At 70.6% G+C, this 114418-nt stretch carries 103 protein-coding genes and 1 pseudogene (2 of these 104 cut by a window edge); 68 read left to right on the top strand and 36 right to left on the bottom strand.

Going from position 1 to position 114418, the window contains the following annotated elements; translation table 11 throughout:
* Positions 1–534, bottom strand: partial view of an IS982 family transposase gene (locus ACIHCX_RS26825; protein WP_400033716.1) — the 5' portion only. Its footprint begins 360 nt before the window's first position; 534 of the gene's 894 nt are visible here — the first part of the coding sequence; its start codon is at positions 532–534; its stop codon lies beyond the left edge, outside the window.
* A 416-nt stretch (positions 535–950) separates the two neighbouring features.
* Here ACIHCX_RS26825 and ACIHCX_RS26820 point away from each other — a divergent pair, with 416 nt between their 5' ends.
* The 3 genes from ACIHCX_RS26820 to ACIHCX_RS26810 all read left to right on the top strand — a co-directional run bounded on the left by ACIHCX_RS26820 (position 951) and on the right by ACIHCX_RS26810 (position 2922).
* Positions 951–1514 carry a GNAT family N-acetyltransferase gene (locus tag ACIHCX_RS26820; protein ID WP_400033938.1) on the top strand — a complete coding sequence of 188 codons (564 nt, stop codon included), beginning with the start codon at positions 951–953 and terminating at the stop codon, positions 1512–1514.
* 202 nt (positions 1515–1716) lie between these two features.
* Complete coding sequence (locus ACIHCX_RS26815; protein WP_400033714.1) at positions 1717–2457, top strand: methyltransferase domain-containing protein; 741 nt, start codon at positions 1717–1719, stop codon at positions 2455–2457.
* A gap of 297 nt (positions 2458–2754) precedes the next feature.
* Positions 2755–2922, top strand: coding sequence for a hypothetical protein (locus ACIHCX_RS26810; RefSeq protein WP_400033712.1), 168 nt, complete (start codon positions 2755–2757; stop codon positions 2920–2922).
* A 201-nt stretch (positions 2923–3123) separates the two neighbouring features.
* Here ACIHCX_RS26810 and ACIHCX_RS26805 read toward each other — a convergent pair whose 3' ends face one another.
* The 7 genes from ACIHCX_RS26805 to ACIHCX_RS26775 all read right to left on the bottom strand — a co-directional run bounded on the left by ACIHCX_RS26805 (position 3124) and on the right by ACIHCX_RS26775 (position 10795).
* Positions 3124–4254 (bottom strand): catalase family protein, encoded by a 1131-nt coding sequence (locus tag ACIHCX_RS26805; protein ID WP_400033710.1) that lies wholly within the window; start codon positions 4252–4254, stop codon positions 3124–3126.
* 57 nt (positions 4255–4311) lie between these two features.
* Positions 4312–5664, bottom strand: a complete 1353-nt coding sequence (locus ACIHCX_RS26800; protein WP_400033708.1) for a Dyp-type peroxidase — start codon at positions 5662–5664, stop codon at positions 4312–4314.
* Positions 5665–5782: 118 nt separating this feature from the next.
* Entirely contained in the window at positions 5783–6373 is a 591-nt protein-coding gene (locus tag ACIHCX_RS26795; RefSeq protein WP_400033706.1) for a hypothetical protein, read from the bottom strand.
* Positions 6374–6690: 317 nt separating this feature from the next.
* The gene (locus ACIHCX_RS26790) at positions 6691–7287 is read right to left on the bottom strand and encodes a hypothetical protein (RefSeq protein ID WP_400033704.1); all 597 of its coding nucleotides are present in this window, start codon (positions 7285–7287) and stop codon (positions 6691–6693) included.
* Positions 7260–7631: a hypothetical protein gene (locus tag ACIHCX_RS26785; RefSeq protein WP_400033702.1), complete on the bottom strand. Its 372-nt coding sequence runs from the start codon at positions 7629–7631 to the stop codon at positions 7260–7262. Before ACIHCX_RS26785 ends, ACIHCX_RS26790 begins: the two co-directional genes overlap by 28 nt.
* A gap of 448 nt (positions 7632–8079) precedes the next feature.
* Positions 8080–9393, bottom strand: a complete 1314-nt coding sequence (locus tag ACIHCX_RS26780; RefSeq protein ID WP_400033700.1) for an amidase — start codon at positions 9391–9393, stop codon at positions 8080–8082.
* Positions 9386–10795, bottom strand: a complete 1410-nt coding sequence (locus tag ACIHCX_RS26775; RefSeq protein ID WP_400033698.1) for an MFS transporter — start codon at positions 10793–10795, stop codon at positions 9386–9388. The genes ACIHCX_RS26780 and ACIHCX_RS26775 overlap by 8 nt, the downstream gene beginning before the upstream one ends.
* Positions 10796–10979: 184 nt before the next feature.
* On the opposite strand from ACIHCX_RS26775, the gene ACIHCX_RS26770 reads away from it, so the two are divergent.
* From ACIHCX_RS26770 to ACIHCX_RS26715, 12 genes are all read left to right on the top strand, one after another.
* Positions 10980–11777, top strand: a complete 798-nt coding sequence (locus ACIHCX_RS26770) for a helix-turn-helix domain-containing protein (RefSeq protein WP_400033696.1) — start codon at positions 10980–10982, stop codon at positions 11775–11777.
* Positions 11778–12042: 265 nt separating this feature from the next.
* Positions 12043–12558, top strand: a complete 516-nt coding sequence (locus ACIHCX_RS26765; protein WP_400033694.1) for a type 1 glutamine amidotransferase domain-containing protein — start codon at positions 12043–12045, stop codon at positions 12556–12558.
* 72 nt (positions 12559–12630) lie between these two features.
* Positions 12631–13791: an aromatic ring-hydroxylating dioxygenase subunit alpha gene (locus ACIHCX_RS26760; RefSeq protein ID WP_400033692.1), complete on the top strand. Its 1161-nt coding sequence runs from the start codon at positions 12631–12633 to the stop codon at positions 13789–13791.
* 44 nt (positions 13792–13835) lie between these two features.
* The gene (locus ACIHCX_RS26755) at positions 13836–14801 is read left to right on the top strand and encodes a PDR/VanB family oxidoreductase (RefSeq protein WP_400033936.1); all 966 of its coding nucleotides are present in this window, start codon (positions 13836–13838) and stop codon (positions 14799–14801) included.
* Between the two features lie 96 nt (positions 14802–14897).
* The gene (locus ACIHCX_RS26750) at positions 14898–15764 is read left to right on the top strand and encodes an NAD-dependent epimerase/dehydratase family protein (protein ID WP_400033690.1); all 867 of its coding nucleotides are present in this window, start codon (positions 14898–14900) and stop codon (positions 15762–15764) included.
* An 82-nt stretch (positions 15765–15846) separates the two neighbouring features.
* Positions 15847–16500: a hypothetical protein gene (locus tag ACIHCX_RS26745; protein WP_400033688.1), complete on the top strand. Its 654-nt coding sequence runs from the start codon at positions 15847–15849 to the stop codon at positions 16498–16500.
* Between the two features lie 5 nt (positions 16501–16505).
* Positions 16506–17798 (top strand): DUF1116 domain-containing protein, encoded by a 1293-nt coding sequence (locus tag ACIHCX_RS26740; protein WP_400033686.1) that lies wholly within the window; start codon positions 16506–16508, stop codon positions 17796–17798.
* A 241-nt stretch (positions 17799–18039) separates the two neighbouring features.
* Positions 18040–18939: a DUF4129 domain-containing protein gene (locus ACIHCX_RS26735; RefSeq protein ID WP_400033684.1), complete on the top strand. Its 900-nt coding sequence runs from the start codon at positions 18040–18042 to the stop codon at positions 18937–18939.
* Positions 18936–19472 carry a hypothetical protein gene (locus ACIHCX_RS26730; RefSeq protein ID WP_400033682.1) on the top strand — a complete coding sequence of 179 codons (537 nt, stop codon included), beginning with the start codon at positions 18936–18938 and terminating at the stop codon, positions 19470–19472. Before ACIHCX_RS26735 ends, ACIHCX_RS26730 begins: the two co-directional genes overlap by 4 nt.
* A gap of 66 nt (positions 19473–19538) precedes the next feature.
* The gene (locus tag ACIHCX_RS26725; protein ID WP_400033680.1) at positions 19539–20546 is read left to right on the top strand and encodes an AAA family ATPase; all 1008 of its coding nucleotides are present in this window, start codon (positions 19539–19541) and stop codon (positions 20544–20546) included.
* The gene (locus ACIHCX_RS26720) at positions 20543–21889 is read left to right on the top strand and encodes a DUF58 domain-containing protein (protein ID WP_400033678.1); all 1347 of its coding nucleotides are present in this window, start codon (positions 20543–20545) and stop codon (positions 21887–21889) included. The genes ACIHCX_RS26725 and ACIHCX_RS26720 overlap by 4 nt, the downstream gene beginning before the upstream one ends.
* Positions 21886–22488, top strand: coding sequence for a hypothetical protein (locus ACIHCX_RS26715; protein WP_400033676.1), 603 nt, complete (start codon positions 21886–21888; stop codon positions 22486–22488). Before ACIHCX_RS26720 ends, ACIHCX_RS26715 begins: the two co-directional genes overlap by 4 nt.
* Before the next feature lie 99 nt (positions 22489–22587).
* On the opposite strand, the gene ACIHCX_RS26710 is transcribed toward ACIHCX_RS26715, so the two are convergent.
* The 3 genes from ACIHCX_RS26710 to ACIHCX_RS26700 all read right to left on the bottom strand — a co-directional run bounded on the left by ACIHCX_RS26710 (position 22588) and on the right by ACIHCX_RS26700 (position 24541).
* The gene (locus tag ACIHCX_RS26710) at positions 22588–23007 is read right to left on the bottom strand and encodes a DUF2809 domain-containing protein (protein ID WP_400033674.1); all 420 of its coding nucleotides are present in this window, start codon (positions 23005–23007) and stop codon (positions 22588–22590) included.
* Between the two features lie 87 nt (positions 23008–23094).
* Entirely contained in the window at positions 23095–23652 is a 558-nt protein-coding gene (locus ACIHCX_RS26705) for a DinB family protein (protein WP_400033672.1), read from the bottom strand.
* A 151-nt stretch (positions 23653–23803) separates the two neighbouring features.
* Entirely contained in the window at positions 23804–24541 is a 738-nt protein-coding gene (locus tag ACIHCX_RS26700; RefSeq protein ID WP_400033670.1) for a FadR/GntR family transcriptional regulator, read from the bottom strand.
* Between the two features lie 161 nt (positions 24542–24702).
* Here ACIHCX_RS26700 and ACIHCX_RS26695 point away from each other — a divergent pair, with 161 nt between their 5' ends.
* The 8 genes from ACIHCX_RS26695 to ACIHCX_RS26660 all read left to right on the top strand — a co-directional run bounded on the left by ACIHCX_RS26695 (position 24703) and on the right by ACIHCX_RS26660 (position 32379).
* Positions 24703–25803 (top strand): sugar ABC transporter substrate-binding protein, encoded by a 1101-nt coding sequence (locus ACIHCX_RS26695; RefSeq protein ID WP_400033668.1) that lies wholly within the window; start codon positions 24703–24705, stop codon positions 25801–25803.
* Positions 25800–27311 carry a sugar ABC transporter ATP-binding protein gene (locus ACIHCX_RS26690; RefSeq protein ID WP_400033666.1) on the top strand — a complete coding sequence of 504 codons (1512 nt, stop codon included), beginning with the start codon at positions 25800–25802 and terminating at the stop codon, positions 27309–27311. Before ACIHCX_RS26695 ends, ACIHCX_RS26690 begins: the two co-directional genes overlap by 4 nt.
* Positions 27304–28329, top strand: coding sequence for an ABC transporter permease (locus ACIHCX_RS26685; protein WP_400033664.1), 1026 nt, complete (start codon positions 27304–27306; stop codon positions 28327–28329). The genes ACIHCX_RS26690 and ACIHCX_RS26685 overlap by 8 nt, the downstream gene beginning before the upstream one ends.
* Before the next feature lie 37 nt (positions 28330–28366).
* Positions 28367–29707 carry an L-fuconate dehydratase gene (locus tag ACIHCX_RS26680; RefSeq protein WP_400033662.1) on the top strand — a complete coding sequence of 447 codons (1341 nt, stop codon included), beginning with the start codon at positions 28367–28369 and terminating at the stop codon, positions 29705–29707.
* Positions 29704–30459, top strand: coding sequence for an SDR family NAD(P)-dependent oxidoreductase (locus ACIHCX_RS26675; protein ID WP_400033660.1), 756 nt, complete (start codon positions 29704–29706; stop codon positions 30457–30459). The genes ACIHCX_RS26680 and ACIHCX_RS26675 overlap by 4 nt, the downstream gene beginning before the upstream one ends.
* Positions 30456–30635, top strand: coding sequence for a hypothetical protein (locus ACIHCX_RS26670; protein ID WP_400033658.1), 180 nt, complete (start codon positions 30456–30458; stop codon positions 30633–30635). The genes ACIHCX_RS26675 and ACIHCX_RS26670 overlap by 4 nt, the downstream gene beginning before the upstream one ends.
* Positions 30632–31486, top strand: a complete 855-nt coding sequence (locus ACIHCX_RS26665; protein WP_400033656.1) for an amidohydrolase family protein — start codon at positions 30632–30634, stop codon at positions 31484–31486. Before ACIHCX_RS26670 ends, ACIHCX_RS26665 begins: the two co-directional genes overlap by 4 nt.
* A 191-nt stretch (positions 31487–31677) precedes the next feature.
* On the top strand, positions 31678–32379 hold the full coding sequence (locus ACIHCX_RS26660) for a metal-dependent hydrolase (RefSeq protein WP_400033654.1): 702 nt from the start codon (positions 31678–31680) through the stop codon (positions 32377–32379).
* A 111-nt stretch (positions 32380–32490) separates the two neighbouring features.
* Here the strand turns inward: ACIHCX_RS26660 and ACIHCX_RS26655 are convergent, their stop codons facing one another.
* On the bottom strand, positions 32491–33390 hold the full coding sequence (locus ACIHCX_RS26655) for a MerR family transcriptional regulator (protein ID WP_400033652.1): 900 nt from the start codon (positions 33388–33390) through the stop codon (positions 32491–32493).
* Positions 33391–33456: 66 nt separating this feature from the next.
* On the opposite strand from ACIHCX_RS26655, the gene ACIHCX_RS26650 reads away from it, so the two are divergent.
* From ACIHCX_RS26650 to ACIHCX_RS26625, 6 genes are all read left to right on the top strand, one after another.
* Positions 33457–34941, top strand: coding sequence for an alpha/beta hydrolase (locus ACIHCX_RS26650; RefSeq protein ID WP_400033650.1), 1485 nt, complete (start codon positions 33457–33459; stop codon positions 34939–34941).
* Positions 34942–35105: 164 nt separating this feature from the next.
* The gene (locus tag ACIHCX_RS26645; RefSeq protein WP_400033648.1) at positions 35106–35849 is read left to right on the top strand and encodes an amino acid ABC transporter ATP-binding protein; all 744 of its coding nucleotides are present in this window, start codon (positions 35106–35108) and stop codon (positions 35847–35849) included.
* Positions 35850–35934: 85 nt separating this feature from the next.
* Positions 35935–36846, top strand: a complete 912-nt coding sequence (locus ACIHCX_RS26640) for a glutamate ABC transporter substrate-binding protein (RefSeq protein ID WP_400033646.1) — start codon at positions 35935–35937, stop codon at positions 36844–36846.
* 50 nt (positions 36847–36896) lie between these two features.
* Positions 36897–37547: an amino acid ABC transporter permease gene (locus ACIHCX_RS26635; RefSeq protein ID WP_400033644.1), complete on the top strand. Its 651-nt coding sequence runs from the start codon at positions 36897–36899 to the stop codon at positions 37545–37547.
* A complete protein-coding gene (locus ACIHCX_RS26630; RefSeq protein ID WP_400033642.1) occupies positions 37547–38467 on the top strand; it encodes an amino acid ABC transporter permease in 921 nt (306 codons plus the stop codon). Before ACIHCX_RS26635 ends, ACIHCX_RS26630 begins: the two co-directional genes overlap by 1 nt.
* A gap of 116 nt (positions 38468–38583) precedes the next feature.
* Entirely contained in the window at positions 38584–39831 is a 1248-nt protein-coding gene (locus tag ACIHCX_RS26625) for a pyridoxal phosphate-dependent aminotransferase (protein ID WP_400033640.1), read from the top strand.
* A gap of 130 nt (positions 39832–39961) precedes the next feature.
* Here ACIHCX_RS26625 and ACIHCX_RS26620 read toward each other — a convergent pair whose 3' ends face one another.
* The 3 genes from ACIHCX_RS26620 to ACIHCX_RS26610 form a co-directional block, all read right to left on the bottom strand.
* Positions 39962–40855 (bottom strand): MurR/RpiR family transcriptional regulator, encoded by an 894-nt coding sequence (locus ACIHCX_RS26620; protein WP_400033638.1) that lies wholly within the window; start codon positions 40853–40855, stop codon positions 39962–39964.
* A gap of 175 nt (positions 40856–41030) precedes the next feature.
* Positions 41031–41213, bottom strand: a complete 183-nt coding sequence (locus tag ACIHCX_RS26615; RefSeq protein ID WP_400033636.1) for a hypothetical protein — start codon at positions 41211–41213, stop codon at positions 41031–41033.
* A gap of 206 nt (positions 41214–41419) precedes the next feature.
* Positions 41420–42172 carry a nucleotidyltransferase domain-containing protein gene (locus ACIHCX_RS26610; RefSeq protein ID WP_400033634.1) on the bottom strand — a complete coding sequence of 251 codons (753 nt, stop codon included), beginning with the start codon at positions 42170–42172 and terminating at the stop codon, positions 41420–41422.
* Between the two features lie 502 nt (positions 42173–42674).
* Here ACIHCX_RS26610 and ACIHCX_RS26605 point away from each other — a divergent pair.
* Positions 42675–43466 carry a maleylpyruvate isomerase N-terminal domain-containing protein gene (locus tag ACIHCX_RS26605; protein WP_400033632.1) on the top strand — a complete coding sequence of 264 codons (792 nt, stop codon included), beginning with the start codon at positions 42675–42677 and terminating at the stop codon, positions 43464–43466.
* 166 nt (positions 43467–43632) lie between these two features.
* Here the strand turns inward: ACIHCX_RS26605 and ACIHCX_RS26600 are convergent, their stop codons facing one another.
* The 3 genes from ACIHCX_RS26600 to ACIHCX_RS26590 all read right to left on the bottom strand — a co-directional run bounded on the left by ACIHCX_RS26600 (position 43633) and on the right by ACIHCX_RS26590 (position 45409).
* A complete protein-coding gene (locus ACIHCX_RS26600; RefSeq protein ID WP_400033630.1) occupies positions 43633–44214 on the bottom strand; it encodes a chloramphenicol phosphotransferase CPT family protein in 582 nt (193 codons plus the stop codon).
* A gap of 99 nt (positions 44215–44313) precedes the next feature.
* On the bottom strand, positions 44314–44847 hold the full coding sequence (locus ACIHCX_RS26595) for a GNAT family N-acetyltransferase (RefSeq protein WP_400033628.1): 534 nt from the start codon (positions 44845–44847) through the stop codon (positions 44314–44316).
* 148 nt (positions 44848–44995) lie between these two features.
* Positions 44996–45409, bottom strand: coding sequence for a Fur family transcriptional regulator (locus tag ACIHCX_RS26590; RefSeq protein ID WP_400033626.1), 414 nt, complete (start codon positions 45407–45409; stop codon positions 44996–44998).
* Between the two features lie 194 nt (positions 45410–45603).
* Between ACIHCX_RS26590 and ACIHCX_RS26585 the strand changes: the two genes are divergently transcribed.
* The 7 genes from ACIHCX_RS26585 to ACIHCX_RS26555 all read left to right on the top strand — a co-directional run bounded on the left by ACIHCX_RS26585 (position 45604) and on the right by ACIHCX_RS26555 (position 52051).
* Entirely contained in the window at positions 45604–47067 is a 1464-nt protein-coding gene (locus ACIHCX_RS26585) for a catalase (protein WP_400033624.1), read from the top strand.
* A gap of 143 nt (positions 47068–47210) precedes the next feature.
* Complete coding sequence (locus ACIHCX_RS26580) at positions 47211–47618, top strand: ankyrin repeat domain-containing protein (protein WP_400033622.1); 408 nt, start codon at positions 47211–47213, stop codon at positions 47616–47618.
* A gap of 268 nt (positions 47619–47886) precedes the next feature.
* Positions 47887–48045, top strand: a complete 159-nt coding sequence (locus ACIHCX_RS26575; RefSeq protein ID WP_400033620.1) for an alcohol dehydrogenase catalytic domain-containing protein — start codon at positions 47887–47889, stop codon at positions 48043–48045.
* Complete coding sequence (locus ACIHCX_RS26570) at positions 48042–48752, top strand: zinc-binding dehydrogenase (protein ID WP_400033618.1); 711 nt, start codon at positions 48042–48044, stop codon at positions 48750–48752. Before ACIHCX_RS26575 ends, ACIHCX_RS26570 begins: the two co-directional genes overlap by 4 nt.
* Positions 48753–49370: 618 nt before the next feature.
* Positions 49371–49493 (top strand): hypothetical protein, encoded by a 123-nt coding sequence (locus ACIHCX_RS26565; RefSeq protein ID WP_400033616.1) that lies wholly within the window; start codon positions 49371–49373, stop codon positions 49491–49493.
* Positions 49494–49603: 110 nt separating this feature from the next.
* Positions 49604–51463, top strand: coding sequence for an ABC transporter ATP-binding protein (locus ACIHCX_RS26560; protein ID WP_400033614.1), 1860 nt, complete (start codon positions 49604–49606; stop codon positions 51461–51463).
* A 183-nt stretch (positions 51464–51646) separates the two neighbouring features.
* Entirely contained in the window at positions 51647–52051 is a 405-nt protein-coding gene (locus ACIHCX_RS26555) for a hypothetical protein (protein ID WP_400033612.1), read from the top strand.
* Between the two features lie 227 nt (positions 52052–52278).
* Here ACIHCX_RS26555 and ACIHCX_RS26550 read toward each other — a convergent pair whose 3' ends face one another.
* Complete coding sequence (locus tag ACIHCX_RS26550) at positions 52279–53214, bottom strand: LysR family transcriptional regulator (RefSeq protein WP_400033610.1); 936 nt, start codon at positions 53212–53214, stop codon at positions 52279–52281.
* Between the two features lie 135 nt (positions 53215–53349).
* Here ACIHCX_RS26550 and ACIHCX_RS26545 point away from each other — a divergent pair, with 135 nt between their 5' ends.
* The 6 genes from ACIHCX_RS26545 (at position 53350) to ACIHCX_RS26520 (ending at position 59485) form a co-directional block, all read left to right on the top strand.
* Entirely contained in the window at positions 53350–54624 is a 1275-nt protein-coding gene (locus ACIHCX_RS26545; protein WP_400033608.1) for an MFS transporter, read from the top strand.
* A 203-nt stretch (positions 54625–54827) separates the two neighbouring features.
* Positions 54828–55442 carry a hypothetical protein gene (locus ACIHCX_RS26540; RefSeq protein ID WP_400033606.1) on the top strand — a complete coding sequence of 205 codons (615 nt, stop codon included), beginning with the start codon at positions 54828–54830 and terminating at the stop codon, positions 55440–55442.
* Positions 55439–56053, top strand: a complete 615-nt coding sequence (locus ACIHCX_RS26535; protein ID WP_400033604.1) for a toxin — start codon at positions 55439–55441, stop codon at positions 56051–56053. Before ACIHCX_RS26540 ends, ACIHCX_RS26535 begins: the two co-directional genes overlap by 4 nt.
* On the top strand, positions 56050–57237 hold the full coding sequence (locus ACIHCX_RS26530) for an MAB_1171c family putative transporter (protein WP_400033602.1): 1188 nt from the start codon (positions 56050–56052) through the stop codon (positions 57235–57237). Before ACIHCX_RS26535 ends, ACIHCX_RS26530 begins: the two co-directional genes overlap by 4 nt.
* Complete coding sequence (locus ACIHCX_RS26525) at positions 57230–58627, top strand: FAD-dependent oxidoreductase (protein ID WP_400033600.1); 1398 nt, start codon at positions 57230–57232, stop codon at positions 58625–58627. The genes ACIHCX_RS26530 and ACIHCX_RS26525 overlap by 8 nt, the downstream gene beginning before the upstream one ends.
* 504 nt (positions 58628–59131) lie before the next feature.
* A complete protein-coding gene (locus tag ACIHCX_RS26520; RefSeq protein ID WP_400033598.1) occupies positions 59132–59485 on the top strand; it encodes an antibiotic biosynthesis monooxygenase family protein in 354 nt (117 codons plus the stop codon).
* Between the two features lie 111 nt (positions 59486–59596).
* Here the strand turns inward: ACIHCX_RS26520 and ACIHCX_RS26515 are convergent, their stop codons facing one another.
* From ACIHCX_RS26515 to ACIHCX_RS26505, 3 genes are all read right to left on the bottom strand, one after another.
* Positions 59597–59809, bottom strand: coding sequence for a hypothetical protein (locus tag ACIHCX_RS26515; protein WP_400033596.1), 213 nt, complete (start codon positions 59807–59809; stop codon positions 59597–59599).
* 96 nt (positions 59810–59905) lie between these two features.
* The gene (locus tag ACIHCX_RS26510; protein ID WP_400033594.1) at positions 59906–60700 is read right to left on the bottom strand and encodes a carbon-nitrogen hydrolase family protein; all 795 of its coding nucleotides are present in this window, start codon (positions 60698–60700) and stop codon (positions 59906–59908) included.
* Positions 60701–60904: 204 nt separating this feature from the next.
* Positions 60905–61354: a DNA-binding protein gene (locus ACIHCX_RS26505; protein WP_400033592.1), complete on the bottom strand. Its 450-nt coding sequence runs from the start codon at positions 61352–61354 to the stop codon at positions 60905–60907.
* A 626-nt stretch (positions 61355–61980) separates the two neighbouring features.
* On the opposite strand from ACIHCX_RS26505, the gene ACIHCX_RS26500 reads away from it, so the two are divergent.
* From ACIHCX_RS26500 to ACIHCX_RS26475, 6 genes are all read left to right on the top strand, one after another.
* A complete protein-coding gene (locus ACIHCX_RS26500) occupies positions 61981–62556 on the top strand; it encodes a hypothetical protein (protein WP_400033590.1) in 576 nt (191 codons plus the stop codon).
* 1246 nt (positions 62557–63802) lie between these two features.
* Complete coding sequence (locus ACIHCX_RS26495; RefSeq protein WP_400033588.1) at positions 63803–64372, top strand: hypothetical protein; 570 nt, start codon at positions 63803–63805, stop codon at positions 64370–64372.
* A 303-nt stretch (positions 64373–64675) separates the two neighbouring features.
* Complete coding sequence (locus tag ACIHCX_RS26490; RefSeq protein ID WP_400033586.1) at positions 64676–64813, top strand: hypothetical protein; 138 nt, start codon at positions 64676–64678, stop codon at positions 64811–64813.
* 400 nt (positions 64814–65213) lie between these two features.
* Positions 65214–67094 (top strand): CocE/NonD family hydrolase, encoded by a 1881-nt coding sequence (locus ACIHCX_RS26485; RefSeq protein WP_400033584.1) that lies wholly within the window; start codon positions 65214–65216, stop codon positions 67092–67094.
* Between the two features lie 297 nt (positions 67095–67391).
* Positions 67392–68753, top strand: a complete 1362-nt coding sequence (locus ACIHCX_RS26480; RefSeq protein ID WP_400033582.1) for an MFS transporter — start codon at positions 67392–67394, stop codon at positions 68751–68753.
* 145 nt (positions 68754–68898) lie between these two features.
* Positions 68899–69114 carry a hypothetical protein gene (locus tag ACIHCX_RS26475; protein WP_400033580.1) on the top strand — a complete coding sequence of 72 codons (216 nt, stop codon included), beginning with the start codon at positions 68899–68901 and terminating at the stop codon, positions 69112–69114.
* A gap of 41 nt (positions 69115–69155) precedes the next feature.
* On the opposite strand, the gene ACIHCX_RS26470 is transcribed toward ACIHCX_RS26475, so the two are convergent.
* Positions 69156–69335, bottom strand: coding sequence for a hypothetical protein (locus ACIHCX_RS26470; RefSeq protein ID WP_400033578.1), 180 nt, complete (start codon positions 69333–69335; stop codon positions 69156–69158).
* 290 nt (positions 69336–69625) lie between these two features.
* Here ACIHCX_RS26470 and ACIHCX_RS26465 point away from each other — a divergent pair, with 290 nt between their 5' ends.
* The 4 genes from ACIHCX_RS26465 to ACIHCX_RS26450 all read left to right on the top strand — a co-directional run bounded on the left by ACIHCX_RS26465 (position 69626) and on the right by ACIHCX_RS26450 (position 73821).
* A complete protein-coding gene (locus ACIHCX_RS26465) occupies positions 69626–70933 on the top strand; it encodes an Ig-like domain-containing protein (protein ID WP_400033576.1) in 1308 nt (435 codons plus the stop codon).
* Positions 70934–71032: 99 nt separating this feature from the next.
* A complete protein-coding gene (locus ACIHCX_RS26460; RefSeq protein ID WP_400033574.1) occupies positions 71033–71242 on the top strand; it encodes a ferredoxin in 210 nt (69 codons plus the stop codon).
* The gene (locus tag ACIHCX_RS26455; protein ID WP_400033572.1) at positions 71232–72605 is read left to right on the top strand and encodes an NAD(P)/FAD-dependent oxidoreductase; all 1374 of its coding nucleotides are present in this window, start codon (positions 71232–71234) and stop codon (positions 72603–72605) included. Before ACIHCX_RS26460 ends, ACIHCX_RS26455 begins: the two co-directional genes overlap by 11 nt.
* 31 nt (positions 72606–72636) lie before the next feature.
* Positions 72637–73821 carry a cytochrome P450 gene (locus ACIHCX_RS26450; RefSeq protein WP_400033570.1) on the top strand — a complete coding sequence of 395 codons (1185 nt, stop codon included), beginning with the start codon at positions 72637–72639 and terminating at the stop codon, positions 73819–73821.
* Positions 73822–73952: 131 nt separating this feature from the next.
* Here the strand turns inward: ACIHCX_RS26450 and ACIHCX_RS26445 are convergent, their stop codons facing one another.
* The 6 genes from ACIHCX_RS26445 to ACIHCX_RS26420 form a co-directional block, all read right to left on the bottom strand.
* On the bottom strand, positions 73953–75155 hold the full coding sequence (locus ACIHCX_RS26445; protein WP_400033568.1) for a Gfo/Idh/MocA family protein: 1203 nt from the start codon (positions 75153–75155) through the stop codon (positions 73953–73955).
* A gap of 111 nt (positions 75156–75266) precedes the next feature.
* Positions 75267–77489: a right-handed parallel beta-helix repeat-containing protein gene (locus ACIHCX_RS26440; RefSeq protein WP_400033566.1), complete on the bottom strand. Its 2223-nt coding sequence runs from the start codon at positions 77487–77489 to the stop codon at positions 75267–75269.
* Between the two features lie 107 nt (positions 77490–77596).
* Entirely contained in the window at positions 77597–79054 is a 1458-nt protein-coding gene (locus ACIHCX_RS26435; protein ID WP_400033564.1) for a M1 family metallopeptidase, read from the bottom strand.
* Positions 79051–80724, bottom strand: coding sequence for a hypothetical protein (locus ACIHCX_RS26430; protein ID WP_400033562.1), 1674 nt, complete (start codon positions 80722–80724; stop codon positions 79051–79053). The genes ACIHCX_RS26435 and ACIHCX_RS26430 overlap by 4 nt, the downstream gene beginning before the upstream one ends.
* A 73-nt stretch (positions 80725–80797) precedes the next feature.
* Positions 80798–81658 carry a carbohydrate ABC transporter permease gene (locus ACIHCX_RS26425; RefSeq protein ID WP_400033934.1) on the bottom strand — a complete coding sequence of 287 codons (861 nt, stop codon included), beginning with the start codon at positions 81656–81658 and terminating at the stop codon, positions 80798–80800.
* 91 nt (positions 81659–81749) lie between these two features.
* Positions 81750–82709: an ABC transporter permease gene (locus ACIHCX_RS26420; RefSeq protein ID WP_400033560.1), complete on the bottom strand. Its 960-nt coding sequence runs from the start codon at positions 82707–82709 to the stop codon at positions 81750–81752.
* Between the two features lie 258 nt (positions 82710–82967).
* Between ACIHCX_RS26420 and ACIHCX_RS26415 the strand changes: the two genes are divergently transcribed.
* The 5 genes from ACIHCX_RS26415 (at position 82968) to ACIHCX_RS26395 (ending at position 91194) form a co-directional block, all read left to right on the top strand.
* On the top strand, positions 82968–84038 hold the full coding sequence (locus tag ACIHCX_RS26415; RefSeq protein WP_400033558.1) for a hydroxyacid dehydrogenase: 1071 nt from the start codon (positions 82968–82970) through the stop codon (positions 84036–84038).
* A gap of 81 nt (positions 84039–84119) precedes the next feature.
* The gene (locus tag ACIHCX_RS26410; RefSeq protein WP_400033932.1) at positions 84120–85274 is read left to right on the top strand and encodes a LacI family DNA-binding transcriptional regulator; all 1155 of its coding nucleotides are present in this window, start codon (positions 84120–84122) and stop codon (positions 85272–85274) included.
* 175 nt (positions 85275–85449) lie between these two features.
* Entirely contained in the window at positions 85450–86811 is a 1362-nt protein-coding gene (locus ACIHCX_RS26405) for a M60 family metallopeptidase (RefSeq protein WP_400033556.1), read from the top strand.
* A gap of 20 nt (positions 86812–86831) precedes the next feature.
* On the top strand, positions 86832–89228 hold the full coding sequence (locus tag ACIHCX_RS26400) for a polysaccharide lyase 8 family protein (RefSeq protein WP_400033554.1): 2397 nt from the start codon (positions 86832–86834) through the stop codon (positions 89226–89228).
* Positions 89229–89289: 61 nt separating this feature from the next.
* Complete coding sequence (locus ACIHCX_RS26395; protein ID WP_400033552.1) at positions 89290–91194, top strand: DUF2264 domain-containing protein; 1905 nt, start codon at positions 89290–89292, stop codon at positions 91192–91194.
* 202 nt (positions 91195–91396) lie between these two features.
* Here the strand turns inward: ACIHCX_RS26395 and ACIHCX_RS26390 are convergent.
* Positions 91397–92128, bottom strand: a pseudogene (locus tag ACIHCX_RS26390) (endonuclease/exonuclease/phosphatase family protein); the annotation flags it as partial.
* A 245-nt stretch (positions 92129–92373) separates the two neighbouring features.
* A complete protein-coding gene (locus ACIHCX_RS26385) occupies positions 92374–93291 on the bottom strand; it encodes a class I SAM-dependent methyltransferase (protein ID WP_400033550.1) in 918 nt (305 codons plus the stop codon).
* Positions 93292–93592: 301 nt separating this feature from the next.
* Here ACIHCX_RS26385 and ACIHCX_RS26380 point away from each other — a divergent pair, with 301 nt between their 5' ends.
* Genes ACIHCX_RS26380 through ACIHCX_RS26370 form a run of 3 tightly spaced genes read left to right on the top strand, consistent with a single transcriptional unit; the run spans position 93593 to position 97303 of the window.
* Positions 93593–94123, top strand: a complete 531-nt coding sequence (locus tag ACIHCX_RS26380) for a (2Fe-2S)-binding protein (RefSeq protein ID WP_400033548.1) — start codon at positions 93593–93595, stop codon at positions 94121–94123.
* Entirely contained in the window at positions 94110–95099 is a 990-nt protein-coding gene (locus ACIHCX_RS26375; protein ID WP_400033546.1) for an FAD binding domain-containing protein, read from the top strand. The genes ACIHCX_RS26380 and ACIHCX_RS26375 overlap by 14 nt, the downstream gene beginning before the upstream one ends.
* Positions 95096–97303, top strand: a complete 2208-nt coding sequence (locus ACIHCX_RS26370) for a xanthine dehydrogenase family protein molybdopterin-binding subunit (protein ID WP_400033544.1) — start codon at positions 95096–95098, stop codon at positions 97301–97303. Before ACIHCX_RS26375 ends, ACIHCX_RS26370 begins: the two co-directional genes overlap by 4 nt.
* Positions 97304–97444: 141 nt before the next feature.
* Here ACIHCX_RS26370 and ACIHCX_RS26365 read toward each other — a convergent pair whose 3' ends face one another.
* Entirely contained in the window at positions 97445–98017 is a 573-nt protein-coding gene (locus tag ACIHCX_RS26365) for a hypothetical protein (RefSeq protein WP_400033542.1), read from the bottom strand.
* An 808-nt stretch (positions 98018–98825) separates the two neighbouring features.
* Between ACIHCX_RS26365 and ACIHCX_RS26360 the strand changes: the two genes are divergently transcribed.
* Positions 98826–100436, top strand: coding sequence for a right-handed parallel beta-helix repeat-containing protein (locus ACIHCX_RS26360; protein WP_400033538.1), 1611 nt, complete (start codon positions 98826–98828; stop codon positions 100434–100436).
* A 247-nt stretch (positions 100437–100683) separates the two neighbouring features.
* Positions 100684–102873 carry a phosphocholine-specific phospholipase C gene (locus tag ACIHCX_RS26355; protein WP_400033536.1) on the top strand — a complete coding sequence of 730 codons (2190 nt, stop codon included), beginning with the start codon at positions 100684–100686 and terminating at the stop codon, positions 102871–102873.
* 138 nt (positions 102874–103011) lie between these two features.
* Here the strand turns inward: ACIHCX_RS26355 and ACIHCX_RS26350 are convergent, their stop codons facing one another.
* Together ACIHCX_RS26350 and ACIHCX_RS26345 are read right to left on the bottom strand one after the other, a co-directional pair.
* A complete protein-coding gene (locus ACIHCX_RS26350) occupies positions 103012–104079 on the bottom strand; it encodes a LacI family DNA-binding transcriptional regulator (RefSeq protein ID WP_400033534.1) in 1068 nt (355 codons plus the stop codon).
* 185 nt (positions 104080–104264) lie between these two features.
* Positions 104265–106196, bottom strand: coding sequence for a DUF2264 domain-containing protein (locus tag ACIHCX_RS26345; RefSeq protein WP_400033532.1), 1932 nt, complete (start codon positions 106194–106196; stop codon positions 104265–104267).
* Positions 106197–106504: 308 nt separating this feature from the next.
* Between ACIHCX_RS26345 and ACIHCX_RS26340 the strand changes: the two genes are divergently transcribed.
* The 5 genes from ACIHCX_RS26340 (at position 106505) to ACIHCX_RS26320 (ending at position 111781) form a co-directional block, all read left to right on the top strand.
* Positions 106505–107842: an ABC transporter substrate-binding protein gene (locus tag ACIHCX_RS26340; protein ID WP_400033530.1), complete on the top strand. Its 1338-nt coding sequence runs from the start codon at positions 106505–106507 to the stop codon at positions 107840–107842.
* A complete protein-coding gene (locus tag ACIHCX_RS26335; protein WP_400033528.1) occupies positions 107839–108810 on the top strand; it encodes a carbohydrate ABC transporter permease in 972 nt (323 codons plus the stop codon). The genes ACIHCX_RS26340 and ACIHCX_RS26335 overlap by 4 nt, the downstream gene beginning before the upstream one ends.
* Positions 108807–109688 carry a carbohydrate ABC transporter permease gene (locus ACIHCX_RS26330; protein ID WP_400033526.1) on the top strand — a complete coding sequence of 294 codons (882 nt, stop codon included), beginning with the start codon at positions 108807–108809 and terminating at the stop codon, positions 109686–109688. Before ACIHCX_RS26335 ends, ACIHCX_RS26330 begins: the two co-directional genes overlap by 4 nt.
* Positions 109689–109804: 116 nt before the next feature.
* Positions 109805–110788: a hydroxyacid dehydrogenase gene (locus tag ACIHCX_RS26325; protein ID WP_400033930.1), complete on the top strand. Its 984-nt coding sequence runs from the start codon at positions 109805–109807 to the stop codon at positions 110786–110788.
* A gap of 144 nt (positions 110789–110932) precedes the next feature.
* Entirely contained in the window at positions 110933–111781 is an 849-nt protein-coding gene (locus ACIHCX_RS26320) for an arylamine N-acetyltransferase (protein WP_400033524.1), read from the top strand.
* 9 nt (positions 111782–111790) lie between these two features.
* Here the strand turns inward: ACIHCX_RS26320 and ACIHCX_RS26315 are convergent, their stop codons facing one another.
* Together ACIHCX_RS26315 and ACIHCX_RS26310 are read right to left on the bottom strand one after the other, a co-directional pair.
* Positions 111791–112828 carry an amidohydrolase family protein gene (locus ACIHCX_RS26315; protein WP_400033522.1) on the bottom strand — a complete coding sequence of 346 codons (1038 nt, stop codon included), beginning with the start codon at positions 112826–112828 and terminating at the stop codon, positions 111791–111793.
* 76 nt (positions 112829–112904) lie between these two features.
* Positions 112905–114418: the 3' portion of an FAD-dependent oxidoreductase gene (locus ACIHCX_RS26310; protein ID WP_400033520.1), read on the bottom strand. 103 nt of this gene lie beyond the right edge of the window; only the last 1514 of its 1617 coding nucleotides appear in the window; its start codon lies off the right edge, out of view; the stop codon is at positions 112905–112907.

Genomic DNA, 114418 nt, shown 5'->3' with positions numbered 1-114418 from the left:
CAGCATCGCCGTGAGCACCTCGCGCTCGTCCAGCTTCGGGTTCGCCAGGGCCCACAGGATCGGCATGCCCGTCGGGGTGCACACCAGGTACAGCCGCAAGCCCCAGAAGAACCGGGAGTGGCTGGCGCAGTACCCGTATCCGGCCCAGCCGGCCAGGTCCGACCGCTTCGCCGTGGGCCGAGAGCGTCCGCACTCGACCGGGGTGGAGTCGATGATCCAGTGGTAGTCGAACCAGAAGTCGGTGTCCGTGGCAAGGAGCCGTATCGCTCGCTTGACCAGCGGCAACGCGGCCCTCAGCCGCTTGTTCCAGCCCGGCTGCTTCGGCACGTACGGGAACATTGCGCCCAAGCGGGAGCGGACGAACCGCAGCCACCTGGCCTCCGACGCGAAGCCCAGCATCGCCTGGGCCACGGCGAGGCAGATGAGCTCGGAGTCCGTCAACCGCGGCGGGCGGCCCAGCCACCGGGTATCCGTGATCTCGTCGTCGATCTTCACGTACAGTGCGGTGAGCAGGGTGTCCAGGCCGCTTGTCACAGAACGATCTTGGACATCCTGTCCGCGTTCCGGGACGCACCGTCAGCATCGGGAACGCCCCGTCCAAGGGGTGGTGACCTGGCGACTTGACGGCCTTCAGGGGCTGGTTCTCCGCTCGATTCACATGAGGATCCCTCGGGCCGCCGCAAAGTGATTGGCCAGATCCGGATCGCCCGACAGCACGAGCCGATCGCGGTCGAAGGGCGGTCCCGTGAGCAGCCGCCAGGCAGAGTTCATGTCGAGCCTGACTGTCGCGTCCGGCGCATGGATCGTGCGTCGATCCGTCTGCTACTGATCGCAGACAAGGACTTCGCTCCCAAGGAGTTCGAACAGCCGGTCAGGCGATCCCCGGATCGCCTACCGACCACTGCTCACATCGGAACAACTCGTCTAGGCTGCGGGTCGTGAATTCGGCCATGACCAGCGGGGTGACCACTGAGCCCGCCATCCTTGATGCCAGGGAGCTGACTTCCCATCCGGAGCTCGAGCTCCGGTTTGTGGAGTCGGCTCACCGGATCCTGGCGGATCTGGTCAGTGGAGGTGCCGCGCTGGGCTGGGTCGAACCACCCTCGCGGGATGAGGTGGCGGAACTTCTCGGCCACGTCGTCTCTGCGGTGCAGACCAGGGATGCGGCCCTGCGTGCGGCTTACCTCGACCGCCAGTTGGTCGGGTTGGGGTACTGGCTCCGCTACGCCCGACCGACTCATCGGCCCCACGCCGATCTGGAGAAGATCGCGGTAGATTCCGCCGCCCATGGTCGTGGCGTCGGTCTGGCGCTGACCACTGCCTTGATCGCTGACGCCCGGGAGACGGGTATCGAGGTCCTCACCCTGGACGCCCGTGGCGACAACGCCAATGCCCTTCACCTCTACCGATCGCTGGGCTTCACCGAATACGGCCGCCTGACCGACTTTGTCGCTGTTGGCGAACACCGCTACGACAAGGTCTTCTACATGCTGGACTTCCGCCGGCAAGGCTGACCTCTGCCACGCACGAGAAGACCCGGCGGCGACCCGCTGCCTGGGCTCAGATCACGTCCTGTGGCGAGGCGGCTTACAGCACTTGCAAGGCAAGAATGGCCACCCGCCGATCCGCCGACTCCTTAAGGCAAGAAATCGTCAATACTTGTGGATAGCTCATCAGCAACGTTCGGTGGTGAGTGACGAGGCAATACTGTCCCTCGTGACGACGTATGACCGCATCGGCGCGACCTACAATCACACACGACGACCCGACCACCGGATCGGCGTCAAGATCCACGAGGCACTCGGCGATGTTGGCACTGTCATCAACGTCGGTGCTGGTGCCGGCTCCTACGAACCACCACAAACGGTGCTGGCGATTGAACCCAGTGCAGTGATGATCGCCCAACGTCCGGCTGGATCTGCGCGGGCTCTCCAGGCATCAGCGGAGTTGATCCCCATCGCCGACGACTCGGCTGATGCGGCGATGGCCCTGCTGACCGTGCACCACTGGACGAACCTGGAAGCCGGGATCGCGGAACTCCTCCGGATCGCGAGGCGGCGCGTCGTCATCTTCACCTGGGACCAGGCCATCTTCCGCAGGTTCTGGCTGCTGGACGAGTACCTGCCGGAGGTAGCCGCGTTCGACGACACACGGGCAGTCCGGATCGACCGGCTGGTCGCGCTGCTGGGCGGTGCCCGCATCGAAAAGGTCCTGATCCCGTACGACTGCACCGACGGATTCGGTGCTGCCTTCTGGCGCCGACCTGAGGCATACCTCGATCGGGAAGTGCGAGCCGGCATTTCGATGCTCACCCAAACCGGCGATGAGGTCCTCCGTCCCGGCCTGACCAGGCTGTCCAGCGACCTGTCTTCCGGCCTGTGGCACGAACGCCATGCTGACCTGCTCGACCGCGAAACACTGGACGTCGGATACCGACTTCTCGTAGCAGACCTTTAGGAACAGACGGCGGAAGTGGACAACAGCATCGAGGGTCTTGTTCATGCAGTTGCGTGGCGGAGGGAGTGCAAGGCGGCGAGTTCGTCCTCGGACAGACGTAGAGAGCCGACGGCCACGTTCTCGGCAAGGTGGCCGAGATCGCCGGTGCCGGGGATGACCAGGACGTGGGTGCTGGTCCTGGAGCGAGCACTCCGAGCTGCACCTGAGCCTGCCGACGACAGGTCAGTTCCTCAGCTCGGACCTCACCTTCTTCAACCTCGCGGGCCGGATCCGCAAGGCAGGGGGCAGTGCGGTGACGTGGCCTCGACCCTTCGGTCCCTGACCGTGCACCTGTCCGAGCTGCGTCTGGATGCCGAGGTCCTCGCAGAACTCACCGAGCAGCGCCGTGCGCTGCAGGAGGCGGACGACACCGCACGCTCCGCCGACTCCTACCCCTGCCTCCAGGGGAAAAGTAGCTTTGCGTGAGCTTGGGGGTCGTAGTTACAGGGGCCGCCGAGATGCCCCTGTGCTCCCGAAGTTCCAGCGAAGTGACAAGTAGCTGCCTGTAGTCAGAGTGACGCTCGGTCAGGGAGAGCGAGGCGAGGTCCGGGGACTTCGCCGGCCTGGAGGGCTGCGAAGTCGGCGTGCGCATGCTCGACCGCCTCCGGGTACGCCTCGCGGACGGCTTCATTGGGGTGGGCCAAGTACCTCGTCGGCGCTGCGGGGCTCTGTGCGTGCTTGTTGGTTGAGCTTGTGGCGGGCGATGGAGGAGTGCCGGTAGACCTCCTTGCGGGCCCGCATGATGTTGCCCAGGGGCGCGTGTTCGGCGGTGACCCGCCAGGGCGTGAAGGACAGCGCGTCCATCTTCGCCAGGTTCTCCGGGCCGGAGATGTCCTGCTGGGGCAGCCGCAGCTTCGCCACCGTGACGGACGGCGAGAGCTGTTCGGGCCACTCCACGGTGGTGTCCTCCACCGGCATGCGCTCCAGGTCGGTGCAGAGTTGGATCTGGATGTCGAAGACGTAGGGCCGCTCCTGCAGTTCCGCTTGCAGGGCCGGCCGGAAGACCTCCTGTACGGAGGCCGGGTCGATGTGGCGCCGGACCACCGCGGCGGCGGAGGACGGATCGGGGGTGATGCGCACCTTGGCGATGTAGTCCCCGTGCCGGACCGCGCCCATCGTCCAGTAGCTGGACAGCAGCAGGTTCGCTGGTGGGGTCTTCGCCAGGCGCAGGAAGGCCAGGAACTCGTCCCACGCCCAGTTGTCCTGGTCCAGGGTTCCCTTGCCGGTCACGAATTCGGTGAAGAAGCGATGGGCGCCGGGTCGGCCCCGGGAGAAGTAGGCCGGTGCGTTCAGGAACAACTCCTGGATGAACAGGTAGTGCTCGATGGTGTTGCAGAAGAAGATCGGTCCGTTGATATTGGCGTAGTCGAATGTGCCTGTGTCCGGTTCGTCTTCCAGCAGGGTCGGGCTGGGGATGTCGAACATCTTCAGGGCCAGTCCGGTGGCGGCGCCCAGTCGTGCGTCGGCTCCGGCATGGGGCGAGCCGTTGGAGAAGCGGATGAGTGCGTCGTGGGTTCCAGGGGTTGCGTAGATGCCCTGGGCGTACTCGGGGGGAAGCCCGGCAAGGATCTCCACTTCCCCTCGGACCAGCCCGTAGCCCTTGGCGTGGGCGTCGCGGAGGGCCTGTCCGGTGCCGCCGGCCGTGACCGACTCGGCGATGTAGCTCTCGGTCTTGTCGATCACCTTCTGCAGGTTCTGGTCGAAGTCCGGGTCGTCGTCTTCGACGTCGGGCGTGTAGCGGACGAACTGTGTTGCCATGACCTCGACCTCTCCTCGGAGAGCATGGATCGGGCCCTCGGGCGACGGGTGCCGCCGTCAGTCCTCCAGTTCGGCGAGCCAGCGCAGTGCCCGCAGGCCTGGCAGGAAGCAGTACTCGCCGCCGCGGGTGACCACGAAGCTGGGCAGGTTCCGCAGGCGTCGGCGGACCGGCTTCTCGGGGATGGTGACGCTGCCGGTTCCGCCGTGGTGCCCGGCCACGGGGTCCTGCTCGCCGGGGTAGCCGATGAAGTTTCCGTCGTTGATCCACTCGGCCTTGATGAACTCGAACTGTCGTTCCAGGTGAGCCCCGATGAAGACTCCAACCAGCCCGCGGTCGGCGCCGTCGTCCTCCAGCACGCCCTCGGGCAGAGGCGGGCCGTAGGTGGTGCCGCGGCGGATGAGGCGGTGCATCCGGGCGTCGCCGATGATGGTGGAATCGCGGGGGTTGGTGCGCCGGATGTGCGCACCGGCGGGGCACCGGAAGCCGCCATCGTCGTGCTCCCGGTACAGGAAGTTGTTCACACGGTGCGGATCGGCCGCCATCTGCGGATCATCGTGCTCGGGCGCGAGTGTCAGCGGCGCCCCGCTGGGCCAGCGCCCGACCATCTTCGCCGCCAGCAGCGCCTCCTCCTCGGCGCTGGAGCTGTTCACACGCAGGTACCGGCGCCAGGCGGCCACGTTGGTGTGGATCTTGCGGACGGCCACGTAGGTCCCGTTGCGCCCCAGCACGTCGGGGCTGGGTGCGGGCGGCAGATTGCCGGTCTCGTCGGGGTAGCCGAGGATGAACTCGCCGGCCTTGATCGGGGCTTCCTGCGGGTTGGAGCCGGGCAGTCCGACGCCCTCGATGTTCGGATGACTGATGCCGTCACGGAAGCCGAAGGTAGTGCGCCCGGTCGGGAGCTGGCGGACCTCCTGCTGCCAGATCACCTGGACACCGGGGGTGCCCTCGTACGCGACACGGGCCTGCTCCAGTTCCCTCTCCAGCTGCGCCGCGTCGGAGGACAGGGCGCTCAACGCGATGTGGACATCGCCTGTGCCGAAGGGAGCCTCCCAGTGGGCCGGTGCGCCCTCGCCCACGTCGCCGATCAGCTCCGCGCGAGCGGCCATGCCCTCACGAAACGCCCGCGGAAAGCTGTTCAGCGACTCCTGGGGCACCCCCAGGGCCCTCAGCCCCTGGTAGGTGAACGCCACCGCGACCCAGGCATCCCGGCTCCGGTCCGCACTGGACAGACCGCCCGAGGTCACCGGGAGCAGCCGCCGCAGCAGGGCGCGCCCTGCCTGGCCGTCGTCGACGCGCAGGAAGACGAACTTTCCCGCGTAGGGAACGGGCCGTGGCCGCAGGGCGCCGCTCTGGACATCGTCGATCTCGACGCGCACGCTCGCCGTACTGCTGCTGTCCGCGGTGTTCATGATCGCTTGTGCCTCCATATCGGCTTCTGCCAGGGCAGCCCTCCAGCCGCCGACCCGCCGTCGCCAGCGCGGTCCACCGGCGTCGGATCGGCTCCGAGGGTTGGATTGCGCCCGGGTTCTATGCCGCGGCTTCCTCCAGCAGCTTCTGGAAGGCTGGCGTGGCAACCAGCTCGGCGTTTGCCGGGTTCTCCAGGGCCGCCCGGAACTCGGGGGTGTCCAATACCTCCTGGAACGCCTCGTCCACTCGATGGTCCTTGTAGATCTGCTGAACGGTCAGCTCGGGATAAGCGCTGACGAAGACTCCCGCAGGCGCCTGGTGGGCGACGAACCAGTCCTTCACCCCCGGATCATGGATGCCGGGGAACCCCTCGCTGTGCGAGAAGACCCGCTCGAAGCGGGCCCCGACCACCGTCTGGGCGAAGTCGTCGATGTAGGTGTCCCAGGAACCGTCGAAGACGCTGGCGAACATGAAGCGGGCGTCATCGTCGAAGATCACGTGCCGTGCGTCATGCAGAGTACCGATCTGTCGCACCGCCGCATGGACCTGCTCGTCGTCCGCCGCGTCGGCCATCGCGGCGAGGTCCTCACGCAGCGCTTCGGCCTCACCCGGCTTGATCTTGGTGAAGACGGTGAACTCGCTGCAGACCCCGTCCGACCTGCCCGGGCGCTCGGGGTGAGCAGACTGGGTTCCACCTGTCGTCGCAGTCATCGTGAGATCCTCCTGCTACGGTCGGTGCGAGGGTCTCCAAGCGCACGACATGGGGCGCTATCGCCCTCACCTCTTCATCCTCAGCAGGGACACGCTGCCTCGCATCTTCACGCCTGAGCGATGCGGCCACTCAGCTATGTGATCCCCTCGTGAATGATCGCAGCTCGGATCCGACGCCGCCTGTTTCAGCGGTCCGGCGACCTGCAGTACTGCCGCCCTGGTTTCTTCCCAGGGGGCATCGAGTGCCTCCGCGATCGTGATCGAGTAGCGCGGCGAAAATGAAAATGCTGCCGGCGCGATAACTGGGCCGATGATCATCATGAGGTCGGGGAGATGAGCATGTGACAGCTGACCAGCAGGACCCAGAGGGGGAATACCAGTTCCGACCAGCGCACGTTGACCACAACGAAGAGGAGGATGAGGCCGACGAGGTAGCCGAGCCACACCAGCCAGCGCGGGAACAGCCCCAGAAGGCGGCCGATGGTTGTGGTCGAGAGGGTGAACACCGCGGCCATGCGCATGCAGTAGCTGGACAGCAGCGTGTAGGTGAGGTGATGCCCGAACTGCCAGAGGGGCAGCCCTGAACCCGACGCGCCGCCTCGCGCTGAGGCAACCTCGAGCAGGCTGCCGGCCGACGTGGCCAGAGCAAACAGCGTCGCGACGAACAGTACGCCGCTGCCCAAAAACACGGTGGCGACGAGTTTGTCCTCTGCCTCGCCGACGTAGGCTCGTAGCGCGCCCATGAACCACAAGAAGGCGATACCCGCAAACGGCAGCAGCGCCAGCGCCCAGCGAAGAGCCTCCCGGCCAGAGGAGTTAGCGTGCCACTCGTGCGCACTGGGCGGGAGGGAGGGGAACACGATCCGCACGAGGACGATGACGGCCGTCAGCAGGACAGCGAACGCAATACCCACCGCGCCCGCTGCCCGAGGCGTCCTTGGCCGCTGGTCTGGATACGCGGTCGTCGCTGCCAAGGCTCTCCTCCGTAATGCTGACTGATGCCATCGCCGAACAGCTTCAGCCCAAGGAACGGGATCAGCTCGTCGACACGCCAGTCGCGCACGACGGCCAGGCGCTCCGGCATGGGCACGGTGTCCAGCAGTTCGGCCGCGCGGCCGGCGGCGGCCTTCGCCGCGGCGGAAAGCTCCGCCTTCATCCGCGGCTCGTTCTCCTGCCACCACTGCTGCTGGCACTTCCAGCACCGGTCATGCTTCTTCGCCGCCGCCTCCGGCTTGACCAGCGCGGTGTGCCCGCACACGGGGTAGGTAGGGGAGACCCGGGAGCCGACGCACTCGCGGCAGGCTGCGACGTCGCGTTCTTCCCCTTCGCCAGCGCGGTGCGGGTGGAGATGTTCTCCTCTCACTCATGCCCGGCCGCACACCGCCACCACACCGCGACCTGCGGATACGCCTCGGCCGAGGAAGTGGTCGAGTGCTGGACGCTGGTGGATGGCCACTCCTGCCGCACGCCCGCCCTTTCCTCGTCAATAGCTCACTCGTTCAACCCAACGAGGCAGGGACGAGGCGAAAACGTACCCGAAAGCTACCCGCCGGTTACTTTTCCCCTGGGGGCAGAGGTAGGAGTCCGGGGCCTATTACGTCTGCGGATCCGGCGGCAGGCCGCACAGGCGGCCCGTGCGGCCGGCGTCCGCGCGGGCCGCCCACAGACTGCGGCTGCCGAACTGCACGCCGATCGGGTGTCTCCGCTCAGGCGGCCGACCGGCTTTGGAGCGCTTGCTCCAGCCAGGCGCCCGCTGTCAGCAGCCGCTCGTCGTCGTCGGGACGTGCCACCAGTTGAACACCCAGCGGCAGCCCGTCCGACGTGGCCGGCCCCGGCACGGTCACGGCGGGCAGCCCCATCGCCTGCCACGGCCGGCTGAAGACCGGTGAGCCGGTGGCGGCCAGGCCGCGCGGGGCCGGACCCGGCGCTGCGGGGACCAGCACCGCGTCCACGCCCTCGAGGCTCTCCCACAACTCCCGCCGGGCAGCCGCCGCCCGGTCCAGCGCGGCCAGGTAGTCGAGCCGGCCCACCTGGTCACCCGTGATGAGCAGATCCAGGAGCTGAGGACTCAACAGCTTCGGCTGGGCCCGCTCGGCGGACAGCGACCGCGCTGCCTCGTACGCCATCACCGTGGCGTGCGTCTCCGCGATCTCCGGCAGCGACGGCAGTGACGGCAGTCCGGACGGCGCCTCCACGATGCGGGCGCCGGCCTCGGCCGCCACGCGTGCCGCCTGGTCGAGCGCCCGGTCCATCGCGGGGTCGGTCGAGCCGAGCCCGGTGTTCCGCCAGACGACCAGGGCGGGCGGACCGTCCGGTGCGACGGGGCGCCGTGCCGGTGCGAGGAGCGCTGCCCGCAGCAGCGCCAGGTCCCGGGTGCCGCGGGCCATCAGTCCCAGCGTGTCCAGGGTGTGGCTCAGCCCCTTGACACCGGTCAGCGGGAAGGTGCCCGGTGTCGCGGTGTACCCGGCGACGCCGCAGTAGGCGGCCGGGCGGATCACCGAGCCGGCCGTCTGGGTGCCGAGCGCCGCGGGGACCATCGCATCGGCGACCGCCGCCGCCGATCCGCTGGAGGAGCCGCCCGGGGTGTGCTCGGGCCGGCGGGGGTTCGCCGTCTTCCCGGGGGAGATGTACGCGAACTCCGTGGTGACCGTCTTGCCCAGCACGATCGCGCCGGCCCTGCGCAGGCGCCGGACCACCCACGCGTCCGCCGTCGGCCGGTGTCCCCGGTACAACTCCGAGCCGTACCGCGTCGGCTGGTCGGCGGTGTCGACGATGTCCTTCACACCGATCGGGATCCCGTGCAGTGGCCCGGTGACCGGGCCCTGGTCGAGGACGCGGGCACGCTCGACCGCCGCCTCGCGGTCCAGGTGCTCCCAGGCGCCGACGACGGGCTCGCGCGCGTCGATCCTGGCCAGGCAGGACTCCAGCAGCGCGCCGGCGGTCAACTCGCCTGAGGCCAGCCGGTCCACGGCCTCGGCCAGGGAGTACGCATGGGGCGGCACGTGCTTCACCTCAGCCACGGCGCTCCCCCGTGGCGGTGGTGGTGGCGCCGACAGCGGACGCCGGCCCGGAGGCGGTGTCTCCGGGCGCCCCGATGCCGCTGGACTCGGTGAGGGACTTGTTCCGGGTCTCCGGGGCCAGGGCGACCGAGACCAGCCAGCCGACCGCGGTCAGCGCGGCCGCGACGAGCATGGTCGGTCCGGCCCCGAGGTGGTCGAGCGAGATCGGCAGCAGGTAGGTGCCGACCGCGGCGCCGATCCGGCTGACCGCGGTGATCACGCCCATCGCGGTCGCGCGGATCTCCGTCGGGAACAGCTCGTTCGGGTACGACCACTCCAGGGTGTTGGGACCGCCGGAGGCAAGCGCGTACAGACAGAACGCGCCGATGACCAGGACCACCGGACCTGTCGGCATCAGCCCGAGCACCACGAAGGGAATCACCATCAGGAAGAACGACCAGATCACCAGCGGCCGGCGACCCCACGTCTCGCACCAGCGCAACGCGGGCAGGCAGCCGATGAGGAACAGCAGGCTGATCATCGCGTAGCCGAAGTTGCTGAGGTTGCCCTCGCCCAGGCCGAAGGACTCCAGCATGGCCGGACCGAAGGTGTACATCGCGAACAGCGGGGTGACACCGCACAGGTACATGAGACCGCAGAACACGGTCCGCCGCAGGTACTCGCCGCTCAGCAGCGCCTTGAAACCGAGGGCGGGTCCGCCGGCCGTCTCGACCCGGGCCAGTCCGGAGACGTCGGCATCCTCTCCGTACACCTTGCGGACGACGGCCTCCGCCTCGGCGATGCGACCCTTGGAGACCAGCCAGCGAGGGGACTCGGGGGTGCCGATGCGCAGCAACAGGATGACCACGCCCGGCACCAGGGCGCTGGCGAGCATCCAACGCCAGGCTTCCTCACCCAGCCAGGCCGTCAGGCCGAAGCCGAGGAAGGTGGCCGCGGTCGCGCCCAGGAACCAGGCCACGACCAGGGACCCGAGCATCGCGCCGCGCTTCTTCGCGGGCAGCCACTCGGCGAGCAGCGCGGTGGCGATCGGGTAGTCGGCGCCGATCGCCAGACCGATGACGAAGCGCAGCACGATGATCTGCCAGCCGTCGGTGACGAACGCGCACAGTGCCGAGGCCACGACGAGGACGACCAGGTCGATCGTGTACATGAGTTCACGGCCGATGCGGTCGGTGACCCGGCCGAAGACCAGACCGCCGATGAAGATGCCGACGAGGGCGGCGGCGCCGGTGAGGCTCAGTTCCGTGCCGCTGAGGTGCAGGTCGGACGTCATGCCGACGAGGGCGATGCCGATGATGCTGAGCAGCCATCCGTCGAGGAACGGTCCGCCCGACGACTGGATCAGCAGACGTTTGTGGAAGGACGACAACGGGCTGTCGTCGATGATCGATGTGGTCGCCATACTCAACTCCCAAAGATGGGCTCCGCCCGGGGGCGCTCGGCGCGGACAGACGCCGGCTGAGGCAGAGGGGAGGGACGGGGTCGCCAGGGGGCAGGTGGGGCGGCCCGTGGCGAACGTGCTGAGTGTTCAGCGACACAAAACGTTATGTCAATAGAGAGCGCACATCGTGAACAGGTAGAGATCCATGTCCACCATCCCTGTACGCTCGAGTGTCATGAGCATCGTTGACGGAGCGGGAGGAAGCCCGTCCGGCGGCGTTTCCGAGCGCGGGGCCGCGCTCGGAAAGCGTCTTCGGGCGGTCCGCGAGCAAAAGCGGATGAGTCTGCGCGAGCTCGCACGCAGACTCGGCTGCTCACCCAGCCATGTCTCGCAGATCGAACGGGGGCTGGCCGCGCCTTCCGTCAGCGTCCTCTATGCCATGGTGAGCGAGCTCGGGCTGTCCATGGACGGGCTGTTCCAGGAGGACCGGAACGGCACCGCAGCGGTCGGGGAGAGCCTCTCGGGCGCCGCTCGCGTCGCGGACGTGTCAGGCGGGGCGCAGCCGGCTTCCGCAGAGGTCGCCCCAGGTCATGGCCCGTACGCGGCGGATTCCGGCACGACCGGTGAGCCGGTGCCCGGCACGCCGGGTGAGGAGCGCTTCGTCCAGCGCGCGGCCACCCGCAGGTCCATCGAGATCGAGACCGGGATGCGCTGGGAGCTGCTCACCCCGCGTACCGAGCACGGTGTCGACTTCCGCGAGATCGTGTACCAGGTCGGGGCCGGCTCGGCGCCCGGCGAGCAGTTCATCCGTCACCCCGGACGCGAGTACGGGCTGGTTCTGGAAGGGCGCCTGCACGTCCAGATCGGTTTCGAGCAGTTCGTGCTCGGGCCCGGCGATTCCATCGCCTTCGACTCGACGCTGCCGCACCGTTTCTGGAACGAGGGCACCGGCCGGGCGCGGGCGGCCTGGTTCTCCCTGGCCGACCCGGGGGCGCAGCCCTGAGTCGCCGCTGAGCCGCACCACACGGCGGGTCTCCCCGGTAGGGGGAGGCCCGCCGTCGCCGTCCTGGGGGATGGACCCGATTGCGCCCGCCCACGTCGCCGCCGCGGGCGAGCCAGGCGTTCCTCATGCAGCGACTCTTGACACGAGCGTTTTCCTGCACTGAACATAAATGTTCAGTGAGAGTGCACACCCGCACACCTTGAGTCGGGGCGCTCTCTCCACCGCATTCTGCGCCGTGTCGCGCCGTCGCATGGGAGTCGCATCCGTGTCTCTGCAAGGCAAGAAGGTCCTCGTCCTCGCCGCGGACTACTTCGAGGAGTCGGAACTCCTCTACCCGGTGATCCGGCTGCGTGAGGAGGGCGCCGAGGTCGTCGTCGCCGGCCCGACCCGCGCTCCGGTCAAGGGCAAGGCGGGATATCCGCACCCCGTCGACGCCTCGTTCGACGACATCGAGGCCGCCGGCTTCGACGCACTGGTCGTCCCCGGCGGCTTCGCGCCGGACCTGCTGCGTCGCTCTGCCCGGGTGCTCGATCTCGTGCGCGAGTTCGACCAGTCGAGTCGTCCCCTGGCCCTGGTCTGCCACGCGGGCTGGGTCGCCGTCTCCGCCGGCATTCTTCCCGGCCGTACGGTCACCAGCGTCGCCGCGATCAAGGACGACCTCGCCAACGCGGGCGCCGTCTGGAAGGACGAGCCGGTCGTCGTCGACGGCAATCTGATCAGCGCTCAGCTCCCGCGCGACCTCGGCCCTTGGATGCGGGCGCTCATCGCCGCCCTCGCCTGAGCCGCGTCCCCCTGCCGCATCCCCCTGGCATCTCCCTGCCGCATCCCCTCGCACCCACAGGAGCCGTCAGTCATGAAGTCCCCCCTTCCCGCGGAACAGTTCGCCGCCAGCATCGGCAGCGTCGACGAGGCCGTGTCGCTGCCGCCCGAGTGCTACACGTCACCCGAGTTCTACCGGTTCGAGCAGGAGGCGGTCTGGGGGCGCGACTGGTTCTGCGTCGGCCGCGCCACCGACATCCCCAAGCCGGGCGACTACTACACCGTCACCGTCGACAAGGACCCGCTGATGGTGGTCCGCGGCGCCGACGACGAGGTCCACGTCCGCTCCGCGCTCTGCCGCCACCGCGCCATGCCGCTGGTCGAGGGCCGCGGCAACACCCGCCGCTTCCGCTGCCCGTACCACTCCTGGGTCTACGGCCTCGACGGCGCCCTGCAGTCCGCACCCGACCTCAACGGCCACCCCTGCTTCGACAAGTCCGAGATCCGCCTGCCCGAGGTCCGCTCCGAGGTGTGGGAGGGCTTCGTCTTCATCACCTTCGACCCGGACATCGCCCCCGTCGCCGAGCGCCTCGGACGTCTCTCCCGGCAGCTCGCCCCGTACGACCTGGCGAACCTGCGCTCCGCCGAACCGCAGCAGTTCGACGAGTACGCCTGGAACTGGAAGATCTTCGCCGACGAGTGCTACCACTGCGCCCACCTGCACGCCAAGTCGTGGAACCCGATGTATCCCACGCCCAGTGAGCGCATCGACTACGACACCCCGCTCAACGACGTCGACAACGGGATCATCGCCTACGAGCTGATCGGCCGTGCCCCCGGCGCCTCGCCCACCCGTACCGGTGAGGTGCTGCTGCCGTTGCTGCCCGGTCTCGACGAGGACCAACAGAGCCGGCTGCTGTACGTCACGGTGATGCCGAACCTGCTGATCATCGCGCTGCCCGACAAGGTCAAGTACTTCCTGTGGCTGCCCACCGGGCCGACCGGCTCCGTCTTCGCCGCGACCTGGCTCTACCCCGAGTCCACGCTCGGACTGCCCGATTTCAAGGACGTCTGGCAGATGGAGAAGGACGACCTGGCCCAGGTCATGGTCGAGGACGTCTTCGCCTGGACCGGCGTCCAGCGCGGGATGCACTCGCGGTTCGCCCCCCGCGGCCGTTACGCGCCCTCCGAGGTCGTGCTCGTCCGCTTCAACCAGTGGCTCGCCGAGCGCTACCGGTCCGAGGAGCTGGTGTGACCCTCCAGTTGGAGGCGGCCGTGCACGCCCCGCCGCGCGCCGCGGTGACCACTGTGCGGGTCGCCGCCAGGACCGACGTCGCCGACTCCGTCGCCGTACTGACCCTGGAGGACCCCCTGGGCGGGGAACTGCCCGCCTGGGAGCCCGGCGCCCACATCGACCTGGTCGTCGACCCGGGCGACGGCACCCCGGACGTGGTCCGCCAGTACTCGCTGTGCGGCGACCCGGCGGACCGGCGCCGCTGGCGGATCGCCGTGCTGCGCGTGCCGGACGGGCGGGGCGGCTCGGAGCTGATCCACCGGCGGCTGGTCCCCGGCACCACGGTGAGTGTCCGGGGGCCGCGCAACTCCTTCCCGCTGCGGCCCGCGCCGAAGTACCTGTTCCTCGCCGGAGGCATCGGGATCACGCCGATCCTGCCCATGGCCGCGGCGGCCGAACGCGCCGGCCGCCCCTGGCGGCTCGTCTACCTCGGGCGGTCCCGCGACCGCATGGCTCTCCTGGAGGAGGCCGAGGCGTACGGGCCCGAGCGGGTCACCGTCCACGGCAACGACCTCGACGGCGAGTTCGACGTGACCGCGCTCCTCGCCGGCTGTCGCTCCGGTACCGCCGTGTACGCCTGCGGCCCCGGCGGGCTGCTGTCGCTCCTGGAGGAGCGGCACGCCGCGGGGGCGCCCTGGACCCTGCATCTGGAGCGGTTCGCCCCTGCCGCGCCGCCCGCGGGACAGCCGGCCGCTCACGAGCAGGACGAGGAGTTCGAGGTCGAACTCGCCTCCAGTAGCCAGGTGCACCGCGTCCCCGCCGGCTGCTCGCTCCTGGAGGTGCTGCTCGCCGCAGGCGCCGTCGTCGACTGGTCCTGCCGGGAGGGCACCTGCGGCGCCTGTGAGACCGGGGTGCTCAGCGGGACCCCCCGCCACCGGGACTCCGTCCTCACCCCCGAGGAGCGGGCCGGGGGTGCCTCGATGATGCCGTGCGTCTCCCGCGCGGCAGGCCGCGTCGTCCTCGACCTCTGACCACCGCGCCTCCCCGCTCCGGTCCGGCGGACGCCGTACCCGCACATGCCACACATCCCGTGAACCCGTGAACCCCTGAAATCCCGAAGGAGAACCATGTCCGCGCTGAAAAAGGTGGTCGTCACCGGCGGCTCAGGCCGGGTCGGCCGGTACGTCGTCGCCGAACTGGCCCGTACGTTCGACGTCGTCAACGCCGACCGGGTCGCCTCCGACGCCTCCGTCGCCTACGCCGAGACCGACGTCATGGACCTGGACAGGGTCCGCGCCGTCACCAAGGGCGCCGACGCCGTCGTCCATCTCGCCGCCATCGACTTCGACTGGAAGGCCGCCCCCGAGGAGTACATCCGGGTCAACACCCTCGGCTCCTGGCACGTGTTGCAGGCCGCCGCCGAGAACGACGTCAAGAAGGTCGTCCTCACCTCCTCCGTCTCGGCCTGCGGGCTCTCCGAGATGCGGCCCGACTGGACCCCCCGCTACCTGGCCGTCGACGAGGACCACGAGAACCGGCCGACCCAGGCGTACAGCGTCAGCAAGCAGATCATCGAGACCATGGGGCTCAGCGTCGTCCGCTCGGGCGGACCCGACGTCATCTGCCTGCGCCCGCTCGCCGTCGTCCTACCCGAAACCCTCGCGGAGTTCACCGCCTTCATCGACGACCCCGCCACGCACTGGCTCTACTACTACGTCACCGCCCAGGACGTCGCCCGCGCCTTCCGCGCCGCGCTGGAGACGGACGGCCTGCGCCACGGCACCTTCTTCCTCAGCGCCGACGACACCTGCCGTCCCGAACCCACCCTCGACTGGTACCGCGAGCGGATCGGCGCGCTTCCCGAGATCCGCAACCCCCGCCTGTACCAGCGCAATCCGCGTGCCTCGATCTTCTCCAGCACCCGCGCCCGCGACCTGCTCGGCTGGGAACCCACCTCCGACTTCCTGGCCCTGCGCGCCGAACAGGGCCTGTAGCAGCCCCTCCCCTGCCCTCACGTTCCCTTCCCCTCCCCTCGCGTCCCCCTCCCCCGCGTCCCCTTCCGAAAGCAGGTCACCCATGTCCGACATCGTGCGCTCCGGCAAGGTCGACTGGACCGGCGACAACCCCTTCGTCTACCTGAAGACGGACCCCCACGGCCCGTGGTCGTCGCTGTCGCTGTTCTTCCGCGTCACCGCCTCCGACTTCGGCCCGGGCCACCTCGTCCTGGCCGTCGAGCAGCCCTCCTGCGCGTCCGGCGACCGGACCAGTAAGCCGGACCCCGGCGCCGTCCGGCTCGCGCTCACCGACAACGAGCCGCTGGCCCGTTTCCTGATCGACGACTTCGTCCGCGCATTCGTGCTGTTCCGGCCCGCCAAGGCAGCGCTCGACGCGCTCGATCTGGTCACCGGTGCCGAGTTCACCCAGTCCGGGGACGGCGTCACCACTCTCACCGAGGCCGCCCGCACCGCCGACCGCTCCTTGGCCCTGACCTGGGAAGGGCTCGGGGAGCCGTTCGCGGTGGACGTGCCGGCCACCGAGTCCGGTACCCGGCGCCACGAGATGTTCAGTGTCTTCCGTGTCGCCTCGGGCGCCCGCGTCGAGGCCGACGGCCGCCGGCTGCCCGGCTCGACGGTCGAACGGGACTTCCTCAACGGGCGCGGGCAGTCCGCCGCGCTGGCCCTTTCCGAAACCTGGGTGCGCGACGACTCCGCTGCCCCGGCCGGGCGGTGACCCGCGTGAACTCCGCGCCGACCACCGACGCCGTCCCGTCGTCCGCCGGGTCCACCCCGTTCGTCCACGCGGCGGACGAGCGGGCCCTGGACCGGCTGGCCGCCTGCCGCCCCCGCTGGACCGGCATGTCCACCGTCCGGGCTGTGACCGGGTCCGACTGGCTGCTCCTGCACGCCGGACCTCCCTTCGAAACCGTCGACGACATCCCCGCGCCGGTCCTCAACTCCCTGGCCCTCGCGTGCGTGTACGAGGGCTGGGCCACCGATGTCGAGGCGGGCCGCGGGTTCGTCCTCGGGGGTGAGACCGCCTTCGCCCCGGCCCAGGACCACGGGGTCGTGGTGCCGCTCGCGGGCGTCGCCTCGCCGTCGATGGCCGTCCACGTCGTCACCGGCCCGCCCGTCGGCGACGCTCCGGTCACCGACGGTCCTGCGGCCGGCCACGTCCGCTACGCCGTCGTGAACGAAGGCCAGGAGCACGCCCTGCGCCTGGGCACCGCCGACCCCGAAATCCCCGCCCACCACCACTGGCTGGACGGCGCGTTCGCCGACTGGCTGGCCGACTGCCTCGACGCGGCGGGCCCGTTGGACCTGCTGCCCGTCATCGGCGCCGCCCGCGCGGAGGGCGACGACTGCCACAGCCGTACGGTGGCCGGATCCAGGCTGCTCGCCGCACGGCTCCGCGCGGCCGCGCCCGACACCCCGAACGACGTCGCCGCGTTCCTCGACGCGGCGCCCGCCTTCGCACTCAACCTGTGGATGGCTGCCGCGGCCCTGATGCTGAGCGCTGCCGACGGCACCCCCGGTTCCTCCGCCGTCACCCGCGCGGGCGGCAACGGCCACGCGTTCGGCATCCAGGTCGCGGGCCTGCCGGGACGCTGGTTCACCACGACCGCGATGCCGCCACGTGGCCACGTCGAGGCCCCGCACACCGGCTGCCGGGCGGTCGGCGCGATCGGCGACAGCGCGGTCGTGGACCTGCTCGGGCTCGGCGGGCAGAGCCTGGCGTCCGCGCCGGCCGTCCGGGCCGCGCTCCACGGATACCTGCCGCAGGACGCCACCGAACGAGGCGCGGTGTTGGCCGGGCGGACCCTCTCCGACGCGGACGGGACCCCCGCCGGACTCACCGCCCACGCGGTCGTCAGGACCGGGACCGGGCCGCTCGTGCTGCTCGGCATGATCGAACGGACCGGCCGGGCCGGACGCATCGGCGGCGGTGTCTACGACCCGCCGGTGCCCCTGTTCGAAACCGCCGCCTCCGCACTGTCGGCGACCGGCTCCGAACGGGCTGGACCTCACTGACCGCCACGGGCCGCCACGGGCCGCCACCACTGCCCAACGGCCGATGTCCGGTGCTGCTGCTCCTTGTCTGCCCCCTTCCGGTCCGCGCCGCCGGTAAACCCCTGCTGGCACGCCCGCGACCGGTGTGCGAAGCTGCCTGTCGCAAGAGGGGGGTATGGCAGTGGGGCGGGCACGTACGGTGGGCGGGCGACGGCGGCACGGCACGATCGGGGCCGCACGGGCCGCGTTGACGGTACTGGTCGTGGGCGGAACCGCTCTGGCAGCACTGCTGCTGCACCCCGGCACCGGCCTGTTCGCCAAGGGCCGCGGGCCGCTCGGCGGCAACCCCGTCCTCGTGGTCGGCCTCGCCCTGCTCTCGCTCCTCGGCGGCCTCGCACTGCGCGAGAAGTACCTGGAGCAGCTCGGCACCGGCCGGGAACTCAACCCGGTGGAACAGCGGTTGGTGGACAGCGTGGGCCGCGTCCTACTGGCCGCACCGCTGGTCCTCCCGCTGCTCATCCTGGTCCTGCACCGGTTCGGTTCGTCCGGCGGCAACCGCCAGGAAGGCCACGGGCCGTCCCGGCTTCCCACCCCCGCGTGGCAGGACCCGGTGAGCACCCCGTCACCCGCACAGGGTGCCGGGCACCGTGACCACGGCATGCACTTCGGGCTGACGCGCATCCTGCTCGGTCTCGGTATCGCCCTGCTCGCCGTGGTCGTCGTCCTCGCCGCACTGCACCTGTGGCGGTATCTGACCCGGCCGCCGGAGCCCGAGACCTCGGCGACGTACGCGACACTCGACGCCGAGCAGGAACGCCTGGCCCAGGCCGTGGACTCCGGGCGCCGCGCCCTGCGGGAAGGAACCGATGCCCGCGCGGCCGTCATCGCCTGCTACGTCGCCATGGAGGAGTCGCTCGCCGACTCCGGTATGACCCGGCGCGCCTCGGACAGCCCGCAGGACCTGCTGGAGCGGGCCGTCGCGGGCGGCCTGCCCGAGACGGCGGCCGCCGCCGAGCTCACCGCCCTCTTCCGCGAGGCCCGTTACTCCACGCACCCGATGGACGGCGGCCACCGCGACCGGGCCGCGGCCGCGCTCGCCGAGATCGCTGACGGCCTGCGCTCGCGGGCACGTGCGACCGAAGCCGTGGCGGGTGCCGAATGAGGGTGCCCGCACGGATCCGTACCGTCGTCACCTCCGCACGGGGGACGCCTGGTTCGGTACGCCACTCGCTGACCGTACTGGGCACCGTCGCCCTCGCGTCCGGAGCGCTGCTCGCCCTGGCCGACGGTGCCGCAGCCGCCGCCACCGGCCTCGCCCTCATCACCGCCGTCGTGCTGGCCCTGGGGCGCTATGCCGCCGGCGCTGCCGCTCAGGACAGCGGCTACCGCAGGCCGGTGCGCCTGCTGAACAGCCGGGCCCCGGCGCTCGGCGAATGGCACCGCATCGTGGCCAAGACCCTCGCGGACGACGGCGAAGTGCACCTCCACACCGTCATGCGGCCGCAGTTGCAGCGGTTGTTCGCCGCCCGGCTGGCCGAACGGCACGGCGTGGCGATGTACCGCAACCCGCAGCGGGCCCGGGCACTGGTCGGCGCTGAGCTGTGGCCGTGGATCGATCCCGAGGCGACCGCTCCGCAGCCCACGCTCCCCGAGCCCGTCCTGCGCTCCCTGCTCGACCGCCTGGAAGCCCTGTGACCGGTGGCGCCGCGGCCGACCCCGCAGCACGTACACATACCGACCCCACCCCGTGAGGATCCGCCCGTGACCAGCCCGCAGCCCACCCCGGACCACGACGCCCTGACACCGCGACAGGCGGGTGAACGGGCCGCGGCCGTGCTCGACGAGATCCGCACGGCGGTGGTCGGCAAGCCGGAACCACTGGAGCTGGTCATGCTCGGCATCCTGGCCGGCGGCCACGTCCTCATCGAGGACCTGCCGGGGCTCGGGAAGACGCTGCTGGCCCGTTCCTTCGCCACCAGCCTCGGCCTGGACTTCCGCCGCATCCAGTTCACTCCCGACCTGCTGCCCTCCGACGTGACCGGCGCTCCGTTCTACGACCAGCGGACGGCCGACATGGTCTTCCGGCCCGGACCGGTCTTCACCCACCTGCTGCTCGCCGACGAGATCAACCGCACCCCGCCCAAGACGCAGGCGGCGCTGCTGGAGGCGATGGCCGAGTCCCAGGTGTCCATCGACGGAAGCACCCGGCCGCTGCCGGAGCCCTTCGTGGTGGTCGCCACCGCCAACCCCATCGAGTACGAGGGCACGTACACCCTGCCGGAGGCCCAGCTCGACCGGTTCCTGCTGCGGGTGCGGATGGGCTACCTGACGGCGTCCCAGGAGGCCGGCATGTTGCGCGCGCGGGTCGATCGGGCGGCGCCCGAGGCGGTGCTGCGCACGCTCAGCGGGCCGGGCGAGGTGCTGGCCATGCGGGCGGCCGTCGAACGCGTCGAGGTGGACGACGACCTGCTGGACTATGTCGTCGCGCTGGTCGGCGCCACCCGGGCCCACCCGCACATCCAGGTCGGTGCCTCTCCGCGCGGCGGTCTGGCCCTGGTGCAGCTCGCCCGTGCCCGTGCCGTCCTGGACCTGCGGGACTACGTGACCCCGGAGGACGTCAAGTCCGTGGTGGTGCCGGGCCTCGCGCACCGCGTCACTCTCAAGCCGGAGTTGTGGGTCCGGCAGATCGACGGCGACGACGTGATCCGCGAGATCGCGCAGTCCGTGCCCGCCCCGCAGACCCTGCCGCGCACGCCGGTCGTGTCATGACGGAGCCGGTGCCGGCTCGCCGGGCGGCGGCCGCCGTCCAGCGGGCCCTGGACGGCCGCCAGGACGTGACCGCCGAACCCCCGCCGCCGCCCCCGCCCGGCTGGCGACCCGGTGAACGGGCGCTGCGGCTGGGCACGTTGGCCGTTGTCGCGCTGGCCGCCGCGCTGCTCACCGGGCGCCCCTGGGTGCTTGCCCTGGCCACCGCGCCGCTGGTGCTGCTCGCCCTCGCGCTGCCGGGCGGGCCGCGCCCGGCAGCGGTGACGGCCGAGGTCGAGGTGGAACCGCGGCGGTGCTTCGAGGGCGAGCAGGTGACGGTGCGGATCGCGGTGGCCTACGACGGTGAGCCCTGCCGCCTGGACCCCGGCATCACCCTTGGCCACGGGGTTCGGCTCGACCACCTCGCGGTCGGCCCGCACCGCGTCGATCTCGTCCTGACCCCGCAGCGCTGGGGCCGCTGGACGCTCGGCACGGTCGACGTCGACGTCTACGACCGCGGCGGGCTGGCCCGGCGCACCGTGCGGGCCGAACTCGGCGAGATCGCCGTCTTCCCGGTGCCCGAACACGCCGGCCTCACGCCCATCCCGGTCCGGCTGCCGCAGCGGCTCGGCGAGCACACCGCCGTGCAGCGCGGCGAGGGCGTCGAGGTCACCGGCGTGCATCCGTATGTGCGCGGCGAACGGCAGCGGCGGATCCACTGGCCGGCGACCACCCGCCGCGGCACCCTGCAGGTCCATCAGTTCGCCGCGGAGCGCACCGCCGACACCGTGGTGCTGCTGGACGTGCTCGCCGACGTGGTCGATCCGGTCGCCGGCGCGTCCTCGCTCGACGAGACCTTCCGGGCCGCTGCCGGACTGGTCCGCGCCTATCTGCGCACCCACGACCGGGTCGGCGTCGTGTCGGTCGGCGGCGCGACCCGCTGGCTGCAACCGGGCAGCGGCCAGGGGTACTTCTACCGCATCGTCGAAAGTGTGCTGGAGGTCCGCAAGGACCGCGCGTACCGCACGGAGGGCCTCAGCCCGCTCCCACCGCCCGCACTGCCCGAAGGAGCGCTGGTGTATGTCATCACGCCGCTGACCGACCAGCGGATTTTCGACATCCTGCACCAGGTGCGCGGACGGGCCAACCCGATGGTCGTGGTCGAGATCCCCACCGGCGACCCGGTCGTGGAACCCGGCGACACCGAGGGCGAACTCGCGCTGCGGCTGTGGCGGGCCGACCGCGACGCCATGCGCTTCGCTCTCGTGGAACGCGGCATCGCGGTCGTCGCCCACCGGCCCGGCGAGACCCTCGACCTCGCCCTCGCGCCGCTGCTTCGCACCCGCATCCACGGGGGGACCCGATGACCAACGCCCCCGCTCGGTTCGCCCGGCCGGCCCCGCGCCCCGACGGCAGCCGAACCGCCCTGCTCGTCGCGCGTCTCACCTCCCGCATCACCGACCGCGTGCTCGGAACGGCCCTCGCCGTCGCCGCCTGCAACCCGCCGGCCGCCCTGCACGCGCCCCTGCCGGTCAGGGTGCTGGTGCTCGGCGCGGCGGCGGCCGCGTGGTGGGCCGCTCCGATGGCCGACGCGCGCCCCGTCCTGACCTCCATGCGCTGGCGGACCGTCGCGGCCCGCCGCAGGACGACCCTGCTGCCGGCCGCGGCGATCGCCGTCGCCGCGGCCACCGGCCCCCCGTTCTGGCTGGTGGGCTGCATCGCAGCCCTGCTGCTCGCCTACCTGCTCGTCACCGACGCGTGGACAGCCGGGGTCACCGCCCCGCCCGGCCGGCCGCGGGCGACCCCCGCGCTGGCGGCGGCCGCCGCGACCGCAGTGGTCCTGCTCGCCGCTCAGGCGCCGGTCGCGGGCACCTCATGGGCACGGCTGCCCGCCGCACTGGCCATCGCCGCCACCGCGGCTTGCCTGGTCCTGGCGCTGCGCATCCGCCGCCGCCCGTCCGGCTGACCACCGAGCAGACCGACTGCCGCACCGAACCGACCTGGAGCGACTCGGCTCCTGGGCCGTGGCCGATCGGCGGAGCCGCAGGTGAGCCACCAGCAGGCCCTACGCCTGCCTCCTCACCGCGGTGAGGACGAGCCAGCCCGCTGCCGCGCCGACCGCGTACCAGAGGAGGTCGGGCGGGTTGAAGGTAGACCCGAGCACGAGGCGGGCAACGGCACTGCGCCGGGAGAGCTCTGCCGGCACCTCGCTGAGCTGCAGGAACTCGATCCCCCAACTGACGGCCAACGCGCTTGCGGCGGCCGTCAGGGGCCTCACCCGGGGTGCCACCAGAACGACGAGGGTCAGAAGCAGGACGGTGTACAGCGCGTCTCCACCGTACTTGCCCACGCTCCCCGCCGACACGGCCCTCAGCCCCAGCGCCGCGGCGACGGTCAGCACCGCGGCCGCGGCCGCCGCCAGCCGGATCCGCACGGGGGCGGCGGCGCCTGCGGCGCGGTCCTGGGTTTCGAGCAGGAAGGGCACGGGGTCATCTTGCCGGATGTCCCGTGCTCGACGCACGTGCCCGGTGGGTGCAGGCACCCCGCTGTTGACCGCCGACCGGACCATCGGTCAGCCCATGCTCTTGGCGCCGTCCAGGGTCTCGCGGATGATGTCGGCGTGGCCGGCGTGCTGGGCGGTCTCCGCGATGATGTGCATCAGCACCCGGCGGGCCGACCACTGCGCGCCGGGCTCGAACCACGGGGCTCTCGGCAGCGGCCGCGTGGCCGCCAGGTCGGGCAGCGTGGCGACCAGGTCGTCGGTGCGGCGGGCCGCCTCGGCGTAGTCGGCCAATACGCCGGTCAGCGTCTCACCGGGCAAGAGCCGGAACTGGTCCGCCCGCCGGGCCCAGTCGGCCTCGGTCATGGCCGTGAAGTCCCCCATCGCCGAGGGGCCGTTCAGGATGAAATCCGCCCAGCTCCGCTCGACCGCGGTGACGTGCTTGATCAGGCCGCCCAGGCAGAGCTCGCTGGCGGTGGTCCGCAACCCGGCCTGCTCGTCGGTGAGGTCACGGGTGGTGAAGCGCAGGAAGTGCCGGTGCTTGGCCAGCATCTCCAGCAGATCGGCGCGCTCACCGGTGACGGCCGGGGCCCCGGCCGGGTCGTGGGTGGTCTGCTCGTTGACGGTCATGGTCTCCGCCTTCCGGTGTTTCTGTTCCGTCGGACAAGGACCACGCTATGAGCCATTGCGGTCAGATCCTGTCCTAAAGGCGGGGAGGACCAGAAGCAGTTCCCAGCGATGACCAACTCTCGGCATCCGCATCGCCGCAGGCCGCCAACCGCTACCGCTCCAGTTGCGCCCGCAGCCACTCCTCCACCTCGCCGACGTGCGCGGCCGCTGCTGCCCGCGCGGCCTCCGGATCCCGGGCGGTCAGCGCCCGATGGATCGCGGCGTGTTCGCGGCGTGTTCGGGAGAAGGCCCCCTCCTCCTGGTAGCCGCGCCAGACGCGGGCGCGGAAGGTGCGCGAGGACAGGCCGTCCAGCATCGCGGCCATCGTCTCGTTGCCCGCGGCCACGGCGATTTCCCGGTGGAAGGCAAGGTCGTGGGCGAGGATCTCCTCCGGATCGTCCGTGGTGTTCATCGCCGTCAGGTGTTTCTCCACCTCGGCGAGTTGGTCCCGGGTGATCCGGGCCGCCGCCAGCGCCGTCGCCGTCGACTCCAGGACGCGGCGCACCTCGAGCAGCTCCACCAGGCGCGGGCCGCGGGAGAGGTCGGCGACCACGCCGAACGTCTCCAGCAGGTCACCGGCCTCCAGCCGGGTGACGTAGATGCCCGAGCCGTGCCGGGCCTCCAGCACACCGAGCACGGTCAGCGCGCGGATCGCCTCACGCATCGAACTGCGGGAGATGCCCAACTGGGCCGCGAGGTCCCGCTCGGTGGGCAGGCGCTGCCCGGGTTCCAGCAGTCCCTCGGCGATCATCGCCTTGATCCGCTCAAGGGCGCGCTGCGTCACCGTGCCCTTCTGCGGAGCGGCCGCGGCGGTCTCCCGTTCCGTCTCCTCCGTAGCGGTTTCGTCCACGCCACTCCTCCTGTCACCGTGCGCCGCAGTGTAGCCAACGATGTGGTCCGACCACTGCCGCTTGAACGTGGGAAATCATGCGCAGAAGGGTGTCGTTGGCGCCAAGTGGTCTGATAAATATGCCGCCAACTGCTCGATCTCGCTCGATGAGGAGCCGACAGATGGCCGACATCACTGCGCGGAACGAACGGCACGGCAGGCAGCGGCACAGCAGGCGATTCTCCTCGTGGGCGGTGCGCGCGACGGCCGCGGCCGCCTGCGGCACCCTCGCGCTCACCGCATGCGGCAGCACCAAGGACAGCGGCGCGGCGGGCGCCAAAGGGGACGGCAAGGGCAAGGTCGGGGTGATCCTGCCCTTGCTGACCTCTCCGTTCTGGCAGTCGTACAACGACTACGTGCCGAAGATGGCCACGTCCCAGGGCGTCGACGCACTGAAGACGGTCAACTCCAACAGCGACCCCTCGCAGCAGATCACCGACATCAACAACGAGCTCAACCAGGGTGTGAAAGGCCTCGTGGTCGCCCCGCTGGACAGCGCCGCCATCCAGGCCGGACTCGACCAGGCCGAGCGCAAGGGCGTCCCCGTGGTCGCCGTCGACGTGGCACCCGACAAGGGCAAGGTCGCCATGGTCGTGCGGGCGGACAACGTCGCCTACGGCGAGAAGGCCTGCCAGTACCTGGGCGCGCACATCAGCTCGGGCAAGGTCGTGCAGATCATGGGCGACCTGGCCTCGGTCAACGGCCGTGAACGCTCGGAGGCGTTCCGCTCCTGCGTACGGAAGAACTTCCCCCAGCTGAAGGTGCTGGAGATCCCGGCCAAGTGGGAGTCCGACACCGCCGCCTCCAAGCTCGACACGCTCCTGAACGCCAACCCCGACGTCAAGGGCATCTACATGCAGGCGGGCGGTGTCTACCTCGCGCCCACCCTGCAGACCCTGAAGTCCAAGAAGATGCTGAGGAAGGCGGGCACGGCCGGGCACATCGTCGTCGTCTCCAACGACGGCATTCCGCAGGAGTACGAGGCCATCCGCAACGGTGAGATCGACGCCACCGTCTCGCAGCCCGCCGACTCCTACGCCAAGTACGGCATGTACTACATCAAGGCGGCGATGCAGGGCAGGACGTTCAAGCCGGGCCCCACCGACCACGGCTCCACGATCGTCAAGCTGCCCGGCGGCATCCTGGAGGACCAGTTGCCCGCGCCGCTGGTCACCAAGGACAACGTCGACGACCCCGCACTCTGGGGCAACACGGTCCGATGAGCGGCTCCGACCCCACCCCGCTGGTTCAGGCGCGGGGCATCGTCAAGCGCTACGGACCCACCGTCGCCCTCGCCGACGGGCGGCTCACCGTCCTGCCCGGCGAGTCCCACGCCCTCGTCGGCCGCAACGGCGCCGGCAAGTCCACCCTCGTCGCCGTACTCACCGGCCTCCAGGCGCCCGACGAGGGCGCGGTCCGCTTCGACGGCGGGCCGGCGCCCGCGCTCGCGGACCGGGACGCCTGGCGCCGCAAGGTCGCCTGCGTGTACCAGAAGCCGACGGTCATTCCCGAACTGACGGTCGCGGAGAACCTGTTCATCAACCGCCAGCCCACCGGCCGCGGACGCCTCATCAGCTGGCGCCGGCTGAGGAAACAGGCCGCCGACCTCCTCGACACCTGGGACGTGCACGTCGACCCGGAGGCCCGTACCCGCGAACTCAGGGTCGAGGACCGGCAGATGGTCGAGATCGCGCGGGCACTGAGCTTCGGCGCGCGGTTCATCGTCCTCGACGAGCCCACCGCCCAGCTCGACAACCGCGAGATCGAGCGGCTGTTCACGCGGATGCGCGCCCTGCAGGCCTCAGGCGTCACCTTCCTGTTCATCTCGCACCACCTCCAGGAGGTGTACGAGGTCTGCCAGACCGTCACCGTGCTGCGTGACGCCCGCTGGATCACCACCGCGCCGGTCGCCGACCTGCCGCACGCGGCCCTGGTGGAGGCGATGGCGGGAGAGTCCGTCGCGGAGCACCAGCGCGGGCACGTACGCGACGCGGACGCCGTCGGCGCCCCCGTGGTGCTCGACGCGCGCGGACTCACCTCCGAGGCGTACACGCATGTCGACCTCACCGTTCGAGGTGGCGAGGTCGTCGGACTCGCCGGCTCCAGCGGCAGCGGCAAGATCGAGCTGGCCGAGACCTTCGCCGGACTGCACACCCCGACCGGCGGGACCGCCGAACTCGACGGCAGGGAGCTCCCGTTCGGTGACGTGCGGGCCGCGCTCGGGGCGGGCGTCGGCTGTGTGCCCCGCGACCGGCACGAACAGGGTCTGGTCGCCGGCATGACGGTCGGCGACAACGCCACCATGAGCGTGCTGGACCGGCTCGGCCGCTTCGGCTTCGTCTCCACCGACACCGGACGCCGGGTCGCCGGCGAGCTGATCGAGCGCCTCGGCATCCGCACCGAGGGCCCCGAACAGCCCGTGGCGGACCTGTCCGGCGGCAACGCGCAGAAGGTCGTCATGGCCCGCGCCCTCGCCTCCGACCCCCACCTGCTCGTGCTCATCAACCCCACCGCGGGCGTCGACGTGAAGTCCAAGGAGTCACTGCTGGCGCGGATGGACAACGCCCGCGAGGACGGCACCGCCGTCCTCGTCGTCTCCGACGAACTCGACGACCTGCGCCGCTGCGACCGCGTCCTCGTCCTCTTCCACGGCCGCGTCGTCGCCGAACACCCGGCGGGCTGGCGCGACCACGAGCTGATCGCCTCCATCGAAGGAGTGGACCATGGCTGACACCAAGGCGGCTCCGCCGCTCGCGCCGCCGCGTGCCGGCGCCGGATCGGCCAGGACGGTCCTGCTGCGCCGAGCCCGCGAACTCGCCCTGCTGCCACCGCTGTTGCTGCTGATGGTGCTCGGCACGGTGGTCAACGACTCGTTCCTCACCGAGCGCAACCTGATCTCGATCCTCGGCGCCTCCGCCGCCCTCGCCATGGTCGTGCTCGCCGAGTCGCTGGTGCTGATCACCGGCAAGTTCGACCTGTCCCTGGAGTCGGTCGTCGGCATCGCGCCGGCCGTGGGCGCCCTCCTCGTGCTCCCCTCGGACCAGTCCGGATGGGGCATGAAGTTCCCGGCGCCGCTCGCCCTGCTCGCGATCCTGGTGGTGGGCGCGGTCGTCGGCCTCTTCAACGGCGTCCTCGTCGTCAGGTTCAAGCTCAACGCCTTCATCGTGACCCTGGCGATGCTGATCGTGCTGCGGGGTCTGCTGGTCGGTGCCACCAAGGGCAAGACGTTGTTCGGCATGCCCGACAGCTTCTCCTCCCTGGCCACGACCACCTTCCTGGCCGTCCCGCTGTCGGTGTGGCTGGCCGCCGTCGCCTTCGCGGTCGCCGGCCTGGTGCTGAAGTACCACCGCGTCGGACGGGCCCTGTACGCCATCGGCGGCAACGCGGAGGCGGCCCGCGCGGCCGGCATCCGCGTCGAGCGGGTCATGCTCGGCGTGTTCGTCGTCGCCGGCGTCCTGGCCTCGGCCGGCGGGATCATGCAGACCGGCTACGTCGGCGCGATCAGCGCCAACCAGGGCCAGAACATGATCTTCACCGTGTTCGCGGCGGCGGTGATCGGCGGCATCAGCCTGGACGGCGGCAAGGGCACCATGTTCGGCGCCCTGACCGGGGTACTCCTGCTCGGCGTCGTGCAGAACCTGCTCACCCTCGCCCAGGTGCCGTCGTTCTGGATCCAGGCCATCTACGGCGGAATCATCCTGGTCGCACTCGTGATCGCCCGCGTGACGACGGGCCGTGCCCAGGACTGACCGCGCCGAGTCCCCCGTCACCGACCGAAAGGCCACCGTGTCTGCGACGCCCGCCCGCATCATCGCGGTCAACACCCACGACATCCGCTTCCCCACCTCGCGCGAGCTCGACGGCTCCGACGCCATGAACCCGGACCCCGACTACTCGGCGGCCTATGTCGTGCTGCGCACGGACGAGGACGGCGGAGCGGAGGGACACGGCTTCACCTTCACCATCGGACGGGGCAACGACGTCCAGGTCGCCGCGATCCACGCACTGCGCCACCACGTGGTCGGACGCCTGGTCGACGACGTGTGCGGCGACCCCGGCTCGCTCTTCCGCGACCTGATCGGCGACAGTCAACTGCGCTGGCTGGGACCGGAGAAGGGCGTGATGCACATGGCGATCGGCGCGGTCGTCAACGCCGTGTGGGACCTCGCCGCCAAGCGCGCGCGGCAGCCCCTGTGGCGGCTGCTCGCCGAGGCCGACCCCGAGTGGCTGGTGAGCCAGATCGACTTCCGCTACATCACCGACGCGCTCACCCCCGAGGAGGCGCTCCGGATCCTGCGCCGCGGCCGGGAGGGCGCGCAGGAGCGCACGACGCGCCTGCTCCAGCGCGGCTACCCCGCCTACACGACCTCGGCGGGCTGGCTCGGCTACGACGACGACAAGCTCAGCCGACTCGCCGCCCAGGCCGTCGCCGACGGATTCACCCAGATCAAGCTGAAGGTCGGTGCGGACCTCGACGACGACGTGCGCCGCTGCCGGGTGGCCCGCACGGCCGTCGGGCCGGACGTCCGCATCGCCATCGACGCCAACCAGCGCTGGGGCGTGGCCGAGGCGATCCGCTGGACCCGGGCGCTCGCCGCGTTCGACCCGTACTGGATCGAGGAGCCCACCAGCCCCGACGACATCCTCGCCCACGCGGCGGTCCGGGAGGCGGTGGCCCCTGTGAAGGTCGCCACCGGCGAGCACGTGCACAACCGCGTCGTCTTCAAGCAGATGCTCCAGGCAGGCGCCCTCGACGTGCTCCAGATCGACGCGGCCCGTGTCGCCGGCGTCAACGAGAACCTCGCGATCCTGCTGCTGGCCGCCCGGTACGGAGTCCCCGTCTGCCCGCACGCGGGCGGGGTCGGCCTGTGCGAACTGGTGCAGCATCTGTCGATGTTCGACTATGTCGCGGTCTCCGGCACCACCGAGGACCGGGTCATCGAGTACGTCGACCACCTCCACGAGCACTTCCTGGACCCGGTGGTGGTCCGCGACGGCCACTACGCGGCCCCCACCGCCCCTGGCTTCTCGGCCGCCATGCGGCCGGAGTCCATCGCGCGGTACACCTTCCCAGGCGGCACCTTCTGGGCCGCCGACCCCGACCTGCAGAAGGGAGATGCGGCATGAGCGACTTCCAGGGGCTCAGGGCGCTGGTGACGGGAGGCGCCTCCGGCATCGGCAGGGCGAGTGCCGAACTCCTCGCCGAGCGGGGCGCGCAGGTCGCCGTCCTGGACCTGGACCCGTCGTCCGTGGTGCGGCCGCTGCTCGCCTTCCGGGCCGACGTCACCGACGACACCTCGGTACGCGGGGCCGTCGAGCAGGCCGCCGAAGCCCTCGGGGGACTCGACGTCCTGGTGAACAACGCCGGCATCGGCGCCCAGGGCACCGTCGAGGACAACGACGACGAGGAGTGGCGCCGCGTCTTCGACGTCAACGTCCTCGGCATGGTCCGCACCGCCCGCGCCGCCCTGCCGCATCTGCGCGGCTCCTCGCACGCGGCCATCGTCAACACCTGCTCCATCGCGGCCACCGCGGGGCTGCCGCAGCGCGCCCTGTACAGCGCCACCAAGGGCGCCGTGTATTCGCTGACCCTGGCCATGGCCGCCGACCACGTGCGCGAGGGCATCCGCGTCAACTGCGTCAATCCCGGCACGGTGGACACACCGTGGGTCGGCCGTCTGCTGGACGCCGCCCCCGACCCGGCCGCCGAGCGCGCCGCGCTTCAGGCCCGCCAGCCCACCGGCCGACTCGTCACCGCCGCCGAAGTCGCGGGCTCCATCGCCTATTTGGCCAGTCCGCTGTCCGGCGCCACCACCGGTACCGCACTCGCCGTCGACGGCGGCATGCAGGGCCTGCGGCTGCGCCCGGCGGACCGATGACCGCCCCGGGGAGCAGCGGCGTAGAGGCCGGCCCGCCGGGCTTCGGCGCCGCCGGGGTCGCCTGGGTCGCCGGGGTCGCCGGGGTCGCCGGAGGCACCGAGCGGCTCGACGTCGTGCACGCCTCCTCCTGCGGGGGCGCCGACGCGGGGCTGTCCGTCGTAGGGGAGCTGCCGTGACCGTGGACGCCCACCATCACGTCTGGGACCTGTCGGTCCGCGACCAGGAATGGATCGTGGGACCCCGACTCCGGCCGATCAGAAGGAACTTCACCCTGGACGACCTGGAACCCCTTGCCGAGGCGGCCGGAGTGAGCCGCACGGTGCTCGTCCAGACGGTCACCGTGCCGGAGGAGACCCCCGAACTGCTGGCTCTGGCCGCCGGGCACGATCTGATCGCGGGTGTCGTCGGCTGGACCGACCTCACCCGCCCCGACGTCGCAGACGAACTCGCCCGCCTGCGTGCACTCCCCGGTGGCCGCTTCCTGAAGGGCATCCGCCACCAGGTGCAGGGCGAGCCCGACCCGGAATGGCTGCTGCGGGCCGACGTACGGCGGGGCCTGGCCGCCGTGGCCGACGCGGGCCTCGCCTACGACCTGGTCGTCCTGCCGCACCAGCTGCCGGCCTGCGCGGAGGCGGCCGCGATCCTCCCGGAACTCACCTTCGTCCTCGACCACCTGGGCAAGCCGCCCATCGTCTCGGGAGAGCTGGAGCCGTGGGCGAGCGCCGTACGTGCGCTCGCCGTCCGGCCCAACACCGTCTGCAAGCTGTCGGGCATGGTCACGGAGGCCGACCTCACCGCCTGGACACCGGCCGGCCTGCGCCCCTACGCGGAGGTGGTGCTGGAGGCCTTCGGCCCTGACCGCCTGATGTACGGCTCGGACTGGCCGGTGTGCACCCTCGCGGCCTCCTACGAGGAAGTCCTGGCCACGGCCCGGGACCTGACCTCCGCGCTCACCGAGCACGAACGCACCGCGTTGTTCGAGAGGACGGCCACGCGCGTCTACGGGCTGGCTCGGTCGAGCTCGTAGTCGCATGGGATGCGGTGCGTGTCCGTCGGCGTCGATCGCCGGCCCGCCATCGCGCACGGAACCACCGGAGCCTGAGCGGCCTTCCCGGTCGGGTGAATTCGTGTCGGGGCAAAGCTTTTGCCTTGCGCAAGGCCGTAATTATGATCTCCGTAGACTGATCCACTCACGGGGCAGAGGAGAACAACCCCAGCATGATGGGACATTCGCATGCCGTCAGCGGCGCGTTGCTCTTCGCGGGCACCGCGCCGTATGTGCCACCGCTGGTGCTGCACACGCATCTCGCGCCGCAGGAGATCCTCATGGGCACCGTGCTGTGCGCGGGCGCGGCGCTGCTGCCCGACCTGGACCATCATGACGGGACGATCGCCAACTTCCTCGGCCCGGTCTCCAAGGTGCTGTGCCGCTTCGTCGCCTGGATCTCCGGCGGCCACCGCCACGCCACGCACTCCCTGTTCTTCGTCGTCCTCATGACGGTCGGCAGCTGGGCGGGAGTCACCTATCTGGGCAGGCCGTTCACCATCGCCGTGAGCTTCTTCCTGCTGGCGCTGGCCGTCCGGGCGCTCAACCTCTGTCCTCCGGGGCACGGCTTCCACGCATGGGGCACCAACGTGGCCCTGGCCGGCCTGGGCACCGCGGCCATCGACAAGTTCATTCCCTCCGCCCCCGGTTGGCTCCCCTACGCCGTCTGTCTGGGGTGCGTGGCACACCTGCTCGGTGACTCCATCACCAAGCGCGGTGCGCCCTGGCTGTGGCCGCTGAAGTCGCGGTACGAGATCACACTGATCAAGAGCAGCGGTAACAAGCTGGAGACCGAGATACTCACACCGCTGATGGGTGTGGCCACCATCGCCCTGCTCTGGCTCACGGTCCTGTCTCCGCACCCCCTCCACTGAGGTCCTCGCGGCCACGCTCGCCGGACCGGCGCAGCGTGATGTCCTGGGCGCCGGCATCGTGCGGGGCCATGAGGAGTTTCGCGACGCGGCAGGGCGCCCGTGGCTGCCCCGTCAGCCCGCTCCCGTGGCGGCGGCCAGTGCGTCGCGGAGCCAGGAGTCGGCCGCGCCGAGGGTGAGGTCGGGCGTCAGTTTCCCTGCGAGTTGCCAGTAGCGCGACATCACCGGGTGATCCGCCGCGGCGAGGCGGACGGTGAGGGCGCGGCGGAAGGCGGGAGTGTCCCGGGTGCCGGAGGCACGCGCATACGCGGCGACGTAGCAGTCCAGGGCCTCGCCCGGGCCGGGGGCGCGGTCGGCGCGTACGGCCGCGTCCACCAGTTGGTGGGCCTCGCACAGGCCGTCGTAGAGCAGGTCCGGGTGCTCGGCGGTGACGGGCCGGTGGGCTGCGAGGCAGTGGTCGGTGGCGGCCGTCGCCAAGGCGTGCAGGCGGGCGAAGGCGAGGACCTGGTCCACGGTGGGGTCGGCGGAAGGCTGCGGGACGGCCGCCTCGGTGATCGTGGAGCGGAGGCGGGCGGAGAGACGAACGGGCAGCAGACGGCGCCAGTAGTGGGCGACGGCGGACGTGCTGGGCGGGACGCCGACCGATCCGATCAGCTCCAGGCGCTCCGCCAGCTGCTCCGGGGTGCCCTCCTGGAGCGCCCGCAGCGCGGCCTCACGCCAGCGCAGAGCGGCGAGCTGGGTGCCGAGGTCGTCCAACCGGCGTGCCACGACGGCTTCCAGGCAGTCCCCGGAGTCGAGAACACGCCTGATCTCGGGCACGGGGACGTCGAGGGAGCGCAGCGACCGGATCGTACGCAGCCGAGCCAGGGCCTCGGGCCCGTAGCGCCGGTGGCCGCCGCCGCTGCGCGCCGCCTCGGGCAGCAGCCCCTGGTCGGAATAGAAGCGGACCGTTTTGACCGTGGTCCGTGCCCGCGCGGCGAGCTCGCCGATGCTCAGTGTGCCGTCCGATGGCAAGGGTTGAACCTCCCTCAGGGGGAGTTCCTAGGTTAGCGGCGAGGACCCTACTGTCTGGAGGCGTTGATGTCCGTGTTCGTTCTGGTCTCCGGCCCGTTCACCGACGGGCGGATCTGGAATGCGGTGGCCGACCGGCTTCGGGAGGCGGGTGCCGGGGTACACCCGGTGACGCTGAGCATGCAGCCCGAGGCGGATCTGGAGACGCATGTCGAGGACGTGGTCCGGCTGGTCGACTCCCTCGACACGTCGCAGGTGGTGCTGGTCGGTCACGACTACGCCATCCACCCGGTGCTGGGCGCGGCCGACCTCCTGCCGGAGCGGGTCGCCCGCATCGTGCACCTGGACACCGGTCTGCCGCAGCACGGCAACCCGGCCCTGGCCCTGGTTCCGGACCCGGTGGTGCATCAACTGCTGGGTGCCGACGGCAGTCCCCGGCCGATACCGCCGCCGGGGCCGCAGGACTGGCACCGGTGGGGCAGCACGGAGGGCCTTTCGGCGCGTCAGTTGCAGCTGCTGAGCCGGCTGGCCGGTCCCCAGCCGCCGCGCACCCTGACCCAGCCGCTGAGGCTGACAGGCGCGGCGGCGGGCGTGCCGATCAGCGCGATCCTGTGCACGGCGGGAGGGATGACCGTCGAGGTGGTCGAGGCGCTGGTGCGCAGCGGCCCGCCGCAGGTGCGCAAGCTGGCCGATCCGCAGGTGGGCTTCTTCGAACTGGCCACCGGTCACTGGCCGATGCTCTCCTGTCCGGACGAGTTGGCCGAGGTCCTGCTCCGCGCCGCCGCGGGCGAGGGGCGGAGGCTGACCGCGCCCGAGGGAGAGCCACCTTTCCTCCGGCCGTTCCTGCTGGAGGTCCCGGAGCGGCCGCGGGTGCGGAACGGGCGCGTGGACCTGCACCTGCCGGAACCGGGTCACGCGCACGGGCCGTGGCCCGCGGTGCTGTTCGTGCACGGCGGCCCGCTGCCACCCGACCTCGACCCCGCGCCGCGCGACTCGCCGTTGTTTCTCGGCTACGCCCGCTACGTGGCGAGCCTGGGCGCGGTGGGCGCCGTCGTGGAGCACCGCCTGCACGGCGTCACCGACTACTCGCGGTCCGCGGACGACGTGACCGAGGCCGTCGAACTGCTGCGAGCCGATCCACGCGTGGACCCGGAGCGCATCGCCCTGTGGTTCTTCTCCGGCGCGGGACTGCTCGCCGCGGACTGGATCGCCGCCCCGCCCGAGTGGCTGCGCTGCCTGGCCCTGACCTATCCGGTCCTGGCCCCGCTGCCCGGCTGGGGCGCGGTCGCCCCGCGATTCAGCCCGACCCGCGCGCTCCGGGCCGGCGCAAGGTCACTGCCGCCCCTCCTGCTCACCCGGGCGGGTCTGGAGATCCCGCACATCGCCGCCACCGTCGAGGAGTTCGTGACCGCGGCAGAGGAGACCAAGATCCCGGTCGAGATCATCGAAGTCCCGCACGGCGTGCATGGCTTCGAGATCCACGACCCAACGGACGAGTCCCGCGAGGCGGTGACCCGCGCCGTGCGCACAGTGCTCGCCCATCTGGGGCCCTGACGTCCCCCCGAAGCCGCCGATGAGGCGGTGGTCCATGGGTCTCCGCATCCATCTCATGCATCAAGGATTGCCTTCCAGCAGGGTTTTGCAAGATGCCTTGCATCCCGGCAGTGCCGTGGCTACGGTTCCGTCTCACTGCCAGCAGAGATCGCGATGAGGCCCCCATGTCGACAGATCCTCTTATTTCACTACGAGGCGTTACGAAACGCTTCGGCGCTCAGCTCGTCCTGGACACCATCGACCTGGACGTCAGCCCGGGTGAGGTCGTCGCGGTCATCGGTCCGTCCGGGTCGGGCAAATCGACGCTGTGCCGCACCGTGAACCGGCTGGAGACCATCGACGCAGGCGAGATCACCGTGGCCGGCCGGCCGGTCCCGGCCGAGGGTCGGGACCTGGCCCGGCTGCGGGCCGAGGTGGGCATGGTCTTCCAGTCCTTCAATCTGTTCGCCCACATGTCAGCCCTGGAGAACGTTGCGTTCGCCCCCATGAAGGTCCGGAGGGCGCAGCGCAAGGACGCCGAGGACCGGGCCCGTGAGCTGCTCGACAGGGTGGGCCTGGGGCACAAGGCTGCTGCGATGCCGTCCCAGTTGTCCGGCGGACAGCAGCAACGGGTCGCGATCGCCCGTGCCCTGGCCATGGAGCCCAAGGCCATGCTCTTCGACGAACCGACGTCTGCCCTCGACCCGGAGATGGTGGGCGAGGTACTGGACGTCATGCGCGACCTGGCCGATTCGGGTATGACGATGATCGTCGTCACGCATGAGATGGGTTTCGCCCGAGCGACGGCCGACCGTGTCGTCTTCCTCGCCGACGGCCGCATCGCCGAACAGGCGCCTCCTGAGCAGTTCTTCAACGCTCCCCGAAGCGATCGCGCCCGCGACTTCCTCTCCAAGGTCCTCGTCCACTGACGGGTGCCGGTCCCCCACTCATCGCCCCGTCTGTCCCGGCCCCCGTCCCTCCCTGACTTCCCGTCACCATCCTGTGAGGCTCTCCATGTCCGCATCCATCGCAAGGTTCCGCGGTCTTCGCCCGTTCGTCGTGGCCGCTGCCGTCCTGGGCCTGGCCGCGACCTCCGCCTGCTCCAGCCAGGCGGGCAGGCAAAACGCCACGGACTCCGATGTCAACGTCTCGGCCTCCACCGACTTCGCCGCGGGCACGACCATGGCCAAACTCAGCAAGGCCGGCAAGATCCGTGTGGGCACCAAGTTCGACCAGCCCCTGTTCGGCCTGAAGAACCCGGTGTCGGGCGCCCCCGAGGGCTTCGACGTCGAGGTCGCCAAGATCATCGCCGGTGCGATGGGCATACCCGCGAACAAGATCGAGTGGGTGGAGGCGGTCTCCGCCAACCGAGAGCCGTTCATCGAGCAGGGCCGCGTCGACATGGTTCTGGCGACCTACACGATCAACGACGAACGCAAGAAGGTCATCAGCTTCGGGGGCCCGTACCTCGTCGCCGGGCAGAGCCTCATGGTCCGGTCCGGCAACCCCAAGAAGATCCAAGGGCTGGGGGACCTCGCGGGCAAGAAGGTCTGCTCGGTGGAGGGTTCGGCGTCCTCGCAGAACGTGCGCGACCGGGCCCCCAAGGCGAACGTGGTGCTCTTCGACGCCTACTCCAAGTGCGCCGACGCCCTCAAGAACGGCCAGGTCGACGCGGTCACGACCGACGACACGATCCTCGCCGGGCTGAAGAGCAAGGACCCCGGCTCCTTCGACCTGATCGGCAAGACCTTCACCGAGGAACCGTACGGCGTCGGTGTGAAGAAGAGTGACGACGCCTTCGTCAAGTTCATCGACGAGACGCTGCAGAAGTCGTTCGACGACGGCGACTGGGCCAAGGCGTGGGACCGGACCGCCGGCAAGGTCCTGGGCAAGGCGCCTTCCGCGCCGGACCTGAACAGCTACTGAGAGCGCGGAAGGTCACAGATCATGTGCTGTCTCGACAGGGAGCCGCGCCCATGAACACCGTGCTCACCGAATACCGGGGCCTGCTGTGGAGCGGCTTCCTCACCACCGTCGAACTCAGCGTGCTGGCCGCGCTCGTCGCGTTCGCCGTCGGGGCCGCTCTGGCGGTGGCCAGGGTCAGCCCGGTGGGCCCGCTCCGCACCTCGGCGGCGGTGTATGTGCAGCTTGTCCGCAACACCCCGCTGACCGTGGTGTTCTTCCTGATCGTCTTCGCCGCACCGCAGGTGGACCTTGCGGCGCCCAGCTACTTCCTTGCCGCGGTCGGCGCACTGGGCCTGTACACGGCAGCGTTCGTCGGAGAGGCGCTGCGCTCGGGCATCAACGCGGTGGGGAGCGGGCAGGGCGAGGCGGCCCGTGCCCTGGGGCTGCGCTTCGGCCAGACCATGCGCCACATCGTGCTGCCCCAGGCGGCCCGCGCGGTGCTGCCCCCGCTGGGCAGCACGTGGATCGCGCTGGTCAAGAACTCCTCGATCGCGGCCGGCTTCGCCGTGACCGAACTGACCGCCACCAGCCAGCGCATCGCTTTCCTCGCCCCGCAGGCGGTCCTGCCCGCGCTGCTGGTCATCGCGCTCGCCTACCTGCTGATCACGGTCCCCTCGGGGCTGGCGGTGGAGTGGTACGAACGAAGGACGGCGGCGGCCTGATGGACACGGACACCACTGGACTCTTCGACGCCCCGGGCCCTCGCGCCCGGCGGCGGATCCTCATCGTGACGGCGGCAGCTTTCGTCCTCCTGGCCGGGATCGTGGCCCTGCTCCTGACCCGCCTCGCCGGCCGGGGCCAACTGGAGCCCGAGCGCTGGGCCATCCTGTTCGACCCCTCGACCGGAGTGCCCAGCACCCTGCTGAACGCCCTGTGGTCCACGCTCCAGGCAGCCGCCCTGGGCATGGTGCTGTCACTGGCGGTCGGTGCCCTGCTCGCGGTGGCACGGTTGTCCAGGAACCGGCTCGTGCGCTGGCCGGCGACGGTCCTCGTGCAGTTCTTCCGCGGTGTACCGCTGCTGCTGCTGATCCTCTTCGCCTACCTCGCTCTGCCCACCCTGGGCGTGGACATCGGCGTGCTGCCCACGCTGCTGCTCGGGCTGGTGGCGTACAACTCGACCGTGCTGTGCGAGGTCCTGCGCGCCGGAGTGCTCTCGGTCGGCCGCGGCCAGCGCGAGGCGGGCCTGTCACTGGGCCTGACGGAGGGACAGGTCCTGCGCTCGATCCTGCTGCCGCAGGCGGTGCGCCGCATGCTTCCGACCATCGTCAGCCAGCTCGTCATCCTGCTCAAGGACACCTCACTGGGCTTCGTCATCGGCTACTCGGAGCTGCTGCGCTCCGGCCGCTCCCTGGTGGAGTTCTATGGCAACCGGTACGCACTGCAGATCTACCTCACCGTGGCGGTCCTGTACATCGCGGTCAACTTCACCGTGTCCCTGGTGGCGGACAGGCTCGCCCGTCGGCGCTCCAAGCCCGCCCAGGGTCAGAGCGCGGCAGGGGCGGCGGCCCCCCGATCCGGGCCCGCTCCCGCCTCCGCCCGGGTCGATCTGCTGGTCGACGCCGACGGCAAGGCGAAGTCCTGACCCTCGGGGCGCCCACCTCGGTGGGCGCCTCACAGAAGGCGATGCAAATGAACTTGCATGAGACTAATATCTTGCAAGCGAAACTGCTTCACGAGACCTCTGAGGAGAGCGGACCCGTGACCATGCATTCGGCGACCCTGGCCATCAACGAGACCATCCAGGCACGCAGAGCGGCGGGCGAGAAGGTTCTGCACCTGGGCTTCGGCGAGGCCGGCCTGCCGGTCCCGGATCAGGTGGCGGCCGCCCTGGCGGAGGCCGCGGGCCGCAACAGCTACGGTCCCGTGGTCGGCTCGCACGAGGCCCGCGAGGCAGCCGCCGGCTGGTTCACCCGGAGGAATCTGACGACCGACCCCGACCAGGTCCTGTTCGCCCCCGGCAGCAAGGCACTGCTGTTCGCCCTGCTGGCGGCCCTTCCCGGAGACCTGGTGCTGCCCTGCCCGGCCTGGGTCAGCTACGCGGCCCAGGCCGCGATCGTGAACAAACACGTCATCGACGTGCCCATCCCCGCCGAATCCGGTGGAATCCCCGACCCCGCACTCCTCGAGCAGGCCCTCACCCGTGCGCGGGCCTCGGGCGCCGAGCCCGGCGTGCTGCTGCTGACCGTGCCGGACAACCCCACCGGCACCGTCGCTCGCCCGGAACACCTCCGCGAGGTCTGCGCCATCGCCGACCGGCACGGTCTCGTGATCGTCTCCGACGAGATCTACGGCGAGCTGTGCCACAACGGCGGGCCCGCCCCCAGCGCCGCCTCGTATCTGCCCGACCGCACCGTGGTCACCAGCGGCCTCAGCAAGGCCACGGCTCTGGGCGGCTGGCGCATCGGCTTCGCGCGGGTGCCCGACGGCCCCTGGGGCGCCGCGCTCCTCCAGGACGTCATCGGCATCGCCAGCGAAGTGTGGTCCAGCCTCGCCGCCCCGATGCAGGCCGCGGCCGCGTACGTACTGGCCGACCCCGCCGACGTGACGGATCACATCGCCGCCTCACGCCGACTGCACGCCACCGTGGCCCGCGCCGTGCACAACGAATTCGTCCGGGCCGGCGCGACCTGCCGCGCCCCCCAGGCAGGCTTCTACCTCTATCCCGACTTCGAGCCGGTCCGCGCCGACCTGGCGCACCAGGGCATCACCACCGGCGCCCAGTTGGCCTCCGCCCTGCTCGAGCGGCAGGGTGTGGGTGTGCTGGCGGGCGAGGCGTTCGGCGACGAGGCGCAGGGCCTGCGCGCCCGGGTCGCCACCAGCCTGCTGTACGGCGAATCGGCCGGTGAACGCTGGGAGGCCCTGCGCAGCGACGATCCGCTCACCCTGCCGTGGATCGCCGGCTCCCTGAATCACCTGCGGGACGCTCTGGCCGCCCTCGTTCCATGAGCCCGGGGGCACACCGGGCATCCCGCCCACCGCGGCACACGTCGCGCGAAGCGCCTGCCGACCGTGCGGGAGCAGCGCCGTGAGCGGAGCGGACGGTCATTGCTCCGCCCTTGGCACTGCTTCACTGTGTTCAGCCCTCGGGTGTCACATAGATACCGAACTCCTCCAGCAGCTCTTCCTCCTGCAGCAGCATCGAACGGGCCCCGAGCCCGCGCTCCTGCGCGACACCCGCGGCCAGTGCCTGCACCAGAGAGGTGAAGGCAGTCATGGAACGCAGTACGGAGGGGCCGGCCGCATCGACGTAGAAGGGGTGGTGCGCCGCAGTCGCCAGAGGTGACGCCGGGTTGTCCGTCAGGGCAACGCAGCGGGCCCCGCGGTTGCGGGCCCACTGGAGCGCTTTGACGGTTTCGGCGCTGTAGCGGTGGATGGAAACGGCCACGAAGCAGTCACCGGCCCGAACACGGCGCAACTCGTCGGTGAGGCTCCCGGCCGCGGCGGTGACCGTGTGGACCTCCTCCCGCAACATGCCCAGCAGGTAGCCCATGAGGTAGGCCGGCGCGTGGCACTTTCGCAGCCCCATCACATGGACGCTCGGGGACTTCGCCAGTGCGGATATGGTCTCCTGCCACTGGGCGGAAGGTACCCGCGCGAACGTCCGCGCGATGTTGGCCTGGTCGAGGGCGGCGGCACGCTCCAGGGGATCGCCACCCTCGGCGGTGAGCTGCTCCAGGTTGTTGTAGCGGTGCAGCAGTTGGGCCTGTTCGCGCAGCTGCTGCTGGCACAGCCGCGTCAGACCCGGGTATCCGTCCAGGCCCAGGCCGGAGGCGAACCGGACGACGGTCGCTTCGTTCACGCCGACGGCGTTGGCAAGTTCGGAAACGGTCATGAAGGCGACCCCCTCGGGGTCAGCCATGACGCGGTCGGCCAGGCGCCGCTGCGACGGGGTGAGAGAGGTCCCACGTCGGCGCAGTTCGGCGAGGAGTTCGTCAAACGTCTGCGGCGCGGACCGAGATGTTGAGGCCATGGAACGATTCTCCCCTGTGAGCTCCAGCCGTCCCGGCAGTTCCGCAGCCCAACACGGACCCCGCTCCGGCCTGACCGATGCGGCCGAGCCAAATACGGTACGCCGAGGCGAATCCACCATGCGCACGCCGAGTCGTACCGCGACTGCAGCACGGTGAAGCGGGTCAAAACGGGTGCTACTCGCCGCCGAAGTTGCGGCGCAGGGTTTCTCCGTTCGGCGATCCGCCCAGGGCGGACGAGATCCGGTCCCAGGACCATCCTGCAGCGCGCGCCTCTCTCACCGCGATCCCGATCGCGTTCTGGGCGACGTGGCGTGCTTCCAGTGCGGCCTTCAGCAGTTCTTCGACTGTAGCTACCATGCCTCATACAGTGCCACTAAATGTGACACATGTCGAGGTGTCCGAGGGACCTGCGGGCGTGATGAACGGCGGCCCGCGCCGGCCGGCGCGGTCCCGGTCCTGCGGCACGCCCGGCTCCAAGGCTCACGCGAACCTGACCAAAGCCGGGCTGCCCCGCAGTGATCACAACGCGTCCGCCGAGACAGCACGAAGGTTTGGACGTTGCGTCAACGCCCGACGCCCGCAGCGACGGATTCGATGACACCTCGCCATGTTCTGCGATAGCCCTCGCGAAGCGGCCCGCCAACCAGGTCGAGGATCCGCACGGCTGCATCGCTCAACAGCACTGGGGCACCCGTCTCGCACAGATGGCGGTGCCCTTCGAGAAGGGCTCCGCCGCGCTCTCCGTCAGCCTCCAGCAGCCGCCGGGGCAGCCACTTCCCGCCGCCCGTCCAGGCGCGGTGGTGGTCGAAGAGCAGGTCGGCGGCGACGTTGAAGACGACCCCGGCCACCGCCAGGCGTTCGAAGGGATCACCTGCATCCGCCAGATCATCCAGAGCGTCCGTCAGTCCGTACCTCTTGGTCTCGACCGTCTCCGGCGTCAGCGCCGGCGGACCGTTGCGGAGGTCGGCCTCGGCACGGGCCCGGGCCCATGCGGCCTCTCCACCGGTGTCGACCAGGACGAGGCCGGTGGCATACATGCTCTGCAGCACCGCACGACGCGTGGCGGTGTCCGCGGCGAAGAGTTCCCCGAGACCGGCACGGGTGTGGATGAAAAGCTCCACAAGGCGCCCCTCGAACCGGAGCGTCTCCCGGCAGGTCTCACCGCCGTCCCCAACGAGCACCGCGATGTCCAGGTCACTGCTGGCGGTCGCCCGTCCTGCGGCCGTGGATCCAGCCAGGACCACGGCGAGCGCATCGGGAAAACGGCCCTGCACAAGGCGTCGAGCCAGGTCAATCGGGTCTGGGTTCGGCTCCATGTCCGTCAGCGTTTCACGGACCCTTGATCAGCGGCGACAGACTTTCCCACACCTCAGGCCCAGACCGCTACAGCCTGTGACAGGCCTCAACGTGCGCAGAAGGGATACAGGCCAGCTGAACAACAAGGGCTACCAGTACTGACCCCATTCTGACCTCGCTCCCGCTTTACGCACGTTCAGGTGACGGCTCGTCGGCGGCAACGAGGAGGGCCTGACCGCGCCCCCCGAGGAGGGCCTGGCCGTCACCGTACGGTTCGCGCACCCACTGCAGAGCGCCAAGACCGAGACGGCCCGGATCGCCTCGCTCACCCGCGAAGGGGCAGGACGGCGCGCCCGCCCGCGGTGAAGCGGGTCAGCGGTCCGGGGCCGTCCGCACCATGGACTCGTACAGGGGACGAGAACAGGGACACCGCGCCATCCGAGGGTGCGCGGCCCGTGCCGCGCGCCCGCCGTGTCGGCTGTGAAAATCCGCATGCGGTCGCCTGGAGCACCGACATCCGGCGTGCACAACACACTGGACTTCTCTGACCTGCTGCGCCTCATCGACGAGCGGTCTGCCGCCTTCCGCGCCACGGTCGCTGCCGCCCCCAGTCTCGATGTGCAGGTGCCGACCTGTCCCGAGTGGACGCTGTTCGATCTGGTGCAGCACCTGGGTCAGGGGCGCCGCGCCTGGGCCGCCACCATCGCCGCAGGACCCGACGCCACGGCCAAGTCCGCCCCGCAGGGCGACACGTCCGCGCCTCGGGAGCGCGAGGCCCTGTCGGCCTGGTTGGCCGCCTCGACGCAGGAACTGCTGCACGCACTGCGGGAGGCCGGGCCGGACCGCGGTTGCTGGACGTGGTGGGGCAAGTCGCAGTCTCCGCAGACCTGCGGTGCCGTCGCCCGGCACCAGCTCCAGGAGATCGCGGTGCACACCTACGACGCCCAGCTCACCGTGGGCGCCCCGCAGCCGCTGCCGGACGAGGTGGCACTCGACGGTGTCGAGGAGTTCCTGTCCACGATCTGCACGACGACGGTCGCCTGGCCGCACGAGCCCGCCGGCGTCGATTACCACGCCACCGAGGGCCGCTCCTGGCGCAACGGGCTCTCCGACGACGGCGCGCGGCTCGACCGCCTGCCCGAACCCGGCACAGGGCCCGCCGCCGAAGAGCTGGACGCGGCCGACGCCTCCGCCCGAGGCACGGCCAATGAGCTGGTCCTCGGCTTCTACGGCCGTATTCCATTGGACTCCCTGACGCTCGACGGCAACCGGCGCATCTTCGACCAGATGGTGGCCTGGGACCCGGAGCCGTAGTCCTCGCCACCACTGCCCCCGCAGCACAACCCCACCCGTGCCCCGTCCGCCCTCGCGGCCGGGGCACTGCTCGTTCCATCGCAGGAACCCATCCGGGCCTGACGTGCCGACCGCGCACCCGTCGCATGTCGATCGCACCGGTGCGACCCGTGAGTGACTGCCTGGCTCACCGGTTCGGGACCGCGGCCGACCACGGGGTGAGGTAGCGCCGACGGAGGCGGGTGAAAGCGCTGGGGCTGGGGCGGTGCGGGAGGAACTCCTTGATGTGCTGGGCACATTCGCGTGGGCTCGCCGTGCTGGTGTCGCACTCCAGGTCGTAGTCGCCATGACGGTGGACCAGGTCGTACTGGTGCGCCGCAAGGCCCGACGGGCGGTCGCCTCGCGCCTGCTCGCGGCGGGCCAGTTCGTCCAGCGGGCAGTGGATGCCCACGAAAAGGACGTCCTCAGGTCGCAGCACCGTCAGACAGTCGAGCAGTCGCCACGGCTCGCTCAGCACATGGTCGACCACGATGCCGTTGCCCGCCTCGGCCATGGCTGCGATCGACCGGTGGAAGCCCATCCGGGTGCGCCGCAGCGCGGCGTCGAGCTCCTCCGCTCCGAGCGCGCGCTTGCTGCGCATCGCGTTGAAGGCATCGACCGCCAGGTGGAAGAAGACGCCGTCGTCCAGGATGTCCAGAAGCTCCCGCGCCACGCTCGACTTGCCCGAGCTGGACGTGCCGTTGAGGAAGATGATCCGACCAGGTGTCATATCCGCATGGTCACATGGTGCTGCCCGGGCGCCGCGTTACAGCCTGCCTCGTCGACGGCGGCGCGTTCGTCGTCGGTGAGCGGGATACCGGCAGGCTCCTCAGTCGGTTTCCCGCTCCTCCAGGGCGCGCCGGTAACGAACTTCGGATACGGAGACTCCGTCGTAGTCGTCAGCCTGGACTGCACCGTCAGGGACATAACCCGCTCGCTCGTAGAAGCGGCGTGCCCTGGTGTTGTCGGTGAGGACCCACAACTGCATCCGGTCGAAGCTGTCGGCAAGAGCCTGAGCGTGCACGGCTTCGAGGAGCGTGCGACCGATTCCGGACCCGGTAAGTGAGGGCTGAACGTACAGAGCGTAGAGCTCACCCACAGACGTGCTCGTTCCGTCTCCGCGGAAGGGTCCGAGACAAGCCCAGCCCACGACTCGTCCATGGATGTCGACCGCCACCAGGTTGGTCATGCCCTTCTTCGGCTTCTCGAAGTGCCGTCGGCGCTGCCGACTGTCAGCCTCGACCGTCATGCCGTCGAGGAAGGACTGGGGCACGATCCCGATATACGCGGCCTTCCAGCCGGCCACTCGTATTGCCGATACCGCCGGGACATCGGTTTCCGTCATAGCTCGTACAGTCAGCATCTCGGCACCGTACGAGACACGTCACCACGACCGCCTGTGCATTACGGTCGGGCAGCCGCCCTCCAGGTGACTACGCACGGGTGACTACGCACGGGTGGGTACGCGGGCGGGCCGGTGCGCGCGGCCGGACGGGCCGGGATTCCGCCCGTCAGGACGTGCAGTCCGGGCAGATGCCGCGGTACGTGAGTTCCGCCTCGGACACCGAGAAACCGAAGCGCTCCGACTCCGGAAGGTCGGCGAGCGGATCGCCCACCGGCTGTACGTCCCGGATCGCGCCGCAGCGGGCGCACAGGAGGTGGTGGTGGGGACGGCGCGCGTTCGGGTCGTAGCGCTTGGCGCGGCGGTCCGTCGAGACCTCGATGACCTCGCCCAGTTTCACCAGTTCACCCAAGGTGTTGTAGACCGTCGCCCGCGAGATCTCGGGCAGCTTCTGTGCCGCCCGAGCGTGCACCTCGTCCGCGGTCAGATGGACGTGGTCGCCGTCGAGCACCTCGGCCACGACGCGCCGCTGCGCCGTGAGACGCCAGCCACGCGTCCGCAGTCTCCCCAGGAGGTCACTCATGCCTCTCAGCGTAGCAGCGATTCGGCCAAAATCGAGACTATGTACTCACCTGGAGTTCCGCTTGACTTGGACAGAGTCCATTGTAGGATCGGTGGTGATCCACGCCAAGGGACGGATGCGCGAGGACAAGGACGCGACCGGCCGGAAGCCGGGCCTTGAACGCACGCGACGAACCACTCACCGAGGAGCGAGCTTTGCCCGAGAACAACCAGAAGCCGTTGACCACGGCTGCCGGCGCACCGGTTGCCGACAACCAGAACTCCCTCACGGCCGGTCCGCGCGGTCCGATGCTCCTGCAGGACGTGTGGTTCCTGGAGAAGCTCGCGCACTTCGACCGCGAGGTCATTCCGGAGCGCCGGATGCACGCCAAGGGTTCGGGCGCGTTCGGCACGTTCACGGTGACGCACGACATCACGCGGTACACGAGCGCGAAGATCTTCTCCGAGGTCGGCAAGAAGACCGAGATGTTCGCCCGGTTCTCCACCGTCGCGGGCGAGCGCGGCGCGGCCGACGCCGAGCGCGACATCCGCGGCTTCGCCCTGAAGTTCTACACGGACGAGGGCAACTGGGACCTGGTCGGGAACAACACCCCGGTGTTCTTCTTCCGCGACCCGCTGAAGTTCCCCGACCTCAACCGCGCGGTGAAGCGCGACCCGCGCACCAACCTCCGCGACCCCGAGAACAACTGGGACTTCTGGACCCACCTTCCCGAGGCCCTGCACCAGATCACCATCGTCATGTCGGACCGTGGCATCCCCGCCTCGTACCGGCACATGCACGGCTTCGGCTCGCACACCTACAGCTTCGTCAACGCCGAGGGCGAGCGGTTCTGGGTGAAGTTCCACCACCGCACCCAGCAGGGCATCAAGAACCTCACCGACGCCGAGGCCGAGGCCCTGGTCGGCAAGGACCGCGAGTCCCACCAGCGCGACCTCTACGAGGCGATCGAGAAGGGCGACTTCCCGAAGTGGAAGCTGTTCGTCCAGATCATGCCGGAGGCCGACGCGGAGAACTACCGCTTCCACCCCTTCGACCTCACCAAGGTCTGGTCGAAGAAGGACTACCCGCTGATCGAGGTCGGCGAGTGGGAGCTCAACCGCAACCCCGCGAACTACTTCGCGGACGTCGAGCAGGCCGCCTTCACCCCGGCGAACGTGGTTCCGGGCATCAGCTACTCGCCCGACAAGATGCTGCAGGGCCGACTCTTCTCCTACGGTGACGCCCAGCGCTATCGCCTCGGCGTGAACCACCACCAGATCCCCGTCAACGCCGCGAAGAACCCGGTGAACACCTACCACCGCGACGGCGCCATGCGGGTCGACGGCAACCAGGGATCCACCCCGGGAATCGAGCCGAACTCGTACGGCCGCTGGCAGGAGCAGCCGGCCTACCGCGAGCCGAGCCAGGCCGTGGGCGCGGTCGCCGACCGGTTCAACTTCCGCGAGGACGACGACAACTACTTCGAGCAGCCGGGCAACCTGTTCCGGCTGATGACCCCGGAGCAGCAGCGGACGCTCTTCGAGAACACGGCGCGCGCCATCAACGGCGCGTCGGAGCGGACCGTCGAGCGACACATCGCCAACTGCACCCAGGCCGACCCGGCCTACGGGGAAGGTGTCCGCAAGGCGATCGAGGCCCTGGCCGCCGGCCAGCTCTGAGCCGACCCGCCGCTCGGGTCACCTCGAGTCACACGCCCGTGCCCGGCGTACGTGCTGCCCGCACGCACGCCGGGCACGGGCGCGGCAGCCGTCAGGCGGCCGCACCGAGGAACCCCGTAGAACCGCACGACCAGGAGGTACGCATGAGCAGTGGTGCACTGACTCCTGAACAGACGGATCGCATCGTGGCCGTCGCCATGGATCTCGCCCGCGAGGGCAGTACCGCGCAGCTGGTGGAATTCGTCGAGCACGGGCTGCCGGTCGACGTGACCGACTCGGGTGGCAACAGTCTCCTGATGCTCGCCGCCTACCACGACCATGCCGACACGGTGCGGGCCCTGCTCCGCCTCGGCGCCGACCCGGACCTGCGCAACGCCCGCGACCAGGCCCCCATCGCCGGCGCCCTGTTCAAGGGCGCGGACGAGGTCGTGGTGGTACTGCGGGAGGCGGGTGCGCAGCTCGACGCCGGTACGCCGTCCGCGCGGGTTACGGCCTCCATGTTCGGCCGCGAGCACCTGCTGGCGGGCCGGACGGACGATTCCCAGCGCTGACCATGCGTCCGGGGACCCAGAAGGCTGCCCAAGATCGTTCCGCGACAAGCACGGACGCTCCCCCCGATCTCGGACACGGTTCCGCCTTTCCCCAGGTCACCACGGAGGTGCGGACGCCGCACCGCATGACTCCGACCGACACCGAGTACGCCCTTGGCAGGGGTGGCCGACGCGAGCTCGCGGCACTGACCTGCACGAGTACCTCGACGGACCGATCTTCGTCCCGCCGGCCGGTCACCCGCACCCGATCTCGGGTGAGTCCGCCCCCGTGACCCTCGGCCACGAGATGTCGGGCGTCGTGTACGCGGTGGGCGACGGCGTCGAGGGCCTGCAGCCGGGTGACCGCGTCGTCGTCGAGCCCTACATCCTGCGCCCCGACGTCGACACAAGCGAGAACAACCCGAGCTATCACGTCTCGCCGACATGAACTTCATCGGGCTCGGTGGCCGCGGCGGCGGTCTCGCGGAGAAGATCGTCGTCGAGCGCCGGTGGGTGCACCCGGTCGGGGACGTCCCGCTGGACCAGGCGGCCCTCATCGAGCCGCTGTCGGTGGGCTACCACGCGTTCCAGCGCTCGGGCGCGAAGGCGGGCGACTTCGCCCTCGTCGGCGGCGCCGGCCCCATCGGACTGCTCACCTGCGCCGTGCTCAAGGCGATGGGCGTCAAGGTCGCGGTCTCGGAACTCAGCTCGCTGCGCCGGCAGAAGGCACTGGACGCCAAGGTCGCCGACCATGTCATCGACCCCTCCGCCACCGATGTCGCCGAAGAGGTCAGGCGCCTCACCGGCGGCAAGGGCGCGGACGTCGCGTTCGAGGCCACGTCCGTCAACGTCGTCCTCGACACGCTGTTCGACGCGGTGAAGCCGGGCGGTGTCATCACGGTCATCTCGATCTGGGGCAAGCCGGCGTCGATCGACATGCAGAAGCTCGTCCTCAAGGAGGTCGACCTGCGCGGCACGATCGCCTACGTCAACTCCCACCCGCAGACCATCAAGCTCGTGCAGGAGGGGCGCATCGACCTGGCGCCGTTCATCACCAAGACCATCGGGCTGGACGACCTCGTCGGCGAAGGCTTCGAGACCCTGATCCACCACAACGAGACGGCCGTCAAGATCCTCGTGGACCCGCGCCTCTGACCCGCGACGGAAAGGCTGCACCCTCGACGATGCCGGTGCGGGCGGGCGGCGGTGGCGTGGCTGACCGTCGCCCGCCTTCAGCGCCCGCGCCCGGCGGCGACCAGGTCCGCGCCTCCCCCACCGCGTCACTCACACCTTGCCAACGAGTCTGGACGTAAAGCTCTTCTGGATCAGATAATCACCTCGGTAAGTTCCAGGTGAGTTCCACCATAAATTCTGTGTGAGCATTACTTCGGTTCCACGAATCGCCTGAAAATTGATTCAGGCTCATTTCATCGAGCTCTCACCCGAATTGCCCTTTCCTGGCCCGCGGATCCCGTAATGTCTTCCATGTCGAAAGCGAACAGCGCTTACGACAGAGGAACCCATCCGCAGGCAAGTGAGGAGAAGCCCGTGAGCTTCCACAAGATCGTCCCGGTCAAGAAGCACCGCAAGCCCGTCCCGGAGCCCAAGAAGTGGGCCCCGAAGAAGCACGCGCGGAAGTGCCCCATAGGCCGCGAGCACCGGCGCTGAGTCACCTCCGCGGGGTGTGACGAATTCCGTACACCCCTGGTATGCGGCCGGTAAGAAATTCGCTCCCGGGCACTGTCCGACCATTCACCGGAGAGGGAGAATTCCATGAGCTTCCACAAGATCGTCCCCATGAAGAGGACCGAGAATCCGGCCCTGAAGAAGCACGCCCCCAAGAGGCACACCCGGAAGAGGCACGAGTGGCGCCGCCCGGTCTGCCACCAGCGCTGACGACTCGCCACGAGGCGGGGCCACCGGAACGCCTCCGGGGCCCCGCCTCGGCCTGTCACCGGTGACCGAACGACGAAAATCCCACGAGCCGAAGAGGAGCTGATGCCGACGTGCGCGACGTCAAGGACGCGTTCGCCCGGTTCTGGCCGCTGACCCGCGGCGATCGCAGATGGCTGGCGCTGATCATCGGGTGCGTGATCGTGTCCGCACTGGCCGAGACCGCCTCGATCCTGCTCTTCGCCCAGCTCACCGACCACGCGCTGCAGGCGGGCTCGCTCTCCGCCTTCTGGGGGCCGGCCGCGGCCTGGCTGGGTGCTGCCGCGCTGGGCGCGTTCGTCGGCTACCTGGGCAACTCGCTCGCCATCCGGACGGCGGAGAGATTCGTCCTGCGTCTGCGGGCGAAGGTCTTCCGCCACGTCCAGGACCTGCCGCCGCACTTCTTCCAGCAACATCGCCAGGGCGATCTGCTGGCACGCCTGACCGGCGACGTCGAAGCCATCGAACAGCTGGTCGTGTCGGGGCTCGTCGGCACGGTCTCCGCCGCCTTCTCCGCGGTCTTCTACGCGACAGCGGCGTTCTGGCTGCGATGGGACCTGGCCCTCGCCACCTTCCTCCTGGCACCCCTGTTCCTCTTCACGGCGCGCCGCTTCTCCGGCCGCATCAAGAAGGCGTCCCAGGACGAGCGTGCCGCCGACGGCGCGATCACCTCGGTCGTCGAGGAGTCCCTCGGCAACATCGTCCTCACCCAGGCGTACAACCGGAGGCGGGCGGAGGAGCAGCGGCTCGAACGCGAGGCCCGCGCATGGATGCGGGCGTCCGTCCGAGGCGCGCGGGCGAGCGAGATGTACGCGCAGTTCGTCGAGGTCGTCGAGACGTTGTGCGTGCTCGCGGTGATCGGGCTCGGGGCGTGGGAGATTTCCCAGGGCCGTATGACGTTGGGCCAGTTGCTGGCCTTCGCCGCCTTCCTCGGCTACCTCTACCCACCACTGCGCAGTCTCGGCCAGCTGGGCCTGACCCTGACCGCCGCCACCACGGGCGCGGAACGCCTGAACGAGATCCTCGACGCGGAACCGGCGGTGACCGACCCGGCCCGACCCGTCGCCCCGTGGCCGGTGCGCGGCCGGGTCACCTTCCACGAGGTCTGCTTCCGCTACCCGGGTGCGGAGCACGCGTCGCTGCGGGACGTCACGTTCGCCGCGAGCCCTGGCGAACTGGTCCTGGTCACGGGCCCGAGCGGCGCGGGCAAGTCCACGCTCTCCAAACTCCTCACCCGCTTCTACGACCCCACGACGGGCGTGATCTGTCTGGACGGCGTCCCGCTGGCGGACCTGCCGCTGGAGTTCCTGCGCGAGAACGTGACCCTGCTGCCCCAGGAGACCCTGGTCCTCAGCGGCACGATCCGCGAGAACATCGAGGCCGGCCGTCCCGGTGCGAGCCGTGAGGAGATCGAACGCGCGGCCGGCAACGCGGCGGCGCACGACTTCATCGCCGCGCTCCCCGACGGCTACGACACGCACATCGCGCCGGGTACCGCGGCGCTGTCCGGCGGACAACTCCAGCGCATCGCGATCGCCCGCGCGATGCTGCGCTCCGCCCCGGTCCTGATCCTGGACGAACCCACGGCCGGCCTGGACGGCCCGGCCGCACGCCGGGTCGTCCAGCCCCTGCGCCGTCTGATGGCAGGCCGCACGACGATCATGATCACGCACGACCTGAGTCTGGCGGCCGACGCGGACCGCATCCTGGTGGTGGAGTCCGGGCGCCTGGTGGAAGCGGGCACCCACACCGAACTCCTGGCCCGCGAGGGAACGTACGCGGGGCTGACGGTGCTGCGGCCACAGCCGACCGCCGTCAGCCGGCCGGACAACACGCAGGTCAGGCTGCTGTCCGAGGCCCCAAGCGCTGCCAAGTCCGAGGGCTGGTGCAGGCGCGTCGCGTCTCACGCCGATCGCCACGGAGTCGGCTCGTGACGCACTACACCTGGCATGTATATACGAATATTTGAGCCGAATGAGAAATTCGTCTGCATTTCGTAACAGGCAGAGTTTCTCGGTATGTGCGGGCGTCGCCCAGTGGAGGATCAGTGCGTCTCCGGACGAACCGTCCGGAACGTGGCGGGGCGTCAGCCCCGCCTCGCACAGAGAGGCCTGATCATGATCAACGGGTTGAAAAGGGCTGCGGCCCTGGGAGCGGCGACCGTGGCCCTGGCCACCGGCGCGGTCGTCGGCACGGTCGGCACCGCATCGGCCGCACCGCAGCACCACCAGCCGCCGGTGGCGTCGCACCACCAGCCGTCCGTGGGGTCGGACCACAGGCTGCCGGTGACGTCGCACCACAGGTTCCCGGTGACGTCGGACCACAGGCTCCCGGTAGCGTCGCACCACAGGCTGCCGGTGACGTCGCACCACCGGCTGCCGATGACGCCGCGCCACTGCGTGCAGTCGGCGGGCTACTGGTCACGACTGTGGCACCCGGCATACCGGGACCGCTACCACCGCGCGCACGTCGGCTACTGGAGCCGCGTCTGGCACCCCGCCCACCGGGACTGCCGCCGCTGACCCCACAACCGCCGACGACCACCGACAGGAGCGACGGCGAACGGACCGGCCTCCGGCCACTCCCCTCGAGGGCGTGCCGGAGGCCGGTCCGTTGGGCCGCACCCCCTCTCATCGGCCCGTGCGTGCCGGAGACCAGGCCCATGCCGGCCAGGCAGCGCGCCGAATCCCAGGGAGGACGCCGCTGGGGAGCCGCTCTCCGTCGGCCCGGCCACGACGATCAGCGGCGTTCAGCGCGCAATCACCCAACCCGGCGCCCAGGTCCCGGCGGCGTCGTGGTCGGCCGCCGTGGCGGCGAGGTGTGCGCGCAGAGTGGCCAGCGCGGGGTGGGGGTTGTCGCGGTGCCACAGGAGCGAGTGCGGGTAGACGGGCGTCGGGTCCGTGACCGGGACGCGGCGCAGACCGTGGCCGGCCGGCCAGACGAGGCGGGTCTGCTCGCCCATGAAGGTGGCCAGGGCCGGGGTGTCGGCGATGGTGTCGAGGAGCGCGTCGGAGCCGAAGTTGGGACCGGTCGCCTCGATGGTGAGGCCGAACTCGGCGACGAGGTCGTCGTAGTAGGCGGCCCACTCGGTTCCGGGAACGATGCCGGGCATCCAGATCCGGTGCCCGGCCAGTTGGGCGACGGTCACCGACCGGGCGGACGCCAGCGCGTGGGCGGGGCCGATGAGCAGCTGGAGCCGCTCGTCGAGCACCCGGACGGACTCGATGTCCTCGGGAAGGGGCCGGCCGGGCGCGGCGACGGCGCGGAAGGACGCGTCGATCGCTCCGGACCGGATCGCGGCGACAGCCGTGTCGACGTCGAACAGCATCACCACGTCGAGGTCGATCTCGGGGTGTGCACGGTGGAAGCCGCGCATCAGACCCGACGCCGAACCGCGCGAGTTGATCACGTCGACGCGCAGCGGGCGGTGGCCGGTGCGCACGGACGCGACCGCCCTTTCGGCGACGCGCAGCAGCTCCCGGGCGTGGGGCAGGAACGCCTGCCCGTCGATGGTGAGCCGGGCGCCGCGTGGCGTGCGGGTGAACAGCCGCACGCCGAGGGCGCGCTCCAGCGCGGCGATGCGCTTGGAGACGGCCTGCTGGGTGATCGCCAGCTCGGCGGCGGCCTCCTGGAACCGCCCCGCGTCGGCGGCGGCGACGAAGGTCCGGACAGCGTCGAGGTCCATACCGGTCACCCTATGACCACAACCGATGGTTGTGGCTGGGCGGTCCTGCGGTTGTTTGATCCCTGGGCATGGTGCCCGCTTTGATGCTTCCGGTCGCGTATCGGTTGTTCAAGTGGGGAGCGAGGGGCGTCGGACATGAGGAACGGACACCGGCTGGGACAGCTGCGCGGACACCGGCTGGGGCGGCGGTTCGGGTGGCTCTGGGCGGCGTACGGGACCAGCGCTCTCGGCACGTGGCTCGCCTTCGGCGCGTTCCCGCTGATCGCCATCCGGGTGCTGCACGCCGGACCGGCCGAAGTCGCCGCGCTCTCCTCCGTGGCGGCCGCGGTGGGCGCGGCCGTGGCGGTGCCGCTGGGCCCGTGGGTGGAGTTCCGCCGCAAGCGGCCGGTGCTGATCGCGACGGACCTGGTGCGGTGCACGGCGCTGCTGTCGATCCCCGCCGCGTTCGCGTTCGGCGTGCTCACCTTCCTTCAGCTCCTGCTGGTCTCGGTCGTCGTCGCGGCGGCCGACATCACCTTCCGCGCCGCCTCCGGCGCGTACCTGAAGACGCTGCTGCCGGCCGAGGATCTGCTCGTCGCCAACGCCCGGTTCGAGTCCACGTCCTGGACGACCACGATCATCGGGCCGCCGCTGGGCGGCGCGGCGATCGGGCTCCTCGGCCCGGTGGCGACGGTGGTGGCCGACGCGGTCAGCTACCTGCTCTCGGCCCTGGGCATCCGCGCGACGGGCGGGGACGAGCCGCGGCCCGAACGCCGGGAGGCCGCGCGCATGCGGGCCTCGGATCTGTTCGACGGCTGGCGGTACATCCTCGCCGACGCGACGCTGCGTCCGCTGTTCTTCAACACCGCCTTGTTCAACGCCCTGGTGATGGCCGCCCAGCCGCTGCTGGCCGTCCTAATGCTCGGCCGGCTCGGGTTCGCACCGTGGCAGTACGGCCTCGCCTTCGCCGCGCCCTCGATCGGCGGGCTTCTCGGGTCACGGCTGGCCCGGCCGCTCGTCAACCGGTTCGGACAACACCAGGTGCTGGTCGTGACCGGGACGCTGCGCGTGCTCTGGCCCATCGGCCTGGCCTTCACGGGTCCGGGCACCGCGGGGCTGCTGCTGGTGATGGGTGTCGAACTCGGGCTCATCTTCTGCTGCGGAGTCTTCAACCCCGTCTCCGCCACCTACCGCCTCGAGCGCACCGGGACCGACCGGGTCACCCGTACGCTGACCGCCTGGACGGTGACGACCAAAGCCACGACCGCGATTCTGACAGCCGCATGGGGGGTGCTGGGCGGCCTGCTCGGCCCGCGTACGGCCATCGGTCTGGCCGGCGTGCTCCTGCTGGCGACCCCGCTGCTGCTCCCCCGCCGCGCGACAGCACCGCTCACCGAGTCGGCCCCGGCACCGGCACCGAGCCGCACCTGACGGGCCGCCACCGCCGCGGTATCCCCGATCCGGCCGCGCCGCCCTCCCCGGATCGGGTCACCCCTCCCCATGCGGTACGGGTCCGTCAGTGTGCGCCAACGATCGTTGACCTGGCTGAAACGATCGTTTATACGACGGGTGTCGTCCGCGTAGGCTGCACGCCACACCACGACTGACCACTGATCAGGATCGGGAGAGCACCGGTGAAGCCCACGTCGTCCCTCCCCGAGACGCTGCAGCGATTAGGCGCGCTCATCGAACAGCAGCAGCTGGACCGTGCGGAACTCCTCGACCCGCGCCGGCTCGCAGAGAAGACAGCCCTGCCGGAACGCACCGTGCGCACCCTCCTCGCCGGCCGGTCAGCACCCCGGGAGGAGGTTGGTGAACGGGTCTGCGCACGGGTGAGAACCCTCGCTGACTCCTACCTGGCCAGGACCGGGAGACGAAAGCCGGAGCTGGTCGCCGCCGTACACCGGCAGTGCGGCGTCTCCGAGGTCTGGGCCCGGCAGATCATCGACGGCAAGAAGGTCCCCTCCGTCGAACTTCTCCACCGCCTGGTGAAGTTCTTCGACCTCACCGAGTCGAAGGAGGCCTTCTTCACCGACGAGGCCCCCGACGCCCTCAACCGCGCGCTGCTGCCGATTCTGAACAAGTACGAGAACCCCGAACAGGACCCCGTCCAGGCCCTGCTGAAGAAGTACGGCGTGGTCGCCGCGGACCTCCGCCACCACGGAAGCCTGACCGCCGGGCAGCTGGAAACGCTCCTCGCCGGCGTCATCAGGTCCGTCATGCCCCCACAGGAGGACAGCGGCCGATGAGCACCCGCGCCATGAAGACGCTGCTCACCACCCTCGGCAAGGAAGCGGCAAAGGACCTCCGGCGGCCGGCCGAACCAAGGGCCGTCATGCACGAGTTCTGCCGGGCCATGAGTGCGCGCACGGGCCGCCCCATCCAACTGGTCTTCCGCTCGTTCCCCACGGACCTGCCCGTCCCCGTCTCCGGCATGAGGATCGGCTTCGTCGAGCGCTCCGTCATCGTGGTCGAGCAGAGCATGCGCCCCGAAGCCCAGCTCGTCATCCTCGGGCACGAGCTGTGGCACGAGGAGAACGGCGACTGCGGCCACCACGTCGCCGGCCTGAACGCAGCGGCCCGTGCCACCACCGGCGCAGCGCCCGAAGCCGTGCGGCGAACGGTCGAGCAGATCCTCGCCACGGAGGAGGTCCCACGGGATGCCCTCCTGACCGTCGCAGACCGGTCCGACTCCGTCGACAGTCACGAAGTGGACGCGGAAACCTTCGGGTTGCTGTTCGGCCGCGAGGTCCGCACGTGGATGACCGGCCGGTACGCGCAGGACCCGGTCAGCGCGACCACCGTAGAGGGCCGCCTGAACCTGTCGCTGCTGAACCGGAGCGGACGCGTTCTCCGATGAGTCATCACTTCCACGTCCCGTACATCCTCCCCACCGCTCTGCTCGCCATCGCGCTCGCCGTGAAGGCCCCGACCTTCGTCCGGGCCTGGCGCGATCCCGACGTCAGGGCAACCACCCTGCTGCTGACCTTTGCCACGGCCGTCCTCGTCGTGATCACCCCGGTCAACATTCACCGACTCAACGTGCTCACCGGCGTGCCGAACATCGCAGCACCGTGGGCGTACTCGTTCCTCACCGCCGTCAACGCGACCGGCCTGACCATGATCATGCGGTGGCGTGAAGCCCCCTCCGAAGGCCGCCGACGGCGGATGACCCGCATCTACTGGATCTACGCAGCCGTCGGCGTCGGCCTCTGGGCGACGTTCCTCCTGGCCGACGCCCCCGAACCCCGCATCTACGACCTCGACACCTACTACGCCGGTACGCCGTGGATGCGCGAGCACATCCTGTTGTACGTGCTCGCGCACATGGTGTCGTCCCTGGTCGCCGCCTCCATGCTGTGGAGGTGGCTCCCGGAGGTGACCAACCGGTGGCTGAAGAGCGGTGTGGTCTTCCTGCAGATCGGATTCGCTCTGGGCCTCGTCTTCGACATCGCCAAGCTGATCGCGGTCGGTGCCCGCTGGTTCGGCACCGACCTGGACTGGCTCAGCACGCAGGCCGCGCCGCCGTTCGCGCTCCTGGAGGCGGTCTTCGTAGCCCTCGGTTTCATCGCTCCCCAGGCCGGGCCGGCCCTGCAGAGCTGGAGCCGGGACCAGCGCGACTACCGGCGGCTGCGGCCCCTGTGGCACGCGGTCCGCGTCGTCAAACCCGCCTCGGCCGCCGCCCGGCTCGGCTTCTGGGCCCCGCTCGACCTGCGGCTGATCCAGCGCCAGCAGCGCATCCACGACGCTCTGCGCCTGCTCGCCCCCTACCTCGACCAGGGCCTCTACCGGCAGGCGTACGAGGCGGCCGCGGCCGCCCACGACGCCGACCGGGCCCACGGGATCGCCGGAGCCCTCGCCATCCAGGCCGCCACCGACGCCTACCGCAACCAGACCCCCACCAGCAGTGGCCAACCCCACCAGGCCGCAAGCGACATCGCCGACCACATCGACGCCGTCTCCCGGGCCCTGCACCGCCCCCGCACCATCGGTGGCATGCGCCAGCGGGTGACCAGCACAGAGAGCGTGACCGCACATGCCTGACACAGCCACCGGCAGGGCCACCGCCATCGTCATCGGCGCGAGCGCCACGGGCCTCTTCGCCGCCGCGGCACTCACCGAACACGCCGACGTCACCCTCATCGAGCGGGACACCCTGCCCGACGGTCCCGAGCCCCGCCGCGGCGTCCCCCAGGCCCGGCATGCTCACCTGGTGTGGAGCGGCGGCGTACGCGCCTTCAACGACCTGGTGCCCGGCGTCGTCGACGACGTCGTCGCCGAGGGCGGCCGCCTGGTCCACATCATGGGCGACATGGTCTCCCGCGCACCCAACGAGGTGTGGTTCCGCCGCTTCAGGTCGACGCACCACCGCAACCTCGTCAGCTCCCGCGACCTCCTCGACGCCGTCCTGCGCCGGCACGTCCTCGCCGACGACCGGATCACCGTCCGTCAGGACACCACCGTCCTCGCTCTCGAGGGCGACGCCCGCCGCGTCACCGGCGTCCGGGTCCGCACCGGCGACGACACGGCGGTCCTCACCGCCGACCTCGTCGTCGACGCCTCCGGCCGTGGCTCCCGGGCCCCCCAGTGGCTCGAGGACCTCGGCCTGCCCCGCGTCACCGAGCGGGAAGTCAACGCCGGCGTCGCCTACGCCACGCGCGTCTACCGCGCACCCGCCAAGGCCGCCGCCGATGACTTCCCCCTCGTCAACGTCCAGGCCAACCCGGCCAAGGCGCCCGGCCAGGGCGGAATCATCCTCCCCGTCGAGGGCGGCCGTTGGATCGTCACGCTCGCCGGCACCCGCGGCGGCGAACCCACCGGCGACCCCGACGCGTTCGTGGACTTCGCGCTCGGCCTGGGCGACCCCGTCATCGGGGAACTACTCAAGACCGCGGAGCCGCTCGGCGACGTCGCCACCACGCGCAGCACCGGCAACCACCGCCGCTACTACGAGAAACTCGCCCGCTGGCCCGAAGGGTTCACCGTCCTCGGTGATGCCATCGCCGGATACAACCCCGTCTACGGCCACGGCCTCACCGTCGCCGCTCAGGGCTCCCTCGCCGTCCGAGACGTCCTGCGCACCACCCCGGTCACGGCCCCCGGTCTCGCGCGACGCCTCCAGCGCGCCGCGTCCCGGCCCGTCGCCGCCGCCTGGGACCTGGCCGTCGGCCAGGACGCTTCCTACCCGGGCGCCACCGACACCCCGCCCACCGCCGTGGAGCGCTACCTCGCCGCGTTCGTCGACCGGGCGGTGGCCACCGGTGCCCGCAACCCGCGCGCGCTCGGCGCCCTCCTGGACGTGATGAGCATGGAGAAGCCGGCCACCCGCTTGTTCTCCCCGGACATGCTCGTCCCGATGCTGCTCGGGCCGAAGCGACCGTTCCTGGCCAAGCCGCCCCTCACCGAAGACGAGCGAGCGGCCGCCAACTCCTGACCAGAATCATCTCCGCTCCACTGGACCACCCCACCAGGCCCCGTACCTGTGCCGTACGGGGCCCGGCACGACCTGGCCACCATCCGACAGAGCCCTGCGGACCAGAGCCCCCCTCGCCCGACTGGAAGGGGACGGGACAGCGTCCGCGGGTAGGGCAATCGGCTCCAGCTCGGACGCTCAGGATCCGCCGGGCTTGCCGCCTTCCTCCCGCTGCTCCTGGCCCTGGTGGGCATGCCGGTGAGTCTTGGCCTCGTGGTGGTGAGCCTGGCGCTCGGCGGCGTGCTGTGACCCCGCGCGCGACGGTGCTTACGCTGCCCGACGGTCAGTCGGCCCCCGACTGGATACCACATGCCTCAGGCGCACCGGAGAACGTCGGTTCGCTCGGGACGAGTTGTGCTGTTGCAGTACCCTGCGAGGTCGCGGGTGGCGCAGAGCGCCCGGTGACCGGAGGCCCCAGGCCGGAATCCCTGGACTTCAAGCCCGGGAGCACGTCAAGGTGGGGTCATGAGCGATCACTCCGCGGCGCCTGTTGCCCCCGTCGAGGCCTTTGAACCGCCCTACTACGTGGCTGTCTTCACCGCTGCGCGCACGCCTGACCAGAGCGGCTACAGCGAGACCGCCGCGCGTATGGAAGACCTGGTGAAGGACGTCCCTGGTTTCCTGGGGATGGACCAAGCACACACTCCTGGTGGGCTGTCCATCACCGTCGGGTACTTCCGCGACGCCGATGCCCTCACCCAGTGGCGGTCCGACGCCGAGCACCGCGCGGCGCAAAAGCGCGGGCAAGCCGACTGGTACCAGAGCTACACGCTGCATGTGGCGAAAGTGGAGCGGAGCCACGGGTTCACGCGAGCGTAGGTCTGTCCGGAGGACGGGATCAGGCAGAGCGGCCGCGCCGGGGCAGCAACTGGTCGTAGTGGGCCACCGGGCGGCCGCCGCCGTGTGCGGTTCGACCGGTCTGGTCGGGGGCTACTCCTGTGGCGGGCCGATGACGGACTGACCGATCTGCCCGGCCAGCCAGGAGGCGTGCCGCTCCTCGGCGGCCGGCCGCCCGCTGCGCCGCCTGGCGACTGAGACCTCCGCCTGCTGCGGGTCGCCCACCGCCACAAGCTGTCGCGCCACGCGCAAGGCTGATGCAGGGTCGGCGGTGCGGAAGACCGGGTAGGCGATGGAGTCGGACATGCCCGCACGCTGTCACAACCGCCGTCGGGTCACGCTGGACGTGGCGAAACCACGGGGAGCGGCGGTGGAGGAGTCCGCCCCGGTTTGGCCGACGCCTCAGCCGAAGGTGACCCGGAACCTCCGGTTCGCCAGGCTGGGGTTCTTGGCGCGTACGGCCTCCACCCGCGCGGCGTCGACGACGGCGGATGCCACCCCGGGGGCCTCGCCCGCCAACGCGGCCACATGGCCCATCGGGTCCACGATGAGGCTCTGGCCTGTACAGGTGGGGCCGGTCTGCCCGCAGGCCAGGACATACGCGGTGTTCTCGATCGCCCGGGCGCGGACCAGCGTGGTCCAGTGGTCCTCCTTGGCCGGACCGACCACCCAGGCGGCGGGGACGACGAGGGCCGTGGCACCCGCGTCGATCAGGAACCGGGCCATCTCCGGGAACCGCAGGTCGTAGCAGGTCATGACGCCGAAGGTGACCCCCTCCAGGGTGAAGAGCAGCGGCGAGGGCGAGTGGGCCTGGACACGGTCCGACTCGCGGTACCCGAAGGCGTCGTAGAGGTGGACCTTGCGGTACACCCCGAGCGGATCGCCCGTCCGGTCCACCGCGAGGACGGTGTTACTGGGCCGCTCCCCCTCGGCTGACGGCGTCTCGGTCATGCCCGCCACGACGGCGATGCCGTGCCGCCTGGCCAGCGCGCCGATCGCGGTGGCGAACGGGCCGTCGATCGGCTCGGTGTGCTGGACGATGTCCGCCTGGATGTCGAGGTCGGAGTACATGGCGTTCTCGGGCAGGACGACGAGTTGCGACCCCTGGGCGGCCGCCTGCCCGATCAGGGCTGCGGCGGCCTCGAGGTTGGCGGCCTTGTCGGTGGTGGCGTTGAACTGGCCGACGGTGGTGAGCATGGTCTGTCTGTCTCCTAGCAATGCCGGCGGAGGGTGCACAGGGCTGGAAAGCCGTTCTCGAACCACGCGTCGTCCGCTCCGGTCTTCGTCATGCCGCCCATTCCGTGGAGATCCCTTCCCTGACGTGGAGCGTCGGCATGCGCTTGGGCGCCACAGCCCCAGATGCCCGACCCCTGCTGGCGAGCAATCCGGGGCGGGCCCTTCCTACTCCTGGCCTTCCGTGTCGGGAGCGGCGCGGCTGGCCAGTCGTTCGTATCGCTGTCTGGCTGCTTGCGGAGTGCCAAGCCCGAGGCCGAAGGCGATCTCTTGCCACGTCATGCCGCGGCCCCGTGCCATGTGGAGGAGTCCGGTTTCCAGTTCGTCCATCTCCCCGCGCACCCGTGGGACGAGGCTCAACGCAGCCGTGATGTCGGCGTGGTCCACCTCCGGCTCACCGTCGTCGAGCTGTGCGGCCCCACTGAGCAGGAACGATACGAGTCTGACGGCTTCGTGTGGCCCGATGACCGAGGGATGAACCTGTCGGTGGCGTTGCTCGTCGGTAGTCGCGTGTCGCTCGGCGATGCGAAACAGGGACGCGTGGACGCGGTGCGCTCGCGCCTGTTCCGGCTGTGGGGGCGTGAACGGGTCGGCGTGCTGTTCAGGAGTCGACGACATAAGAAGAGGATGAGGCGTCCATGAACCGTTGTCAACGTTTCGTTTTGAACACTTCGTTCAATCGACTGATCCGGGACGCCGTTTGTGCTGTGCCCGCACAGGTTCGCGGTCGGGCGCCGCAGATCGACTTCAGCGCGCAGCCGGAGCCTGTGCCAGGTGAACTCCGCGAGCGAAACTTCCACTAGTGGCTGGTCAGTTGAAATCACGTCAGGCGAGAAGGCCTATCCACCCAAGGCCTCGCCGCGAGGGCGAATCCCGCGGGTTGATCGTGACTCGATACGGGCCCTGACATCCACTCCATGCACTCTGAAGCCTGACCCGCCCGCGCTTGGTATCTGACGGGCCCTTCGCTCCGGCGTTTCCAGGCGACCCGCTGCCGCACGGGTGAGCAGGCGTCAGAGATCACCTTGAAGGCCTAATTCTCCATCAATCTGCCCCGGAATGAAATCTGTTTGACGTGCCGTCAGCGATTGAGGAGGCGGGCCTGCGGGCCCTCCGCGTCCCCCATTCGGCTCCCCGATCCCAGCCCTTCCGATAGGCCCGAAATGACAGCTCTGGGGGTGGTCATTACGTTCAATCACAAGTCGGCTGTCACAGCCGGCCTCTCAGAGAGAGGAGCAAGGCCCATGGTCATGACCCGTTCCACCGCAGTCACCGCGGCCATCTCCGCCGCTTCCGCACTGGCCGCGACCAGCATCACCTACGCCGCCGCCGCCCCCGCACAGACGCTCCAGGCGGCCCCGGCCGTCGTCCAGCAGGCGCCCGCCCAGGCGACGATGGGTGACGAAGGCGGACAGGACAAGGGCAACGAGGGCAACGAGGGCGGCGGCGGTGGCCGCGGCGGCGAAGGCGAGCACGGCAAGCACGGCAAGCGCCACCACAGGATCGGCCGGATCCACATCAACGAGCGGACCTACGCGGCCATCCCGGACGGCTGCATCACCGTCGTGAGTGGCCTGGGCTCCAAGAGCCTGAACATCCGCAACGACAGCAAGCACTCCGTCGAGGTCTTCCGCGGCGCCACCTGCGACAACGGCGCCCCCGTCGCCACCGTCGGCCCCCGCAGTGAGGCCAACGGCGTCAAGCCTGGACACGCCGGAACCGTCTTCGTCAAGGACGGAGTCGTGGCCAGCTTCCGAGTGATCAAGCGCCACTACGACGACTTCGACTTCGGCTTCGACGATGACGACTACGACTTCTGAACCCAGACACATCAGCAGCAGCACGCGAAGCATCTAGAACCCCGGCCCGCCGCAATCGGGCCGGGGTTCTGGCCTTCACACCCCCGAGCGCCCGGCGCATGGCGCCTACACCTGACCAGTGCCTGACAGTCCACGCACCCTTGCGCGCCATCCTAGAACCGGACAGAAGGCTCCGCGAGAGTGCCCGCGCTGACGTCCTCCCGCGTCGCCGGTTCACTCCCAAGGGGACTCCCTCTGAAACACTCCCAGTTGGCGGTTTCCCCGGCATCGGACACCGGCCTTCTTGACGCCGACCGGCTGAGCCCGAACGGGTGACGGAAGCGAAAAGCCGCATACCTGGAGCAGCTCCCCCACCACCCGCGGAGCGACAAGCCACGGGGCGGGCTGAAGCGGCGCGGTTCCAGCCCCTCCGCTGAACCGGCCGGCTCACTGTCCTCGCCGGGACCCAGACGGAGATCGACCCCGAGCCCCGAGAGGCCGTCAACTGGTGTGCGGGGTGCCGCCGTTCACGCTAGTTGGCGCGGGGCGCGGGGCCGCCGATCAACGGCTTCAGTGACAACCTCGTCCTGGCCGACCTGGAGGGGCTCCGCAACCCACAGAGGGCCCGATGCCGGCGCTGGCCACCTTGCGGCCCGAGCACTGGCAGATCACCTGACGACCCGTTCCCCCGGACTGCCATGCCCAGGCCCCACATCTCTTGTATGAGAGGCCCGTGCAGCCTCCGGCTACCGCCATGACGGGGTGTCGGCCCCCCCGATGGGCGGACCTGCCGAAGGTCGACGTCGGCCGAGTGAGGGGGCGTCATAGGCCCCGGTTCCGGCCCTCACCCCGGCCCCTGCCCCCGCAGGACGGTGGCCCCGTCCGCGCCGGACTGCGGACGGCACAGACAGCAGTCTCCTCACGGGGCAGGACTGCCGGGATCCGGCCCGTAGCCACAGCCCTGCCCATCCCGGAATCTGATGAGTCCTTCGCGCCGCATTTCCAGGCGACCCGCTGCCGCACGGGTGATCAGGCATCAGAGATCACCTTGAAGGCCTAATCCCTCATCAATCTGCCCAGCATTTGCGACAGTTTGACGTGCCGTCAGCACATAAGGAAGCGGGTCTGAGGGTGTTTCGGGTCCCCCATTCGGCTCCCTGACCCCGGCCCTGCCCCTACGCCCGAAATGACAGCCCTGGGCGTGGTCATTACGTTCAATCACACACCGGCCGTCAAAGCCGGCCTCTCTGAGAAGGAGCAAGACGCCATGATCATGACCCGTTCCAAGGCCGTCACCGCGGCCGTCTCCGCAGCCGCCGCGCTCGTCGCGACCGGCATCACTTACGCCACCGCCGCCCCCGCGCCCGAGGCGGCCCCGGCCGTCGTCAAGCAGGCCCCCGCTCCCGCCTACGCTCCGATGGGCGACGAGGGCGGACAGGGCGGACAGGGCAAGGGCAACGAGGGCGGTGGCCGCGGCGGCGAAGGCGGCGAAGGCGAGTACGGCAAGCAGGGCAAGCGCCGCCACGAGATCGGCCGGATCTACATCAACGAGCGCGAGTACCGCGCCCACCCCGACGGGTGCATCACCGTCGTGAGTGGCCTGGGCTCCACGAGCTTCAACATCCGCAACGACAGCAAGCACAGGGTCGAGTTCTTCCGCGGCGCGACCTGCGACAACGGCGCCCCCGTCGCCACCGTCGGCCCCTGGAGCGACGCCACCAACGTCCGGGTCGAGCACGTCAGGGGCGGCGTCCACGTCAAGCACGGAGTGGTCGGTAGCTTCCGGGTGGTCAAGCGCCACCACGGCGGCGGCGGCGACTACGACGACGACTTCTAAACCCAGACGCGCCATGCGACCCATATAGAACCCCGGCCCGCCGTAATCGGGCCGGGGTTCTGGTCTCAGTCCCCCGGGGCGCCCAGCACGTGGGGCCGCCCGCACCTGCTTCTTGTCCGACAGTCCACGCTCCTTACTCGCCATCCTAGAACGACCGGAAGGCGTTGCGAGACCGCCCGCGCTGACGTCCCTCTGCTTCACCGGTTCACCCCAAGGGGGATTCCCCCTGAAACACCCCCAGTTGGCGGTGTTCCTCAGCAGCGATCACGGTTTTCGTCACGGAAGCCGGATGAGCCCGAACGGGTGACGACAGCGAAAGCCGCACACCTGGTGGCCCTCGACATCCCCGTCGCCTTCACCCACAGCTGGACCACCACCAGCGGCAACATCAACCCGCCACACCGCCACGCACTCGACAGAGACCTCACCGGAGCACTCTGACCAAGAGTTCCTCTCTCTCCTCCCCCGCGAGACCCTCACTCGCCCGACGCGGCCATAGTCTGGGGCGTTTCTCCTGCCGCGGCGCCTGGTCACTGCCGATGCCGCGGCCCCTCGGTCGCACCCGGGTTCAGTCGCTTCACGCGCTCCCGTGGGCCGCCGTGACCAGCACCGATCGAAACACCGGTGACCACACCAGCAACTCGTCACTCACGCCGCCCTGTTGACGCGTGTCAATGGTGATCATAGGCTGCCTCGCCGTCGGCCCCAACGCGCACGCGGAACCCAGGTTCCGTCCGTCTACGCGCGGCCGCCCCTCGTCGACCCGTCGACGGCGGGTCCGGGGTCGCTGCCCGACAGCGCCACCTGCACCGCCCCGAACCGACAACTCCGGGAGGAGCAAGTGAGAAGACGTCTCGCGGCCGCCTGCGCCGCCTCAGCCGTCATCACCACCTTCGCGTTGACCGGCACGCTCGCCGGACCCGCCGCCGCAGCGCCCGACGCGCCGCCCGGGTCCGCCACCGCAGCGCAGGCCAGGTCGGAGAAAGCCGCCACCGCGACCGATCCCGTCACGCACGAGGAAAACGACCGCGTTCCTCAGGGCTCGCTCTGGACGGAGCACTACTTCCCCTCCTCGGACGGCAGCGGGGTCGAGCTGCACGCCGATGTGCTGCGCCCGGCAGACCTGCCGGCGGATGCGAAGACGCCGGTGATCCTGTCGGTGGGCCCGTACTTCTCCCACGCGGGGGAGACCGCTCCCGCGGGCTGGGACCGGGTCGGGCCATCGGCGCGCTTTCAGGACTTCATCGAAGGTGCGCGGCTCATGGAGCGCGGGTACACCTTCGTGATGGTCGACCTGCGCGGCTTCGGCGGCAGCACCGGGTGCCTGGACTTCCTCGGCCCGGGGGAGCAGGCCGACATCAAGGCGGCCGTCGAGTGGGCGGCGAGCCGGCCGTGGTCGACGGGCAAGGTCGGCATGTACGGCAAGTCGTACGACGCCAACACCGGTCTTGCGGCCAACACCCTCAAGCTCAAGCCCCTGCGGGCGATCGTCTCCCAGGAACCGACGTGGAACAGGTACAACTACCTGTACAGCAACGGGGTGCCGCGCTCCAACGTGACCAGCACTCCGCGGAGTTACTACTCGATCGCGACGATGGCACCGCTGGCGGACGACAGCGACCACTACAAGGCGAACGCGGGGTACGAGAAGAACCACCCCGAGTGCGAGAGCGACAACCTCACCAACACCCAGAACCCGGATCCGAAGTCGCCGTTCTGGCGTGCCCGTGACTTCGCCTCCCGCGCCGCCGGATCCCAAACGCCGCTGTTCGTCACGTCGGGCTTCGTCGAGGACAACACCAAGCCCGAGGAGATGCAGAAGTACCTGGCCAACCACCGGGGTCCGCAACGCGGTTGGCTCGGTCAGTGGGAACACGTACGCGGCAACGAGACCACCGCCGACGGCCGGCTCAAGATGGGACGGGCGGGCTGGTTCGACGAGGTGATGCGGTTCTACGACCAGTACCTCCGCGGCGTCGAACCGTCGGTGACCGACCCGGCGTTCTCCGTCGAGGACAGCCTCGGCCACTGGCGCGCCCAGCCGACCTGGCCGGTGACCGGCGACTCGTACAAGGTGCGGCTGGCGCCCGGGCGGTACGTCGACGACGGCGGCAAGACACAGCAGGCCGCCCCCTCGATGACGGCGCCGGAGCCTCGGAGCCCGGGCATCGGGTCTCAGGGACCGGACATCGAATACGCACCGGAGGCCGGCTCGCCGGCGGCCGACCGGGCGAGTGCGCTCGGCGCCGACGCACCCGGGGGCAGCTACTGGACCTGGTCCGCGCCCGCCGCCGAGCAGGTGCGGATCACGGGCAGCCCGGAGATCACGCTGAAGACCAGGGGCCAGGGCAACGTCTGGGTACGGCTGTGGGACGTCGCCCCTGACGGCAAGGCGACGATGTTCGACGAGAACGTCGCACTGCTGAAGAGCAGCGGATCGACCTCCTTCGCTCTGAAGGCGACGGACTGGACCTTCCAGCAAGGGCACCGGCTGGGGGTCCAGATCGGAACCATCACCTCGAACGGCTGGCGGAGCGTTCCCTCGGACGAGACGGTCACGGTCTCCGACGCCCGACTCGCCCTCGAGGTGCAGGACCCGCGGTTCGACTCGCCGACCCAGGGTGACCGCTCGCCGTACCTGGACACGTACGTGCGGGCGAACACCACCACGCTGAACAACGTCGGCGCCCCCACCTTCCCGCTGAGCACCTCGAAGAGCTGAGCACCCCAAAGAACGCATGACCCGCCGGCTGCCCGGCACCCGCCTGTGCGGGTGCCGGGCAGCGTCGCGTATGGCGTGACCTGCGCAAACGCGCCCTCTCCAACCAGACGGGGCGTCACTTTTGCCCAGGGCCGGCGACCCCAAACACAATGTGACGCAGCTCATAACATCCTGGCTTTTTCGCGCGTGCCCGCGCTTGATACAAATGGCCCCGCGTTCCTGTCCGTCGACGGTCGCCCATCTCCCCTTTTTTCTCCACCCCGCCCCCTGCCGCTTTCGCATGCCCTGGGAACGCCCGTGTCCTCCCCCGCGCCCGCGCTCTCGCGCGGTTCCTCCTGGCCCCTCGTCGCCCTTTTCACGGCGGGCTACCTCGCGCCCTATCTGCTGCCCACCGTCGTCGGCCGCCTCGGTGACCGGCTGGGCCTCGGGCCCGCTCAGGCGGGACTCGTCGGCAGTGCGCTGCTGTTGAGTTCGGCCACGGCGGGCTTCACGCTCGCGGCGCGCGTCGAGCGGTTCGGCCCACGGCGTCTGGCCCGCTCCGGGCTGCTGCTCGCGGCGCTCGGCTACGGCTGCGCGGCCCTGTCGGACAGTGTGCCGGTGGTGGTCGCCGGGGCGATGGCGGGCGGCTTCGGCTCGGGTACGGCGACGGCGGTCGCCGCGTCGGGCATCGCGGCCCAGCGCAATCCGCACCGCACCTCGACCTTCGGGCTGCTGAGCGTGTCCGCGCTCGCCGGCGTCGTCTATCTGACGATCCCTCACCTCGGGCGGGGACACGGACTGCCGTTCGCCGCGATCGCGCTGACCTCGCTGCTGGTGTGGCCCGCGACGGGCCGGCTCACCGGTGCCGTGGCGCCCGGGCGCACGGCGGCCCCGCGCGGCACGCTCCCCTACCGGCGATCGGGGCTCGTCCTCGCGGGCTCGATGCTGTTCTGGTCCATGGCGCAGAACTCGCTGTGGGGCGTGAGCGGCCGGATCGGCCTGCACCAGGCAGGGCTGAGCGAGGTCACCGTCGGCGCGGTCTTCGCGACGGCCCTGGGCGCCGGGCTGCTCGGTGTCATCGGCGCGAGCGCGTTCGGGGCACGGCTGGGGCGGGCGCTGCCGATCGGGGCGGGCACCGCGCTGATCGCCTGCTGCATCGTGGTCAGCGCCTCGGCGGACGGCCTGCCGTCGTTCGCGACCGGCGAGATCGCCTGGAACACCTTCTATCCGATCGTCCTCTCGTACCTCATCGGGTTGGCGGCCTCACTCGACGTGCGCGGTCGCTGGGCGGTGCTGGCCGGGTCCGCGTCCTCGCTGGGCACCGCCTGCGGCCCGCTCGTCGGAAGCCTGCTGTCCGCGCGCGCCGGCTACCCGGCGATGGGCCTGGTCCTGGGCGCCGGGCTGCTCCTGCTGGCGCTGCCGCTGACGGCGGTCGCCCTGCACACCGGCGGCCGGCCGCTCGTCCCCGGTGCGGTCCGGCGTCGGGGCGGCGCCCCGGCCGCGGTGGTCGCGGCCACGACGGGCACCGCGTCCGCCACGGTGCCCCAGGTGGGCGCCCCGGAACAGCCGGTCGTCGAGATCGAGATGCCGGTCGCCGCACCGGTGCTGAACCGGGAGGCGTTCGGCACCGCGGGCCCACACGGACTCGCCCCCGCAGAGGCGGCCCCGGGTACCCGCTGAGGCGCCCTCCTCGGCGCCGGCCGTCTGTGTACGGCCGTGAATGCGGCCGTCCCGTGAACGGTGCCGCCGTGGGCCCGGCCGGTTCTCCCGCGCGGCCGGGCCACGCCGCGATGCGGCCCACGCGGTCCGGCCGCAGGATGGTGGCATGGTTGCTCGCATGATCGTGGACCCGCCCGGCGAGGGCGGCGGCCGGCAGGTGCGTGCCGACGGCACCCTCCTCGGCACGGCGTACAGCCTGCATGACCTGTCGGTCTTCCTGGAGCGGGCCGGTCTGGAGGGCATGGACGAGTTGGACGTGGCCATGTCGCCCCTGGTGGAGTGGCACGGCGGCGGACCCGAGGTGTGGCCGGCAACGGACTGATCCTGGAGCGGTCCCCGTAGGCCCTGTCGCCGTGAGCGGCTTCAGCCGGGGCCGGGCGGCACGGGATCGCCGTGGCCGTCGTCCGGCTCCGCAGGGGCGGAGCCGAGCGCCTTCTTGGGCACCTTCCCCCGCCGCGACTTCCCGCTCGCCATCCCGGCAGCCGCACGAGCCAGCTGCGCCTGTAGCTTCTCGAAAGCTGCCGGCCCTGACAGCTCCCGCATCCTGCGACTCCTGCTCATACACCACCAACGCCCCAGCACCACCGCCGGTCACTGCGATACGGCAGAAGGCACACCGTCGAGCCGGCCGGCCGCCACGGTCGATGGCGCTGACGTCGGGCGTCGACGCCGTGCGCGAGGAACCCGCCCCTCTCCCTCGACTCCGTGTTCGAGCACGTGGCCTTCGCCACGTTTTGCCCATTTCGGGATGGATGGATGCGTATAAGTGGTTCTGAAGCTGGTTGCACGCATCCGACAACCCGTTCCAGGGATCCGAAGAGCAGGAGAATCGTTTGATCACGGCACGTACACGACGCACCGGGCTGGTCGCCACGGCAGGCGTAGTCGGCGGCGTCCTCGCGCTGACGGCCCTCGCCGGTACCAGCAGCGCTGCCACCGGCGGCGGCGACGGCACCGGGGACCACCACCCCACGGCGCAAGCGCGGACAGACCAGCCGGCCGCGCAGGCGCAGGCGCAGGCAGACCAGCCGGCCGCCCAGGCGCAGGCAGACCAGCCGGCCGCCCAGGACGCTTCCGAAGCTCGAGTGAAGATCACGCCCACCCAGGGTGCCCGCAGCGTCGGGATCAGCGACTCCGTCAAGGTGACCGTCGGCGACGGCAAGCTCACCAAGGTGACCATGACCGACATCGCGACCGGTGACACGGTTCCGGGCACCGTGTCCGCGGACGGCACGTCCTGGAAGCCGAGCGGCCAGTTGGAGCGGGCCACCCGGTATCAGGTCACCGCGGATGCCGAGGACGCCAAGGGCCGCCCCGTCACCGGATACGCCACGATCAACACGGTCTCCCCGGCCGGCGACTTCACCGGGCACCTCTCCCCCCAGGACGGCTCGACCGTCGGCGTGGGCATGCCGGTGACGGTCAACTTCAACAAGGCGATAGGCGACAAGGCCGCCGTGCAGTCGAAGATCGAGGTCAGCTCCAGCAGCGGCCAGCACGTCGTCGGTCACTGGTTCAACGACCACCGTCTGGACTTCCGTCCCAGGACCTACTGGAAGCCGGGTTCCACCGTCACGGTCAAGCTCCACCAGCACGGCGCCCAGAAGACGGTCACCTTCAAGATCGGCCGGAGCCAGATCAGCACGGTCGACGCCAAGACGAAGCGGATGACCGTCGTACGGGACGGCAGGACGATCAAGACCATCCCGATCTCGTCCGGCAGCCCCCAGCACCCGACGTACAACGGCCAGATGGTCATCTCCGAGAAGTTCAGGCACATCCGCATGAACGGTGCGACCGTCGGCCTCACGAACAAGCACGGCAAGCCCGCGTACGACATCGCGGACGTACCGCACGCCATGCGCCTGACCGACTCGGGCACGTTCATCCACGGCAACTACTGGAGTGCCGACCCGATCTTCGGCAAGGTCAACACCAGCCACGGCTGCGTGGGTCTGAAGGACGTCAGGGGCGGCGGCGACGACAAGCAGCCCGCGGCGTGGTTCTTCGACAACTCGATGATCGGTGACGTCGTGATCGTCAAGAACTCCGGGGACAGCACCGCGCTGGCGCCGGCCAACGGCCTCAGCGACTGGAACATGCCGTGGAGCCAGTGGGTCGCGGGCAGCGCCACGGGCTGACGCGCTCTCGCGCACTGCACGCGTCTGGCACAACCGTGCGAGCCTCCAACGCTGCCCCCATGCTGGAACTGAGGGGGCACGACGGAGGATGTGGTGACGATGCGGACCGTTGTGGACCTCACGCGCTGCGAGGGCTACGCACAGTGCGTGTTCCTCGCACCGGAGGTGTTCCAGCTGCACGGGGAGGAGGGTCTGCTGTACGCACCGGCCGTCCCCGACGACCAGGTCGAGCGTGTGCGGCAGGCCGCGGCGGCGTGCCCGGTCCAGGCCATCCTCCTCGGTGAAGAGGTGAGTGCCGGTGCCCGGTGATCCCAAGGACGGCCGGATCGTCGTCGTCGGCGCGTCGCTGGCCGGGTTGAGGGCCGCGGAGGCGCTGCGTGCGGAAGGCTTCACCGGCTCACTGACGGTGGTCGGGGACGAGCCGTACCCGCCCTACGACCGGCCGCCGCTGTCCAAGCAGGTGCTGCTCGGCCAGGCGGCGGCGGACAGTACCGGGCTGCCGATGCGCCGGGACCCGGACGCCGACTGGCGGCTGGGCGTACGCGCCACCGGCCTGGACCCTCTCGCGAAGCGGGTGATGCTGGACGGCGGCGGGTCGCTGCCCTACGACCGGCTGCTCATCGCCACCGGGACACGCGCACGCCCCTGGCCCAACCCGGAAGAGGCCGCCCTGGACGGGGTGTTCACCCTGCGCACGCGTGACGACGCCGCGGGGCTTTCCGAACGCCTGGCGGCCGGGCCGCGGCGGGTGCTGGTGATCGGTGCCGGTTTCACCGGCTCGGAGATCGCCTCGGCCTGCCGGGAGCGGGGGCTGGAGGTCACGGTCGCCGAACGCGGCCCCGCGCCCCTGGTGGGCGCGCTCGGCGGCACCCTGGCGAAGCTCGCGGCCGTCATGCACCGCAACCACGGCGTGGACCTGCGCACCGGGGTGACGGTCACCGCCCTGCGCGGAAACGGCAGCGGCCGACTGACCGGCGCGGAGCTGTCCGACGGCAGCCGCGTCGACGCCGACGTGTGCGTCGTGGCGCTGGGAGCGGTCCGCAACGTCGAATGGCTGACGGACTCCGAACTGGCGGCGGGCCCGCGCGGCATCGCCTGCGACGCCGGATGCCGCGCCTTCACCATGTACGGCATCGTCACCGACGACATCTTCGTGGCCGGCGACGTCTCCCGCTTCCCCCACCCGCTGTTCGGCTACCAGATGCTCTCCCTGGAGCACTGGGGGAACGCGGTCGAGCAGGCCGAGGTGGCGGCCCACAACAGGGTCGCCCCGGGACCCCTGCGGCGTCCGCACCTCGCCCTCCCGACGTTCTGGTCGAACCAGTTCGGGCACAACATCAAATCGGTGGGCGTGCCCACCTTCTCCGACCATGTGGTCGTCGCCCAGGGCTCGTTGGAGGCGCGCCGTCTGGCGGTGGTCTACGGCTACCAGGGGCGGGTCACCGCCGCGGTCACCGTCGACATGGCCAAGTCGCTCGACCACTACGCGCGTCTCATCGAGAGCGCGGCCCCGTTCCCGCCCCCGCCCGGCGCGGCGGACCGTGCGGTCGCGGCCGACGTCCCCCTCCCCTCCGACGTGCCGGATCCGAAGGGGCTGTCCCACGGCCCCACCGTGGCGCTCACCGGATACCTGCCCGACCGCCGGTTGACGGTGGTGCGGCCCACGGGGTGACCTGCGCCCCGCCCGACCACGAGGAGCCACCATGGACTCCGAGACCTTGCTGGCCCGGATCACCGACTACGCCAGCCGCCCCGATCCCTACCCGCTGTACGCGGAACTCCGCGAGGCCGGCCCCGTGGTGCGGCAGGGGGACGGCAGCTACCTGGTCGGGACCTACCACGAGATCGCCGCTCTGCTGCACGACCCGCGGATGAGCGCCGATCCCCGTACCCGTCGTGAGACGACACACACACCGCCGTTCCTGCGGCTCGACGACCCCGAGCACCACAGGCTGCGCACCCTGGCCATGCGGCCGTTCGGACCGCCGCACAGCCCGGGCCGGGTGGACGCCATGCGCGGCGAGATCGACCGGATCACCAGGGAACTGACGGAGTCCTTCCGGGCGGGCCGGCAGCTCGACATCGTCGACGACTTCGCCTACCCGCTGCCCGTCACGGTGATCTGCCGCCTGCTCGGCGTGCCGCGCGAGGACGAGCCGCTGTTCCGCGCCTGGTCCGACGCTGTGGTCGCGTCCGCCGACGTCAGGCCCGAAGCGGACTCCACCGAGACGGACCAGGCGGGCGACCAGGCACGGATGGAGATGGGCCGGTACCTCGTGAACCTCGCCGAGCGGCGCCGCGACCGGCCGAGCGACGACATGCTCTCCGCCTTCGTCAACGAGCCGGACCCCGCCCTGCGGCTCACCCAGGAGGAACTCGCGGAAACCGCCGTGCTGCTCCTCATCGCGGGACACGAGACCACGGTCAACCTGATCACCAACGGGGCGCTCACCCTGCTGCGCCACCCCGGGCAACTGGACCGTCTGCGCCGCGAACCCGAGCTGCTGCCGCGAGCGGTGGAAGAACTGCTGCGCTACGCACCTCCGGTCCAGATGCGCGAACGCATCCCGCACGCCGCCGTCGACATCGCCGGCACCACCCTCCCCCCGAGCGCGTCCGTCGTTCTCGTGCTGGCCTCGGGCAACCGCGACCCCAAACGGTTCCACGAGCCCGACCGGTTCGACCCCACCCGCCCCGACAACCAGCATTTCGGCTTCGGCAGCGGCATCCATCTGTGCTACGGCGCGCCCCTCGCCCGGGTGGAAGCCCAGGCCGCTCTCGGTGCGCTGCTCCCCCACCTCGGCACGGCACGCCTGGTCCAGGACCCGCCCCCCTACCGTCAGAACGCCATGCTCCGCGGGCCCCGCCACCTGCCCGTCCATCTGTGAGGCCGCGTCGGCGGCGCACAGCAGACGGACGGGCTCAGCACCGTCCGACGATGCTTCCGCCGTTGCCTCCGTGAGTGGTCGACATCGCCTGGACGGCGTGTTTGGAAGATGAGCGAAAGCGGCCCTCAGGCCTATTCTGGACGGGTCTGCCCGCGCTCGAAGTAGGCGATCAGCTCAGGGTCGAGCTCCGGGATCTCGCGGGGCGTGCCGCCCGCACGCAGCGACTCGGTGGCCCGCACCCCGGCCGCGACGGCCATGCGCGCGGCAACCGGCGAGGTGTCAGTGACGCCGCCCTCGCGTACGAACCGCACGAACTCGTCGATCAGGAGGGGGTCGGCGCCGCCGTGCCCGGCGTTGTCCTCGGCGTCCGGTACGGGGTATTCGGCGTCGGCCTCGGGCCGGTGGGTGGAGCGGCGGGAGTTCCACACCTTGACCACTCCCCCGGGTCCGTCTCCGAAGTTCTCCAGCCGGCCGGCGTCCCCGATGACAGTGTAGTTGCGCCAGTAGTCGGGGGTGAAGTGGCACTGCTGGTAGGCCGCGAGCACCCCGTTGTCGAGGCGCATGTTGACGAGCGACACGTCCTCGACGTCGATGACGGGGTTGAGACCGCGCTGTGTGCGCGGCGGCCAGTGACCGTCCTTGGTGTACCAGTCCTCGTGCTTGGGCTCGCCGGGTGCGCGCCGGTGCTGACTGTCGCCGTAGACCATGAGGTCTCCGAGGGCCTGGACCTGCCGGGTCCAGCCGCTCGCGAGCCAGTGCAGCACGTCGATGTCGTGGGCGGCCTTCTGCAGCAACAGGCCGGTGGTGTACTGCCGTTCGGCGTGCCAGTCCTTGAAGTACCAGTCGCCGCCGTAGCCGACGAAGTGCCGCACCCACACGGTCTTGACCTTGCCGATCTCGCCGCGCGCGATGATGTCGCGCATCAGCCGGACGACGGGCATGTGGCGCATGTTGTGGCCCACGTAGAGGCGGCTGCCGGTCTCGTAGGCGGTGCGCAGGAGGTCGTCGCAGCGTTCGATCGCGATGTCGAGCGGCTTCTCGACGAAGACCGGTTTGCCTGCCTCGAGCGCCTCGCGGGCGACGTCGGCGTGCGTGTGGTCGGGGGTGAGGACGACGATCGCGTCGACGTCCGGGTCCCCGATCACCTTGCCGTGCTCGCTGGATATCAGCGCGCCGGGGAACGCCAGGGCCGCCTCCGCCCGCGCGGCGGCGTCGTGGTCCGCGAGGGCGGTGACCCGGGAGCCGGCTCCCGGCCGGTGCGCGGTGCGCGCGATGGAGCCGCGCAGTCCGTAACCGATGACGCCGAGGCGCAGGTCGGAGGGGGCGTCGGTCATGGCGTAACCGCCTTTCCTGTACGTGGCGTTGGTGCGGGGCGCGGAAGCCTGGAGGCACGGGGCGCCGCAGACCCGCTGACTGGTCCGGGGCGTCCCCTCCGGTGCCCCGGGCTACGGGTGCGCCAGGACGTGGGCGAGGGCGACCCGGCCGGTGCCGGTGAGCCGGATGCGGACGAAACGGGCCACTGTGTCGGTGTCGAGGAGGGTGGGGCGCAGTGCCTTGCCGCTGACGTGCACGGTGGTGGCGTCGGAGAAGTCGCCTGAGGTGGCGAGCTGCACGTCGAAGTCGGTGGTCGTCATGGAGGCGTCGTTCCAGACCTCGACCTGTCCGACGTGGTGCGCCGCGCCGAGGTCCACCTGCCACCAGGCGCCCGCCTCGGAGAGTGTACGGGTGTCGGTGGAGGTGTCGCCGTCGGTGGCGTTGGCCGCCGTGGCCGTGCCGTCCGTGGAGGACTGGCTGACGGTGCCGGTGCGGGCCAGGTCGGGGCGGAGCTGTTCGACGCTGCCGCGGCCGTTCGCGCCGGCGGCCTCGGCGACCTTGACGGCCTCGGCCGGGAGCCGGTCCAGCTTCGTGTGGTTGCCGGTCATGGTCGAGCCGGTGCCCGCGAGGGCCGGGGCGTCGGTGTCGGTCCAGTTACCGGTGGCGTGGTTGTCGATGCCGTAGTCGGCCCAGTTGGAGACCCACTTGTAGCCGATGCGCGTGATGACGTTCTTGGTGACGGCGATGTGGCTGGACTGCTCGTCGAGGTAGATGCCGTTGCCGTCGCGTTCGGTGTTCCCGTACGCGCTGCGGTTGATGTAGTTCCCGGAGATCCGGGTGCCGGGCTGGGCTCCCTGGGTGTAGATCGCGGCGCCGTCGTGCTGCTCGTGCTCGACGCGCATGACGTTGGTGATCCGGTTGTTCGTGATGCTGTTGTCGCGGAGCACGGACTGCCGGGCCTCGGGCTGGTTCCAGCCCCAGCCGACGGAGATGCCGGAGTACGGCAGGTCGTCGAGGGTGTTGTGGTCGATGGCGGTTCCGGCCTCGTAACCCGCCCAGATGCCGACGGCGTCCGTGTACTCCACACCCGTGTGACGGATGGTGTTGTACGAGACCGTGTTGCGGGCCCCTACGAGTTCGGGAGCGGGCATAGGTTCCGTGTCGCCGATGTACGCGGCGCCGGAGGAGAGATCGGTGAAGCGGGAGCGGGTTAGCGTGGAGTCCTGGGTGCCCTGTTCGAAGATCACGCCCGCGCCACCGAGGTGGGTGAAGGTGCTGTGGTCGACCACCACGTGGCGGCCGCCGCGGACACTGAGGGCGGCGGCGGGCTTGGTGTAGTAGCGGCCGGCGTGGTCAACGGGGCCTGTGACGCCGGTCAGCGTCAGGCCGGCCTGCATGCCCGCGTAGCCCTCGTCCGTGTTCGGCTGCTGGTAGGCGGCGTAGGCGAAGCCGATGCCGGTGACGCGGACGTCGTGGGCGCCGTCAAGTACGAGCAGCGCTTCGGTTACCGGGGTGACGGCCTTGGAGCTGCGCGGGTTCTCACCCTTGCGGGGCAGGTATGTGACGGTGTGTGCGGCCGAGTCCCAAACGAACTGGCCTGGCTTGCCGAGGAGTTCGCGGGCATTCTCGAAGAAGGCGACCTTGGAGTAGCGGGACGAGTCGACGGTCGTCGTGTCCCAGGCAGGCCCGGTGCGGTCGGTCCCGGAGGCCGAGTTGGTCCAGCAGGGCTGGGCGAAGGTCATGACGTCGCCGGTGACGGCGGCGATCCGGCAATGGTAGTTGCGCCAGCGGACGCTGATGACGGCCTCGGCGTCGGTGGGCCGAGTCCAGTCGGCGATGCCGGTCTTCTCGGCGCCGGTCATGCCGGTCTTGGTGGCGTCACACACGGTGGCAGCGCAGGACCCGCCCCGGGCACGCACAGCCCGTTGCCCGTCGACGAACAGCTGGCGCGGGATGATACCCTCGGGCACCTTCGCGGTCCAGGTTCCGTCGCCGTTCACGGTCCAGCCAGTCAGGGCCCGGCCGCCCGAGAGCACGGGGCGAACGCCGTGGGCTGCGGCCCAGGTGACGCCGGAGTCCTCCGCGCCGAGCGCCAGCGGGGCGTTCAACTCATACGTCCCACCTGCAAGTTCGACGCGCACATCGCGTCCTGTGATGGCCCGGGCGGCGTCCCGTGCACCCTCCAGCGAACAGGGGCGCCCGTGGGTGCAGTGGGATCCGGAGCCGTGCGGTACGGCGTACAGGACCTTGGGGGCCGCGGCCGCCTCGGCGGCGGGCAGTGGGCTGAGGAGCAGCGCCGCGCCGGCGAGGAACGCGGCTCCGGCGGTGCGAGTTGTGCGGGTACACGGTCTCATACGGTGACCTTCCGCTCGAACGGCCCGCGCTCGGGGGCCGGGGAATGAGGGTGCGGCTCGGGTGCGGGCTGATGTGTGCGGGGCGGCCGTGGTCCGGCCGCCACCGGTCAAACCGTGGCCGTCCAGTCCGGGTGGCCCGGCATCGGCGGGTTCTTCGCGCCGAACAGCCAGTCCCGTAGGAACGGGTCCAGCGAGCGGTCGCCCGCCATGGTGACGGCGTGGGCGATGAAGTCCTCGCTGGTGACCGTGCGGTCCTTGAAGCGGCGCGGCCACAGGCCCATGATGTGGTCGAACTTCCGCTGCCCCACGCGGAGTCGGAGTGCGTAGAGCACCAGCGCGCCGCCGTCGTAGATGTTGGTGCCACCGAGGGCCTTGGGCAGCCCTGGCGGCCCGTCGGTCGCACGGATCGCGTCGAGCTTGGCGTATGTCGCCTTCATCTTGTCGGCCATGACGGACCAGCCGCGCTCCTCGCTGTAGAGCGCGGCGTAGTACACCGCGGGGCCCTCGTTGAGCCACGCCTGCTGCCAGTCGTTCGGCGTGACGCTGTCGCCGAACCACTGGTGAGTCAGCTCGTGCACCATGGTGTTCTCGTACGTCGGGTTACCGTCGGCGCTGGGCTCGAACCAGTTGGTGCCCATCAAGGTGAGCGTCGTGTTCTCGAGCGCGTCGGTGTACCCGTCGTAGATGTGGATGCCGTACAAGGAGAACGGATAGCGGCCGAACTTCGCCTCCAGCCAGGCGAGATGATCAGCGGTGCGCGCGACGATCGGGGCGTACTTGTCCTCCCGGCCCTGTGGGACGAGGTGCCGCAGTGGCAGCCCGGTGTGCGAAGTCCCGTACAAATAAGTGCCTTTGACGACGGCGATGCCGAGCAGCTCCGTCGGCATGCGCTCGCGTAGCGCGAAGTGCCAGACGGTCGATCCGTCGGCGCGCTTGTCCTTGCCGGTCAACTCACCGTTGGCGGCCGCGACATAGCCATCGGGTGCGGCGATGTGGAAGGTCCAGGTGGCCTTGTCGGACGGCGTGTCGTTGCACGGCAGGAACGTGTCGGCCCGCGTCGACTGCACGGCGGAGGCGAAGCCGCCGTCCGAGCCGAACCTCCAGCCGTCCAGTCCGGCCCGCGGCGCCTTGCCGTTGCCGCGATAGGCGACGGTGACATCGAACGGGGCGCCCCTGTGCAGCGGCGCAGCTGGGGTGACCGTCAGCTCCTGGCCGGACTGGCCCAGGGACAGGGCGTGGGACGCGGCACGGCCGTTCACCGTGATCGAGTCGATGGTGTGGCCGTCGGTGTCGAGATTGAACGCCGACAGGTCCTGCGTGGCCCGCGCGTTCAGCTTCACCACGGCCGTGAAGTCGTACGTCACCGGTGTGAAGTCGAAGGTCAGGTCGTAGTGGACGACCTGGTAGCCGCCGTTGCCGAGGGTCGGGAACAGTGGGTCGCCGACCCCGTCGGAGCCGGGTCGCGGGTCGAACCCGGCGGCGCCGGCGGGCGAGCCCAGCACCGGTACCGTGATCGCGGCGGCGACCGCCGCCTTCGTGAGGAACGCGCGTCTGCTGGTGTTCACTTCTTCCCCTTCTGCGAGGCCTGCTCGAACTCGGCGCGACACTTGTCGCCCCCGGCGTTGCGCCACTGCTTGACGATCTCGTCGTACGCGGACAACGGCTTGCGTCCGGTGACCAGGTCCTTCAGACCGTCGAGGTGGATGGTGTAGAGGCTGCCGAGCCCCTTGGAGTCCCAGGTCGGCGAGGAGTAGCTGAGGGTCGGGTCCTCGATGAGCTTCGGGATCAGTACGGAGTACGCTTCGTGCACGTAGAGGGCGGCCTCCGGGTAGGTGGCGCTGAAGAACGAGGGCGTCGCGGAGGCGAGCTTGCCCCATGGCACGGTCACGTCCTGGGTGCCCTGCTTGGTGAGGACGGGGGTGCCGTTCTCGTCCCGCTTGTAGTCGACGTTCTCGACGCCGTAGTTGATGAGCGTGTATTCGAGCGACCCGAAGGGCGAGGCGGCGAAGTCGGCGAGCCGCAGCAGTTCCTTGACCCGCTCCTCGCTTGCCTTGCTGATGTAGCAGTTCTGCAGTGAGACGTTGTCGGTCCAGGTCACTGAGTCCTTTCCGACCGGGACCATAGGCCGTACGTCGAACGACTTGTCGATGGCCGCCATGGCGTCGACGTAGCCGGTGGCCGTGGTCAGGTACGCTGGCATGCCGTCGAAGACGTAGGCCGCCTTGCCGTTCTTGAACAGATCCGTGTACTGGGCCTTCTGGGCTCCGGACATCTGCACGGTGCCCGGGTAGTAGCAGCCCGCCTTGTAGAGCTTGGCGGCGGTCTCGACCGCGTACCGGTACTTGTCGTCCTCCAGTTGGTACGTCCACTTGCCGGACGCGCGGTCGAACTTCCAGAAGTGCTGGGCGCCGGCCGACATGGCGAGCAGAGTGGTGCCGCCGCCGGAGAAGAAGTACCGCTTGTTCCTGGCGTCCGTGAGGTCCTTGGCGAGTTCGACGAGCCGCTCGATGCTGTCGATCTGGTCGAGGCTGGTGACGCCCGCCTGCTTGAACAGGTCGGCCCGGTAGAAGCCGACGCCGGCGCTGCCCGAGCGGGCGATCGGGATGCCGTAGAGCTTGCCGCCCTTGATGGCGTCGCGCCAGGCGTATTGGGGGATGGCCGCGAGGTTGGGGTAGTCCTTGACCTTGTCACCGGAGAGGTGGGGGCCCAGCTCGGCGCACTTGACTGCGAGGAAAGAACCCATGTTGTCGACACCTCCCGTCTCCGGGTACATGAAGATGTCGGGCAACTGGTCACCGGCGACCATCGTCGAGAACTTCGCCGGGTAGTCGTCCGCAGGCACGGCCGTGAAGTCGATCCGGGTGCCGAGCAGTTTCTCGATCTCGCGCCAGGCCGCGTTCTTGCCGCGCTCGGGCGGCAGCGGCGCGAACGTCTCGGTGACCGCAGTGATCTTCTTGGCGCCCTTCAGGGGGGTGCCTTCGGTGGCGCGGGTAAGTTCGCTCGGGTACTTCAGGAAGGCGTTCGGGACGCCCGCCGCGGTACCGTGCAGGTCGGGCTTGATACCGATGTTACGCACCGTGGTGGTCGGCAGCAGCTTGACGTTCTTGGCCTCGGCCTTGGCAGCGGTGCCGCCGTCGCCGCACGCGGCGAGCAGCGGCGCCGCGGCGACGGCGAGACCGGCGCCTGCACCCCAGCGGAGCAGCGTGCGGCGGTTGATGGATGTGGTGCCGGACATGGCGGAACTCCTCAATACGAGGGAATGCGGGGGAAGTTGGAGGGCAGGTGCGGCAGATCGCGGGCGGCGCGGGTCAGCCCTTGACGGCGCCGGTGAGGACGCCCTTGGTGAAGAACCGCTGGAGGAAGGGGTAGACGAGCAGGATCGGCACGACGGCGATGACGAGGACGGCCATCTGCACGGCCTGCTGCGGGGCGATCACCTCGCCGGCTGCCGCGGTGTCGAGGTTCTGGCCCTGGAGGATGAAGGTGCGAAGGACCATGGGCAGCGGCCACTTGTCGTTGTCGCCGAGGTAGAGCAGGGCGTTGAAGTATGCGTTCCAGTACGCGACGGCGTAGAACAGGCCGACGACGGCAATGACCGCCTTGGACAGCGGCAGCACGACCCGGATCAGGGTCCGGAAGTCGCCCGCGCCGTCCACTTTCGCGGCGTCGTACAGCTCCTCCGGCAGGTTCATGAAGAAGGCCCGCATCACTACGAGGTTGAAGGCGCTGACCATGGTGGGCAGGACGAGCGCGGCGAACGTGTTGTAGAGGCCGAGCTCCTTCACCAGGAGGAAGTTGGGGATGACGCCCGCGTTGAACAGCATCGTGAACAGGGCGGTCATGAGGATGAACCGGCCGCCGACGATGCCGCGCCGCGACAGCCCGTACGCCATGCCGATGGTGGCGAGGAGACTGCACAGGGTGCCGATGATAGTGACGCCGATGCTCACGAACAGGGCCCGGGTGACGCGCCCGCCGGTGAACGCGGTGCGATAGGCGTCGAAGTTGGGGTGGTCGGGCCACAGGACGAGCCCGTTGGACTTGATGATGTCGGTCTGCGAGGCGAGGCTTGTGCCGATCACACCGATCAGCGGGTACGCCACCAGGCCCACGACGATCACGAGGGCGAGGCTCTTGAGGACGAGGCCGAGCCGGGTGGGCTTCTCCATCCACGGGGGCCGGGCGCCGGAGGGGCGCAGTTCTCCCGCCGCGCGTGCGGGACGGGCGGCGCTCCCGCGGCGCGTCTTCACAGCGGACGTCTCAACGGTCAGCACCGCGGTACACCCCTTCATGTCCGAGCCGGTGGGCGAACTTGTTGGCGCCGATGACGAGGACGGTGCCGATCACCGCCTTCACCAGGCCAACGGCGGCTGCCGTGCCCCACTGGTTGTCCTTGATGCCGTGGAAGTAGACGTATGTGTCGAGGACTTCACCGGCGCCGGGGCCGACGGCGTCGCGCTGGAGCAGGATCTGCTCGAAGCCGACGGTGAGGATATTGCCGAGGTTGAGGATGAGCAGCAGGACGAGCACCGGGGACAGACCGGGCAGGGTGACGTGCCAGAAGCGGCGCCAGCGGGCCGCGCCGTCCATGGCGGCCGCCTCGTACAGGCCGCGGTCGATGGAGAGCAGTGCGGCAAGGATGATGATGGTGCCCCAGCCGGCGTCCTTCCACATGACCTGGAGCGCGAGCAGCCAGGGGAAGGCGTTCGGGTCGGTCGTCATGTCGTAGCGGGGCAGGCCGAGGGATGCGAGCAGGTCGGGCACGACGCCCGCGCCGCCCAGGATCTGCTGGAAGATCGAGACGATGATGACCCAGCCGATGAAGTGGGGCAGGTAGACGACGCTCTGCACGAAGCGGCGCAGTCTGTCGCTGACGATGCTGTTGAGCAGCAGTGCGAGCGCGAGCGGCACGGGGAAGAACAGGACGAGCTGGACGAGCGCGATCTCCAGCGTGTTGCCGGTCGCCGACCAGAAGTCGGGATCCGCGAAGGCCGTCGTGAAGTTGGTGAACCCGGTCCAGGCACTGTGCATGTAGCCCAGGTAGGGCTGGTAGTCCTGGAAGGCCACCATGTAGCCCAACAGCGGCACGTAGTGGAACACCACGAAGTACAGGAAGCCGGGCAGGCACAGCAGCAGCATCGCTTTGTCGCGCTTGAGACGCTGCCAAAGCGTCTTGCGGGGAACGCGGTCGACGGCGTTCGGTGGTGCGGAGACAGTCATGGAGCGGTCCTGTTCGGCCGGTTGGCGCAGGAACTGCGTTTCTGCGGCGGCAAGTTAGTAAGCGGTTAACTCCATCGTCAATAGATCCGGCGATCTGACCGAGTGAGGAAGCGGTGTGAACCGGCCACGTCAGGCCGTCATTTCCTTCTCTACCAGGGCAACTTGACTGTCACATTATCTCTGTGACCTTGACGGTCGAGCGACACGCTCCCTAGCGTTCGGTACCGCCATAGAACACGTTTACTGTCCGGAGGCAGGGTGCGTACCACTGACGAGGCGCCGGTCGAGGTTGAGGCCACCGACGCCACACCGCCCCCACGGCGGCCCCGTACGGTCCTCGCGATGGACTCCTCGGTCGTGGACGACGTCTTCCCGCCCGCCGTGCGGGCACGTCTGGAGGAGACCGCGGACATCCGGCCCCCGCGTGTCGTACGGGAGTTCACCAGCCCGCAGTCGCTCGCCGCCCTCGCCGAGTGCGAGGTCCTGCTCACCGGCTGGGGCTGCCCTCCGGTCGACAAGGCGGCGCTCGACCGGGCGCCCCGGCTGCGCGCGGTGATCCACGCGGCCGGCACCGTGAAGACGTTCCTGACCCGGGAGGCCTACGGGCGCGGCATCGCGGTCTCCTCGGCGGCCGCGGCCAACGCCGTGCCGGTCGCCGAGTTCACCCTCGCCGCGATCATCCTGGGCGCCAAGCGGGCCTTCCCGCTCGCCCATCTCTTCCGCAGCCGGCGCACCCACCGCACCGACGCCGATCTGGACCGCCACCACTGGCTCGGCACCCGCGGCATCACCGTCGGCGTGGTCGGGGCCTCGCGCATCGGCCGTCGCGTCGCGGAACTGCTGCGCACCCTCGACGCCGAGGTGCTCCTGTACGACCCGTACGTCGGCGACGCCGCGACGGAGATGCTCGGTGCCACCCGCACCGACCTGGACACCCTGGTGGCGACCAGCGACGTGGTGACCCTGCACGCGCCGGACACCGCGGAGACCCACCATCTGCTCGATGCCCGCCGGCTCGGCCTGATGCGCCCGGGCGCACTCCTGGTGAACACCGCGCGCGGTCCGCTCGTGGACACTCAAGCCCTCACGGAACACCTGGTCAGCGGCCGGATCGACGCCGTGCTCGACGTCACGGACCCGGAACCGCTGCCCACGGGACACCCGCTGTGGGACCTGCCCAACGTCTTCATCACCCCGCACCTGGCGGGCGCCCAGGGCAACGAGGTCGGCAGGCTCGGCGCGCTCGCCGTCGACGAGCTGGCCCGGTACGCGCGCGGGGTGCCGCTGGCCCACGCCGTGCTCCTGGAGGACCTGGAGCGCATCGCGTGACCAAACCGCCGCCGCACGCCATAGGCTCTGGGGCGGGCCGACCGCAGGCAGACCAGCATGACCATCAGGGGGGTGGGCCGGATGTCCCAGCAGAGTTCGACGGCACCCGGGCCGGATGACCACGGCGAGCGGCAGGGCGACCGGGGCGGGCAACGCCGCGCGACGGTCGTCGACGTCGCGCAGCGCGCCGGGGTGTCCACGGCGACCGTCTCCCGCGTGATGAACCGCAACTACCCGGTCGCCGCCGCCACGCGCGAGCGCGTCGAGGCGGCCATGCGCGAACTCGGCTACGTGGTCAACGCCCATGCCCGGGCGCTGGCCGGCGCCTCCGCCCGTACCGTCGGCATCATCGTCAGCGAGCTGATCGACCCGTTCTACGCGTACATCGCGCGCGGCGTGGAACGCGCGGCCACCGATGGCGACCGGCTCTGCCTGGTGTGCTGTACCCAGGGTGACCCGCAGCGGGAGCTCGCCTTCATCGAGCTCATGCACGAGCGGCGCGCGGACGCCGTGGTTCTGGTCGGCGGCAGCGTCGAGGACCGCGCCTACAAGGCCGAACTGGCGCGCCGGGCCCGGGAGCTGGACGCGGGCGGTTCGAAACTGGTGCTGTGCGGGCGACCCTCGCTCGGCGACGGCGTGCCGACCGTCGGGGTCGAGTACGACAACGAGGGCGGGGCCTTCGCGATCACGGACCACCTGATCACGCGGGGGCATGAGCGGATCCTCTACCTGGGCGGGCCGCCCGACCTCTCCACAGCGCGGGACCGGCTCGCCGGACACCGGCGCGCGCTCGAGCTGCGCGGCGTCGCACGGGATCCGGAGCTGGAACAGCCCGGCGCCTTCAGCCGCGCCTTCGGATACCGGCGCATGGCCGAACTGCTGTGCGGCGGACCCCGGTTCACCGCCGTTTTCGCCGCGAACGACATCGTGGCGGCGGGCGCGGCGCAGGCTCTGGAAGAGGCCGGGGTGCGCATCCCGCAGGACATGTCGCTGGTCGGGTACGACGACATCCCGGTGGCCCAGGAGTTGCGGCCCCGGCTGACGACCGTGCGGATTCCACTGGAGGAGATGGGCCGGCAGGCGGTGCGGGTCGCGCTCAACGGCGGCGACGAGGACGACTGGCGCGCCCCGACGACCGGCACGCTGCGCCTCGGCACGCACATCGTCGTGCGGGAGTCGGTGGCGGCACCGACGAGCACGCCCTCGGGGAGCGGCAAGCCGCGGCGCCGGAGCTGACACCGGGTCGCGCTTGCTTGATTCTGCTCGCAAGGGGCCTGATCCGCATAGTAACGAACAGAAACTCGGCGGACCCTCTTGCGGTCGAATAGCAAACGCTTACATGCTGGCGCACAGCCCCACCGCTCGTCCCACCCATCGCTCCGACGTCCTTCGTCCCCATGGGAGTCCCTGGATGCGCCGTGCCCACAAGCCCCTCGATGTCCCCGCCGAGCCGTCCGGCTCCCCGTCCCGCCGTGCCGTCCTCGCCACCGCCGCGGCCACGGGCGCCGCGCTCGCCGTCGGCGGTCTCGGCACCGGTACCGCTCAGGCCGCCGGCGACCTCACCGTGCGGCTCGTCGCCCGCCCCTCCGCCGAGGCGGAACGGCTCCGCCTCGGCCAGGCGCTGCGCGGCTCCGAGTTCCAGACGACCGGCCGCTACGTCCCACCGGCCACCGCCCTCCGCTTCAACGTGCTGCCCCACGACGGCGTAGTGCCGACCCTCTGGATCGGGCAGTGGGACTACTACGGCACCGTCACCGAACCGCGCAGCTATCAGCTGAAGCCCGGCGCGAACACCGTGACCGATCCGTACGGCGGACCCGTCTACTTCACCCTGGAGGGCCTCGGGCAGCGCGCAACGGTCCGGTTCAAGAGCGGCTCCGTACCGATGCCGGTCTTCACGCTCGGGAGCACCACCGAGGCCGACTACCAGAGCCTGTTGGACACGTACACCGATGTCCCGGTCGTCGAGCTGCACGGGCCGCGCTCCGTCGTGACGCTCACCCGGGACGGCGCGCTGCTGTACCGGGACGAGGACCATGCCGCGCTGCTGCGCCTCCTGGAGCAGATCATCGAGGCCGAGTCCGACATCAGCGGCCTGGACGGCTCGAAGCCGGTGCACCGGCCCAAGGCCGGCGGCTACCACTTCACCGAGGTGTCGGTGGTGCCATCCGGCGTCGGCGCGTACGCGACGCACGGCTACAACGGCTTCCCGCGCGCCTATCTCGACCGAGCTACGACGGTGGAGGGGCTGCGCACCCGTGGCTGGGGGCTGTACCACGAACTCGGCCATCTGCACCAACAGATGGCGTACAAGCCGTCGGGGCTGACCGAGGTCACGGTGAACATCTACTCGCTGGCCGTGCAACGCGCCCTCGGCCAGCCCTCCAACCTGCTCACCGTCGACCCGAAGACGGGCCTGAACTACTTCCAGTCCGCCCGGGCCAAGTTCGGCATGGCGGGGCTGACGTACGAGAAGTCCTTCGGCGCGTACGAGCAGCTCGTGCCGCTGCGGCAGCTGGAGCTGGCCTTCGGCGCCGACTTCTGGCCCCGGATGCACAAGCTGGTGCGCGAGGAGAACCCCCAGTCGGACTCCACCGAGGCGGCCAAGCGGTACCGGGCGCTGGCCACGTACGCGAGCCGTGTCGCGGAGCGCGACCTCACCGACTTCTTCGTCACCACCTGGGCGTTCCCCATCGACGCCGAGGGACGGGCCGAACTGGCCGCGCTTCATCTGCCGAGGCCGACGACCGACCCGGCCACGCTGACCGACTGACTCGGAGGACGAGACCCACCATGGACCTGAGCCGCCGCCAGACTCTCGCGCTCGCCGGAGCGGGCGCGGTCGCCACCCTCGTTGCCCTCCCGGGCGGCGCGAGCGCCGCCACCGGATCCGCCGACGACCCGTACGAGCCCCTGCTCGCCCGCGCCGCACAGCAGTTGACGGGCGGCGCCTTCGACCCGAAGGACCCGGACTTCGCCGCCGCGGTCACCGCCCTGGACACACAGGCCTCCGGCTGGTGGCGGCAGATCGAGACCTCCGCGGGCCGCGAGGCGCTGTGGGCCGACCTGTCTCCGGCTTCCGATCCCGGCATGTTCGGCCAGAGCTATCCGCGACTGCGCACGCTCGCGACCGCGTGGGCCACACCCGGCACCTCGCTCTCCGGGCAAGCCGACGTGCGCGACGGGATCCTCGACGCGCTGCGCTTCCTGCACACTGTCGGCTACAACGCCTCCCGTTCCGAGAGCGGCAACTGGTGGTTCTGGGAGATCGGCGCGCCGCGCGCGCTGATGGACATCTGCGTGCTGCTGCGTGCCGATCTCCCCGCCGAGGACCTCGATGCCTATCTGAAGACGGTGGCCAGGTTCGTCCCCGACGCGGATCGCCGCACCAACTCCCCCACGCTCGCCGAAACCGGCGCCAACCGCTCCGACAAGGCCGTCATCCTCGCCCTGCGCGGGCTGCTCGCGCGCGACCCCGCGGCACTCGTCCTGGCTCGCGACGGCCTGTCCGACGTCCGCGACAACGGGAAGAACAGCCTGTTCCAGTACGTCACTTCGGGTGACGGGTTCTACCGGGACGGCTCGTTCGTGCAGCACTCCGACGTCGCGTACACGGGCACCTACGGCAGCGTCCTGCTGGGCGGCGCCGGCCAGCTGATCGCGCTGCTCGCCGGCTCCGACTGGGCCGTCACCGACCCCTCGGTCGAGGTGCTGTACGAGGCGGTCGAGCGGAGCTTCGAGCCTTTCCTGTTCGACGGTCTGATGATGGACGCGGTGCGCGGCCGTGCCATCTCCCGCGAGTCCGCCCGCGACCACGACGACGGTGCGACCGCGGTCTCGGACATCCTCCAACTCGCCGACGGCGCACCGCGGGCGTACGCGGACCGCTGGCGCGCGGCGGCCAAGGGCTGGATCCTGCGCAACACGAGGACGCCGTACAAGGAACTCGTCGGGATCCCTGCCCTGGCCCGCGCGAAGGCCCTCCTCGACGATCCGGCGGTGCGGCCCGCGGACCGCCTCACCGGGCACTTCGTCCTCGCGGACATGGACCGCGTGGTGCATCGGCGCCCGTCCTGGGCATGCGCGCTGTCGCTGTCGTCGAAGCGCATCGCCGCCTATGAGATGGGCAACGGTGAGAACCTGCACGGCTGGTACACCGGCGACGGCATGACATACCTGTACGACGGCGACGACCTGGACGCCTTCGGTGACTCCTTCTGGCCGACCGTCGACCCGTACCGGCTGCCGGGCACGACGGTGGACACCCGCGCGCGGGCCGATCTCGGGACCGGAGGCGGGACCGGCACCTTCCGCCCGAAGAACGCGGTCGCGGGCGGCGCCGTGCTCGACGCCCGGTTCGGTGCCGCCGCGATGGAGCTGATCGCGGACGGGTCGACGCTGACGGCCAAGAAGGCGTGGTTCTTCCTGGACAACGCGGTCCTCGCGCTCGGCGCCGGGATCACGGCGAGCGACGGCAGGACGATCGAGACGGTGGTGGAGAACCGGAACCTGCACGCCGGAGGGGCGCCGCTGCTCATCGTCGACGGGCACCGGCAGCCCACGGAGCAGGGGTGGTCGGCCGAACTGGACGACGCACGCTGGGCCCACCTGGAGGGCACGGGCGGCTATGTCTTCCCCTCCGGCGGACCGCTGCGCGCCCTGCGTGAAGAGCGTACCGGCACTTGGGGCGCCCTCAACACCGGCGCGGACACCGCCGGCAGCAGCACTCCGGTCAGCCGCCGCTACGCCACCCTCTGGTTCGACCACGGCCCCTCCCCCACGTCCGCCTCCTACGCCTACGTCCTGCTGCCGGGCGCGACCGCTGCCGCGACCCTGGCCTGGTCCCGCTCCCTCCCGGCGCGCATACTTGCCAACGACGCCACCGTCCAGGCCGTCTCCTCACCCCGTCTCGGCCTGCTCGCGGCACACTTCTGGGCCGCCGGCTCGGTCGACGGGCTGAGCGCGGACGGTCCCGGAACCGTCCTGGTGTGCCGCCGAGACGGGGGCATATCGGTGGCGGTGGCGGATTTGGGCCGTACGACGACGACCCTGACCGTCCGGCTCCCCTTCCACGTGAGCACGGTGGTCGGCGCCGACGACACGGTGTCCGTCACGCCGGGCCGACAGCCCGTGCTCACCGTCCGCGTGGGCGGCTCACGGGGCCATACGCACACCGCCCGGCTGCGCTGAGCCCGCCGCCACCGACCCGCCCGTATCGTCCGCCGTCCGACGAAGGAGCCAGCGAACCGCCATGCCCGCCCCGCACTTCCCCCTGCCGCCCACCGACCGCGTCCGCTCCCCCCTGACCGGCTGGACCCGGGCGCACTGGGAGGCCCTGGCCGACCGGCAACTGTCGGCCGTACTGCCCTACGCCACACCGGGTTTCGCGCAGTACCGGCTGCCGGGGCGGGCCAGCTGGTCCGGGGTTGTCTCGGACGGACTCGAAGGGTTCGCTCGGACATTTCTGCTGGCCTCCTTCCGGATCGCGGGCGCGGGCGGCAGCGACGGAAGTGATTCCGCGGCCCTCTCCCACCTGATCGAAAGGTACGCACAGGGTCTGACAGTGGGTACGGACCGTGACAGCACCGAGGCCTGGCCCGAACTCACCGACTGCTCCCAGCAGATGGTGGAGGCCGCCGCGATCGCGCTCGGCCTGCACGAGACCCGCCCCTGGATCTGGGACCGGCTCGACACCCGGGTCCAGGAGCGGGTCGTCGACTGGTTCTCCGGGTTCGTAGGCGCGAAGACCTGGGACAACAACTGGCGCCTGTTCCAAGTGGTGTCGGAACAGTTCCTCGCCTCGGTCGGCGCACCGTACGACCAGGGCGACATCGACGCCGGCCTCGACCGGATCGAGGACTGGTACGTCGGCGACGGCTGGTACACGGACGGCGACGGCCGCAACTTCGACTACTACATCGGCTGGGCCATGCACCTGTACCCGCTGCTGTGGGCCCGCATGGCGGGGCCGGACGGGGACGGCGGGCGCGGCGCCGTCTACCGGGAGCGGCTGGCCCAGTTCCTCACCACGTACCCGCAGTTCTTCGGTGCGGACGGCGCGCCGGTGCACCAGGGCCGGTCGCTCACGTACCGCATCGCGGCCACGGCTCCGGTGTGGCTGGGCGCGCTCGCCGACTGCACCCCGCTCGCGCCGGGCCTGACCCGGCGCCTCGCCTCCGGCGCGGCCCGGCACTTCGCCGAGCGCGGGGTGCCGGACGAGCGGGGGCTGCTGCCGCTGGGCTGGTACGACACGTTCCTGCCCGCGACGCAGCCTTACTCAGGGCCCGCGTCGCCGTACTGGGCGAGCAAGGGGTTTCTCGGTCTGCTGGTTCCCGCCGACCACCCGGTGTGGACGGACCGGGAACTCCCGCTGCCCGCCGAGAAGTCCACGCAGTACACGGCGCTGCCCGCGCCCGGCTGGCTGCTGCACGGCACCCCGCACGACGGCGTCGTCCGCCTGGTCAACCACGGTAGCGACCACAACCCGCCGGACGGCCCGGGCAGCGACGACCCGCACTACGCGAAGTTCGCCTACTCCACGGCCACCGCCCCGGAGTCCGCACCGCACGCCTGGGACCGCGCGGTGGACAACCACATCGCCCTGCTCGCCGCAGACGGCACCCCGTCGCGCCGCCGCCGCATCCTCCCTCTCAGCTGCCAGGGGCGCCGCGCATCGTCCCGTCACGACGCGCGAATCCCAGGCATGGACGCCGAGTTCCCGATCGAGTCGACGAGTGTGCTGCACGGGCCGTGGGAGCTGCGCGTGCACCGGGTGCGGGCTCCTGAGGGCGTGACGGTGCGCGAGGGCGGGCACGCGGTCGCCGACGTGGTGCGCCCACACGCGGAGCAGGGGCCCGGTTGGGCGCTGACCCGTACGGAGTCGGGGCTGACCAGCGCCGTGGTCGCGCTGTACGGATGGGACGAGGTGACGGGCGTCGCGCGCGAGGTCGAGTCCAACGCCTACGGCCCGCACTCGGCGACCCCTTATCTGCGAGCCGTGCGTCATCCCGGCGGGGAGAGTGCCCACGTCACCTTGGTGGCGCTCACCCGCGACTTCGTCCACCCCTGGGCCCTGCGCGAGTCGATCACGTGCGCGCGCGAGGACGACGGGCGGGTGACGGTCACGTTCCCGGACGGCGAGACGGTGACGGTTTGACGGGACAGCGAGTCGAAGGGCCCGCTTGTGGCCCTGACGCATCCCGAGCCCGCGCACCAACACCATCGGCTCGCCGGCCATGTCCTCGATGGTGGCGAGCCCGGCCTGCGCCATCCAGTCCGTCCCCGCGGCGACCCATTTTACAGAGAGGCCCGCCCGTCCCGCTGCACTGAGCGCGAGGACGGGCGGGCCTGCTCCGGCCTTACGGCTTGATGCGGACCACCTGCGGCTCGTGGTCGCTGGTCTGGTCGGCGAACTCGGAGTTGATGTGGACGACCTCGTAGTCCACGTTCGTCATCTTCGGGTTGACCAGGATGTGGTCGAGCACCTGCGAGTTGCCCTGGTAGACGTAGGAGTACCGCTCGTCCTTCGGCAGGGTGTTCACCAGGTCGGTGAGCTGCTTGCCGTTGCCGGTGAGGGTCGTGACCGCCGGCAAGAACTGGAAGTCGTTCAGGTCACCCACGACGACCAGGTTCGCCTCCGGGTCGGCGGCCAGCAGCTGCTTGATGAAGGCGTTCTCCACGGTCGCCTGCTGCGTCCGCTGCACCTCGGAGCTGCGGTCGGGTGCCTGGAAGCGGCTGTCGACACCCTGGTCGCCCAGCTTGGCGGCGAAGTGGTTGGCGATCACGAAGAGCTTCTTGCCCTGGAAGGTGAACTCGCCGACCAGCGGCTTGCGGCTGAAGTCCCAGGCCGAGTTGGTGGGGTCGATCCGGCCGGGGGAGACGGTCAGCGCGGTCTTGTCGCCCGTGCCGGTGATGCCCACAGCGGTGGTGGAGGTGCCACCAGGGCCGTCGACGAAGTCAACCCGCTTCGGGTTGAAGAGGAAGACGGTGCGGATGTTGCCGCCCGGCTGGCCGCCGTCCTTGTGGTTCTCCGGGTTGATCAGGCGCCAGTCGTATCGCGGGCCGCCGGCCGCCGCGATCGCGTCGGTGAGACCGAGTGGTGTGTGATCTCCGCGACCTGCCGCGCCATACGTCTCCTCCAAAACCGTCGGTCATCTGCACCCCCGGGACGGCTATTTCCGCCGTTCCGTCGGCTCAACGCCGATCCTGCGGAAGACCTCACCCAGAAGACGAACGTCTTTGCCGATTTCGCATACACCCCGACATGGCCGGCTTCCGCGTGGCAGTAACCGACCAAGCCTCTCGACCAGCCCCCTCGCTGATTCACATGCGCAGGTCACTGGCTCTCTGCGACGGCCACACGACCCGACCGCAAGGATGTCCGCCCGCGTGCCGGGCTGTCGAGGGTGTGCGCGAGGGTGAGAAGGTCGTCGTCCGACACCACCCTCAGGCCGTACTCCGCGAGCAGTGCGGCCATCCGCTGCGGCCTCCACAGAGAGCGCCACGGCTCGCCCGATGTGATGGAAGTGCCGAGCACGCGTGTCAGCAGCCGCCCCGCGGCCGCCCTCGCCGACGGCACCTGGTAGTTGACGACGAGTGCACTGCCCGGGACGGTCCGGGCGGCCAGTGCGGCCACCATGGCACGCACCTCGTCGCGCGTAAGGTACGGAACGACGCCCTCCCACAGCCATGTCGTCGGCGCGGATGGGTCGTGCCCGGCGGCATCCAACGCCGCACCCAGACCGTCGACGGCGAAATCGACCGGCGTGAACCGTACGGAACGGGCGATGGCTGGGAGCTCGGCGGCGCGGAGATTGCCCTCATCCGGTCCTCGAAGCGCTGCCGCGGCCTCGGCGAGGCGGTCGCGCTTGTCCTGCTGGGAGGCCGGATGGTCGACCTCCCACACATCTGTCTGCGCGAGCTCGGGCAGACGCCACGCGCGCGTATCCAGGCCGGCGCCGAGGATCACGAGCTGGCCTCTCACGCGGGCGCGCAGCGCCTCGTCGATCGCGACCGTCCGCGGCACGACCACCTCGACGCATGCCCGCACACTCTCGTACACGGTGCGCTCCCGCCAGCCCTCCGGCGGAGTGTTCGCGCGTACCTCGTCCACGGGCGTACGTTCCGCGACACGCAGCAGCCCTGCCGCCACCGGATCCGCGAACTGGCCTGTGGCAGCCCTCCCGTTCGCGGCCGCCCGCCCCTGGCAGACCAGCACTGCCGTCCGGCTCGCCGCACGCCCGCTCTCGCTCATGGAGCCGTATTCAACACCATCCCCGACCCTGCCCCAACCTCGACGAGAAGCGGACACAAGCCCACGAATCTCCCTGAGAGACGCCGAGGGGACTTCGACAGCGCCTTGCGCGCGGCCGGCGGGACGGGGCGGGCCGGCACCCCGTGCCGGAGCCTCCGTTCAGCGTATATTGAGGAGAAAGGTGGATGAATTGGCACGAAAAGGTCGATTCCCGCCTTTCACAGCGCCTGACGAACCAACTCACCGGATCCGCCCCCAGGTGGGGCTCGAGTCGAATCCGACCCGTCCGGAGGAGGACGCGATGAGGGACGTGGCGAGCAAGCGGGACGTGGACGACCGTCCCGCGGTCATCGAGCGGGTCGTGACACTCACGGTGAACGGCCGGTCGCACACCCTGCGCCTGGACACCCGGGTCACCCTGCTGGACGCCCTGCGGGACCGGCTGGGCCTGGTGGGCACGAAGAAGGGCTGCGACCAGGGTGCCTGCGGCGCGTGCACGGTCCACCTGGACGGCAGGAGGGTGCTGTCCTGCCTGACCCTGGCGGCCCAGGCCGAGGGCCGGGCGATCACCACCATCGAGGGTGTCTCGGGCGCCGACGGGCCGCATCCGGTGCAGAAGGCCTTCATGGAGCACGACGGCTTCCAGTGCGGCTTCTGCACGCCGGGGCAGATCATGTCCGCGGTGGCGCTGATGGCCGAGGGCCGGGCCGGCTCCGACGAGGAGATCCGGGAGTTCATGAGCGGCAACCTGTGCCGCTGCGGTGCCTATCCCAACATCGTGGCCGCGATCCGCGAGGCGGTGTCCGGGGGAGGTCCCGATGCGCGGCTTTGACTACGTACGGGCCACCGACACCCAGGAGGCGGTACAGCTGCTGGCGGACGACCCGGCGGCGTCCTGCCTGGCGGGCGGCACCACGCAGCTCGACCTGATGAAGGACGGGGTCCTGGAGCCGCCGCGGTTGATCGACATCACCCGGCTCCCGCTGCACGGCATCGAGCGCCGCGGCGAGTCCCTGCACGTGGGGGCGCTCGCCACCATGGAGGAGCTGGCCGCCGACGCCACGGTGGCCGGGCGGCTGCCCGTGGTGCGCGAGTCCCTGCTGCTGGGCGCGTCGGTGCAGCTGCGGAACATGGCCACCATCGCGGGCAACCTGCTGCAGCGCACCCGCTGTCGCTACTTCCGCGACCCGACGGTCGCCGAGTGCAACAAGCGCGCGCCGGGCTCCGGCTGTGCCGCGGTGCAGGGCGCGGCGCGTATGCACGCCGTGCTCGGGGTGAGCGAGCGGTGCATCGCGCTGCACGCCTCCGACCTCGCCGTCGCCCTGGTGGCGCTCGGCGCGGTCGTGCACATCCAGGGGGTGTCGGGGCGTCGCACCGTGCCGCTGACGGAGTTCTACCTGACGGCCGACGAGAGCCCCGAGCGGGAGAACGTGCTGGAGCACGCCGAGCTGATCACCGAGGTCGAGATCCCGCTGCCGCCGCCGGCCGCCCGGTCGGGCTACCTCAAGGTCCGCGACCGGATGTCGTACGAGTTCGCCCTCGCCTCCGCCGCGGTGCTGCTCGTCGTGGACGACGGCACGGTGAGCCAGGCCCGCATCGGGCTGGGCGGGGTGGGGTCGAAGCCCTGGCGGGCCTACGAGGCCGAGCACGTGCTGACCGGCGCGCCCGCCACGACGGCCACGTTCCAGGACGCGGCCGAGGCCACGATGCGCGAGGCCTGGACCGTCCCGGGTACGGCGTTCAAGGTGCCGCTCGCCCGGCGCACCCTGGTGCGCCAACTGCAGACCGTGTCGGGAGTGACCGTATGAGCACCGTCGAGAGCAGGCCGCTGGTCGGCGCGGGCGTCAGCCGGGTCGACGGCCCGCGCAAGGTCACCGGCACCGCCCCGTACCCCATGGACTTCAGCGTCCCCGGCCAGGCCTACGGCGCCGTGGTGCAGAGCACCGTCGCCGCGGGCCGGATCGTCCGCATGCACACCGGGGCCGCCGAGGGCTCCCCGGGTGTGATCTGCGTACTCACCCACGAGAACGCCCCGAGGGTCGCGACGGGACCGACGACGGCGCTCGGGGAGCCGTTGCCCTCACCGCTGCGCAACGACCGGATCCTCCACCACGGTCAGCACATCGCCTTCGTGGTGGCCGAGACCCCGGAGCAGGCCGCCGCCGCGGCACGCCTGGTGCGGGCCGACTACGAGGTCGCGGAGCCGCTGCTGGACCTCCATGACCCCAGGGCCGAGCAACTCGTCGACCCGTGGGGGATGGACCACTCGCGCGGTGACGCCGCCGCGGCGCTGGAGACCGCGGAGGTGACGCTCCGCGCCACGTACACCACGGCGGACAACACCCACAACCCGCTCGGCCTGTTCGCCACCCTCGCCGCGTGGGAGGGCGACACCCTCACCGTCCACGACACCAGCCAGTGGCCGTCGATGGTCCGCACCACCCTCGCCGTGGTCTTCGGTGTCCCCGAGAGCTCGGTGCGGGTCCTGGTGCCCTACGTCGGCGGGGGTTTCGGCTCCGGACTGCGCGTGTGGCCGCACGTGATCCTGACCGCCATGGCCGCCCGGGTGCTGGGCCGCCCGGTCAAGCTGGTTCTGACCCGGCCGCAGATGTTCACCTCGGTCGGGCACCGCCCCAGCGGCGTGCAGTGGCTCGGTGTCGGTGCCACGCGCGAGGGCGACCTGGTCGCCCTCGACCACCGCAGCCTCAGCTCCCTGAGCATGGAGGGCAGCGACTACGAGCCGTTCGCCTCGGCAACCGCCTTCGCCTACCGCTGCCCCCACGTGCGCACACGGGACCGGCAGGCGCGGATCAACGTCCCCGTGCCGACGTCCATGCGCGCCCCGGCCGAGGCGCAGGGCAACTTCGCGCTGGAGTCCGCGCTCGACGAACTGGCCTGGACCCTGCGCATGGACCCCCTGGAGCTGCGGCTGCGCAACCACACGGACGTCGATCCGCGCAACGGGCTGCCCTGGTCCGGCAAGGCGCTCCTGGAGTGCTACGAGGTCGGCGCCCGGCGCTTCGGCTGGTCCGACCGCAGTCCCGAGCCGCGCTCCATGCGCGACGGGAACTGGCTCGTCGGCTACGGCATGGCGAGCGCGCTGTTCCCCCACTTCGCGCAGCCCTGCGCGGCGCAGGCCACCGTCAACAGCGACGGCAGCACGCTGGTGCGCAGCGCGGCGACCGACATCGGCACCGGCACGTACACGGTGATGACCCAACTGGCCGCCGAGGAACTGGGCCTGCCCCTGGACCTGGTCCGCTTCGACCTGGGCGACTCGGACATGCCCAACTCGACGATGGCGGGCGGCTCCGGCCTGACCGGTGCGCTGGGCAACGCCGTGCACGACGCCTGCCGGCGGCTGGTGCGCTCGTTCGCACGGCTCGCGCGTGACGACGCGGACTCGCCCCTGCGGGGCGCGTCCCCGGACGACGTGGAGTCCACCGGTGGGCGGGTCCACCTCGCGGGCCGCCCGGACCGCGGGGAGTCGTACGTCGACATCCTCGCCCGGCACGGGCTGTCCGAGCTCACGGCGAACGGGAACAGCACCCCGCCCGTCGCCACCGAGCTGAGCATGTCGCCCGCCGGCGCGTACGGCGCGAAGTTCGTGGAGGTCCGCGTCGACGCCGACCTCGGCCTCATCCGGGTCGCACGGGTGGTCTCCGCGATCGACGGCGGTCGCATCCTCAACGCGAAGACGGCCAGGAGCCAGATCATCGGCGGGACCGTCGGCGGCATCGGCATGGCTCTGTACGAGGACACCGTCACCGACCCGCGCACCGGGCGCGTCGCGAACGGTACGCTCGCCGACTACCTCGTCGCCGTGAACGCCGACGTGCCCGAGCTCGACGTGGTCTTCGTCGGCGAGCCGGACCGCTCCACCCCGACCGGCACCAAGGGCGTGGGCGAGGTCGGCCTGGTCGGCATCGCGCCGGCGATCTCCAACGCCGTGTACCACGCCACCGGAAAGCGCCTGCGCGAACTGCCGATCACCCTCGACGCCCTCCTCTGAGCCGTTGCGGCAGGACGTCGGCGCGGGCCTCTCTCAGCGCCTCCTGTCCGGTTCGGGTCGGCGTGGGACAAGGGACGCACAAGGGCAACCCCGGCCCGATTACGGCGGGCCGGGGTGCTACACGGTAGGGCGCATCTGGGTTTAGAAGTCGTCGAAGTCGCCGCCGCCGCCGTGGTGGCGCTTGACCACCCGGAAGCTACCGACCACTCCGTGCTTGACGAAGACGCCGCCCCTGACGTGCTCCACCCTGACGTTGGTGGCGTCGCTGTGGGGGCCGACGGTGGCGACGGGGGAGCCGTTGTCGCAGGTCGCGCCGCGGAAGAACTCGACGGTGTGCTTGCTGTCGTTGCGGATGTTGAAGCTCCTGGAGCCCAGGCCGCTCACGACGGTGATGCAGCCGTCGGGGTGGGCGCGGTACTCGCGCTCGTTGATGTAGATCCGGCCGATTTCGTGGTGGCGCTTGCCGTACTCGCCGCCTTCGCGGCCGCCGCCTTCGCCGCCGCCTTCGCCGCCGCGGCCGCCGCCGCCCTCGTTGCCCTTGCCCTGCCCGGACATGCCGTCCATCGGCACCTGGGCCGGAGCGGGCGCCTGCTGGACGACGGCCGGGGCCGCCTCGGGCGCGGGGGCGGCCGTGGCGTAGGTGATGCCGGTCACGGCGAGTCCTGCGGCGGCAGCGACTGCCGCGGTCACGGCGGTGGAACGGGTCATGATCATGGCTTTTCTACTCCTGTCTCAGAGAGGCCGGCTTTGACAGCCGACGTGTGATTGAACGTAATAAACACCCGCAAAGCTGTCATTTCGGGCATATCGAAGGAGCTGGCATCAGAGGGCCGAACGGGGGACCCGGAGCGCCCACGGTCTCGTCTCCCCGGTTACTGACGGCACGTCAATCCATCGAGAGTGCTGGGCAGATTGATGAGGGATTAGGCCTTCAAGGTGATCTCTGATGCCCGATCACCCGTGCGGCAGCGGGTCGCCTGGAAATGTCGAGGCGAAGGACTCACTGGATTCCGGGACGAGCGGGCCGCAGACCGGACACCGCCACCCTCACCCCACCAGGGCCCTGCACCCCGTGGCGCCAGCCGCCAGCCGTCGGCCGCGGACCGGGCCACCGCCTCACGGTCAGCGGTTGAGCGGCCGAAGCCGGGCCCCGTGAGGCCCCCTCACCCCGCTCGCGGACTCCTCAGTTCATGCGAAACCCCGGACCACTTCGCCCCCGAGCGGCCGCGGACGGCACGCGGCACCGCGGCCACCACGCTCGCGCCATGGGCGTACGACGCGTTCCGGCCGCAACTGTGAGCGGCCCGCGCCGGCAGGCATCGACAGACCGATCGAACGATCGGGAGACACCCCAGTTTCTGGATTGTCCGATCGAAAAGCGATCACCGCGACCATATGGCTTGACCGCGATCAGTCGGTCACCCTACGTTGAGGCACCACTCGGGGCGGAGACCCGTGGCCCGTGGCACGACGCGCGTGCGGCCTGCCCGCCCCCGCCGCTCCCCCTCAGAGAGGACCGCAGATGCCCCATCGCTCCTCCGGTACCCGCCTCGCCGCCGTCCTCGCCGGCGCCGTGGGAGTCGCGCTGGCCGCCACCGCCAGCGCCTCCCCCGCCCTCGCGGACGGCGCCCCGCACGGGCAACGCTACTACCTCGACTGCTCCGCGGACGGCGGACCGGGCGACGGCAGTCACGCGCACCCCTGGACCTCCCTGGCTCAGGCCGGCGCCCACCGCTACCGTCCCGGCGACCAGTTGGGCATCGCGCGCGGCGCGACCTGCACCGGCACCCTCGCCCCGACCGGCGCCGGCTCCGCCGCCGCGCCCATCCGGATCGGCGCCTACGGCACCGGTGCGCTGCCGCATCTGGAGGGCGGCGGCGGGCACGACACACTGCTGCTGCGCAACATGGAGTACGTCGAGGTCCGCGACCTGGAGATCACCAACTCCGGCGGCACGCCCGGCACCGAGCGCAACGGCGTCCGGCTGGAGCTGGCCGACTACGGCATCGGCCACCACTACCTGCTCTCCGGCCTGGACGTGCACGCGGTGCGCGGCGGCGACTTCAAAACCCTCACCGGTTCCAGCGGCATCCAGATCGACGTCGCCGGCACGACGACCGCGAGCGCCTTCGACGACCTGCGGATCACGGGGAACCGCATCCGGGACGTGGACCGGGAGGGCGTCTATTTCAAGTCGACGTTCTCCCGCCGCGACCTGGTGGGCGACCAGCAGGACCCCCAGACCTACCCGGGCCCGTGGACGCCCAGCACCCGTGTCCGCATCGACCACAACACACTGACGTCGATCGCCGGTGACGCGATGAAGCTCGACACCACCTCCGGGGCGGTCGTCGAGCACAACCGGGTGGACGGCTTCCAACTGCGCTCCCAGGTCGCCAACGCCGGTATATGGACCTTCAACACCGACGACACCCTCATCCAGTACAACGAGGTCTCCGGCGGCGGCAACAGCCTTGACGGCATGTCCTTCGACGCCGACGGCGCCTCGAACCACACCGTGTTCCAGTACAACTACAGCCACGACAACAAGGGCGGATTCCTCCTGAACTGCCCGTACAGCGGCGCGAAGACCGTCGACGTCATCGCCCGCTACAACATCAGCCACAACGATGGCGCCCGGCTGCTGCAGAACTGCTGGGGCCCGATCCTGAACGCGCGGATCTACAACAACACCTTCCTCAACAAGGAAGCCGTCCCCACCTACCTGGTGCAGGACGACGCCGGTTCGCCGGCCACCACGCAGCACGAACTGACGGTCCGCAACAACATCTTCGCCGGCCCTGGGGACACCACCGACACCTACCGCTTCAAGAACCCGACACCTGACCTGCACTTCGACCACAACGTCCTGTACGGCATCCCGGGCGGCGTGCCCGCCAACTCCGACGGCAGCGGCACGAACCCCGGTGGCAGCACCGCCGATCCGAGGCTGATCGCCGCCCTGGCGGGCGCCGACGCCGCCGACCCCGGCTCCTACCGCGTCGCCCGGGGATCCTCCGCCCTCGACCTGGGAGTGCCCGTGCCGGACGCCGGCCGTCACGACTACTTCGGCTTCCCGATCCCCAAGAGGGACCCCGCCGCCGGCGCGTACCAGGGACCGCCGGCCCGCTGACCTGGGCGCAGGACGTCCAGGCCTACGCGTTCTCCTGCCTGTGTACGAGCGACCTGCCTGAGGCCTCACCCCGCTCCCGCCCATCAGCGAGTGAACAAAGCAAGTCGAGTCGGCAACTCCTCTTGATGGGTTGGCCGGGCTGCCGGAAAGCTGTAGGCGCCATCGATCATCGCATTTCCCATCTTCCGCCGAGTTCCCCCACCGCAGACGGACCACCTCCGAGCGCCATGTCGAAAGGATCACTGGCATGCCCCAGGTCGACGAGCCTGCCGAGCACCTTCCCGAGACCAACCCCGACGGCTCCCTGGCGGGCACAACCGGCCGCATCCCGCGAGGTGTTCCCGCGTCCCTCTTCCGTTCAGGCCTGAGCCGGCGCCGGCTGCTTCAGGCAGCCGCGGCGTCGGCGACGGCCGTGGCGGCCACCGGTCTCACGGCGGCGGGCACCGGCAAGGCCGCGGCCGCACCGGCCGATACGGCAGCGGCCGCCACCGGACTCACCGGCACGATCGCCGATCTCAAGCACGTGGTGATCCTCATGCAGGAGAACCGTTCCTTCGACCACTACTTCGGCATGTTCCCGGGTGTCCGCGGCTTCGGCGACAGGCAGGCCTTGCGGTACCCGGACGGCACCACCGTCTTCCACCAGCCGGATGCCAAGCGGACCGACGGCGGCTACCTGCTGCCTTTCCGTCTGGAGACGGGCAAGTACAACGCGCAGAACGCGGGCGGCCTGCCGCACGGCTGGACGGACGGCCACGACGCCTGGGCGATGGGCAGGAACAACCGCTGGGTCGCCGCCAAGGGCGAGCAGACCATGGGCTACTTCACCGGCGAGGACATCCCCTGGCAGTACGCCCTGGCCTCGCAGTACACCGTCTGCGACCACAACCACTGTTCGATCGCCACCAGCACCAGCCCCAACCGCATCTACATGTGGTCCGGCGGCATCGATCCGACCGGCGCGAACCACGGTCCGGCCACCGGCAACGGCGGCGACTACGGCTACCAGTACACCTGGGAGACCTACCCCGAGGTCCTCCAGAAGGCCGGGGTGTCCTGGCAGATATATGTCAACAACGACACCGACAGCAACTGGCTCGGTGACTACACCGACAACACCGTGCGCTCCTTCGCGTCGTTCAACCCGGCGCAGCCCGGTGCCGACACCTCGCCCGACGGCCTGCTGGCGCGCGGCAACGTGCTGGAGACCCATACCAAGCCGACCGGGCCCAACTCCAACGAGAACGTCGACTACGTTCTCAAGGACTTCATCGACGCCTGCAAGCCCGGCGCGGAGCGACCACTGCCGGAGGTCTCCTGGATCGTTGCGCCGTACCTGTGGTCGGAGCACCCGGCCGGCGCTCCCGACTACGGCGCCGTGTACGCCGACCGGGTCATCCGGGCGCTGCACGAGAACGAGGAGCTGTGGAAGTCCACGCTCCTGATCCTCACCTTCGACGAGAACGACGGCTACTTCGACCACGTACAGGCGCCGCTGCCGGAGCCGGGCACGGCGGGTGAATTCGTGCAGGGGCTGCCGATCGGTCCGGGCGCGCGGGTGCCGATGGTCCTGGTCTCGCCGTGGACGCGCGGTGGCTGGGTGTCCTCGGAGGTGTTCGACCACACGTCGCTCATCCGGTTTCTGGAGCACTGGACCACCAGTCTGGGCAAGCCGGCGATCTGTGAGAACATCAGCGACTGGCGACGGACGGTGTGCGGTGACCTGACGTCGGCGATCGACTTCTCCAAGGCCGACACCTCGCTGCCCGACCTGCCGTCGGTGGACGTGCTGGTCGCGGCCGCAGAACACGACCGGACGCTGCCGTCGATCGCCAACGCGATCCCGGCCACGGGGCGGCAGTCGATGCCGGTGCCGCCGTCCGGCCGGCTGAAGGCGCGGCCCGTGCCCTACCAGCAGCACGCCACCGTGTCCGTCGACCGCTCCAGCGGCAAGGTCACCGCGACCCTCACCAACAAGGGTGCGCAGGGCGTGAGCATGCAGGTGTTCCCGGACGCCTACCGCGACTTCGAGGCGACGCCGTTCACCGTCACCAAGGACGGCGCGAAGCGCTACGTGTGGGACACGGCGACGACCGACGGGAAGTACGCCTTCAGCGTTTACGGCCCGGACCGGTTCGTGCGGTCCTTCGCCGGAAGCATCGTCCCGGGCGGCCGGAACGCCGGTGCCGTCCCGCAGGTCGAGGCCGAACTCGTGCCCGGCCACCGTACGCTGCGGCTGCAGCTGTCCACCGGTGGACGCGACCAGGTGCGCTTCACCCTGACCGCCAACGACTACGAGGGCGGCCACAGGACGGTGTACGTCGGCCAGGGCAAGCCCTCGGTCGTGGAATGGCCGACCGACCAGGACGGCTACTACGACGTGGTCGTCACCGCGGCCGACGGCTTCCGCTACCGTTTCGCCGGCCGGATCAGCTGACCAGCCGGCCCACAGCCCCGGCAGGTCTCCGACGTCGCGAGAGTCCGCCGGGGCTGTGGGCAGCCCCGCCGCGGCTGCGCCGCACCACCCGCCTGTCGGCGGCCACGGCACCGGGCCTCCAGGACTCGGCACGCCCCGTCAGGTGGTGCCCGCACGGCCGCAGGAGGCGCGTACCTTCAGTTCGGGGAGCAGTTCCACCCGGTGGATCGGGAGGGCCGCGCCCTGCCGCAGCCGCCTCAGCAGCAGGTGGACGGCGGCGGCGCCGACTGCGCGCTTGGGTGGGGCCACGGCGGTCAGCGGCGGGGCTCCGAGCGCCGCGAAGACGTCGTCGTAGCTGATCAGCGCCAGGTCCTCGGGGACGGACAGGCCACGTGCGCGCAGCAGCGCCGGAAGCTGAATGGCGTCCTGATCGTTGTGCACGAGCGCGGCTCGCACGCCCCTGCCGACGGCCTCGGCGAGCCGGCCGGCCACCCGCTCGGGGGCCGTTGTGGGATCGTCGATGTCGATCACCGGCTGCGGTGTCAGGCCGAGGGTGGCGCAGCCTTCGGCGTAACCGCTGCGCACCTTCAGCGCCGTCCAGGTGTCGCGCCGGGCGGCGAGGACGACGGAGTCGTGGCCGAGCGAGGCCAGGTGGCGCAGGGCGAGCAGTACGCCGTGCTGGTGGTCGGAGCTGACCGAGTCGAGTTCCGCGGCCGCCGTGCCGACGGCGGCCCTGCGTTCGACCAGCACGGTCGGGACCGGCAGTTCGTTGAGCCAGAGGCGGTCGTCCGGGTTGCTCGTGGACATCCAGTTGGGCGTGAGCATGAGTCCCTCGGCGCCCGACTTGAGCAGTTGCTCCGCCTGGCCGCGGTCCGCCCCGGGGTCGTAGGAGGAGATGCCGAGCACCAGGTGGGCTCCGGCGTCGGCGGCCGCGGCGCGCGCCCCGGCGATCACCTCGTCGAAGTACTGGCTGATGGTGTGGCTCACCGTGGGCACGATCAGGCCGAGGGTGCGGGCGTCGGCGTCCGCACCGGCGCGCTCGTCCAGCACCGAGACGGAGCCGTGCGAGCGGCGCAACAGGCCTGTCTCGGCGAGGATCGCCACGTCCCGGCGCACGGTGACCGCCGGGAGGTCCAGACGGGCCGCGAGGTCAGCCACCCGGACCGTGCCGAGCTTGCGCACGATCTCGAGGATCCGCGTCCGGCGCTCGTCAGCCGCGATCGACATGACGGTCCCCTTCTCCCTGTCCCTGCCCTGACTCACCATGAGTCTAGCGTTCGATACGTAAGTGATCTATTGCTCGGTTATTTGATCACTGTTCGGTCAGTAGATCAAGATTTGATCGATGTTCGAGGCGTCCCCGACCGGAGGGAAACCCGCCGGACCCACGGGTGTGCGACGGGCTCGCGCCCTCAGTCCTCGTCGGGGGCGACGGTCACCTCTTCCGCGCGGATGAGGACCTCGCGGCGGCCGCCGTCCGGCCAGTGAACGCGCAGCCGGTGACCCGCCGGCGTGACCTCCACCTCGACTCGTACCCCCGGCGGCGCGCCGGTCCCGGCTCGGCTCAGCCGCACCACCGAGACGAACAGGCACTCCTCTCCCGTGACCGTGCCGGTCAGCACCGGGACCGCCGCCGCGGGCCCGAACGCGGTACCCGCCGGCACGGGCTCGGTCGCGGCGGTGTCCAGGCCGTGCAGGGCGACGGCCTCGGAGACCAGCGCGGACCCGCTGACCCGTACCCGTGCTCCGCCGCCGGTCACGGCCGTCTCCACCGCGCCCCCGGCCACGGCCCATCCCGTGTGCCGAACCCCGGTCCCGGTGACGGCGCCGGTGACCAGGTGCCCGTGGACCTCCTCGGCTCCGGCGGCGAACACCAGGGAGGTGACGCCGACGCCCGGCAGTTCGGCGCCCTTGATACGGGGCCGGTGGGCGGAGGCTGCCCAGTCGGGTCCCGTGCCGAGCGGAACGATCGGGCCGCGCTCGCTCGCCGCGCCGTCGGCCAGCAGGGCGAAGTGGTTGTCGGCGGTGCCCTCGAAGGCCGGCCCGGTGGCGGTGGAGTACGCCAGGCGCGCGTACAGCGGATCGTCCGGCAGGACTTCGTCGGCCGGCTGGTTGTCGCCGCCGTGGTTGTGCACGCGCACGAGCCCGTCGGCGGCCGTGGACTGGATGAGCCAGCCCGCCGCGCGCACCGGGACCACGGCGTCGCCGTGCTCGGCCGGTGCGGGTTCCTCGACGGACGTCCACACGGGGTGGCCGGGCGGCAGCAGCAGGCCGAGGAAGCCCTTACTCGCCCAGTACGGCGAGGCGGGGCCCGAGTACGGCTGCACCAGCGGAGGACAGGGACCGAACCAGCCGAGCGCGAGCAGGCCGTCGTCGTCCACGGCGCCGTGGTCGAGGAAGTGACGCAGGGCGCCGGAGGCCAGCCGCCGTGTGGTACCCGGACTCAGCGGGGTGTGGCCGGTCAGGGCACCGGCCCACGGTGCGGCGGCGCAGGCGAACCGGTAGATGAGCGAACGGCCCTGGTGCAGCGGGGCGCCGTCGCCGCCGAAGGTGTGCGCGTACTGCCCGAGGTGGGCGGCGAGTCGGGTGCCGTAGCGGTCGAGCAGCCGTCTGTCGTCCGCCAGATGGGCGTGCAGGACGGGGTAGAGGTGGAAGGCCCACCCGTTGTAGTGGTCGAAGGCGCGCGGCCGTCCGTCGGTGTACCAGCCGCCGCCCAGGTACCACTGCTCGATCCTGGCCAGGCCCTGAGCGACGGCGCGTTCGGCGGCCTCGGTGTGGTGGCCGGTCTCGGCGAGGAAGCCTCCGATGGTGACCTGGAAGAGCCACCAGTTGTTGTCGACGGGCGTGTGGCGCAGTGCGCCCGCGAGCCAGCTGGCGGCGTGGCTGCGGGTCCGTGCGGGGAGGCGGTCCCACAGCCAGGGCCGGGTCAGACGGAGTGCGAGTGCCACGGAGGCCGCCTCCACCATGGCCTGTCCCCGGTCGGTGACCGTCGGCCAGGCGACCGGGTCACGACCGGTCAGCTCCCTTTCCCCGGTAGGCGACCGCGTGCCCGCGGCCAGCCCCTCGGCATACCGGTCGAGCAGTCCCAGCGGGTCCTGCCCGCCGGCGCCCGCGACGCGGAGGGCCGCCAGCAGGAAGGTGCGGGCGTAGCCCTCCAGCGCGTCCGAGCGCGGGCCGGACCAGCTCGGGCGCGGACCGGGCAGGGCGATCAGCGCGTGGCCGGGCCCGGCGTGCCGCAGCGCGGCGGTGAGCAGCCTGTCCGCCGCGGCCTCCCAGTGGGCGCGGGTCCAGCCCGTGCACGGGCTGAGCGAGCGGTCCTCGGGTGGGAGGGGCGTGCGCGGCATGGCGGGGCTCCTTGCTCGGGGTCCCGAATCTAGAAGTCAGCCGATAGGTCGTCAACGCGATCGATCGAATGATCTGGACACGGAACCTCCACAGCCCGTCGGCGCCACGAATCCGCAGAACATCCACGATGGGCACCCACCGTCCGTCTGATCAGATGAGATCGTTCGATCGAAAGTTATTGACTTCGATCGAAAGGGTTCCCAAGATATGCGGTACCCGGGCCCGACGGCCTCGGAGCCGATCGACCTCGCCGCCGCCGGCTCCGCACCGGGCACACTCCACCCGTCCCGTTTCCCAGGAGCGAGCCATGTCCGCTGTCTCCGCCCGCAGTCGCAGAGCCCTCCGCGCCGCCGCCGCGCTCACCGCCACCGCTCTGTCCGCCACCCTCCTCGCCGCCTGCGGCAGCGACGACAGCCCGTCGTCCGGCTCGGGCAAGCCCGTCGACATCACGTTCTGGGGCTGGGCGAAGGGCACCCAGCAAGTGGTGGACGCTTTCAACGCCTCCCACAAGGACGTGCACGTCAGCTACGAGGAGATCCCCTCCGGTTCGGCCGGCGGCTATGCGAAGCTCTCCAACGCGGCCAAGGCCCACAACGCCCCCGACGTGTTCAACGTCGAGTACCCGCAGCTGCCGGACTTCGTCAGCCAGGGGGCCGTCCAGGACATCGACAAGTACATCGGCGCCGACCTGAAGGCGAAGTACCTGCCGCAGGCGGTACAGCTGACCACTCTCGGCGGTGCAACGTACGCGCTGCCGCTGGACGCCGCCCCGCAGGCGTTCTACTACCGCAAGGACCTGTTCGACAAGGCGGGCATCAAGGCGCCCACGACCTGGGACGAGTTCCGCACGGCCGCCGAGAAGCTGAAAAAGGCCGAGCCCGGCAGCCGTATCGCCACCTTCTTCCCCGACGACCCGACCACCTTCGAGGCGATGTCCTGGCAGGCAGGGGCCCAGTGGTTCGGCACCGCCGGGGATACCTGGCAGGTGAGCCTTCAGGCGCCCGAGACGAAGAAGGTCGCCGACTACTGGCAGAAGATGATCGACGACGACCTGGTCCGGGTCGAGCCCTCGTTCAGCCAGCAGTGGACCGCCTCGCTGCAGAAGGGCCGGACGGCCGGCTACCTGGGGGCGTCCTGGGGCGGCGGCGTGCTGAAGGGCACCCTTCCGAAGGACCAGGCCGGAAAGTGGGCCGTCGCCCCGCTGCCGTCCTGGAACGGCGCCCCTGCGAGCGGCATGCTCGGCGGCACCACCTTCGCCGTCTCCAAGGACAGCAAGAAGGCGGAGGCCGCCGTCGAGTTCGCCACCTGGGCCACCACCACCGCCGAGGGCATCCAGGCCCGGATCTCCTCCGGTGACTCCTCCGCCTACCCGGCCGACCCCGCGCTGGTGCCGGTCGCCGCGAAGGCGTTCAAGGCCGACTTCTACGGCGGGCAGGACATCTACGGTGTCTACAAGAGCGCCGCCCAGTCCATCGAGCAGAAGTGGACCTGGGGTCCGGCGATGGGCGTCACCAACAACTCCCTGAAGGACTCCTTCGGCAAGCTCTCCTCCGGTTCCGGCACCATCGCCCAAGCCCTCACGACCGCGCAGAAGGACACTGTCGCCGAGCTGAAGAACCGCGGCCTGAAGGTCTCCGCACAGTGACCCCGACCGCTCCCACGGCCACCCGCGCGGTCTCCGCCGCGCCCTCGCGTACCGCTGCCGCCCGGCGGCGGCGGTACGCGGCGCCCACCGTGCTACTCGCGCCGTTCTTCGTGCTCTTCACCGGCGCCACGCTGGTGCCGATCGGCTACGCCGTCTACCTCAGCCTCTACGCCGAGCACCGCTCCGGCCTCGGCTTCGGCGGCAGCGAGACCGTCTTCACAGGACTCGGGAACTACACGCGGGCACTGGGCGACACCGCCTTCCGCGGCGGCTTCCTCAACCTGGCGCTGTATTGCCTCCTCTACATCCCGCTGATGATGATCCTGGCGCTGCTGCTGGCCCTGCTGCTGGACTCCGTCCTGGTCAAGGCCCGCCGGTTCTTCCAGCTCGCCCTGTTCCTGCCGCACGCGGTGCCGGGCACCATCGCCACCCTGGTCTGGATCTACCTGTACACGCCCGGCATCAGTCCGGTGATCGGTGCCCTGGACTCGCTCGGCGCCAGTGCCGACCCGCTGGGCCACCCGCTGCCCGCCGTCGTCAACATGGCGGTGTGGGAGTGGACCGGCTACAACATGGTGATCTTCTTCGCCGCGCTGCAGGCCATCCCGCGCGAGGTCCTGGAGGCCGCCGTGGTCGACGGTGCCGGGCCGCTGCGCACCGCGCTGAGCGTCAAGGTCCCGCTGATCCGTTCCTCGCTCACGGTCGTCGGACTGTTCACCGTCATCGGCTCCCTGCAACTGTTCACCGAGCCGATGATCCTGCACGGCACCACCCCCAGCATCGTCTCCACCTGGTCCCCCAACATGTACGCCTACACCGCGGCCTTCGAGCGGCACGACTACGGCCTGGCCGCCGCCTCCTCGGTCCTGCTGGCGCTGGCCGCCGCCGCGCTCTCCTTCGTCGTCACCCGGGCCACCCGTGCCCGGAGCGAGGACCGGCCCCGACCAGCCACGGAGGCCGCCGCATGACCACCGTCACCGCACAGCCCGGCGCCGCGCGCGCGAAGGGCCGCCCCTGGTCGCTGTCCAAGGCCGCCGTCAACGGCGCCCTGGCGCTGGCCACCGCCTACACACTGCTGCCGCTCGCCTGGCTGCTCACCGCCGCCGCCAAGAACACCGGCGACCTGCTCGGCGGCCGTACCCTCACCCCCTCCACCTGGCACCTCGGCGCCAACCTCCACGCGCTGGCCACGGCCGGCGACGGCATCTACTTCCGCTGGTACGCCAACTCCCTGCTGTACGCCGGGATCGGCGCCCTGCTGTGCGCGCTCGTGTGCGTCTGCGCGGGGTACGCCTTCCACGTCTACAGCTTCCCCGGCAAGGAGAAGCTGTTCGGGCTGGTCCTGCTCGGCGTGCTGGTGCCGACCACCGCGCTCGCGCTGCCGATGTACCTGCTGGCCTCCAAGCTGGGCGTCGTCAACACCTTCTGGGCCGTGTTCGTCCCCAGCCTCGTCAACCCCTTCGGCGTCTATCTGGCGCGGGTCTTCTGCGCCGGATACGTACCGGGCGAGGTGCTGGAGGCCGCACGCGTGGACGGCGCCGGCGAGCTGCGTACCTTCTGGTCGGTGGCACTGAGGATGGTGACGCCCGGACTCGTCACCGTCTTCCTGTTCCAGTTCACCGCCATCTGGAACAACTTCTTCCTCCCCCTGGTGATGCTGTCCGACAACCGGCTGTTTCCCCTCAGTCTCGGCCTGTACAGCTGGAACACCCAGACGCACGCCTTCCCCGAGTACTACCCGCTCGTCGTCACCGGCTCCCTGCTCGGCATCGTCCCGCTGGTCATCGCCTTCATCGCCCTCCAGCGCCACTGGAAGGCCGGCCTCACCGCAGGAAGCGTCAAGTGACGTCCGCCCCTGCCGCACCCGCACCGGAGAACCGAGTGTCCAACCCCCCGACCGCATCAGCCGCCCAGCCGAACCCGGCCGCCTCCGGACAGCGGCGTCCGCGCACCCTGCTGGCCATGCACACCGATCTCACCGACCGCCTGTTCGACCGCACCACCCTGAACCGGCTCACCGCGCTCGCCGACCTCGACCCGGCCCTCGTCGTCGACGACTTCGACGACCCGCGTGCCACCGCGGCCCTGCGCGAGACCGAGGTCATCGTCAGCAGCTGGGGCTGCCCGCCGCTGGGCGAGGACGTCCTCGCCCGGGCGCCGGCGCTGCGCGCCGTCGTCCACGCCGCCGGATCGGTCAAGCACCACATCACCGACGCCTGCTGGCGGCGCGGGATCCAGGTCAGCTCGGCGGCCTGGGCCAACGCCCTGCCCGTCGCCGAGTACACCGTGGCGGTGATCCTCCTCGCCAACAAGCAGGTGCTGCGCATCCGGGCCGACTACCGCGCCCGGCGCGGCGTCGGGCACGACTGGGCGGCCGCCTACGCCCACATCGGGAACTACCGGCGCACGGTCGGCGTCGTCGGCGCCTCCCGTATCGGCCGCCGCGTCCTGGAACTCCTCCGCCCGCACGACCTCGACCTGCTCCTCTACGACCCCTACGTGGACGCGGCGGAGGCCGAACTGCTCGGCGCCCGCTCCGTGGAGCTGGACGAGCTGTGCGCGGCCGGCGACGTGGTCACCGTCCACGCCCCCGAACTGCCCGCCACCCGGCACCTCATCGACCGCCGTCGGCTCGCGCTGTTCCGCGACGACGCGACCCTGGTGAACACCTCCCGTGGTTCCCTGGTCGACCAGGACGCCCTGGTCGAGGAACTCCTCACCGGCCGTCTCAACGCGGTACTCGACGTCACCGTCCCCGAAGTCCTGCCCGCCGACTCCCCGCTGTACGACCTCCCCAACGTCCTCCTCACCCCGCACGTGGCCGGCTCCCTCGGCGGCGAACTCCACCGCATGGCGGCAGCCGCGGTCGACGAGCTCGCCTGCTACGCCGCCGGCCTCCCCTTCGCCCACCCCGTGCACCGCGAGGAGACCACCCGCTCGGCCTGAGGAGGCCGTGGCCCTTCACGACCTGTTCCGGCTGGTGCGGTTCCACGCCGTCGTGTTGACGCGTGCTCAGGTATTGCGCCCGGTGTTCCGCGCGCTTCGCTCGACGTTGGCTGGAAGTCGCCCGTGCTGGCTAGAGTCCGGGGCATGTCGAAGGTGGATGTCGGCCGCTATCTGGAGCGACTGGGTGTCACGGCTCCCGGCGTGCCGTCCTTGGCGGGGCTGCGGGCGCTGCACGCCGCGCACGTGGCCCGGGTGCCCTACGAGACCCTGGAGATCCATCTGGGGCGGACCACAACGGTGGACCCCGAGGAGTCGGTGGCCCGGATTCTGCGGGGGCGCGGCGGCTACTGCTTTCACCTCAACGGGGCGTTCGCCACCCTGCTCGACGCCCTGGGGTACGCCGTGACGTGGCACCGCGGCGGAGTCCAGGGCAGTCGAACGGCTCGGCCGCCCGGCGCGAACGCCAACCATCTGGCCCTCACGGTGGCCTGCGAGGGCGAGACCTGGTTCGTCGACGTCGGGCTCGGTGACGCGCTGTACGAGCCGCTGCCGCTCCGTGCCGGGGAGTACCGGCAGGGGCCGTTCGCCTACCGGCTCTCGCGGTCGGCGGTCGAGCCCGACGGGTGGCGCTTCGAGCACGACCCCCGCGGTTCCTTCGCAGGGATGGACTTCTCCATGGCGCCCGCCGGGCCGGAGGACTTCGCCGCGCAGCACCGGGAGTTGTCCACCTCGCCGAGTTCGGGGTTTGTCCGGGTCGTCTCCGCGATCCGCAGGGACGCGGCCGGCACGGACGAGCTCCGCGGCTGCGTACTGGTCCGGACGGACGGTGACGGGCGCTCCGAGCGGAGACTGACCACCGCGGCCGCCTGGTTCGGTGCCCTCGCGGACGTCTTCGGGCTCGCCCTCCCCGACGTCGGCGAGGAGGAACGGTCCGCGCTCTGGGGCAGGGCGCGGTCGGCCCACCAGGCGTGGCTCGCCGCCCGCTCCGACTGACCGGGTGTCCTAGGGCCCGGCGGTGAGTGCCGGAAGGAGGCGATGCGCGTTGTCGCGGTTGATGCGGCGGCGCTGCTGTTCGTCGAGTGCGGGGTCGTTGTCGAGCGCGGGTGCGGTGACACCCGTGACGAGCTGGGCCGGGGTGGGCGGCCAGTCACTGCCGTAGAGGATCCGGGAGGAGTCCACGACGGACAGCAGACTGGGCGTGGACGAGGGCGACATGGGGCCGGCCGTGTCGTAGTAGAAGCGGTGCAGGTAGTCGCGGACCCGGGCGGGTTCGACCTTGGGCGTCAGGAAGTCGCCGAACGCCTCCACGCGGCCGGCGATGTACGGCAGGAAGCCGCCTCCGTGCGGCAGGACGAAGGTGAGGTTCGGGTAGCGGTCCAGCGTGCCGTTGATGATGAGGTTGATCGCCGCGCGCGTGGTGTCCATCAGGAAGTCGCACAGGAACGGCGGTACGCCCTCCAGCTCCGCGCCGCCGCCGGGGACGTCCATCGGGTGCGTACTGACCACGGCCGAGCGTTCGTTCAGCTCCGCCAGGATTCCGTCCTGGTCGGGGTGGCCGAGGTAGACCCCCTTGACGCTGGTCCGCACGCTGACGCCGACGGCCCCGAGCTCGTCCATCCCATGGGTGAGCGACCACCTCGACAGGTCCGGGCTGTCGAGGAACAGCGGGGTGTAGAAGGCGAAGCGGTCGGGATGGCTCGCGACCAGGTCGCCGGCGGCCTGCAGGGCGACACGGGCGCTTTCCTTGCGTACCTTCGGGTCCTGGAGGCGGCCCAGCATCGCGACGGTGAACACGCTGGTGCGGATGCCCGCCTCGTCCATCATCGTGAGCGCGGTGCCGAGGTCCCACTGGGTCCACCAGGGCAGGCGCCGACGCTGGACGATCTCCTGTTTCTCCGCCCAGTCGAGCCATTCCGGCGCGGTGAAGTGGTGGTGCACGTCCACGCGCTCCCGGCGTGCGTCGCCCTCCGCCGCCGTCGGCCCGCTGGTGCCCGTGCCGGCCAGTGGGGCCGTGCCCGCAGCCGTCTGTACGGATGTCATGGACAGGCTCCCCTGTTCTGTGGTGACGCCGAGGAAGTCGATCGTGCTGGGGGCGGTTCTCGCGCCGCAGTGGCCGTCAGCGCCCGAGGATCCGAAGCAGAACGCCGGTCAGTTCCTTTTCCCTGTCCGCCGTCTCGGCCTCGGCCCGCCAGGCCACGAAGCCGTCGGGCCGGACCAGCACCGCGCCCTCCGGTGCGACGCCGTGCGCCGAGGGCCAGTTGGCACCGCCGCCGGTGTCCAGGTCGTACTCCGCTCCGTCGCCGACGGAGTAGACGTCGAGCGGTACGTTGAGCCGCGCGCCCACCGTGCGGGCCGCGGTGCGCCAGTCGGGACCCCCGCAGAGCAGGACGAAAGAGCGCTCGTACAGGTCAATGGTGGAGACCTGCGCGCCGTCACGTGTGACCCACAGGTGCGGTGCACGGCTTCCGGGCTCGCCGTCCAGGCACAGGACGTCCGGGATGACCTCCTGAGCCGTCGCGCCGACCACCGCACCGGACGCGTAGCGATAGCCCAGCGCCACGGTCATCAGGTCCGCGGAGTCGTTCGACGCCGTCCGGGCCGAGTAGCCGGGGTGCTGTTCACGAGCGGCCTGAACGGTCGCTCGCGCGCTGGTGGTCTGGGCCACTGGCCGGCGCTCGGCCTCGTAGCTGTCCAGCAGCGTCGAGCCCGCCCAGCCGCGCAGGACCGCGGCGATCTTCCAGGCGAGGTTGTGCGCGTCCTGGATACCGGTGTTGGATCCGAACGCCCCGGTCGGCGGCATTTCGTGGGCGGAGTCACCCATGAGGAACACGCGTCCGTCCCGATAGCTGTTCGCCACGCGGTCCGCCGCGTGCCACGGCGCCTTCCCGGTGATCTCCACGTCCAGATCGCGCACGCCGGCTGCCGCCCGGATGTGCTCGGTGATCCGGCTTTCGGTGAAGTGCTCCAGCGTCTGTCCGCGCTCGGGGAACCAGGGCACGTGGAAGACCCACTGCTCCTCGTTGTCCACGGGCAGCAGCACGCCTTCGCCGACGGGGTCGGTGACGTAGCAGACGACGAACTTCTGCTCCCCCGCGACCTCGCGCAGCAACTTGCTGCGGAAGGTGACGCTGACGTTGTGGAACAGGTCTCCCGAGCCCGAGTGTTCGATCCCGAGCCGCTCGCGGACGGGGCTGCGGGGGCCGTCGGCGGCGAACAGGTAGTCCGACCTCACCGTGTACGTCTCACCGGTGTCCCTGGCCTGAAGGACGGACCGCACGCCGTCCGCGTCCTGGCTGAAGGACAGCAGCTCCGTGCCGAAGCGCACGTCCCCGCCCAGGTCGCGGGCGCCTTGCAGCAGTACCGGCTCCAGATCGTTCTGGCTGCAGGCGCAGCGGACGGTCGAGCACAGGTCCATCTCCGGCGGCCTGCCGGTGATCCGCGCCGAGAGCCATCGCCGGCTCTCGCCGCGCAGGGTGTCCACCTGAAGAATTCCGTGGTTCTTCGACAGCGTGGTCGCGGCCTTCCGGATGTCCGGCTCGAGGCCCGCGGTCCGGAACAGTTCCATCGTCCGCATGTTGTTGCCGCGCCCACGCGGATGCGCCGACGTGGCGGCATGGCGCTCGACGACAC

The organism is Streptomyces sp. NPDC052043, assembly GCF_044548235.1.
In the GTDB taxonomy this organism is placed as follows: Bacteria; Actinomycetota; Actinomycetes; order Streptomycetales; family Streptomycetaceae; genus Streptomyces.
Note: the sequence above shows the minus strand (reverse complement) of the source record. Positions and strands in the feature narration are given on the sequence as shown.

Bases quoted from the DNA above. Each gene is read 5' to 3' on its own strand.
- ACIHCX_RS26820 (WP_400033938.1), top strand. From the start codon at position 951: ATGACCAGCGGGGTGACCACTGAGCCCGCCATCCTTGATGCCAGGGAG.
- ACIHCX_RS26805 (WP_400033710.1), bottom strand. From the start codon at position 4,254: ATGGCAACACAGTTCGTCCGCTACACGCCCGACGTCGAAGACGACGAC.
- ACIHCX_RS26800 (WP_400033708.1), bottom strand. From the start codon at position 5,664: ATGAACACCGCGGACAGCAGCAGTACGGCGAGCGTGCGCGTCGAGATC.
- ACIHCX_RS26795 (WP_400033706.1), bottom strand. From the start codon at position 6,373: ATGACTGCGACGACAGGTGGAACCCAGTCTGCTCACCCCGAGCGCCCG.
- ACIHCX_RS26775 (WP_400033698.1), bottom strand. From the start codon at position 10,795: ATGGCGACCACATCGATCATCGACGACAGCCCGTTGTCGTCCTTCCAC.
- ACIHCX_RS26770 (WP_400033696.1), top strand. From the start codon at position 10,980: ATGTCCACCATCCCTGTACGCTCGAGTGTCATGAGCATCGTTGACGGA.
- ACIHCX_RS26760 (WP_400033692.1), top strand. From the start codon at position 12,631: ATGAAGTCCCCCCTTCCCGCGGAACAGTTCGCCGCCAGCATCGGCAGC.
- ACIHCX_RS26750 (WP_400033690.1), top strand. From the start codon at position 14,898: ATGTCCGCGCTGAAAAAGGTGGTCGTCACCGGCGGCTCAGGCCGGGTC.
- ACIHCX_RS26745 (WP_400033688.1), top strand. From the start codon at position 15,847: ATGTCCGACATCGTGCGCTCCGGCAAGGTCGACTGGACCGGCGACAAC.
- ACIHCX_RS26730 (WP_400033682.1), top strand. From the start codon at position 18,936: ATGAGGGTGCCCGCACGGATCCGTACCGTCGTCACCTCCGCACGGGGG.
- ACIHCX_RS26720 (WP_400033678.1), top strand. From the start codon at position 20,543: ATGACGGAGCCGGTGCCGGCTCGCCGGGCGGCGGCCGCCGTCCAGCGG.
- ACIHCX_RS26715 (WP_400033676.1), top strand. From the start codon at position 21,886: ATGACCAACGCCCCCGCTCGGTTCGCCCGGCCGGCCCCGCGCCCCGAC.
- ACIHCX_RS26705 (WP_400033672.1), bottom strand. From the start codon at position 23,652: ATGACCGTCAACGAGCAGACCACCCACGACCCGGCCGGGGCCCCGGCC.
- ACIHCX_RS26695 (WP_400033668.1), top strand. From the start codon at position 24,703: ATGGCCGACATCACTGCGCGGAACGAACGGCACGGCAGGCAGCGGCAC.
- ACIHCX_RS26690 (WP_400033666.1), top strand. From the start codon at position 25,800: ATGAGCGGCTCCGACCCCACCCCGCTGGTTCAGGCGCGGGGCATCGTC.
- ACIHCX_RS26685 (WP_400033664.1), top strand. From the start codon at position 27,304: ATGGCTGACACCAAGGCGGCTCCGCCGCTCGCGCCGCCGCGTGCCGGC.
- ACIHCX_RS26675 (WP_400033660.1), top strand. From the start codon at position 29,704: ATGAGCGACTTCCAGGGGCTCAGGGCGCTGGTGACGGGAGGCGCCTCC.
- ACIHCX_RS26670 (WP_400033658.1), top strand. From the start codon at position 30,456: ATGACCGCCCCGGGGAGCAGCGGCGTAGAGGCCGGCCCGCCGGGCTTC.
- ACIHCX_RS26660 (WP_400033654.1), top strand. From the start codon at position 31,678: ATGATGGGACATTCGCATGCCGTCAGCGGCGCGTTGCTCTTCGCGGGC.
- ACIHCX_RS26650 (WP_400033650.1), top strand. From the start codon at position 33,457: ATGTCCGTGTTCGTTCTGGTCTCCGGCCCGTTCACCGACGGGCGGATC.
- ACIHCX_RS26645 (WP_400033648.1), top strand. From the start codon at position 35,106: ATGTCGACAGATCCTCTTATTTCACTACGAGGCGTTACGAAACGCTTC.
- ACIHCX_RS26640 (WP_400033646.1), top strand. From the start codon at position 35,935: ATGTCCGCATCCATCGCAAGGTTCCGCGGTCTTCGCCCGTTCGTCGTG.
- ACIHCX_RS26635 (WP_400033644.1), top strand. From the start codon at position 36,897: ATGAACACCGTGCTCACCGAATACCGGGGCCTGCTGTGGAGCGGCTTC.
- ACIHCX_RS26630 (WP_400033642.1), top strand. From the start codon at position 37,547: ATGGACACGGACACCACTGGACTCTTCGACGCCCCGGGCCCTCGCGCC.
- ACIHCX_RS26620 (WP_400033638.1), bottom strand. From the start codon at position 40,855: ATGGCCTCAACATCTCGGTCCGCGCCGCAGACGTTTGACGAACTCCTC.
- ACIHCX_RS26615 (WP_400033636.1), bottom strand. From the start codon at position 41,213: ATGGTAGCTACAGTCGAAGAACTGCTGAAGGCCGCACTGGAAGCACGC.
- ACIHCX_RS26610 (WP_400033634.1), bottom strand. From the start codon at position 42,172: ATGGAGCCGAACCCAGACCCGATTGACCTGGCTCGACGCCTTGTGCAG.
- ACIHCX_RS26600 (WP_400033630.1), bottom strand. From the start codon at position 44,214: ATGACACCTGGTCGGATCATCTTCCTCAACGGCACGTCCAGCTCGGGC.
- ACIHCX_RS26595 (WP_400033628.1), bottom strand. From the start codon at position 44,847: ATGCTGACTGTACGAGCTATGACGGAAACCGATGTCCCGGCGGTATCG.
- ACIHCX_RS26590 (WP_400033626.1), bottom strand. From the start codon at position 45,409: ATGAGTGACCTCCTGGGGAGACTGCGGACGCGTGGCTGGCGTCTCACG.
- ACIHCX_RS26580 (WP_400033622.1), top strand. From the start codon at position 47,211: ATGAGCAGTGGTGCACTGACTCCTGAACAGACGGATCGCATCGTGGCC.
- ACIHCX_RS26570 (WP_400033618.1), top strand. From the start codon at position 48,042: ATGAACTTCATCGGGCTCGGTGGCCGCGGCGGCGGTCTCGCGGAGAAG.
- ACIHCX_RS26565 (WP_400033616.1), top strand. From the start codon at position 49,371: ATGAGCTTCCACAAGATCGTCCCCATGAAGAGGACCGAGAATCCGGCC.
- ACIHCX_RS26555 (WP_400033612.1), top strand. From the start codon at position 51,647: ATGATCAACGGGTTGAAAAGGGCTGCGGCCCTGGGAGCGGCGACCGTG.
- ACIHCX_RS26550 (WP_400033610.1), bottom strand. From the start codon at position 53,214: ATGGACCTCGACGCTGTCCGGACCTTCGTCGCCGCCGCCGACGCGGGG.
- ACIHCX_RS26545 (WP_400033608.1), top strand. From the start codon at position 53,350: ATGAGGAACGGACACCGGCTGGGACAGCTGCGCGGACACCGGCTGGGG.
- ACIHCX_RS26535 (WP_400033604.1), top strand. From the start codon at position 55,439: ATGAGCACCCGCGCCATGAAGACGCTGCTCACCACCCTCGGCAAGGAA.
- ACIHCX_RS26530 (WP_400033602.1), top strand. From the start codon at position 56,050: ATGAGTCATCACTTCCACGTCCCGTACATCCTCCCCACCGCTCTGCTC.
- ACIHCX_RS26525 (WP_400033600.1), top strand. From the start codon at position 57,230: ATGCCTGACACAGCCACCGGCAGGGCCACCGCCATCGTCATCGGCGCG.
- ACIHCX_RS26520 (WP_400033598.1), top strand. From the start codon at position 59,132: ATGAGCGATCACTCCGCGGCGCCTGTTGCCCCCGTCGAGGCCTTTGAA.
- ACIHCX_RS26515 (WP_400033596.1), bottom strand. From the start codon at position 59,809: ATGTCCGACTCCATCGCCTACCCGGTCTTCCGCACCGCCGACCCTGCA.
- ACIHCX_RS26510 (WP_400033594.1), bottom strand. From the start codon at position 60,700: ATGCTCACCACCGTCGGCCAGTTCAACGCCACCACCGACAAGGCCGCC.
- ACIHCX_RS26505 (WP_400033592.1), bottom strand. From the start codon at position 61,354: ATGTCGTCGACTCCTGAACAGCACGCCGACCCGTTCACGCCCCCACAG.
- ACIHCX_RS26500 (WP_400033590.1), top strand. From the start codon at position 61,981: ATGGTCATGACCCGTTCCACCGCAGTCACCGCGGCCATCTCCGCCGCT.
- ACIHCX_RS26495 (WP_400033588.1), top strand. From the start codon at position 63,803: ATGATCATGACCCGTTCCAAGGCCGTCACCGCGGCCGTCTCCGCAGCC.
- ACIHCX_RS26475 (WP_400033580.1), top strand. From the start codon at position 68,899: ATGGTTGCTCGCATGATCGTGGACCCGCCCGGCGAGGGCGGCGGCCGG.
- ACIHCX_RS26470 (WP_400033578.1), bottom strand. From the start codon at position 69,335: ATGCGGGAGCTGTCAGGGCCGGCAGCTTTCGAGAAGCTACAGGCGCAG.
- ACIHCX_RS26460 (WP_400033574.1), top strand. From the start codon at position 71,033: ATGCGGACCGTTGTGGACCTCACGCGCTGCGAGGGCTACGCACAGTGC.
- ACIHCX_RS26450 (WP_400033570.1), top strand. From the start codon at position 72,637: ATGGACTCCGAGACCTTGCTGGCCCGGATCACCGACTACGCCAGCCGC.
- ACIHCX_RS26445 (WP_400033568.1), bottom strand. From the start codon at position 75,155: ATGACCGACGCCCCCTCCGACCTGCGCCTCGGCGTCATCGGTTACGGA.
- ACIHCX_RS26440 (WP_400033566.1), bottom strand. From the start codon at position 77,489: ATGAGACCGTGTACCCGCACAACTCGCACCGCCGGAGCCGCGTTCCTC.
- ACIHCX_RS26430 (WP_400033562.1), bottom strand. From the start codon at position 80,724: ATGTCCGGCACCACATCCATCAACCGCCGCACGCTGCTCCGCTGGGGT.
- ACIHCX_RS26425 (WP_400033934.1), bottom strand. From the start codon at position 81,658: ATGGAGAAGCCCACCCGGCTCGGCCTCGTCCTCAAGAGCCTCGCCCTC.
- ACIHCX_RS26420 (WP_400033560.1), bottom strand. From the start codon at position 82,709: ATGACTGTCTCCGCACCACCGAACGCCGTCGACCGCGTTCCCCGCAAG.
- ACIHCX_RS26410 (WP_400033932.1), top strand. From the start codon at position 84,120: ATGTCCCAGCAGAGTTCGACGGCACCCGGGCCGGATGACCACGGCGAG.
- ACIHCX_RS26405 (WP_400033556.1), top strand. From the start codon at position 85,450: ATGCGCCGTGCCCACAAGCCCCTCGATGTCCCCGCCGAGCCGTCCGGC.
- ACIHCX_RS26400 (WP_400033554.1), top strand. From the start codon at position 86,832: ATGGACCTGAGCCGCCGCCAGACTCTCGCGCTCGCCGGAGCGGGCGCG.
- ACIHCX_RS26395 (WP_400033552.1), top strand. From the start codon at position 89,290: ATGCCCGCCCCGCACTTCCCCCTGCCGCCCACCGACCGCGTCCGCTCC.
- ACIHCX_RS26385 (WP_400033550.1), bottom strand. From the start codon at position 93,291: ATGAGCGAGAGCGGGCGTGCGGCGAGCCGGACGGCAGTGCTGGTCTGC.
- ACIHCX_RS26380 (WP_400033548.1), top strand. From the start codon at position 93,593: ATGAGGGACGTGGCGAGCAAGCGGGACGTGGACGACCGTCCCGCGGTC.
- ACIHCX_RS26375 (WP_400033546.1), top strand. From the start codon at position 94,110: ATGCGCGGCTTTGACTACGTACGGGCCACCGACACCCAGGAGGCGGTA.
- ACIHCX_RS26370 (WP_400033544.1), top strand. From the start codon at position 95,096: ATGAGCACCGTCGAGAGCAGGCCGCTGGTCGGCGCGGGCGTCAGCCGG.
- ACIHCX_RS26365 (WP_400033542.1), bottom strand. From the start codon at position 98,017: ATGATCATGACCCGTTCCACCGCCGTGACCGCGGCAGTCGCTGCCGCC.
- ACIHCX_RS26360 (WP_400033538.1), top strand. From the start codon at position 98,826: ATGCCCCATCGCTCCTCCGGTACCCGCCTCGCCGCCGTCCTCGCCGGC.
- ACIHCX_RS26355 (WP_400033536.1), top strand. From the start codon at position 100,684: ATGCCCCAGGTCGACGAGCCTGCCGAGCACCTTCCCGAGACCAACCCC.
- ACIHCX_RS26350 (WP_400033534.1), bottom strand. From the start codon at position 104,079: ATGTCGATCGCGGCTGACGAGCGCCGGACGCGGATCCTCGAGATCGTG.
- ACIHCX_RS26345 (WP_400033532.1), bottom strand. From the start codon at position 106,196: ATGCCGCGCACGCCCCTCCCACCCGAGGACCGCTCGCTCAGCCCGTGC.
- ACIHCX_RS26340 (WP_400033530.1), top strand. From the start codon at position 106,505: ATGTCCGCTGTCTCCGCCCGCAGTCGCAGAGCCCTCCGCGCCGCCGCC.
- ACIHCX_RS26330 (WP_400033526.1), top strand. From the start codon at position 108,807: ATGACCACCGTCACCGCACAGCCCGGCGCCGCGCGCGCGAAGGGCCGC.
- ACIHCX_RS26325 (WP_400033930.1), top strand. From the start codon at position 109,805: ATGCACACCGATCTCACCGACCGCCTGTTCGACCGCACCACCCTGAAC.
- ACIHCX_RS26320 (WP_400033524.1), top strand. From the start codon at position 110,933: ATGTCGAAGGTGGATGTCGGCCGCTATCTGGAGCGACTGGGTGTCACG.
- ACIHCX_RS26315 (WP_400033522.1), bottom strand. From the start codon at position 112,828: ATGACATCCGTACAGACGGCTGCGGGCACGGCCCCACTGGCCGGCACG.